Source organism: Veillonella sp. 3891 (assembly GCF_003992315.1).
Lineage (GTDB): Bacteria > Bacillota > Negativicutes > Veillonellales > Veillonellaceae > F0422.
This window is the reverse complement of record NZ_RQVE01000001.1, coordinates 115343-220194: the sequence shown is the minus strand read 5'-3', so window position 1 is coordinate 220194 and position 104852 is coordinate 115343. Positions and strand designations below refer to the sequence as shown.

Genomic DNA, 104852 nt, shown 5'->3' with positions numbered 1-104852 from the left:
CTTGAAGCTATTTGATAGCTCATTCATTTTCGTTGTTGCCAATTACTTGGCTAGAATTTATTTGGTTGGTTTCAACTTTGTGAAACCCGCACTCTGGCTTATGTTTACTTCTTTCGAAGTAATTACCTTACATTGTTCAGTTTTCAAAGATCAATTTTGTCATTCACAACACTGTGTTGTGGCGACTAGATTATAATAACAGATTCACAACATCGTGTCAACAGTTATTTTAATCTTTTTTTAATTTTCTTAGTTAATAACTTTTGAGAAAATTAAAAGTGCTTGTGACTCAAGCACTGAATGTATTATATGATATTTTTAAATAAATTACAACCCCTCTTTCACATAAAATTTTCATGTATTCACTATAGAATTTTTTTAATAATTGTCCAACCATTACGCAGTAACTCCAAGGTATTTTTACTAACCAACTTACACAAACATAAGAAGAGCATGGCGTACTCCGAACATACACTCACAAACTTTTACCGTAGGAACGTAGTTATATGTATAACGCTTTATGACGTTTCTTACTCTCTAAGTTATACAAATACAAGAGGGGCATGACGCACTTTGATCAAACGCTCACACTTTTTCTCTGAGGAACATAGTTATGCCTACTATCCTTGTAGCGTTTCTTACTACCTAAATTACACATATACAAGAAGACCACGATGTACTCCGAACATACACTCACAAACTTTTACCCGAGGAACGCAATTACGCGTAGAACGACTTGTCGCAGTGTTATTGACTTAATCATGCATATATAAGAAAAGCACGATGTTCTTTCAATCAAACACTCACAACCCTATCCCTGAGGAACGCAGTTATGTGTAGTAGCCTTGAGGCGTTTCTTACTATCTAAATTACACATATACAAGAAGAGCACGGTGTGCTCCGAACAAACACTCACAACCTTCCTCTGAGGAACGCAGTTACGCGTAGAACGACTTGTAGCAGTGTTATTGACTTAATCATGCAAATACAAGAAGAGCACGGCATGCCCTCGAACAAACATTATGAAATACCGTTTGAGAGAGGGTATGTCGTGCTCTTCCCTTCATCATATTCAGTTAATAACCGCCACAAGACAGAATAGCATCACAAGTGACGTTTTAGGCACGTACGTTTCGTGCATCCTTTTTATTTTTCGACTTCCAAATTGCCCACAAGGATGTAGCAACGCAAATGGAGGAATATGCACCACTTACGAAACCAACAATCATACATAGAGCAAAGTTCTTTGTTGTATCCCCACCAAAGAAGTATAAGGAGCAACATGCGAACAATACTGTAGATAATGTATAACAAGAACGATGAATACTCTGATGGATACTTGCATTCGCAAGATCTGCAAATGTATCTGTACGCTTATGGGTATGTGTATTTTCACGAATACGGTCAAAGATTACGACAGATTCGTTCATAGAGTAACCGATAACTGTCAAAATCGCCGCCAAGAAGGACGAATCAATTTCTAAATGAAAGAAAGAGAATATCCCCAATACCATGATAAGGTCATGGAAAATGGCTGACAAACAAGACAAGGCTACTCGGTACTCAAATCGATACGTAATATATAATGCTAATGCCACGAAAGCAATGAGCAAGTTAGTCAAGGCATGCTCTGTGACTTCGGAACCAATAACGGCACCCACCGATTCAATACGCTTCACCGTACCTTCCGCTAAATTTTTATTCAATGCTGCTACCACAGCTTGGCTTTCACTAGCTTCAAGGTTACGAGTACGAATCATTACGGTTTTACCTTCTGATTCAGTAGCATCCGCACCAGATAATTGGATTACTGCATTTTCTAATTCAAAGGCTTTCAAATTTTCCCGCACAGCAGATACCTGCACTGGTTTACTAAATTCCACTTCTACAATGGTACCACCTGTAAAGTCGATACCAAAGTTAAATCCATACATAAACATGGAAATGATACTTAGAATAACCGCAATGGAGGAGATACTAAACCACCAACGATGACGTTTTATTACATCAAATGTCATTTTTTCTTATCTCCTTTCTTAAATGCTTCAATGGTAACAGATGGAGATACATTAGAACCATACCAGAATGGACGGTTCGTAATTTGCGCTGCAATAAGCATATGCATTAAAGTACGGCTCATGGATACAGCTGTAAACATAGATACAATAACCCCTAATGCCAAGTTGATAGCGAACCCTTTTACAGGACCACTGCCTAGAACAATAAGGATAACCGCTGTAATCATAACAGATGTATTTGCATCAAAGATTGTATCGAAAGCACGACGGAAACCAGATTCCATGGACATGCGCAATGTTTTACCTTCCACCACTTCTTCTTTGAATCGTTCAAAGATCAGGATATTCGCATCTACGGCAACCCCCATACTAAGAATAATACCAGCTACACCTGGCAGGGTCATGGTCGCATTCAAGGCATGCGGTCCTAGGATCGCTACCAAAATTAACACAAACACTAACAAAGCAATAGTTGCTACAAATCCAGATAATCTGTATAACACAAGCATAAATGCAATGATTAAGGCAATCCCAACACCAAAAGCTACGACAGATTTATCTTTAGAATCTTGACCCAAGGTAGGACCAACTGTACGCACTTCCATAACTTCTACTTTAACAGGCAGCGCACCGGAACGCAGCAAAATAGCTAAGCTTTTGGCTTCTTCTAAGTCACGGCTACCAGTAATACGAGCACTACCACCAGTAATTGGTTCGTTTACCACTGGATTTGTCAACTGCTCACCATCCAAGTAAATACCAATATGACGACCGATATTAGCTGTTGTTAAAGCGCCGAATTTTTTCGCCCCTTCATCTGTTAATTGGATGTTAACAGATGCTTGTTTACCTTCTAATTGTTCTTTCGCATCTTTTAAATCATTACCATCTAAATGGACTTTGCCATTTTCATCACGGAACTCAAGAACCGCTGTTTTACCAACTGTTTCGATGGCTTTTTGTGGATCTTTTTCACCAGGTAATTCGATAATGATACGTTTTTTACCTTCTCGTTGAATGATAGGCTCTGTTAAGCCCATTTCATTAATACGACGGCCTAAAATTTGAATAACCCGTTCCACTGCATCATCTGTGACCACATTTGGACCAGAATCTTGCGCTTCTAATACAATATGGGTACCACCTTGCAAATCTAACCCTTGTTTAATAGAGTTAGCAAGTGGTCCAATGAGCCAAATAAACAGGCCTAAAATCACTGCCACTACGCCAAAAAAGCGTAAAGCTGCTTTTGTGTTCAATGGATTCCCTCCTATTCTTTATAACAATGGATACTCTCTGATGGTGTCACAATTGTGTGCATCCACTCATCATGAGGTGCCATAGGCAACATTTCTTCTGATATTTGGTTATCCCAGGCTATACCGATTCGTTTTTCTACAGCAATTTGTTGTAAATATCGGTCATAATATCCAGCTCCCATTCCCATCCGGCCACCTCTTCGATTAAAAGCAAGACCGGGAACGAGAATACAATCCAATTGTTGAGGTTCTACAACTACATGCGGTTCTTTGGGAATCCGTATTCCCAAAGTTCCACTGGTAAGGTCCTCTAAACTCTGTATGCGAACTCCTACCATATCTGTCTTCGTCACACACACAGGCACATATATATACTTACCCTGTTGCAATGCCTTTGTAATAAACATATCTACATTGGCTTCCTTAGGCATAGCCAAATAGGCCATAATATGCTCTGCATCAGCTACTGCTGGAATGGACCAAAGTCGATCCGATAATTGTTGAGACCAGATAGAAACCTCTTGGACTTGTACATTGCGACGACGTTCTAAAAACGTCCTACGCAATGCCGTTTTATCCATTACTTATGTTCCTTTCCAAGAACTTGAGCTATGGCTGTACGAGCAAACTTCATTTCCACTTTTTCAGATACTTGTAACACTAATGTATCTTCCGTTAAGGAAACAATTTCTCCGTAAATACCGCCAACAGTCAATACTTTTTGACCTTTTTTTAGGCTGTTCAATAACACTTGACGTTGTTTTTGTTGTTTCTTTTGCGGACGATATAGCAAGAAGTAAAAAATCACGACCATAATCAATAATGGTAAAACCGCTTGCCCTGTTTGTCCTTGGAAAAATTCTAAGAAATCCATAAGTCCTCCTATTTAGTAAAATATTGCCAGAACTCTTCGCGGAATGCTACAAAGCGATCTTCTAAGATGGCTTTACGCATTTGACGCATAAATTCTAGTAAGAAATATAAATTATGATACGACACCAATCGGAAAGCTAAAATTTCTTCTGCCTTGTATAGATGTCGAATATAAGCTCTTGAATAGTTTTGGCATGTATAACAGCCACAACCTTCTTCAATAGGACCCCAGTCACGCATGAAAGACGCATTACGTAAATTCAATCGCCCTTTCCATGTCATGGCCATACCATTTCGTGCCACACGTGTTGGATATACACAGTCAAACATATCGACACCACGAGCTACCCCTTCCACTAAACAGTCAGCAGTACCAACACCCATCAAATAACGAGCTTTATTAGTAGGCAACAATGGTGTTGTATATTCTAGCACTTCATACATCAGATCATGTGGTTCCCCTACAGAAAGGCCACCGATGCTATACCCTTCAAAGTCCATAGATACTAATTCTTTGGCGCTTCTTTCACGAAGGTCTTTATACATACCACCTTGCACGATACCGAACATACCTTGATTCTTAGAACGACGTGCCTCTTGGCAACGTTCCGCCCAACGTGTGGTCCGGGCTGTCGATGCATCTGCATATCGATGATCTGCAGGATATGGAATGCACTCATCAAATGCCATCATAATATCAGAACCTAATTGTTCTTGTACTTTCGTTGCCACTTCAGGAGACAGAAATTTTTTAGACCCATCTAAATGAGATCTAAAATTAACTCCTTCTTCAGTGATCTTGCGCAATTTTCCCAAGCTAAACACTTGGAATCCGCCGCTATCCGTTAAAATAGCCTGATCCCAATTCATAAATTTATGCAAGCCCCCAGCCTCTTCTACGAGTTCTGGACCTGGCCGCAAAAATAAATGATAGGTATTACTCAAGATAACTTGAGATCCCATCGCTTTCAACTCCTCTGGGGCTAATGTTTTCACCGTCGCCTGTGTCCCAACGGGCATAAACATCGGCGTTTCATAGGTCCCATGTGGAGTATGCAATAACCCTGCCCTCGCACCTGTATGGGGGCATTGTTTTTGCAATTCATATCTAATTGCCATATATACACTCCTTTATTACTTTTGTATTATAACACAATTTTCAATTTATCGAATGAACATTGCGTCACCGAAGCTGAAAAATCTGTACTTTTCACGGACTGCCTCTTCATAGGCTGCTAGACAATGCTCTCTACCAGCCAAAGCGCTAATAAGCATAAGTAACGTAGACTGTGGCAAATGAAAGTTAGTAATCAATGCATCTACCATCTTGTACTCATACCCGGGATAAATAAAGATTTGCGTCCAATCGGATCCACTCCTTACATGCCCTACCTCAGTAGAGGCTGATTCTAATGTGCGCACTGATGTAGTTCCTACGGCAATCACTCTTCGCCCTTCTGCTTTGGCACGATTCACCAGCTCTGCAGTTTCTTCCGACACGTGATAAAACTCCTTATGCATATCATAGTCTTCAATAGATTCTGCCGACACAGGGCGGAATGTACCTAGTCCTACATGTAATGTAACAAATCCAATTTGTACCCCTTTGCACTGAATCTCATCTAATAATTCTGGCGTAAAATGTAAGCCCGCAGTGGGTGCTGCAGCTGATCCTTTTTCTTTGGCATATACCGTTTGGTATCTATCTTTATCCTCTAGTTTTTCATGGATATACGGCGGCAATGGCATTTCCCCAATATCATTGATAATCTCATCAAAATTACCATTTGGCTTAAATTGAATCAGTCGACCGCCAAAATCTGTATGGTCTATGACCTCCGCTTCTAAGTTATGGCCAAAGGATAAGAATTGTCCCTTTAGACATTTTTTTCCAGGCTTTACCAAGCACTCCCAAAGATGTTCTCCTTTGGGAGTTAACAATAATACTTCTACCTTGCCGCCCGTTCCTTTTCGTTCTCCATACAAACGAGCAGGGATGACCTTAGTGTTATTGAAAATTAACACATCCCCTTCACATAATTCATCTAGTATGGAATGAAAGGATGCTTTATGGCTTATTGCTCCACTTACCTTGTCCAAAATCATCAATCGTGACGTATCCCGTGGTTCCACAGGATGTTGGGCAATGAGTTCCTCAGGCAAATCATAATTAAAATCAGATACTTTCATACTATTCCTCTTATTAATTGTACAGTTTCGTAAGTGCCGTACCTTGGTAATAATGTTGTAAAATCACTTTATAATAATCAGGCTGGCTCGCCTCTTTTCGACTCGCCATTTCCGCCGCTCCCCACTGTGAAAGTCCCAAACCATGTCCCCAACCATACCCATGAATTGTCACAGTCTGATTGCCTTTACTAAAGATATGGTTAACTTTTACGGAAGAACCCTGAATTCGACTCGGTGGGGTTTGTCCTACATAAAAATCAAATAAGGTGGACTTTAAGCCAAATATGCCTTGTACCTGTTCTCCTGTGAGCGATACAGAACCTTTTTCACCGATAAATTTCATCGTTTTTACACGCCCTGATACCCCACGATCTTGTACTTTCATAGGTCGATCTGCTAATGGAGATAGTTCAATCTTCTGTAAGTATCCTACAGATTTGCTGGCGCCAGCTAATTTCTGTTCTATACTTTGACGGCTAGTGATAACATTCCACACCGTGGTCCCTTCATGATTAGAATAATCTACTACACCTTTTAGATATGGTAAATCATTGCCCCACAGGTTTACACTATCCTCTGTATAACCACCACCATCAGAGTGAAAGAGGGCATTAATGGGTTGTCCTTGATAAGTAATAACCACACCATGCGTGCGCTTTACTGCTGCATTAGTACTGGAAAATTCGCTATTTTTACCTCCATATACTTGGTCAGCTGTAGTAGTTCCAATATCATATATACTATTTTGTTTGCTCTTCATGGAGTATAAAGCATAGGTTCTAGCTGCCACTGCTTGTGCTTCTAGGGCCGGCGTAGGCCAACTAGGTACTACTTCTTCTGGCACTACCCCTTGTACATATTGTTCTAACCCCAGTACATTGAGCACACTCATAGTTCCTGATGCATTACCATGCACAGTGATGGCTCCTCGGTAGGTTTTTCCCAATGTTTGCAATTCAGATCCATATCTGCCTTGTGTATTTTGAACAGTAATGGACGTATCAATACTATGGCCATTTATCTGCACTGATCCGCCTCCACTTGAAACTGTTATGCTCTGGTTTTCTTTGATAGTTTGTACTTGATGTCCACGACTATCGAGAACAACCATAGGCATAACGCTACTAATGGTAAAAGATTGTGATCGATGCCCTAGCAATACTCGTATCACTGGCTCTCCACTAGAACTCGATTCACGTACCGTATTAGCTACTGCGTTGGTAGTTCCTGTTTTATCTTTTTTATTGGACTCCGATACTGCCTGTTTTACAGCATTCGATGCTTTCACTGTAGGCTTCTGAATCACTCGTTTTGGTACTGTTGTAGCTTTTCTTTCGTTCGGTTTCACAAAGGTTGATTTCACCAATGTACGTTTCGGCACTTCCTTTTGCGGTGCAGCCATCCCTACAAATGGTACACCCCCTAATAGAGCCGTCATCACTGCTATCGCCACATAGCGATATCCTAGTTTTTTCATGCATCCACCTTTCTAGGGATTCCCAAGTGGTCATAGGCAGCAGGAGTCACGATACGCCCACGATTTGTTCTTGCCAACAAACCAAGTTGCATCAAATACGGTTCATACACATCTTCAACACTTTCACGTTCCTCACTCACAGAGGCTGCAATCGTGTCCACCCCTACAGGACCACCATCGAATTTTTCAATGATAGTGCTTAAAATACGTCGATCTATACGGTCTAGACCTAGTTTATCAATATCTAATCGCTGTAAGGCCTGATCTGCAATTTCTTTTGTAATCACACCATCACCCAATACTTGTGCTACATCACGAACACGTTTCAACAAGCGATTCGCAATACGAGGAGTTCCTCTAGAACGACGAGCGATTTCACTAGCCCCTTCTGGATCCATATGAATATCTAAAATATCAGCAGAACGGCTCACAATAAATTCTAACTCATTTTGTTTGTAATATTCTAAACGGCTGATTACACCAAAGCGATCACGCAAAGGCGCTGCCAAAGATCCTGCGCGTGTGGTCGCACCAATCAGGGTGAATTTAGGCAATTCAATGCGCACAGATCTAGCACTTGGACCTTTACCAATAATGATATCTAAAGCATAATCTTCCATAGCAGAATATAGCACTTCTTCTACAGACCGAGACAGACGATGGATTTCATCGATAAACAGTACATCTCCGGGCTGCAAATTGCTCAATAGTGCCGCTAAATCGCCAGCTCGTTCTATGGCTGGTCCAGATGTAACACGAAAGTTTACGCCTAATTCATTGGCAACAATACCCGCTAAGGTAGTTTTACCCAATCCAGGAGGCCCATATAACAACACATGGTCCAATGTATCCCCTCGTAGCTTAGCCGCTTCAATAAAAATATGAAGATTTTCTTTCGCCTGGGTCTGCCCAATATATTCTTTTAAATAGCGAGGACGAAGACTGAATTGCCAATTGTCTTCCTCCCGTTCTTGCATGGTTACAATTCGATTTTCTTGATCCATTCTTATCGCCCTTTACCCAATGCCGCTAATACTTGTTTTAATAAAACTGGCACTTCCTGTGTTCCATCGTAGACATCTTGGATCACTGTCTGTACCTCTTGTGCGCTGTACCCTAATGCCATGAGCGCTTCTAGCACTTCCTCTGTAATACCTACAGGCACCTGTTCTACTGGTGAAATTCTTCCTGTCGTCGTGAAAGTTCCTGCAATGCCGAGGCTTTCAATTTTATCTTTTAACTCTAGCACCAATCGCTCTGCTGACTTTTTACCAATACCAGGCAATTTTTGAAGACCTTTTGTATCACCACTAATGATGAGTCCTACAAAATGTTCTGGACTTATGGCCGATAAAATGCCAAGGCCCAATTTAGGTCCCACTCCGGATACGGAGATGAGCAGCAAAAACAACTCATAATCTTCCATGGTCAGAAAACCATATAGCTGAATAGCATCTTCACGAACATTAGTATACGTAAACAAACACGTTTCCTCGCCTACTTGTAATTGACTTTGCACTGAGCTAGGCACGTACACACGATATCCTACATCATGAACATTGACGTACACCGCTTCCAGTAATCGATGGGTAACAATCCCTTTTATATATGCAATCATAAATTCCTCACAACTGTAAAATTTGCTTTAATGTATCCGTATGGGAACTATGGGCTGTACAGATAGCAATCGCCAAAGCATCCGCTGCATCATCAGGCTTAATTTTTTCACGAATCCCCAATAAGTTCATTGTCATATACGTGACCTGCTCTTTTGTAGCTTTCCCATAGCCCACCACAGATTGTTTCACTTGCAATGGTGTATATTCATAAATCGGTAAGTCTTGTTGACTCGCCGCCAATAAGGTAACACCTCTTGCTTGTGCTACGCCGATACCCGTTGTTACATTGCGGGCAAAATACAATTTTTCTATACCAAACTTTTGAGGGCGAAATTCTTCTAAAATATCGCTTAGTTCATTAAATATAATTTCTAACCGGCTTGCTTCTGGCGTTTTTGCCTCTGTGGTTATCACTCCATAGGTAACAGGTTTTAAAGAGCTCCCTATGACATCGATGATACCATAGCCACAAATCGCATAGCCCGGATCTATTCCAATAATTCGCACGCTATAACCTCTGATTTCTTTTCATTGTTCCAATCATTTAATTATAGCAAATTTATAGAACATCTGCACCTATAGTATCCCTTTTTCTAATAAGCTTACATAGATGCCATCACCAATAATGATATGATCCAACACAGGGATACCCATCACTTCTCCAGCTCTAGCAAAAATTTTAGTCACCCGTACATCATCACTACTCTCGGTAGGATCTCCTGATGGGTGGTTATGCATCAAAATAATAGCCGCCGCATTGGCATCGATAGCTTGACGGAATACTGCTCGTTGCTCCGCCGTACTACTAGTCAATCCTCCTTTAGAAATCAGAACAGGCTTAATCAATTTATTTTTTACCGTCAATAATAAGACATAAAAGTGTTCTTCTGTTTTATGACGAAGACGTTCCATCATGTAATTAGCTGCCGCCTCCGGAGTGCTAAAATCTTCCCAATCTCGTTTCACTTTCATCTGTCCTAGACGTCTGCCCAGTTCGATAGCCGCGCAAATAGTCACCGCCTTGTCTTGCCCAATGCCATCAATTTCTCGCAAAGCATCTACGGTAACATTGTTCAAGCCTCCTACCAATCCTTCCATGCGCTTTACCACATCACGAGCTACTTCCAAGACAGTAGCTCCCTTTCGACCTGTTCGTAATAAAATGGCTAATAACTCTTCTAACTCTAGCGCTTCAGCACCTAAGGCAATAAATTTTTCTCGTGGCATTTGATACGATTGTAAGTCCAACATAATTCCTCCAACATTTGAAAGTACATCCTTTAGTCCTATAAACGACAACACGCCACACTCCGAAGAGTGTGACGTATCATTATGTACCATAGTAGGTACCCATATATCTTTCTTTATAATGTATTCGCTATATACTGAAAAAACCCTTTTATTTTCTTCAAACTTTGTCTTACATCTTCTAGCGATTGAGGTCTAACTGTCACAACACATCCTAGAATACACTTCCTATGTAACCTATACAAACTGCTCTTACTCTTTCGATTCTGCTGTTTCAGCTTGACCTTGCCCATATACATTGGCTGCATAAGTCTCAAAATCTTCACCATATTTAAAGGCATCTTCTCTTAGGTACGCATGAAAAACGACTTGGTCTTCTTTCACCTGTATCAAATTCGGTACATGCTGTGCTAAGATATCAAAGAACTCTTGTTCTGCTTTCAATAACACACGGCCATGTTTTAATTTTTTGCCTTCCACTACTGAATAGGCTAATGCCCATACAGGGCGATCATCGGTAGAAGACAACTTTCGATATTTATAACGGAATTTTAAAGGGGGCATCATGGACTGCTTAAATCGATACACTCCGTTAATCATAGCATAGGGTATGACCATTCGTTTCTTTCCTAGTAAACCTAACTCATCAACGATAAGATCAGATTCTGTTAAGGTAAATGTGTAAGTTCCCACTGCTTGCGACACAAGAACAAATAGTATAATTCCTTCTATTAATATTTCCGCTAATGCTACACTACCCAGCTCCATATAACGCCATACACTATATGCTAAAGCCAGTACTGCTAGTGCAATAAATACACTGACTAATGCAATTCCAGCTTTGGAATGCTTCGATTTTTCTTGATACTGTATAGACATACTTCCACCCTTTCCTAATTAGCATCACTCCTATTGCTAGGATAGCAATGGATGAAAGCATTTGTCAACAACAAAAAGAGCCCCCTCATAGAGGAGACTCTTTGACAGATAATCAGAGATTACCAGTTTTTCATCACTAATGGGCTAGTAATACGTTTTGTATCACGAGCGATCATGATTTCTTCGTTTGTAGGAATTGCAAAGATTTTAACTTTGGAACCTTCTGCACTGATTTCAGCTTCTTTACCACGAACATTATTGCGTTCAGGGTCAATACGAGTACCTAAGTATTCTAAACCGTTGCAGATTGCATCACGGTTACCAATACCATTTTCACCGATACCAGCTGTGAATACGATAGCATCAACGCCACCCATAACAGCTACATATGCACCGATTGTAGCGCGTACTTTGTAATGGAACATATCCAATGCTAATTGAGCACGTTTATTACCTTCTTCAGCAGCTTCTTCGATAACACGGAAGTCATTAGATACACCAGAAATACCGAATACACCAGATTTTTTATTCATGATAGCATCGATTTCATGGTATGTCATATCCCATTTTTCCATCAAGTAAGGTACGATAGCTGGGTCGATATCACCACAACGAGTACCCATAATCAAACCAGACAATGGAGTGAAACCCATGGAAGTATCGATAGAACGGCCACCTTTGATAGCTGTAACGGAAGAACCATTACCTAAGTGACAGGATACGATACGAAGATCGGACATGTGTTTACCCATCAACTCTGCTACACGTTGTGCCACATATTTGTGGGAAGTACCATGGAAACCATAACGGCGAACACCTAAATCAGTGTATGCTTCGTATGGAAGACCATATAAGAATGCCTCAGCTGGCATTGTTTGATGGAATGCTGTATCAAATACACCAACTTGTGGTACATTGGGCATAATTTTTTGGCATGCTTCGATACCTTGGATGTTTGGAGGATTGTGAAGTGGAGCGATTTTTGCGCATTCTTCCAATGCTTCCATCACTGCTGGAGTGATTAATACAGAATCAGCAAATTTTTCAGCACCATGTACTACACGGTGACCTACAGCGTCGATTTCATCCATAGAACCAATTACACCGTGCTCTGGATCTACTAAAATATCCAATAAGACTTGTAACGCCACTTTGTGGTCAGCCACTGGTTCGATGCGTTCTAATTTGTCAGCATCTGGACGGCGATGAGTGAAAATAGCATCATCGGAACCGATTTTTTCAAATTGACCTTTCGCCAATACAACTTCATGCTCCATATCAATTAATTGATACTTCAAGGAGGAGCTACCGCAGTTTACAACTAAAACGTTCATGTCTTATCCCTCTTTCTTAGTAACTTGAATGTGTCCATTCACACGTTGATTGATGTCTTCCCCTTGTGGAGAACTATCACTGTATGAATAGCGTATATTCCACAGTACACCTTTATTAATAAAAGTATACTGAGTAAACCTAATTTTTTGTCCATTAGCACCTGCCAGCATTGTAGATTTCACAGCCTGTACGCCGTCCACCTGTACTTGCTCTTGGTCCCATGGTATATTGGCACCCGTTTGGCCTAATTCTTTCACCAAAGCTTGTTGCCCTAATTTTGCGCCCTCTTCTAGCGTTGGCAATGGCGCTCCTGTAGAAGACTGTGTAGCACTTACATAGACACCATAATTTTTATCCAGTCCTGCATAGATGGTCAAAGGTTGTCCCTTTTCATTGGCTGTAATTCTATCCAACTGACCGAAGTCAAACGGAGAGTCTACAATCACTTCTGATTGACCTACATTGATGACTTTCTGACCAAAACTATAGGTATCGATGGCTTGTTGACTACCACAGCCACCTAAGAACAACACCATCCCTAAACCAAGGGCTATGATATATTGTTTCATATAGTCACCTCTAATAGACACAATTTCTACAGTCAATTATAACATTAATTTCACGTTTTTTTCTACCCCTTTTTGTGAGCTATTTCATGCATAGCAAGTCTATTGTATATAACTATTTCGTATAGTACACTCCCTCTTCTTGCTATTCGCAAAAAATATTCATCATTATTTTCTTAACAAATTATATGCTCTATGAGTATCATTTATGAAAGTATTATCTCATGATATACTAATATACATAATAGGAGGTACTAGATTATGAACACCATAGGAATTATTGCAGAATATAATCCCTTTCACAAAGGGCATGCCCATCAATTACAAGAACTTCGGCGTAAATATCCTGACTCAACCTTGCTCGTAGTGATGAGTGGCGACTTTGTGCAACGAGGAACACCTGCCATATTTTCTAAATTCCACCGTGCCCAATGGGCTGTCATGGGCGGTGCCGATATTGTATTCGAGTTACCTTCTATGTTTTCCGTTAGCTCTGCGGAATATTTTGCAGCTGGTGGGGTTCGGTTATTACATGCTTTAGGATGTGATGCTATCTCCTTTGGGGCTAGCCATACACAAGTAGAAGAACTTGTGTCCGTCGCCAAAACTCTAGATCATCCTAGTACACAAGAATCGTTGCGCTCCTTTTTGGAGCAAGGGTACTCCTATGGTACAGCCTTACGTAAAGCTGCACAACTTTTTCATTCAGTTAGTTTCTCCAGCACTGAAGATTTCCTAGGGAAAAACATATCCGATACCATGCTTGCATCAACAGAACAAGAGGCATCAAAAAATAATGTACTAGAAAACTCAAACCATATGCGCATATTGGACACTGACCCTAACACTATCTTAGGCATTGAATACATACGCGCTTTACATCGCTATCATATCGAGTTAAACATTATTCCCGTGGAGCGCACTAGTTCCCATCACAATCCAACCTTAGGAGATTCCTTACCATCTGGCACAGCGTTGCGAAATGCTATTTATGCCTCCACCGTTTTAGAAGAAAGCGCTTCCAAGTGGTATCAATACCTCCCCCCTATCGTATCTCCTCTTGCTAGAGACATCGTGCAAGCTAACTATTATGCCAATCTAAACCGCTATTACGATATGATACACCTTACCAGTCGTGTAATAACAAAAAAAAAATTACAAACCTTGCATGATATAAGTGATGGCCTAGAAGATGCATGGCTCACTGCGAGCGCCCTCTCCTCTTGGGAGCAAGCCCGTGAAAGTTTAAAATCAAGACGCTACACTTATGCTCGTCTCAATCGCATCGCTGCGTACAGTCTCTTTAGTCGCACTAAAGAGATATTCCAAGAGTGCCACCAGCAGGGGCCTACCTATGGTCGTCTCCTAGCTTTCAATGACCGAGGGCGTCAATACTTAAAAGAAAAGCGCTCCTCTATCCCTATCGTCCAAAAATGGGCACCTTTTTGTCAGCAAGCAATAGGAATTACAAAAATGTTGTGCGAACAAGATCAACTAGCAAGCCGGCTATGGCGACTCACCGTAGACAATCCACGTTATCGTGACAGTCATTATGATTACACTACTAGTCCTCTATACATTAACTAAGATACATCCAATAAAAAGCACGCCTACCTCCTACGCATTGGGAGATACGGCGTGCTTTTATTTACCTCTGCAACTCATGTATAGATTCCAATAAGGCATCTATAGCTATATCAATTTCCTCATAAGAAATGGTTAATGCAGGAAGTAAGCGAACCTTTTGTTTTGCACTTAACAACACAACCCCTTTTTCCAAGCAAGCTGCTAATACATCTTTTACAGGTACCACCGTTTCGATACCAATCATCAAACCTTTACCTGAAATAGAGAGAATTCCTTCTTGCCCCATTAATCTATCCTTTATATATTGTCCTTTTTCACAAACTGACTGCAACATAGTATCATCAATACGGCTCATAATCGAAATAGCACCTGCTGCACATATAGGGTTCCCACCAAAGGTAGATCCATGATCTCCTACTTGCAATACATGCTCCACTTTTTCCCCTAGCAAAGTAGCACCCATTGGTAATCCACCAGCTAATCCTTTAGCAGTACTCACAATATCAGGTTTTATACCGTAATGCTCATAGCCATATAGTTTACCTGTTCTGCCATTACCCGTTTGTACCTCATCCATAATGACCAATATATCATGATCATGTGCATAGTCGACTACTGCTTTTACAAATGCCTCATCTAAAGGCATAACTCCGCCTTCGCCTTGTATGGACTCCATCATGATAGCACAAACGCTTTCATCTCCTAGGTAATTTGGAATCGCGTCTATATCATTCGGTGGCATATAGGAAAACCCTTCTGGAAAGGGGCCATAGTATTGATGAAACACATCTTGCCCTGTAGCAATTAATGTTCCCAATGTTCGTCCGTGAAAGCTATTCTGCAGAGTCACTACACGATATCTATTGGGCCCATAGCTATCATAGCTATATTTACGTGCTACTTTAATCGCACATTCATTGGCTTCTGCACCTGAGTTACAAAAGAACACTTTTTTCATACCTGTTTTATGACATAGTATTTCAGCTAACTTTGCCTGCGGTGATGTATAGTATAAATTAGATACATGATTTAAAGCCTTCACCTGTGCTATCACAGAACTTTGCCACTGCTGATCACAAAACCCAAATGCAGTTACCCCAATTCCAGAACTCATATCAATATATGTTTTGCCAGCTGTATCAATTAAAGTGGATCCTTTACCTTGTATAAATTCTACTGGTTGTCTTCCATAGGTATGGGCAATATACATTGTATCTAATTGTTGTGTATCCTCTACCTCTGTTGCTTTCACAACATCTTGTATATGTGCTACTAGTTTCTCATTTACCTGTTTAATCCCCATAACTGCGTTACTCCTTTATGAACATAGTTCCTAACCCTTCATCTGTTAATAATTCAATTAATATAGCATGAGGGATTTCTCCATTAATGATAAACACTTTTTTGGCTCCTGCTTGTAATGCATCGATACAAGAGTCTACTTTAGGAATCATACCTCCCGATATGATTCCTTTTTCTTTCATACTGTTTACCTCTTGTACAGTTAAAGAACTAATTAATGAGTTAGGGTCTGTCACATCTGTTAAAACTCCATCTATATTTGTCATAGCTATCATAGTTTCCGCTTGTAATGCCCCTGCAATATAGGATGCCGCTGTATCTGCATTAATATTGTATACCTGCCCAGAATCATCTACACCCACAGTCGCAATGACTGGAATATACCCTGCTGATATCGTCGTTTCTATTAAGGATGTATCCACTCGATCGATGACTCCCACAAAGCCAAGAGCCGCTTCCTTTTGGTGTGCATGTATCATATGTCCATCAATGCCACATAACCCTACCGCCTTACCGCCTAATACTACGAGATCTGCCACTAAATCTTTATTGACTTTTCCCGCTAATACCATTTGTGCTACATCTAAGGTTTCTTCATCTGTCACTCGCAATCCATTATGAAAAGTGGAAGTTTTCCCAACAGCTTTTAAAGTTTCATTAATCGTTGGTCCTCCACCATGAACAAGCACGACTTTAACCCCTACTAGTTGTAAAAGCAACAAATCTTTCATAACACTTTTTCTTAAAGTAGGGTCTGTCATGGCATTTCCACCATATTTAACTATCACATATTGATTACTGTATTGTTTAATATACGGCACCGCCCCCGTCAATAAATGTGCCCTTGTCATATTATCTATCATCGCTATATCTCCTTATATATGTAACCCCGCTGTTTCGTTTAGCCCTAGTGCAATATTCATATTCTGTATAGCTGCTCCGGAGGCACCTTTTCCTAAATTATCATACATAGCGTGAACTACAACACGTCCGTCTTGCCCTGTCACCAATATCTTCATACCATCATGACCACTCATTGCATTAGCACTAATCATTCCATTATCTTGAGGTTCCACAGAAATAATCGAGCTGTCTTGATATGCCATTTGATATACTTCCAGGATCTGTTCCATTGTCATAGGTTCTACCAGATCATCCATAGCCAACGGTACAGAAACAAGCATACCACTATAATAATCATCCACTATAGGCATGATAATCGGCTCCGTGGTAAATCCACACTGATGGACTACTTCTGGTAAATGTTTGTGTTGCTGCCCCAAAGCATAATGGCGAGGAGCCCACAAGTCTATTCCTTTTTCACTTCCCTCATAGGATTGAATCATAGACTTGCCACCCCCACTATATCCTGTTAATGAAATGGCCGTACCATGATATGTGTTAGTTAACAAGCCTTGCTGCATCAATGGGTACCAAATAGCAATCATCCCACTAGCATGGCATCCTGGGTTAGCTATCCATTTGGCTCTTTGAATCTGTTGACGATGTGCCTTGCTTAATTCTGGAAATCCATATACCCAGCTTTGATTCACTCTGAATGCAGTGGATGCATCAATGACTACTGGTCCTTTAGTCTCCGTCCATGTTTCTTGGAACGCTGCAACCATATCTCTCGATGCTTGATCCGGCAAGCACAAAAACACAACATCCGCTTCTTTCGCTACTTTCATAATTGTAGGTACATCTTTACGCAGTTCTTCTGGAATCGGTAATATCTCTACATTAGGATGAGTTTGTAATCGCTCGTCAATTCTCAGCCCCGTCGTTCCCTCTCTGCCTACGATACAAGCTTTATACATAGGGTTCACTTCCTTTCATTGGATACTTTCCGAAGGTAGCTACCATCACCGCTTTTATAGTGTGCAATCTATTTTCTGCTTCTTCAAAGGCTAACGAATGTGGTCCTTCAAATACCTCTTCTGTTACTTCGATTCCATCTAATCCAAACCGTTCTAAGATATCTTTACCAACTTGTGTATCCCCATTGTGAAAAGCTGGTAAGCAATGACAAAATTTAATCGATGGGTTACCACTAAGTACTAGCATATCCTGTGTGATACGGTATGGTAAAAATTCTTTAATTCTTTCTTCCCACATGTCGTAAGTGTCACCCATGGTCACCCATACGCCTGTGTATATAACATCTAGTCCTTTCACACCTTCTTCTACAGTATCTGTGAAAGTAATAGTCGCCCCTGTTGTGTTAGCAATTGCAAGGCATACTTCATAAATCGCTCCCTTAGGCGCATATTTCTTTGGCCCAATCACACGAAAGTCCATACCTAATTTTACTGCCCCAATCATTAATGCATGACACATATTTGACTGTCCATGCCCTACATAGGCAAACGATATATCTTTTAATGGTTTTTCCACATGTTCCATTAATGTTAAAAAGTTCGCCAATGTTTGTGTAGGATGATCCGCATCTGTAAGACCATTCCACACAGGAACACCTGCATACTCTGCCAAGGTTTCCACATCTTCTTGAGCAAAACCTCTAAACTCTATAGCATCATACATAGACCCTAGCACACGGGCCGTATCTTTTAATGTTTCTTTTTTATTCATTTGTGTACCACTAGGCCCTAAGTACGTCGTATGTGCGCCTTGATCGGCCGCCCCTACTTCAAAAGCGCACCGAGTTCTAGTGGAATCTTTCTCAAAAATAAGAGCAAAATTTTTCCCTTCCAATAGCTTTTTCTCTTGACCAGCTTTTTTGTCTTGTTTTAATATAGCTGCCAACTCTAAAAGATAATATATTTCTTCTGGCGTATAATCCAATAACGTCAAAAATGATTTTCCTTGTATGTTCATCCTATTCATCCTCCCAATCCTTAATACTAGTTTTGCCTCTTTATGCTACATTATTTTTTAGTAGTAACACTACTTAAGCGTTCCCATACAATAGCAGCCATCATAGTAGCACCTGATGTCAAAATACTTTCATCAATAGTAAATCCTGAATTATGTAATGGTGGATTCCCCTCAAATCCAGTACCTAACCAAATGAAAGTCCCTGGAATATGCTGCAAATAGGCAGAAAAATCTTCCGCCGCCATAGAGGGATACTCCATCATTTGCACAGCATCTTCACCTAGATAGTCAGCCACCACAGAGGCTGCATACTCCACGGAAGAAGGTGTATTAATCGTAGCTCCATGTCCCCGTTTATACTCGATTGTACTGTTTGTTCCAAACATAGTATCAAGGGCCTTCAAACTTTCGGTCAATCTAGCTTCCATATAGTCCCGCTTATTCGGATCATAGGTTCTACAAGTTCCTTCCAAGTGAGCTAATCCAGCTCCTACATTGTATCGTTCCCCAGCTTGGAATATGCCAATTGTACAAACAACTTGATCCATTGGATTTGTCTCTCTAACTATAATAGATTCCACAGAGGTAATCCAGTTAGCTGCCGCTACTATGGCATCAATTCCGTTGTGTGGCTCCGCACCATGTGTCGCTTTCCCTACAATATCTACATTAAATCTATCGGATGCCGCCATAAAATGCCCTGTTTTTAGACCTATTTTACCTACTGGTATTTGAGGCCATACATGAAGACCAAAAATTTCATCTACTGTATCCAACACTCCTGACTCCATAATGCCTTTCGCGCCAGCAACCAAAGCTTCTTCTTCTGCTGGTTGAAAAACAAGAGTCACTGTACCATACAGCTCATCACGAACACTCTGCAAAATACTAGCTACACCTAACAAAATAGCTATATGACTATCATGTCCACACGCATGCATAACTCCCGTTTGTTCCGAGGCAAATGGCAAGCCAGTAGTTTCTACGATTGGCAATGCATCCATATCTGCCCGCAATGCAATATTAGGTCCATCATGTCCACCATATATGGTTCCAATCACTGCATAGCCGTATACATTTTCTTTGTATTCTATGCCTAATGTACGCAATACATTTATAATCAGTTTTTGTGTGTCTTTTTCTTTACCAGATAGTTCCGGATGTGCATGAATATGTCTCCGCCATCCTATCATATCCTTTGTAAATTCCATCGCCAATTTCTTAATATTTGCATTCATAAGAATCTCCTCTTTTCAATAATGTATTTTTATTCTTTATGAATGCATAATATCATATACAGATTATTTATGCAATAATTTATGAATATTTATTCTTTATAGTGTCTATGTATATAATTCATAGACACAAAAAGTCCCCTGTACTGAACGCATCATTGCACTCAGTACAAGGGACTTTTCTATTACAACCATTCTGGAGGATCTACGATCATCTTACCACCTTCAATATCAATGGTTAATACCACTGTTTTCAAAGCTGGTAATAATAAATCTGGCTTCCCCTCTTTAGCGACTACGTACACATCGTTTGCACCAGGTTGTAGTACTTCTTTTACAATGCCTAAATCATTACCTTCTGTATCTTCTACGGCAAGGCCTTCGATTTCAAAGATATAATATCTATCTTCTGGCAATTCCACCAAATCTTTTCTTGGCACTTTAATTTCTTGTTTACCTAAACGTTCCACAGCAGTGCGATCAGGTAATTCTTTGAAAGTAGCCAAAATAAACTGTTTATGAAATTTTGCAGATGTAATATGGTATACTTGACCATTGATGTAGCACACATCCATTTTCATAAACCGTTCTGGAAAGTCTGTTCTCGGCAATATACGAACATCGCCCCGCACACCGTGCGGAGCGACGATCACACCGATAGTAATCAGTTCTTGGGGATCCATTATTTACGGAATGCCACAACTTTGCCATCTTCTAGCAAAATTTCAGACCCTAGAAGAGCATCTAAGTTATCACCGATTTTCACAGTAATAGTTTGCTCCATTTGGCCTTGGGCGATTTCAGAACCAATTTCAAGCTTTTCCGCTTCTTTCAAATGCTCTGCTACTTGAGCTTTGAACGCTATACGTTGTTGCTTATCTTCCTCGATTTGTTGACGCAATTGGATTAAACCTTGTGCATCAATTTTTGCTTGTTCACTTAACAAACGTTTAGCTTGAAATTCGATTTGTTGTAAATCTTGGTCCGCCATATTCATTTGTTGTTGTAAATCAGCAATAATTTTGTTTTTTAAAGTGTCCGTAACCTTAGACTTAATTGCCACGGGTACGCGTAATGTCATTTCTTCCATGTTACCACCCTTTTAGACAATATCAACGGATATCTTCTTGTTCTCTTTAATAGCCGCTGCTTTAGCCACAGCGCGAATCGCTTTCGCAATCTTACCTTGTTTTCCAATTACTTTACCCATGTCATCAGGTGCGACACGAATTTCATAGACTTCCACTTGATCGCGAACTTCCATAGTAACAGAAACGGCTTCAGGTTGCTTAACTAATGATTGAACAATTAATGTAATTAATTCTTGCATCACAGTACGCCTCTCTATTAATTATTTTTTAGCGTCAGCAAATTTTTGCATAACACCATGTTTTTTGAACAAGGAGCGAACAGTATCAGTAGGTTGTGCACCTTTACCCAACCACTCTAATGCTTTCTCTTCGTCAATATTAACGATTGCTGGGTTTTTAGTAGCATCGTATTGACCTACTGTATCAACTGGACGGCCTTCGCGTGGAGCGCGGGAGTCAGCAACAACGATACGATAGAAAGGAGCTTTTTTAGCACCTAAACGAGTTAAACGGATTTTTAACATTCTTCTTTCACCTCCTTAAATAGAATATTATCCCATGAACGGTAATTTAGGGAACATGCCCTTCTTACCTTTGCTCATAGACTGCATTTGCTTCATAAACTTACGAGCCTCTTCAAATTGTTTAATCAATTGATTCACTCGCTGCACTGTAGTGCCGGAACCTGCCGCAATACGTTTACGACGAGAACCGTTCAATATATTAGGATCCGTACGTTCCGCCATCGTCATAGATTTGATAATAGCCTCTATTTGACGTACTTCTTTATTATCTAAGTCAAAGCCCGCTAACTGGTCTTTCAATTTACCCATACCAGGCAACATACCCAATAGGTTTTGTAAAGGCCCCAATTTGCGTATTTGGTTCATTTGCGCTAAGAAATCATCTAAAGTAAAGCTATTTTTGGCCATTTTCTCAGCCATTTTTTTCGCTTCTTCTTCATCGATAGAACTTTGCACATTTTCAATCAACGTTTTGAAATCGCCTAAATCAAGAATACGAGATGCCATACGATCTGGATGGAATACTTCTAAACCATCCATTTTTTCGCTAGTACCGGTAAACTTAATCGGCGTACCTGTGACAGCTTTAATGGAAAGTGCTGCACCACCACGGGCATCGCCATCCATTTTCGTTAGAATGACACCATCAAGGCCTAGGTAATTATTGAATGCTTCGGCTGTGCCTACTGCATCTTGACCAATCATGGCATCCACCACTAGCAAGATTTCATGAGGTTTTACTTCAGCCTTGATATTAGCTAGTTCATCCATCAAGGTTTCATCAATAGCCAAGCGGCCTGCTGTATCGATGATAACAATGTCTTTGAATAAACGTTTCGCTTCTTCAATACCAGCTTTAGCAATTTCTACCGGATTAGCACCTGGCGTTTCATTTGCGAATACAGGAATATCGATTTGAGCGCCCACTACTTGCAATTGCTTAATCGCTGCTGGACGATACACATCGGCTGCTACTAGCATAGGATTCTTGCCTTGTTTACGAAGATGTACAGATAGCTTACCAGCCGTAGTCGTTTTACCTGCCCCTTGCAAGCCTACCAACATAATGATGGTCGGCGCTTTCGGAGAAATCATAATACGGCTTTCAGTACCACCTAGTAACTCGGTCAATTCATCATTCACAATTTTAATAACCGTTTGCGCAGGGTTCAAGGAACCAAATACTTCCTCACCCAAGGCTTTATCCTTGATACGGGCAATGAAATCTTTCGCTACTCCAAAGTTTACGTCTGCTTCTAGCAAAGCAAAGCGAACTTGTCGTAACGCTAGGTTAACATCTTCTTCAGAAATTTTACCTTTTCCCTTTAAGGATGCAAAGGCTTCTTGTAATTTATGCGTTAAATTTTCAAAAGCCATACTAGCCCTCCAATTGTGTTAATAATGACTGAATCGATTCAGATGTAATGGCAACAGATGCTAATTCATCTTTAATCTGTTTCACAATCTTTCGCCGTAGTAAATATTGTTCAATGAGGTGTAGCTTTTGTTCATATCCTTCCATACTAGCTTTTGCACGTTCAATATTGTCGTGCACCGCTTGTCTTGAGATACTCAACTCTTCCGCAATTTCACCTAATGACATATCATCTTCATGATGCAATGCATAACACTCTCGTTGTCGATCCGTCAGTAAGGCTCCATAAAAATCTAACAACAAACTAATTGTCATTCGTTCTTCCATGGTTCCTCCTTCTAAACATTCTGAAAACATCATCTGTCAAGCAAAAAATATTTACACCCTATATTACCAATATTTACCTAACTTGTCAATAGTTGTAAAGTGAATTGCCTTTACACACAAAATAATCTATACCACAACATCTTATATTTTGTACTACATCGCGTCTTATGGTAACTCATTTTTATATTTTGTTTCCAATTCTTTCAGCATACATGTTTCATCTATTCCTCAACAGGTACTGTAATTTTAGATAAATAGTCTTCACGTTTTGTCTCTGTCCAATAATTCCGTACTGGTTCTATATATACGGAACCTGCAATTTGTAATCCCTCATAAGATAAATAACTACTTACTTTATCGTACATCCACTGAGCCTGTTCTTCATAAAGCCTCGTATAAAACATTTCTAGATACATCCCTCTAGGACGAGTAACAATCTCCATATCTCCTTCATAATCAAACCCTACATCTGTACAATAATGGCTGTACTTGATGATATCTCCCTGTTCATAGTCTTCTCCATCGATAGCCATACCAATTTGAATAGCTTTAAAAGGGACTTCCTCTATAAGCCTAGCTTGATGTTCTAATAAAGTAAATAACTTTTTCTTTCCTTTTTCTGTTGCATCATAAGGAGTTAGTGCATAGAAAGATTCTTCTTTCATACCAAAGAACAATCGATTTTTAGGTATTTTTAAATATCGTTCTAAGTTAAATAAGGTTCTCTCTAAATTCATTTTATTTGTATATAAATCATTAATCTCCCGATCAAAGCCATAGCGTGCATCTTCTAATAAGGTTTTCAACATATGCGGACCTCGATGTTCCACATAGTCTTGAATATCTTTCAAGGATAGATTTAGTTTTTTTAGGGTCAAAATAATCTCTAATCGATAGCACTCTTCTAATGTGTAATAGCGGTATCCATTATCTTCAATTTTTGCTGGCAGAAATAGTCCTAATTTTTCATAGTATAAGATCGTTTGTTTTGATATGCCATAAATTTTCGACACATCTCCAATCGTCATATAAATATTTCGCATAGATACTATCCTTTCTACTGTATTTCCAACAGGCATTTAGGTCTTCTAATAGATTTAATACATGTAACGCCTTTAATCCTCTTAATACTTGTATTGCTTATAATACATTTACAATATTTGCAATCTCTGTATTATCTGTAATCTTTATAATACTTCTTTTATTTCATTTCCTGTAATACATAAGTATTTTGCCAAAACTAAACTATAGGTATATAGTTTTAACTACACCTATACTATAGCATAACTATGGGCTTTTTAATATATTGAGTTTCATTCATATATTTTTATCTATTATTAAATTAATTCTCATAAAAAAGTCTAGTCCAGAACCTTTTAAGTTCTATAAACCTTATACTATCAATAGTTAATGACAGATATGAGAAATTTTAAAAATAATTCTTTTTATTTGTTGACTCCACCACAACCATATACTTTATTATAATAACAGAGGACAGGTACTAGATGTACAGGAGTTCTCAATGAGCAAGTTAATAAGTATAAACTATATTGTAAAAGGAGGCTATTCCTATGGCATGTGGACACAAAGGTCGCGAATTTTACGCGAACGATCCAGAAAAATTAGCACGCTACGATATGGCAATGCGTCATATTGAAGCAGCTCGTGAAGAAGGTCAATCTTCCGAGGAAATCCATGCTATGTTCAACCGCATTATGAGCGGCAACACAGCTGGTAAATGTAAGCACAAAAAAGGTTGATTCAAATACGTACGCCCATACTATTAGAATATACCCCAACCTTTGAGTGAAATAGATAGGACGATGTCCGAAACAAAACCCCAACTCTTCTTCCCTTGAGTTGGGGTTCTATTTTTATGTAAAATCTATGACTGACCACTCGTGTATACATAGTCTCAACATTTCGTATCATATTTCTAAAAAGGACTATAACAAATCGTACCTAAATCGTATTTGTTATAGTCCTTTTTTATTATAGATCATACGTTGAATATCCATGTACGTCCTATCCCATAGATATTACCATACAGTTATGACCTTCTCTGGATCATCATATACGTGAATGATTACACTTTTGCACGTTTTAATCGCAATGCATTGCTCACCACCGTAACAGAGCTAAATGCCATGGCGGTTCCGGCAATGATAGGGCTCAAATACCCTATGGCTGCCAATGGAATACCAATGCAGTTAAAGATCAATGCCCAGAATAAATTTTGTTTAATATTTGTCATCGTTTTACGACTAATCGTCACGGCTTGTACTAAGGTGCGCAAATCATTTCGCACTAATACGATATCCGCCGCCTCAATGGCTACGTCCGTACCATGACCGATACCAAATCCAATATCTGCTAGCGCTAAAGCTGGCGCATCATTGATACCATCTCCCACCATGCCAACGGATTTTCCTTGACTTTGTAATGTGGCGATGGTATTTGCTTTATCTTGTGGCAGTACTTCCGCTACTACGTGAGTAATTCCTGCTTGGGCAGCTATATAGTTCGCTGTGCGCGCATTGTCTCCTGTGACCATCCACACATCGATGCCTTGCTCTTGTAAAGCCTTTACAACCTCAGGAGTTTCTGGACGCAATGTATCTGCTACAGCCCAAATACCGTGTACTGTGCCGTCTACTAACAAGACGGATACAGAATTGCCTTGTTCTTCCAGACTGTGGATCTCCGCTTGCCATGGCGTGATATCAATACCTAGTTCTTGCATCCAGCGAGTATGACCAACCCGAATCAATTTATCCGCTATACGTCCTTCCAATCCTTTTCCTGGAATATCTTGGAAGTCTTTCACGATCATTTGTGGCACGCCTTTGCTAGCACCGTATTTAGCAATGGCTTGTGCAATAGGGTGAGTAGAACCTTTTTCAAGATTCACTGTGAAAGCTAAGTTATACATTTCATCACCTGCTGTATATATCACTTTCGTAACAGATAGCTTTCCTTCTGTTAAAGTCCCAGTTTTATCCATGATGATCGCATTGATATGACCTGCTTTTTCTAAAAATTCTGCGCTTTTAATAAGCACACCATGTTCTGCCCCAAGGCCTGAACCTACCATGATGGATGTGGGTGTCGCCAATCCCAAGGCGCACGGGCAGGCAATTACAAGCACAGCTGTGCCATATAATAAAGCTTCTCCTACCGTAGATCCTAATGCAAAATACCAAATAATCATGGTAAGAATGGCAATACCGATGACTACCGGCACAAAATAAGATGCTACCACATCCGCGATACGCTGAATGCTCGCTTTAGATGCTTGCGCTTGTTCCACTACTTTGATGATTTGGGATAACATAGTTTCCTCCCCAATAGCAGTGGCTTTCATAATAAATGTGCCCGACATGTTAACTGTAGCGCCTATGACTTGACTAGACTGACCTTTTTCTACAGGTACGCTTTCACCTGTCAACATAGCCTCATCCACTGTGGAATGACCTTCTAAAATAATTCCATCTACTGGCACTTTTTCGCCGGCCCGCACTTGGATCTTGTCACCTAGCACAATCTCCTTCGTAGGAATGTCCATCCACTCCCCATTGCGTTCCACATGGGCCACGCTAGGTTGTAATGCCACTAATTTTTGAATGGCCTCAGACGTACGACCCTTAGCAATATCTTCTAATAGTTTGCCCAATAATATAAAAGTAATTAACCATGCCGAAGTTTCAAAATATACATCGTGATTCCCCACTGCCATTTGGTAAATGCTAAATCCATAGGCTACGGAAGTTCCCAATGCGACTAGCACATCCATGGTAAGTGTACCACTACGAATGGCTGCAAAAGCGCTAGTGTAAAAAATCCAGCCCGCCCCAAACTGAGCAATCGTAGCTAACACCAATTCAACCTCATGCGATAACATAGGCCAATGCCATAAATAGTGCCCCATCATGGACACCATCATCGGAATAGCCATGAGAGCAGCCACGCCTAAGCGGATATATTGCCCTTTATGAGATGGTTTTTCTACCTTCATATCCGCATCAGTAGCAATATGTGCTTCAAATCCAATTTTTTCAATGGCAGCGATGACTTCTGTAGCACCAATCGTGCTATCATCTGTATACGCTACCGTTCCTTTATTGGTGAGCAAGTTGACTTTTACATCAGCCACACCTTCTAACTTACTGACCACTTTTTCTACACGCCCTACACAAGCTGCGCAGTGCATGCCGATAATAGAAAATTCTTCTTTACGCATGATTCCTCCTAATGATATATGGTTCTACACGAAAGATATTTAAATTTCTCAATATAAATATATTAACATATATCCAACCTATTTCATAGTACATGGACTATACAAATCTAACTGTATATACCTTATACAAATCTCTCAGTATATGGCTTACACCGATTTAATAGCTATCGATTGTCTAACCCACCGTGTTTACACAAACTATTGTATCCTGTCCGTATTATGCTGTCCGATTATACAGATCTAACACTCTATATTTCGTATAGCAACAGTGTTCCACTAACTTATGTTATACTATAGGTATTCAACGATTGTAATCTCATTTTTATTATTCTTATCCAGGAGTTCCTATGTCAGACATTCCACAATCTTATATCACCATAGCTAATGAATTTAGAACTGAATATATCATAGAAAAGTCACGTTTCATTTCTACTATCGCTCCTGTTACTACTGAAGCAGAAGCACAAACATTTATCCAACGTATATCCAAAGAATTTTGGGATGCTACTCACAACTGCACCGCCTATGCTATCGGCCCTCGCCAAGAACAACAGCGTTCCTCTGACAATGGAGAGCCCTCAGGGACGGCAGGAAAACCGATGCTAGAAGTATTAAAAAAAACAGGCATTACAAACGTAGCTGTCGTAGTTACTCGTTATTTCGGAGGTATTAAGTTAGGTGCAGGAGGACTCATTCGTGCGTACTCTCATAGTGCAGCCAAGGCTGTCCAAGAAGGACCTAAACTACTCATTACACCTCGTCAAATTGTGACTATCTCCATAGATTATTCTAACTTTGGAGCCATAGAGCGCCAACTACAAACTCTAGCGCTTCACTATACAGCATCGTTTACAGATCTAGTATCTATTGAAATCTATGTAGAACCAGAAGCTGTGGCCTCCTTAGAAGCTGATTTGACGAATCTAACTGGTGGTAACTTAACTTGGCAATTGCAAGATGTTCGTATGGTAGAATTGCCGTATACTACTGATATACCTGAAGACTGATGTCTAAATATACTATATACATAATTGGTAATAGAATAGTAAAGTTCCTGCAGTACGTCCTCCCACACCATATAAATCCGTTATATAATAGACTAATAAAGTTTCTAATCCGGCTCTGATAAACAACTGATATGGAATTTTCCAAAACAGCAACAAAAAACCACGGTGTCTTCCTTCACCGTGGTTTTTTGTGCTTCTTGTTGGAGTCCTCTATATAAAGGGAAAGTACGCTAAATTAATTATTGCAGCATTCTGCTACAAATACTTCTACAACTTCTTCATCTTGCAATTCAGAAGTCCAAGGATGTGGCCAGCCTTTAATGCTATTATCTTTGCATTGGCTTGCTTCACATGCTTCTAAACGATGTTCTTTTAAATTTTCTATCCATGCTGATACTAAACTCATATTAGTTACTTCCTTCCTTGTATACACACCTTAGAGTGTGTGTTCTTATTGCATGACTGTAGTATACAAGAGTCTGCTTATTTTGTGAAATGACAGATAGTTATTATCTCATAAACTATTTTTTATAACACTTTTTATAGTCTTTTTATTAAATCAAATTTAATTATAACTAGAACGCATATAAATTATAACTTTTTGACGTTTATTTGACGATTTTTGATAAAACAAAAAACAAAAAGCACACATGTATAACATATGTGCTCTTGTCCTGTGGCGGAGGATTAGGGATTCGAACCCTAGCGCCGGTAACCCGACCTAACGATTTAGCAAACCGTCCTCTTCAGCCTCTTGAGTAATCCTCCATGATACCCATTAAGGATATCACAAGTTGATTCAATTTGTCAATTCTTTTTTAAAGTTCATAGCCAACTTCTACAACTTCTACTTCTCCAGAGTTTGGATGCATCATTAGTCCATGAACTGCTACATCCTTTGGAATCAATGGATTCATGCGAAGCATGCTGACCGTTTCTTGTACATTGTCCACTGGATGTGAGAATCCATCAGCCCAATGCTCTAATTCATGACGAACCATTTGGATTGCATCTGGAGAAACACCTCTAGATAACATAGCTGTAGTTAAGCTTTCAGAAGTCGTTTTTGCCATGCCACATTCGTAGTGACCGATGACAAAAATTTCAGATACGCCTAACTCGTAAATACACACAAGCAAACTGCGTACCACACTGTCGAACATACCTGAAATGGAGTTGCCCGCCGATTTAATCACTTTTGCATGACCTCGTTCAATGCCGAGGGCTTGTTCCATAAAGTTTACTAATCGCGTATCCATACAAGTTAATATTGCAATTTCACGGGTTGGCACCTTGCTCACTGTTGGAGGTTCATCTCCATGTTCTTGGCTGGTACTATCCAAAAATTCTCGATTATGTCGTAATATTTCATTTAATAAATTCATCATTCACCTCACATGAAATTATCGAATCCGTTTTTTATAATGTTGTGAATTACCTTGTTGTTTCCAGCCTACACGATCACCAATAGACATAACTCGACGAGTTAAACATTCTTTACATTGGTCTGCATTATCATCAACACAAGGCTTATTATCGTACAACAAATATTTCGCACGGTGCTCTGGCACGGTAATAATCGGCATCAAGATATTGGCTCCCGCTGCTAAACCTTTTTCACGACCTAATTTATCTAAGGCTTGTAGCGCTGTAGTAGCAGCAATATTAACATCTTTCAAGAATAAACGTGTTAAAGCTATCATTTTTAAGCCTAACTGCACTCGTTCTAATTTGCCCTCTTGCGAATCAATACCTAATTCTAACGCGCGCTGTCCTAATGGTGTATCATGATGTACCACATACGGCCCCATACCAATCATATCGATGTCCATATCACGATAAAATAAAATATCATTTACAAGATCATCTAATGTTTGTCCTGGTAAACCAATCATAACACCTGTACCTACTTGGAATCCTACCTTACGCAAAGACTGTAAGCAATTCACACGAGTCTCAAAGGAGTGCAGCGCATCCTTAGGATGAATCATCTCAAATAAGTCTTTGTTCGTCGTTTCAATGCGAAGAAGATAGCGGTCCGCACCTGCTTCACGCATACGTTTGTACGCCTCCTCCGATTGCTCCCCTACACACATGGTGATACCTAGCTCATGATTACTTAACTTTTTTATATCTCGGATAAGTTCCACCACATACTCTACAAAGGCATCATCTGTACGTTCTCCAGATTGCAAGGTCAAAGAGCCATATTCATGATCATAGGCCCATTTTGCCATTTTCAATACATCATCACGAGACATATCGAATCGTTCTGTCTTACTATTTTCATGACGTATGCCACAATATAAGCAGTTTTTAATACAACGATTGGAAAATTCTATGAGTCCACGGTAATATGCAACTTTATCTACGTAAGCAGCTTTTACCTCATAGGCTTTTTTATATATCTTTTGTAACGTTTCCTCATCAGTAATGGTCATGAGGAATCGCAACTCCTCTTCCGTTAACCACTCATCTCCGACAAGGTCTTTTTGTAAAATACTATCTACTGTCATATTTCCTCAATGCTAATACCTCGGTCAGGTATACTTTTTTACACTATATATTCATTATATAAACAAACACATATACATTACTATATTGTATTATATGCCCAAATCTAGTTTGAACATCCTTATACCTGTTTACGATAGGCGAGCGTAAATGATCCGTCTATCTGTTCAGGTAATGGATCTAATACAAACCCTTTCAATTCCTTTGGCAATTCTGAAAGTTTCGTAATGTGATGCTCGCAGATATAATGTGCTAAAGAACCACGCATTTGTTTTGACGATGTACTGAGCTGTTTCCATACACCCTTACGATGTTCTAAAAACTCTATGGTCACCATTTTGGGATGGTTGATCCATTTAGAATATTCCTTAGATGCCAAATTTAGTATCCAATCTTCCCCTGCTACAGCTACATCTACTAAGGGTTGCCACCAAGTATAAAGATTAGACTTTTCCTCTTTTAGGACAGGATCAATTAAATCTAGTCGATATCCTTTGATTCCACTATTAGGTGCTACCAAGCCATACAAAGCGGATCCTATCCATATATGGGTGTTCGCAAACGCTTTCCCCTCTGATGATAAACCTTCGTAGTTAAAGTTTTTAAACGATAGCCCGTCATAACTAAGCGCTGCCATACCTTCTACTTCTTTGTCATAGTTTTGATAAAAAGCATATACTTCATCTAAGACTGTATCTTTTATTTTTAAAGCTTTTCCTAAGGCCTCCTTTGATATACCTTGCATATGCTTCACAATTCGTTCCGTCATATGTGGCGCAAACTGAGGTGCACTTGATATACCTTTTATATCTTTTGTTTTACTAGGGGATATAATTAATTTCATTCTGTCCTCTATTCTAACGTTTAATATATTGACTTATTTCATACCCTATAGTCATGATGTTAAACCTTTATAATCTTTATATTATTCATAGTATTTTTATAGACCTATCTAGTATACCATACATCGAATAGTTTTAATATAAAAAGACGGGTATAATACCCGTCTTTTTGCAAATAGATAGCTTCTAACTTCTTTCATTATTATTATTTTCTTCTAAGCTAACTTCAGACATTTCGCTATCAAGCATTTCATGGCAATGCTTACATTTTTTTGCTACTTTAAGTACAGTTTCACCACAGTATGGGCAAACCTTATATTTATCTGGTTCTACTTTTACTTTATCTTTCGATAACATAATCGCATGAATAATAGCAACAATCCATAACAATATTCCGTAAATAGCAAATAAACTAAAGGATTTACCCTTTCTATGCGCAATGTTAGCTGGAATAAGCATTATAACTGCAAATAAAGCATAGTCTGTTAAAATACTACTAAAGAATATATGTCTATTTACACCTTGAAAATGAGGATCCAAGATAACCGATGTAACAATAAATGCAATTATAAACCAAACTATATTCAATACTATAATCATAACCATTTCCTCCCTCTAATTTTCTACAACTTAGAATTACGTCTAACAATTGTATTATAACACAAAACCCCTCGAACACAAGTGTTCAAGGGGTTCTTGACTAGCGAATTAATTATTTCAATTCGATTGTTGCGCCAGCTTCTTCTAATTTAGCTTTTAAAGCTTCAGCGTCAGCAGCAGCTACGCCTTCTTTTACAGGAGCAGGAGCGCCGTCAACGATAGCTTTAGCTTCTTTCAAGCCTAAACCAGTAGCTTCACGTACAACTTTGATTACGTTGATTTTGGAAGCACCAGCGTCTTTAAGAATTACGTCGAATTCGGATTTAGCGTCAGCACCGCCAGCAGCAGCACCAGCAGCAGCTACAGCTACAGGAGCAGCAGCAGTTACGCCGAATTTGTCTTCGATTGCTTTTACAAGATCATTAAGTTCTAAAATAGTTGCAGTTTCTAATTCAGCAACGATGTTTTCGATGTTCAATGCCATGATTGATATCCTCCATTTTTGATATATGTTTTCTTAGTTAATTGTGTTGCTATTATGCAACAGTTTCGTCTTTTGCTTCCGCAACAGCTTTTACTGCGTAAGCTACATTGCGAACTGGAGCTTGAAGCACGGAAAGAAGCATGGAAAGCATACCTTCGCGGTTCGGCAAGTTTGCAATTTCTTGTACTTTTGCAGCGTCAAGAACTTCACCTTCCACAATACCAGCTTTAACAGTTAAAGCTTCAGTTTTTGTGTCTTTAATGAAATTTTCAAGAATACGAGCTGGAGCTACAGCGTCTGTGCTAGAAGTTGCTAATGCAGTAGGACCTTCTAAATGCTCAGAGAAAGCTTCGTAACCTAATTCGTTAGCAGCGATGCGAGTCAAAGTATTTTTGATTACTTTGTATTCTACACCTTCAGCCAAGAATTTACGACGAAGATCTGTTACTTGAGCAACAGTCAAACCGCTATAACCAACTAATACAGCACCTTTCGCTTCAGAAAGAGTTTCTTTCATTTGAGCTACAACTGCTTGTTTTTGTTGAGTGACAGCCATTAGAATACCTCCTTGTAGATTTTTGGTGATTTTCTATGTACTATCTTAGCGTAAAAACGACCTCAACGAAGACGTTGAGGTCGAGAACCATTCCATAATAGATTGGATTCAGCCTCAGCGGGCGAGTTTCCTCATTAAATCAAATGATGCCAGCCGTCTACAGCTAAGAGAACATATATAATTATTGTTCCTTGCTAGTGCTTGTTAATTTAAACACGTTCATAGGAACGCCAGGACCCATAGTGGAGCTAAGTGTCACAGTTTTAATGTATTGACCTTTAGCTGCTGCAGGTTTAGCTTTAACAATAGTATCAACGATTGTACGGAAATTGTCAAGTAATTTCGCATCATCAAAAGATGCTTTACCGATAGGACAAGCAATGATACCAGCTTTGTCTGTACGGTATTCGATTTTACCTGCTTTAATTTCGCTAACAGCACGAGCTACGTCAGGTGTTACAGTACCAACTTTAGGGTTTGGCATTAAGCCTTTAGGACCTAAAATTTTACCTAAACGACCAACTTGGCCCATCATGTCAGGAGTAGCTACAACAACGTCGAAGTCGCTGAAACCACCTTGTACTTTTGCTACTAATTCTTCGGAACCAACGATATCTGCGCCAGCATCCTCAGCTTCTTTAATTTTGTCGCCTTTCGCAAATACGAGTACGCGTTGAGTTTTACCTGTACCATGTGGTAATACAACGGCACCACGAACTTGTTGATCAGCGTATTTAGGATCGACGTTCAAATTGAAAGCGATTTCGATTGTTTCGTCGAATTTTGCAGTGGCAGTTTTCTTAACTAATTCAATACCTTCTACTGGTTCGTAGAATTTATCTGCTTCGATAAGTTTTACTGCTTCAGCATATTTCTTACCTACTTTTGCCATTTTTATTCCTCCTTATGTGGTGTAACGGGATGTCCCTCCCACCGATATGTGAGTCACATACCGTACGCTAATTAATCAACGATTTCAATGCCCATGCTGCGTGCAGTACCTTCTACCATACGCATAGCTTGCTCAACAGTGTTAGCATTTAGGTCAGGCATTTTAAGTTCAGCGATTTCACGAACTTTATCGCGACCAACTTTAGCTACTTTATCACGGTTAGGTACTCCAGATCCTTTTGGGATGCCTGCTGCTTTTTTCAATAAAACTGCAGCTGGTGGAGTTTTTGTGATGAAAGTGAAGCTTCTATCTTCGTATACAGTAATAACAACTGGGATGATAAGACCAGCTTGTTGAGTTGTTCTTTCGTTAAATTCTTTAACGAAGCCCATGATGTTAACACCTGCTTGACCCAAAGCTGGACCAATCGGTGGCGCTGGACTCGCTTTACCAGCCTCGCACTGTAATTTCACAACTTTACTAACTTTTTTAGCCATGGTGATTACACCTCCTTGCGTCAAAATGTGGTGGTAACGGAGCGAAATTGCCCCTCCCACTGGCAACCTCCCGGCCGCCTAAAAAGGTTAGAGTTATATAATATATTAAAGAATCTTCTCAACTTGAGAATATTCTACCTCTACTGGGGTTTCACGATTAAACATTTCTACATTCAAACGTAGTTTTGCATGTTCGTGATTGATTTCAGTAATAACGCCTGTTCTATCTTCAAAGGCACCGGATGTAATTCGGACAGTTTCTCCTACTTCAACATCAAGAGTTTGTACTGGTTCTTGATCTAAACCTTGAGACTTCAAGATATAAGCTACTTCAGAATCAGATAGTGGCACTGGCTTTGTTACAGAACCAACAAATCCTGTAACACCTGGTGTATTACGCACCACGTACCAAGACTCGTCATTCACTTCCATTTCTACCAGCACATAGCCTGGAAAGACTTTGCGTTTTACTACTTTTTTTACTCCATCTTTTTCGTCGATTTCATCTTCCATTGGAATTAAGATGCGAGAAATCACATCTTCCATCCCCATAGCTTGAACTTTCAACTCTAAAGTGGTTTTTACTTTGTTTTCGTAGCCTGAGTAAGTATGTAAGACATACCACTTTTTATCTGTTCCCATCAAAAAGGCCTCCTACCTTACAGCACTCTTTAACAATTTAAAAAGTTCTGCAAACACTGTGTCAACGATACCGATAATAGCAGAAATAATAATTACCGCCACAAATACTGCAATCGTATAGTTCACAAGTTCTTTTTTCGTAGGCCAGACTACTTTCTTGAGCTCAGAGCGCACTTCACGAACGAATTTACCGTTACCATTTTGTTGTGCTTGAGCTTTTGAATTAGTTCCTGCCATGATATCACATCCTCACGTCAACAAATAATTAAAAATTATTTTGTTTCACGGTGTAACGTGTGTTTACCACAGAATTTACAGAATTTATTCATTTCAATACGATCTGGGTTGTTTTTTTTGTTTTTGTTTGTCTGATAGTTACGTTGCTTGCATTCAGTACAAGCCATAGTTACTGCGTTACGCATCAGTTTACACCTCTCTTTAAAGTGCCTAGACGGCTATTACTTCATAAACATACTAATATAGACTACCACAAGTGGAAGTCTATGTCAAATGCAATCTAAAAAAGCCAGGCAATTCCTGACTCCTCTATTATTACATAGAACCTATTAAATAGCAAGTAATTTCCTATGTGATTTCTAAATTTTTCGTTTACAAAATTGAATGATAGGACTATAATAAAACCATAGTTTAACTTATCTTATGGAACACTAGCTCAGCTGGCAGAGCATCTGACTCTTAATCAGAGGGTCCAGGGTTCGAACCCCTGGTGTTCCACCACGCTTAGAACCGTACAATCGTGCGGTTCTTTTGTTATGTAGCACAGTCTTAGTGTTTAGGGGGGGCTATTTATGTTTAAACACATCCTTTTTATCATTACCAATCTTATACGTGCCCTATACTATCTCTTTTATGCTATTGGATTGGGTTCGCTATGTATCATCGGCTTACTAATTTTACTTTTTATTGTCAGCTCCATTTTATATGCCATGTTTTTTTAACTATTATCTTTTATGATATATTTAGATACATCATATACACAGGGGTAAGATATTTCGACATCTGAGTTTTGGCAGATTTCCGTCGATACATTATAATAAAATGCCTCTGCAGAGTAAAAGGACTGCGACTCTACTTGAGTCACAGTCCTTTTGTATTATAACACTAGCGCGCCTACAACACCACCGATTAACAAAGTAATGTCATAGAATATAAACGTTGGTACGCAAGTATCCCATATATGATTATGTTGTCCATCTGCATTGAGTCCTGATGTAGGTCCTAATGTAGAATCCGATGCAGGTGACCCTGCATCACCTAGTGCCGCAGCGATACCGATTAGCAAAATAATAGCTGGCACAGAAAACCCTAAATGCAATCCCATAGGGATATATATGGAGGCAATAACAGGGATTGTACCAAAGGATGTACCAATACCCATAGTAATCAGTAGTCCTACAACGAGCATCACGATAGCCCCAACTAATTTGGAGTCAATAATAGATACTGTGGCTGCTACTAAATGTTCTACAGAGTTTGTTTCTCGTAATACATTCGCATAACCTGCAGCTATCAACATAACAAAGGCTATAGTCCCCATCATGCGAATACCGCCATCCACATCTTCATCCATTTTAGACCATTTGATAAGGCCAGTCGCAAAGAATACTGCCAGTCCAGCTAAAGCGCCTATCGGCAGAGATTTAAAATAGAGCTGCGCCACAAAGGCTACTGCTGCCCCCGCTAAGCCTTTCCAACAATCCGCCGTCATGCGAGATGCTTCATCGGCACTTTCTTCTTGTGCCACCGCAATATCTTCATACTCACGGTTTCGACTATAGTACACAATGGCAAGCAATAATCCTACCACCATTGATATACCACCGATCCACATGACAGAAGCTATATCTGAAATAGATACATTCACACCGTTGGCTACCATTTGATCTTTGATAATGGTCATAAACAGCAATCCAAAGCCAACTGGCAATGATACATAAGGTGCTTTTAGACCAAATGTTAAGGCGCATGCCACTGCTCTACGATCTAATTTCATACGATTCATAACCACTAATAGAGGTGGAATCAAAATAGGAATAAAAGCGATGTGCACAGGAATTAAATTTTGTGAAAAACAGGATACAAAGGCGATGAGCAAGGTAAATGCTACTTTTTTTGTACCTACAATATTGGTAATCTTCTTAGTCACAACTGTAGCTAGCCCAGATCGCCCAATGACAATGGCTAAGGCGCCCAATAAAATATAACTGAATGCGGTTTCCGAATTGCCACCCATACCACCGATTAAAGACTCAATCGTAGTGGTTACCGTCATGCCCCCTGCCAGACCTGCTACCAATGAAGCTACGATAACTGATAACAACACGTTAAATCGCAGCAAACACAGAATCGACATGGCGATGACTGATAAGACTATGGGGTTTAACACTATATCCATGTAGGATCTCCTTCTTTTGTACTTACTCGGCTTGGAGCAACTGTGTTAGGTACGTTCGTTCCCATACATCTCCATAGCCATCTAATTGTTGCAATGCTATTGTACCATAGGTAGCCAAACTTTCAGAAAACGCTTGGTCCACCTCTGCACTAGGATACTCAGTTTTGAGGAAACAAATAGCCCAATGCACGCGCCCAACTTCTTGTCCATGTTGCTCTACTACGCCATGAGATTGGGCAGATTCCAAATAGGACACAGCTGTATGTATATCCCCTTGAATTCGTGCTAACAACCCAAGGTACGCCTCAATAGTCGGTCTCCGTCGACTTATGGTATATTGCAAGCATAATTCATAGGACTTTTGAAAATACGTGGTCGCTAATTCATATTTCTGCAATGCAAAGGCAGTCATACCTGCATTGGTGGCAAATACAATCCATGAACTATATAACTCTGTTTTGTCGCAGTAGTCCAGTGCTTTTTGATACATCTCTAATGCTGTCTCTAGGCGAGACCGACTTTTTTCAATATCTCCCAAGTAGTTATACGCAGCCCCGATATTGATAGCATATCTGCGCGCTACCGTTTGGGTTACTGAAAATAATCGTATGGATTCTGTTAAGAGCGGAGCCGCTTGCTCTACTGCACCTTCCATAATGAATGCCAATGCTTTCAATCGCAGTATAACACCTATTTCTTTTTTGAAATGATACTGTTCTGCTAGGTCCAACGCCTTGGACGTGTATTGATGTATTTCAAGAACATGGCGCATTTGTAAGTGATAATAAATCATCTCTTTATAAGCTTTCAACTTATAATTTGATGCTTCTTGCTCTGTACTTTCTTCTAATAATTCTTGAAAGTATCGTAAGCCTCGTTCTTTATCACCAATACTCATATAGTATTTGCCTGCTCCATATAGGTAAGGTAATTCTAAAGCACGCACATCTGGCACGTCTCCATACAATGTGTACACATAGTCTAACTCGTCTTCTATTTCCTGTAAGGCTTTTCCCGTTACTTCTCCCATAAAGTACCCTGCATAGACAGAGGATAATTCTCCTACGCCAAGTTCTGGAGAGGCATCTTTATTAAAGTTTAAATAATGCATAAAAGACTTCAATTTATACATTAACGCTTTTTGGTATTGTCCCGCTTCACGGAAGTGAAATTCCAGTTGCTTATAGCGAATCATATCTTCCTTGGAGTGAGTCAATCGTTTTTCCCAGGCTTCCCCTAAATAGGCATGCAAAATTTGACGCCGGTCCATTGCCATTTGGTCCCGTAAATACTCTTTACACTTATATTGGCGCAAACTGTATTGCACTTCACCATGTTGTGTACGGTAATCAATGAATCCTTTTCTTTCCAATTCCTCTAAGGTTTGTAAAAGACGCAATTTATCCAAGCCCATATAGTATTCAATCATGCCCAATGGTGCTTCATTGTAGAATAAACTGATAAAATCCACCAATTTTCGTTCTTCTTCCGATAAAGTATCGCATTTCTTGCTATAGAGCAGTTCCATATCTTTGGTCAATCCATAAATGGAGCCATATTCTTTCCATAATTGCATACTTTCTATGAGCACCAACAGATTACCTCGACTGACTTCCACCAATTGATCCACTATATCTGTATCCCGTAACGTAGGCTCTCGGTCGAGAATAAAGGCTCGCATCCGTTCGTCTGACAATGGCAACAAGGAAACACTTTGCAATACTTTCTGTTGTTCTAAGCTTTGTAAGGTTCGTTGATGCATGCCTTTTACTTCCTCTACGTCAGTGACAATGATCATAAGACGTTCAGACCTATGATGTAACAGCAATAAACTCAATAAAGAAAAACTTAAGGAGTCCATCCATTGCACATCCTCAAAAATCAATGTAAAAGGAATTTCTTCCGACACCTGTTCTAGCAGATTTGATACTGCTTGGTACACTACATCAAAAGGCAATGCTTCCGTTACTTCTAAAAAGCCCAAGTCTCGAGCCATACGTCGATCTAACTGTGGAAAGATTTCATAAATACGCCGTAATTCGATGTTTTCCAGACCTTGTAATTCGATCTCTTCCAGTATCTTTCCTACAATAGGAATCCACGCATGCAATAGCAAGCCTTGTTCCTCTTCATAACATTGGCTTTCTAACACACATCGATAGGGTTCTACTTTATCTCGTATATATTCTACGAGACTTGTTTTACCGCTTCCTGTATCTCCTGTGATACGCAAGGCTAATGGGGTATCCTCAAAATAGTGCAAATACTTTTGTACCTCCCCTGCTTCCGCATCACGGCCTTTCAACATTGTATGTTCTACAAAAGATACTGCCTCTTGCTTTTGCACATTCGGTAAATGCATAGCTTCCCGAAGCGAATTAGGTACACTTTCATCTAAATCATCTGCATAAATACATTGTAGTTGATGGTATAATTGTTTTCCCATGGTCGTGAAACCTTGGCTCATGATCAGTTCCAAAATTGCACTAAACCGCTCTTCGTTATAGGGATCATAGGACAATAGGACCGGAATATATCGCTCAATGCAGGCGATATTTTTTTCCTCAATTCCTGTGTCTACTAGGTCATAAACCGCCTCCATATACATGGATTTTAATCGACTTCGTTCCCCTAAATACCAGTCCTCATAGGCCTCTGCATCTTTTACATAAAACCCTTGTAAAAATTCCCCTTTGTAAATATCTATATATTGTTTAGGATTCCTTTGAAATTGATGCACATCCACATAGATATGCGACGTGGGATTCCATTGTAATACAGCATTTCTCGGTGATACAAATACATCTGCCCCCAATAGCTTTTTTGCCTCATAAATGGCATTTCTTAAGTTTTTTCTGGCGTTGACCTCTGATTTTTCCGGCCACAATAAACCACTGATTTCATCTCGGAGGGCTACTCCTTTCACCACCATATAATAAATGAGCGCTTGCACTTTGCCATACGTAAAAAAGACATCTTGCCCATCTACTTGTATCCGTGGTGTCCCTAATAAATGAATTTCTATCCCCATATGATTTCCTTCATTCCATTATGATGCGTCTTATAACTTAGCAAGACCTAACAATCGTTGTTCCTCTGTATCTAACACAGATTCTATCTCTTCCATGCTGTGTGCCAATTGTTTTACAAACTCCGCATCCTGTATAGAGCCTAGATTGATTTTCACATTTAAAAAAGCACTCTTTACAGCGGCGTTTGCATTAATGACAGCAATCATTCCATCCGTAATAGCATTAGCATTTCCTTTTACAATGACTGTTTCCGCCAATGGTAATAAGGTATACGCCAATTTACCAATTTCATAAGGCACCAAGGCAGCTTGTTTCGTGGTCCGTTGTATTTCTGTTTTACGGAATGTTTTTTCTTCTTCTGTTTCTTTCGGCAGCTTGAAAGCTCCCATTAACTCCATAAAAGCAGCACTATCTTTATTGATAAAGTACACAAACTCTTCTTTCACTTGGCACATAGCTTCTTGAATGCTTTTCATTTCCTCGTGAACCGCTTCATACTTTGCATTCCCAATCGTTAAATTCGCTACCATTTCAATTAAAGCCGCTGCGGTAGCTCCATTAATAGCTGCCACACTACCGCCACCTGGTGCGGGCGCACTAGAACCAAGGTCCCGAATAAAGTCTAATACAGATGCATTATGTAATTCCATCATTCCTCCTAAAATAATCCTTTAATAGTCCCTTCTGCTGTGACATCCATGCCAAGAGCAGCTGGTTGTTTTGGTAGCCCAGGCATAACCATAATATTACTTGTTTGACACACAATGAATCCAGCTCCATTGGCAATCCGCACATCTTGTACAGTAATGGTGAAATCTGTAGGAGCTCCTAATAGCTCTGGATTATCACTTAAGGAGTATTGTGTTTTTGCCACACATACTGGTAAATCCGCCAGTCCCCAGCCTTCTAATTGCGCAATTTGCTTTTTCGCTGCACTGGTAAATTCTACACCATTGCCACCATAAATTTCTTTTACAATCGCCGTTAACTTATTAGGGATACTATCTTTCACATCGTATAAAGCAGTTGGCTTGATGTCTGTTCCTTCCAACATACCCATCACTTGTTTCGCCATATCAATACCGCCAGCGCCACCTTTTTCCCAGCATTCATTAAGGCTCACATCCACACCATAGTGATCGCACAATTGTAATAACGCATCGATTTCCGCTGGTGTATCTGTAGCAAATTTATTAATGCTCACTAATACTGGCAAGCCAAAGGCTCTCATATTGGCAATTTGTTTTCCTAGGTTCACAAATCCCCGTTCTAAAGCTTTTACATTTTCTTTGGTCAACTCTGATTTTGGCACGCCTCCATGCATTTTTAAAGCTCGAATAGTCGCTACGATGACCACCGCATCAGGGAAGATATCTCCATAATGACATTTAATATGTAAGAATTTCTCTGCCCCTAAATCAGCACCAAATCCTGCTTCTGTAATGACTACATCGCCTAATTTTAGTCCTAGCTTAGTAGCAATGATCGAATTACATCCATGAGCAATATTCGCAAATGGACCTCCATGAATCAATACTGGTGTATGCTCTAACGTTTGTACTAAGTTCGGTTTGATAGCGTCTTTCATAAGGAGTGCCATTGCCCCTTCACAACCCAATTGGTGGACAAACACAGGCTCTCCAGATAGGTTTGTACCAATGACAATACGACCAAATCGTGCTTTTAAATCTTCTAAATCACGAGCCAAGCATAGAATAGCCATAATTTCAGAGGCTACGGTAATCATAAAATGATCTTCCCGTGGTACACCACTCATAGGTCCACCCATGCCAATGACCACATTGCGCAAAGCACGATCATTCATATCTAATACACGTTTCCAACTAATACGACGTACGTCAATTTGTAGTGCATTACCTTGGAAAATATGATTGTCAATCATTGCTGACAATAAGTTATTAGCCGCCGTAATAGCATGCATATCTCCTGTAAAATGAAGGTTAATATCCTCCATTGGCACTACCTGCGCATAACCACCACCAGCAGCACCACCTTTAACGCCAAACACAGGGCCCAAGGATGGTTCACGCAACACGGCAATACTATTTACACCAATTTGTTGTAAAGCTTGTGTCAATCCAATCGTGGTGGTAGACTTGCCTTCCCCTGCTGGCGTAGGTGTGATGGCTGTGACTAGTACCAACTTACCATTGGGTGCATCTTGCAAACGTTCCATCGCATCAAAAGATACTTTTGCTTTATATTTTCCATATAATTCCAACTCATCTTCTGTTAGATTGCATCCTTTAGCAATCTCTACAATTGGTTTCATCTCAGCTTGTTGAGCAATTTCAATATCACTTAACATATGTCTCCCTCCTTATGTATCGTCATACACTTGCATGACTGTTACAACCTTACTACAATTCTTTATCTTTACAAACTGCCATACTTTTCACTAGTACTATAGTAAAGAAATAGTTTATTATGAACATCATACAACGAATTTACATATTTCGTCTATTAATAAATGCAAAAAACATATCTATAACAAGTTATAAAAACACCATATATACCTGTGAAAGATACATATGGTGTCTAGATATTTTATATTCTATTATGCATGCGTGTTCGCCATAGCTTCTAAGTGTTTTTGCTCTAATGCAGCTACTTCTTCATCTGTTAATGGATGTTCGATATGTCGGGTCAATGTTTCAGCAGACACTTCATGTTCCCAACGGCCTACGATAGCCGCTGCAATGCAGTTACCTAATAAGTTACATACGGTACGGCCCATATCTAACACACGGTCAATGCCTAAAATTAAAGCTAAGCCTTCCACCGGAAGTCCAAAAGCTGCGCTAGTAGCGGCTACTACAATCAAGGAACCTCCTGGTACACCTGCAATCCCTTTAGTGGATAACATCAAGGTAATCATCATTAAAATTTGTTGATCAATAGGGAATGGTACCCCATACACTTGTGCAATAAATACAACTGCTAATGCAGAATACAATGTGGAGCCATCTAAGTTAAATGTATATCCTAAAGGAAGCACAAAACTTACAATGTGATTGGGAATCCCCATCTTTTTCAATTTTTCCATAGCAATTGGTAAAGCGGCTTCCGATGCAGCGGTTGTAAACGCTAGGATAGTAGGCTCTTTCAGTGCGAAGAATAATTTAAATAAGTTCACTTTTGTTAAAGCCGATGCAATGCCCAGTACGATAGTAAGGAACACAATTAGCCCTGCATATAAAGTAAATACTAATTTTAATAATGGAATCAGCATTTCAATCCCAAAGGCACCTACTGTATACGCAATGGCACCAAAAATACCGATAGGGGAAATATACATGACATAATGAGTTACCCTAAACATGATGTGGGCTATACTTTTTGATAAGTCTACAATTTGTTTTCCCTCTTTACCCAAACTTGCTGCTGCAATAGCAAACATACAGCTAAAGAAGATAATTTGTAACATATCTCCACGAGCCATGGCGTCAATAATATTTGTTGGAATAATATTCACTAACATTTGCACATGGTCCATTTGACCTTTGGAGGCTGCTTTGTTAACGATATCTGTAGCGCCACCACTCGCCGTCAAATTCACACCCACTCCTGGTTCTACTACATTCACGGCAAACAGCGCAATAAATAGTGCCAACGTAGTAGCTAATTCAAACCATAGGATCGCTTTTCCCCCAAGGCGGCCTAATTTTTTAAAATCCCCTGTGCCAGCGATACCCATGACTAGGGAGCTAAAAATTAAAGGTACTACGATCATTTTAATCATGCGAATAAATACATCACCTAAAGGTTTTAATTGTTTCGCAAAATCTGGTGCCACTGCACCTACCAACACACCAGCCAAGAGGCCGATGCCTATCCACCCGGACAGTCCAATTTTCTTTAACATAGTATAGAATCTCCTTTTTACATACCAATACTTGCTCAGGTTATATAAAAAGAGGCGATGGTGTACAAGTACAGAATGTCTCTTTCAAAACCTATCCTAAAATTCTATAGAAAGTATTATAACAAATCCTTTACAGAGATACAATAGTACAATTAGTGTACACAAAAAATATACAAATCTTTTTTCAAGAAATTTTTAATAAAAAGTTTTATATTTTGACATTCTTTTGACGTTTCTAGTTTATACTACACATAAAGAGTAGCAACACTATGATACTCTCTTTCTTGTGAAGTGATGTACGTATATTATAAACTCCTCAACTCCTTTTATAGGGCCTCATAATATATGTATACGACATAACCAACTACCTCTACCATGCTACCTCTATGGTATGTCGTGTATAGATAGACATCCTTCATTCACATCTTTAGGTCTTCTCCTCTACTCTTCCCTACAGATGACCTAAAGAACTCTATCAACAAATACCATGAACATCTCAAAGATGGTCATGGTATTTTTTCTTGTCTGGCTTACTTTTTTTATTCCACCGTTCCCAGAACCTTTCTACCGCCCTATTTCCTTATACGCAACTATATAGTCTACTATCACAATATATCAAAAGGGCCTGTAACAAAATGTACATATTTACATTTACCTATAAAATATAAAAAATAGAGGAAAGTTGATACTTTTTGATCAACTTTCCTCTGTTTTATTTGGCTCTATTTTGTTACAGCCCCTTATGTACTATTTCAATGCTATCAGTAAAACTAATTATGCCTGTTGTTTACCAACATGTTCAAAACTAGCTTGTTCTAATGCCTCGACTTCTTCGTCAGTCAACGGATGTTCCATTAACTCTGTTAAGCGTTCCGCAGATACTTCGTTTTCCCAACGACCTACAATGGCTGCTGCTAGACAGTTACCAGATAAGTTACATACCGTACGAGCCATATCTAGGATACGGTCTACACCAAGAATTAAGGCTAAGCCTTCTACTGGCAAGCCAAAGGCTGCTGCTGTTCCGGCAATAACGATCAAGGATGCCCCCGGTACTGCGGCAATCCCTTTGGTAGACAACATCAATGTTAATACCATCAACAATTGTTGTTCAATAGGGAATGGTATCCCGTACACTTGGGAGATAAACACCACTGCTAGAGAAGAATACAATGTGGATCCATCCAAGTTAAATGTGTATCCCAACGGTAACACAAAACTTACCACTTGGTTTGGAATGCCTACTTTTTTTAATTTTTCCATCGCAATTGGCAACGCAGCTTCAGAAGCCGCTGTAGAGAATGCTAACACGATTGGCTCTTTCAACACTTTACCAAGTTTGAATAAATTAACTTTCGTAAAGAAAGAACCGATTGCAATTACAATAATTAAGAAGAATGCCAAACCACCATATAATGTAAACACAAGTTTCAACAATGGTACTAGCATACCTAATCCGAAGTTACCTACTGTGTACGCAATGGCACCGAAGATACCGATAGGAGACACATACATTACATAGTGTGTCACTTTGAACATGATGTGTGCTAAATCTTTGGAAAGTTCAACAATTTGTTTTCCTTCTTTACCAATACTTGCTGCAGCAATGGCAAACATACAGCTAAAGAAGATAATTTGCAACATATCACCACGAGCCATGGCATCTACGATATTCGTTGGAATGATGTTTACCAACATTTGGATATGATCCATCTCGCCTTTTGCAGCCGCTTTATTGGCAATATCTACCGCATTACCAGTAGCTGTTAAGTTCACTCCTACGCCTGGTTCAAATACGTTAACTACAAATAAACCTACAAATAATGCAATCGTAGTGGCAATTTCAAACCATAAAATGGCTTTGCCCCCTAAGCGACCTAATTTCTTAAAGTCACCGGTACCAGCGATACCCATTACAAGGGAACTAAAAATCAACGGTACTACGATCATTTTAATCATACGAATAAATACATCACCTAATGGTTTCAATTGTTTTGCAAAATCTGGTGCTACTGAACCTACTAGTACGCCCGCTAATAGGCCAATGACAATCCAACCAGATAAGCCAAGTCTTTTTAGTACTGCCATAGAATCTCCTTTTTCTTAATACTACCCTTTAAAAGACCATACAAAAAGAGGCACAGGGTACGTGTACGATGTGTCTCTTTGCAGACCTTACTTATAAAATTCTATAGAATTATTATATCAAATTATTTCTATTTTCACAAGATTACTTCTTATAAAACAGAGTTTTTATTCATATTTTTGTTTCTTTATTCTGTTTATCGACTAAAAGGGAATACTTTCACTATAGAACCCCGCTCTAATCGTTCGCTATTACTAGGAATCTTGATCAATCCATTTGCCACTGATAAAGCTTGTAAACCACCTGAGGTCATTCCTAAATTAGGATACGCCCAGCAAGATCCTTCTTCATACTGAATATGCCCTTGATAATAGCGATCTAATGGATGCTTTCTATCTACAACTTCACCTAGGTGGCAATCTATCCAACGACGCATCACCGTCCGTCCAGATAAGCGTTCCAACACAGGCAACACCAATAAATAAAACTGATTCATTGCTGCTGTAGGATTTCCAGATAAGCCCATACACCATGTATGATGTCCTCTAGCTGTAATAATACCTCCAAAAGAAGCTGCTCCTGGACGCATCTGTAAACGTCGATACAATGTATTAGCGCCTAAACGTTCATACAATTCCGGCATCGTATCATAGTCACCTACAGATACACCGCCAGTGCTAACAATCATATCTACCGGTCCCAGTGTGTCTAGCATATGTTGTACAGTGGCAATATTACCCTTTACCGTACCTGGCGCATCTGACAAATGGGCTACTCCCATCACATCAACGCCTAATGCATATAAGGTACCTTCTAGTAAATACCGATTGGAATTATAAATATGCCCTACTCGCAGTGTCTCAGTTGGATCTTGTACTTCACGACCTGTGGTGAGCACAATCACTCTTGGTTTTCGGTACACAGAGACTTCACTATATCCCTGCCCTGCTAAGGTCCCTACTTGTTCTGCTTCCAACACAGTACCAGCAGGCAATAATTCCTGACCAACTTGTATATCTTCCCCTGCGAGGATAATATGTTGACCCACTTCGATTCGACTAGGTACTGTCACTTCTGTTTCATTACTCCAAGTTAGCGCTTCTTTTACTACCACTGTATCTGCCGTATCTGGTACCATGGCACCCGTCATAATGTGGATTCCTTCACCGGGCTCTAATTGACCTTGAAACACTTCCCCTGCACCAATCGTCTCTAACATACGATATGATCTTGTGTCTGCAGTATAACGAATAGCAATTCCATCCATGGCCGATCGCCTAAAAGGGGGATAATCCATCTTAGCTAGCGCCGTTGCCCCTAATACTCTGCCATAGGCTTGTCCAATAGGAACAGACTCTATGTCGAGGGTATACGCACTATCTGTAAAAGGAGCTTCTAATCGTTGCAAGCCTTCTTCTACTGTTACTACTTGCATTATAACAACTCCTTCAATATCCAATCTGCTAAACGTTCCATATCTTCCTCACTGAAATTGAACTGTTCGCAAATCGTATTTCCTTCTAATGTGTCTTCTATATCTGTCACTACTGCTACAATCTCTTCTAACTGCGGCAGTCTCGTTTCATTATGGTTTGCACGGACTACTTCAATGATCGGCGCCACTCCATGGCTGCGGCTTTCTAAGAGCACCAAATCCACAGGCATTTCATTGGCCAACCGAATCAATTGTTGTTGACGTTGCATACTTTCACCATGGACCATCATTGCATATCCATTGGGTCCCGCTATGGCCACTGCCTTCGCCCCTGATTGACTGGCTTTCCACGTATCAGTGCCTTCCTTATCCATGGAAAATCCATGACCATCACTTTTCACCATGCCCACCACAATACCTCGCTCTGAAAGCGCCTTAATCAAAGCTGTAGCCACTGTAGTTTTCCCCGATTTAGATTGGCTTGCACTAATGGTCACAATCGGCACAGACCGTTCACGATTGGCAGATTTAGCTTTTGCTAATTTATAAGATAATCGAGTATTTACATTACTATATAACTCTGCTTCTTCACTCATATCCATTTCCATATAGGGAATCTTGTCCAAAATTCCATGCATAGATACATCTTCACTGTCCAAGGCTTCTTGAATCGTGTCTAGTACGGACCGTTTATAAATGGCTGCTAACGGCTCGTACTCTTGCAAACCTACATAAGGAACCATGGCTAATAATTCTCCTTGGAAAAATGTATCGATGTGCACTTCCCAAGATGGCAACCAGTGAAAGGAAAACCACGGCATATCTGCAGATACCACAATATAGGCTTCTCTAGTTCCTACTGAAAGAGCCGACTGCAATCCACTTAAAGGGCCTTTCATAGCAATCGTATCTGGCACTAATTGAATATCTCGACCAAAGGAACGAGCTTCTTCAATAATATGTGCCTCTGACTCTTCTAATTCTCGATTGATGGAGACTAAAATTTCTCCACATTCTGTAAGGACCGCCTTGCGGAGCATTTCCCCTAATAAAGTTGTGCTACCCCAAGGCAATCTCGTCTTATCTGTTCCCATGCGAGTGCTAAGTCCACCCGCTAATATAATAATTCCTAATTCAGAAATCATACATATCTCCTGTCCTAGATGTTTTCTTATTTATGAGTGGGTGCCACACGACCTAATCCACGCATCACTGGCACATATAACAACGCCAATACCACTAAATTAATGACCATGTCTGGCAACATATATGTTGCATTATACGTTAGGGAGTAAATCCAAGGGCTTGTTCCCTCTGGCGCATAGGATCCAAACACCACCACACCACTAATAGCAGACATAGCAAAGCGAGTTAAGATTGCATAGACAGCCCCAAAGAAGGCTTTCCCAGTACCAGAACCGCCGAAGAAACCGGCAATACCGATGGCACCATAGGCTAAGATATAGTCTAATACAACACTCATATAATGAATAGAGAATTTAAATCCCAATAGGAAATGAACAATTCCATAGGCAATACCAGTTAGGATGCCCGCACGGCCACCCCAACGATAGGCATAAATTAACAATGGCACCAAGTTAGCTGCTTTCACAGCGCCACCTTGTGGCATTTGATAGATGACATACATACTTAAAATTTGAGCCATAGCAATGACTAGACCGCCTTCTACTAACATTTTTGTTTTGCTTGAACTTGTATAACTCATATCTATCTCCTTTTCACACTATGATACATTGAAATACATTATCAAATTACTTTTATTTATTTCTTACATTGTATCACTTTTAATCTATTTTTATCTATATATTTTTTCACAAAACACGGCATTCCCCTAGTACAAATTAGCATATCAAAGATGACTAAGTATATCCGCCCCCTTGTTGCCAAGATAGGAGGTCTTATGTATAATAGATAAGGATTATGTCGTAATCCTTATTCTGTCTATTTAGGGGGCAACAAATAATGATCAATACTACAAACATTTTCGATTATGAAGACGTGCAATTGATACCGAACAAGTGTATCGTATCTAGCCGTAGCGAATGTGACACAACTGTGAAACTGGGAAATCGTACATTCCGTTTACCAATTGTGCCAGCTAACATGCAAACTATCATCGATGAAAAGTTAGCCAAAGAATTAGCTGCTAAAAACTACTTCTATATCATGCACCGCTTCCAACCTGAAAAACGTTTGGATTTTGTAAAAGACATGCATGAGGCAGGTTTATTTGCATCTATTTCCATCGGTGTTAAACCAGAGGAATTTGCATTCGTAAACGAATTAAAAGAAGCAAATCTATGCCCAGAATATATTACTATCGATATTGCTCACGGTCATTCCAACAGCGTTATCGATATGATTCAACACATTAAACGTGAACTTCCTGAAAGTTTCGTTATCGCTGGTAACGTAGGTACACCAGAGGCAGTTCGTGAACTAGAAAATGCTGGAGCTGATGCTACCAAAGTAGGTATCGGACCTGGTAAAGTGTGTATTACAAAATTAAAAACTGGTTTTGGTACTGGCGGCTGGCAATTATCTGCTGTTCGTTGGTGTGCCAAAGCAGCTACAAAACCTATCATCGCTGACGGCGGTATCCGCGACCACGGTGACATTGCCAAATCCATCCGTTTCGGCGCTTCCTTTGTTATGATTGGCTCTTTATTCGCTGGTCATATCGAATCCCCAGGTAAAGAAGTAACTATCGATGGCGTTACATATAAAGAATACTTCGGTAGCGCTTCCGAGCACCAAAAAGGGGAACGCAAAAACGTAGAAGGTAAAAAAATTACGATCCAATCTAAAGGCAGTATCTTCGATACATTGACTGAAATGGAACAAGATTTACAATCTTCTATCTCCTACGCTGGTGGTACTACACTACAAGCTATCAAAAAAGTTGACTACGTTATCGTTAAAAACTCCATTTTTAACGGCGACCGTTAATCACATATATGCGAGGACTCTTCTCTAGAAGAGTCCTTTTTTTATCCCCAGCACCGGTTAATATCTTTTCGCCCTTACCCTTTAAATATTACCCTCTGACTACAGATACTACCCTATCTTCTGGTATCTTATCCCTACCGCAAGAAGAATGCAATCCTCATAAAAATAAAATGTTGAGAACACCCTCTACTGGTATCCTCAACATTTTTTCTTATTTAAATTTTGGTCGTCTTCCTTCTGCAAAGGCACGCACACCTTCGCGGAAGTCTTCTGTGGCCCCTAAGGAGTTTTGAATCTTCACTTCTAATTCTGCATATTCTTCAAAATTAGTGAAGAAGCTAGCCCACATCATTTGCTTCATAGCACGGAAGGAGTGAACAGGACCTTTTGCCAAGCGTTGCACCAAGCGATTTGTAGTACGCTCTAGAATCTCTGGTTCGCACACCTTATAGACGAAGCCATATTCCTTACCTTTTTCAGCGGTTACCGCTTCCCCTGTCATAGCCAGTTGCATAGCACGATTAATACCTACCGCGCGGCTTAACAAGTACATACCACCAGCATCTGGAGCTAAGCCTATATTCACAAAGGCTTGAATAAAACGACTATTCGTAGATGCCACGCACATATCCGCTGCCAACACCATGTTGAAAGCCGCCCCTGCTACGGCACCATCGGTGCACATCACGACAGGTTTTGGTAGCTGTTTCATAGCTAAAGAAATTTGCATCACCAAATGAGTAATTTCAAATAAAGATTCTGTATCATCTTCCTCTACAGCGCGTTTCATTTCTGTTAAGTCTCCACCTACAGAAAAGACTTTGCCTTCTGCTTTGAACACCAACACACGAGCCTCGTCCGTTTCTTTTACTATGCGAATCGCATCAAGAATTTCTTCACACATCGGCACATTAAAGCCATTCTGCACTTCTGGACGATTAAATGTGATGGTTGCCACATTACTTTCAATGGTAAATATAATATTATTATATGTCATACGTCACCTATTATAATGTTTTTGTAGGATCTGCCTCATTGTCTTCTGGCTCTTGTTGCAATGTAAATGGCTTACCTACCCCATCATTACGCAAACGATCTGCTTTGATTTTTGCCCAATCAATTGGCGCACCTTTTTCAAGTGCTTTCCCAGTGACAGCATCTACTTTCACACTATATTCTTTTTCATCTGTATCTTGGGTACGAACAATGTACACCACTTCATTATTTTCCGCTTTAATTTCCCATCCTCTAGTGAAAGAGCCTTCTCCCACCAAACCACGAGCTGCTACTTCTGCTTCTTTTGGAGAAATTACTTTCAATGGATTAAACACTTTGGATGCTACATCTTTTGCTTTGCTAGAACGGAATTCACGTACTACCTTACCGGTAATTACATCCACGTCGATAGTAATTTTTTGTTTTGGTGTGTAACCTACCACCACGTACTGATAATTACCTTTGGATGGGTCTAATGTAATAGAGCTAACAGCTGCTTTGACATAACGGCCCACAAAGATACCTGCTACTTCACGCATGGATAATACCATGGATTGACCGGGTTGGCGCACCACTACTGTTTTATCATTTAAATTAGAATATTCATTGATTTCAGCATGTGCTTGTGGGGCTACTGCAAAAGTTGTAGCAAATGCCATAGCACCTACTAATGCTAATGTACTTTTTTTCATTGGGCTCTCCTATATATACTTCTATGAACAAAACTTACATGACTATACTCCATGAAGCTTGCATTCTCAATCTTGAGATATCTCTTTCATTATACCGTATCTATCGTAATTCTTCAATACAATACAGCTCCTATATCAACCGATACTCACGAGGCGAAAAGTAAAAAACGCCCTTACCTAAGTAAGAACGTTTTTATATATATTATAAATATTTTGCCAATATAGATTGTAATCCCTCTGGATGCGCCGCATTCCAAGTATCATAATCTTGACCAGCCGTTTCAAGTGTTTTCACTAGATCAATAAAGAATTTAGGGATATCCTCCACAGTAATCACGCCTAACTCATCAGACATACGTTGTCCTTCTACTTCGCCATTACCATTTATGAACACTTTGAAAGCTGGTTGAGGCTTTTTATCCACCACTTTTGTAAATCCATGGAAACCTAGTTTACCTACTTGGTGAGTACCACAGGAAGATGGGCAACCAGATACATGTAATTGTGGCAAGCGATCTGTAGATAAACCAGCGCCTTCAACTGCTTCTTTGATTACTTTCACAAGTCCAGAAGAATCTTGGAAGCCGATTTGACAAATCGTAGCACCTACACAAGATACAGTATGCTCAAATTGATTTTTTGCATGAGTATCACTAATAATGGCTGCCACAGCATCTGCTTCTTCGCCGGTTAAGTTCACAATATATACAGATTCATCACCGCAGATACGGATTTCAGTTTCTTCTAAGCCACCTACATAATCAAATAATTTTACAAATACCTCAATAGGTGGCGTGCCTACTAGTGGTTTATATTGAATGTAATACAAACCTTTTTGTTTTTGAGGTTCTGCTAAAGATGTAGTTGGCGTAGTAGTACCTACTTTTTTCACTGTATATGGCTCTACGGACAATGTTAAGTCATGAGCCGCTTTCGATTTTGCTAAATATTCATGGTATGCTTTACGGAATTCTTCTTCCCCTAAGCGTTGCGCAATAAAGCGAGAACGTGCTTTACCACGATTCTTAAAGTCACCTAATTCATGATACAAATGTAACATACCTTCTACGTGGTGCAATACTTCATTAGGATTAATATCTTCATCTACTAAGAATCCAAATGCAGAACCACCGCCGATACCGCCACCAGCGTAGACATCGAACTTGCCATTTTCTTTTGCCAAAAATCCTAAGTCTTTATAGTTCGCATGACCTTCATTGTCGACTACAGAAAAACCGATTTTATATTTACGAGGTAATGCTAATGTACCAATCAAAGATACAGCATATTCACTGACCGCCTGTAAGTACGGCGTCACAGCAAATGGTTCAGCTGGATGTACACCATGCAATGGGCTAGCTGTTACATTACGTAAGTTATCTCCACCAGTACCACGGTTATAGATATCATGTTCAAAACATTCTTTGTACAATTCTAAAATTTGCTCACCTTGCAATTTATGGAATTGAATACATTGACCTGTTGTGAAATGTACATATTTTAAATCATATTTTTTCACCGCATTCACTAAGAATTTCATTTGGTATGGAAGAATGCGAGATCCCAAGAAACGCAAACGCAACATCGCGCTTTCATGTCCGCGTTCAGCATAACTGCCGAATCCTCCACCAATGCCTTTGAAATCTTTTGGGGCGATTTCCTTCTTAAAGAAACCTTCAATCCCTGCTTGAAACTTTTCGAACTCCCCTGCAAATCGTTGTCGTACTTCTTCTGAAATAGCCATTATACTTTCTCCTCTCCTGAGCACTCGCTCAATAGAAACCTCTCCTAGTAAGTATAACAGATATTAAAACTGATTTCTACACCTTGAAATCCGCCTTTTTTCATAGGTTATACGACTTTTTTATACCTTATAATAACTGATTTCTATTCTATGAAAGCTACCACACTATCAGTTAATTCATTTTGCAATTCATTAGTGCGGTCTTCAGAGTCAAATGTATCATCAAAACTAACTGCCATACGGCGCCCTTTTGCCTTCATTCCAAGTACAAGACGCATAAACATTTTCTTGGCCCCTTCCTCATCGCTATACACAATGTCCTGTACATCATCCACTAATAACAAATGTAATTTGCAGTATTCTTCCATATAATCTGCTACTTCACCATAGGTAACGCTGTCGTTATATTCTTTCATGAACTGTGCACCCGTCACATAACGTACACGGATAGCTGCATTCTGTTTCACCGCCTCTTGTTCCATGGCTTTCAATAGATGTGTTTTACCCACACCAGATTGACCAAATAGAAATAGCACTGGTTCAAAACATTTTGTGAAATCTGTCATCGCTAAAGCAGATGCCATGCCAAATTTATTCTGTTCTGTTACATTAAAAGTTTCAAATGTTTGCATACTAACTCCTTATTTCCTTGCCACAATGGAAAAAAGTGGCACTGGATTATATAATTCATCTTCTTCATCATAAATACGGCTGCTGACCGTCATATCTAAATACACTCTGGAAAAGCCTGCTTTACGAATCATGTGCACATCCCAATGGGGTCGATCCATACGACTGATGGATAGTTCTTCCGTAATGGCAATACATTCTTGCAGAGCCTCATTCGATACTGTCTCATGAATATGATGCTGTGCCACCACGGGCACTTTGAGTTCTACTCCATAATCACCATCAATATTAATGAGCACCCCTTTCGGCGCAAGCACACGGTACCATTCCTTATAGGCTGATTCCACATCTGGCAGGGTCCAGGTTAAATTTCTCGCTAAAATCACATCGAAAGACTCATCCGGAAAATCTAATTCCATCGCATCCATACAGTGAAAGTCTACCGTACCTGTTAAGGAATCCTGTAATTCCATAGCTTGCTCCTTCGCCACTGCAATCATCTCTTCCGTTAGATCCACACCTGTCACAGAATATCCTTGTTGTGCCAACAAAAAAGCAAAAAAGCCTGTGCCCGTACCTAAGTCTAAAATACGTTGATGATGATCTTTAATATGTGGCGTAATCTCTCGAAGCCAACGTGGCGCCAAATCAGATGTTAATTCTTTTTTACGAAGTGCTCCAAACTCAGCACTGCGCCCTTTCCAGTAGGCAATAATCCTATCTCGTATCGTCATAGATCCTCCTTGTATCACATCGTATTATACCATGAGGAACGGGGCTTTGTATGTAGCTGAGGTCACGAACAGGTAGCGAAACAAGAGACAACTATTTTTGTAACTGATTCTATGAAACTTTCACTAACATCACTAACTTACAAGTGGTTACCATCTTTATTTGAGATATTCCTACTAAGTATGTTATGATTAAACATATGGTAGAAATCATATTTATCATGTACGTAAATAATCATTTGTTACTAAAAAATCTAATTTGCTACTATGCCTAATCTATCTAGGCAGAACGTATTTATAAAAGTTTATATTCTCATAGAAAGGATACCTTTATGAAACGGTATTTAAAACAATTTGCTATTTCCAAGTGGTTTGATGTACTCGGTGTCGCACTTGTAGTGGGGATTGCAATTTCTGCTGGTTACCTGAACTCACGTCTTGAAAAATTTGTAGATTGGGGACCTTGGACCTCTCTCGTCCCCTTTGGTCTTATTTCTGTTATCAACGTTGGCATTTCTATGTTGTCTACACGATTTACAGGACAGCTCAACAAATGGGGAAATTATCTCGGTATTGTGAACACGATTCTATCCGGTGCCATCGATTTTATTTTAGGAAATAAAGCAGCTATTATTACCTATCCTGTTACTTTCATTATCTATACCTTTGCTATCAAAAAATGGAACGCATCCCACGAAGGTATTCCTAATACAATGAATTCTTCACAAAAACGATTAGTTGCTAGCATTATCACCATCATTGCTTTCACTATTTCCAGCGTTGCCAATTACATAGGCTTTGGTGGTCATATGAACTTTTTATCCATCTTAACCACCGTTGTATTTGCCTTCTCACTCATTGCGAACCTTTTTAACGCTATAAAATTAGACACACAATGGCCATTCTGGATGATCTATAATATCGTGCAGCTATTGAAAGCTTTCACCCAAGGCAATTTCGCCAACGTTGGCAAATACATATTCTACATAGTCAATGCCATGGGTGCCTTACTATTTTGGAAAGATAAAGAGAAAGTTTGACATTCTTATATCGTCATTTCTGCACATTTTATAGTAGCATGTATCCCTCATCCCTCTAATCCCCTCCACAGGCTACATAGCAAAACAAGTAGTATTTTTTCTAAAAATATGCTACAATGTAGACATAAACAAGAAGAGCCATCAACGTGTCTGTGGCGTTAGGCTCATCTCAAGTGTACAAAAGATGAATGCCTAACGTGCTGAGGTGGTTGAGACCTCTTCTACGTTAGGCATTTTCATTACTTATATAAAGCAATGATGTTAACTACCAATGTCAAAATAGAAATGATTAGACTAATCTTTTCATACTTCGTCATAGTATCACCTCCTCCCATATTAGGAAGAGATGAGCCCAACTCACGTCGGTGGCTCTCCTACGCTCTTATTATACCATAAAATTTTGCAAATCGTTTATATTTTAATGTAATACTAGCAAGGAACGTAGTTATGTGTAGAAACCTCGTGGCTACTTTACTAACTAAATAACACAAACACAAGAATCCCATGGTGTACTCCTGAACAAACATTATGTAATACCGTTTGAGAAGAAGTATGCCATGGGCTTTTCTTTATCATATTCAGTTAAAGCCGCCACAAGATTTCATAGCGGAGTAAGTAACGCCTCAGGGCGAAATAATAAACAGCATAAAATGTCCATAGACTATCTCTATTTTACTTTTTATACTCCGCTCTAAATCCATCTCGAAGTACGGCATATCGTAATAAGTTTCCGATAAAGGATTGCACTTTAGAATCTTTCCATTCTAGCAAACGGGAATTATCGATACTTCCAAGATATATTTCATCTCCCCAAACAAGTTCAGGCGCACGCTCCTTAATATACGCAACGACATCAGCTCTTTTAGCTGCGCCTCTTTTACCTAATGTTAAAGAACCGTTATGTACAATATCTACTATATTAGTAATTGGATTATATCGACAGAACCGATCTAAAGTTAACTGAAGAGAATGATGCCTTGATTCTTTATTGGTGATAGAGATATTTAATTGGGTCGTACCCGTACGATTCCCCCAATGTGGATCATTCTCCGTATGTATGGTAGCACATATACTAATACCTAGAACTTGGTCGTTATCTAGATAATCTTTTGCAATAAACATGCGAGATAAAGCTTGATAGTTACCACCACCGCTATTACCAAAGTATGGCATACTAACAAAACAATCCTCTGTTACATCTATTTGTGTTAATACCTCTTCTTTTTTAATATCCTTATAAAGAATCAGATTTAATACATTCAAAGCGAACCCTTTAATATATTGAGGCGTATGCTCACTAATATCGCCATTTTCAATGAATACATCTTGCAATTCCTCTGACATAAGTTCTTCGTAACTATATTCTTCAAATACCTCTTCCTCAGCTATCGACACATTGCCCTCTAAAAATTCTTCAAAGGAAGGGATATCCTCAACTTCCAAGTATTCATCCTCATCATACAGATATACAATAGCCTCAACTCCATTAACTAGCATAATATACTCTGCATTCAGTATCTCTCTATATCCTGCCGCCTGTTCAAATACCTCATCACCACGCACATTAATATGAGGTGCCTTGCATTCTATCACCATAAGTACATCGGTGCACTCATCATCACCATAGACAATAATGTCCGCTCTTCCTCGTGCACCTCTTCGAGTGTGTGCCATAGATTCTTCTACAAATATCTGATGAGCAGGTATTTCTAAAGTCTCTTGTAAGAATCGAATTGTTTTTTGTCGAACATACTCTTCCGGTGTTGCATATAGCAAAAAAGATCGTATCGGATCATATAGATACTCTCCATCCCGTCCATACGTTTTAAGTTCTATGCTATCAAACATATCTTCAATATACATCATGACTGGCCCCCTCTAAATACTATCTTCATTACCTCTATTGGTTTACTCATCCTACTTTATTTTTTCACTTTCTTTTTCTTACTTCTTTTCTTGGCACGTATTTCATCACGAAGTATGGCATAACGGAATAAATTTCTTACAAAGCTCCGTATGCTAGGTTGATTCCATTCTAATAACCGAGAGTTATCTATACAGCCAAGATACACTTCCTCATTACAGATAAGGTCTGGAGCATACTCTTTGATATACTCGATAACCTTAAATTTACTAATCGAACCACCTCGCCCTGTTGATAAAGTACCATTATGTGTTATTACAATCCTACCCGCACCTGTATCATAGTGACAGAATTTGTCCATATCTAATTGTAATGAATGATGCCGTCGTTCCCGATTCGTAATAGATACGTTTAGTTGTGTATTCCATCCGCCAAAAAGACTGAGTCCCAAAATCTGATCTTTCTTTTTTCTATCTTTAGCAATAAACAAGCGCGTCTTAATCTGATAATTATAGCCAGCACTATTTCCAAATCGAGTCCGCCCCGTTCCCCGATCCTCCAAAACACCTAATGACTCTAAAATAGATTCATCGCTGATAGGCTTCAGTAAAAGTAAATTCAAAAAATTAATAGCAAAAGATTTTATCGACTTTGGCGTTTCAGATCCCACATATTCTCCAGTAAACTGGTCTTCTAATTCTTTCGACATAACTTCTTCATAGGTATATGCCTTAAGTGAAAGTTCTTCAACAAAAGAAACGTTTGACTCTAAAAGGGCTTCATAGGATGAAATATCTATAAGTTCAAATCTTTCCCTATCTTGGTATTTATAAGCAATGAGTTCACAACCATTAACAAGCATAATATAGTCTGCTTTAAGAATTTCTCTATACCTTTCAGCCTGTTCACGCACTTCATCACAGGATATATCGACTTCAGGAGCTTTACATTCAATCACCATTAATGGTTGATTTTTTCCATCATCACGGTATACAACAATATCCGCTCTTCCTCTTGCCCGTTTTTTAACGTGCGACATAGATTCTTCTATACGAAGTCTATCCCAAGGCACACCTAATTCTGTTATCAAAAATATAATTGTTTTTTGTCGTACCGTTTCCTCAGGCGTTTTAGGCACAAAATATTTACGCACTGGATCAAAATAAGATGTTGAACTTGGTTTATATGTATCTAGTTTTATGCCTTTAAATAATTTACGTATATCTTTTATAAAAATCGTCCCTCTCTCTTCATTATATTTTTAGTTTTTACATTATAGCATACACAAAAGCAGGTTGTCTTATAAGGGGGACAAATACAAAAGGGGATAGCTCACTCTGAACTATCCGCTTATTTAATTAGTGATCCAGGAGGGATACGTAAGCGACTTAGTGCGCTAGGAGCATAGCGACGACGCACACTTAGTCGATACGATGTTCACCCCGTAGCGTAGCGAAGGGCCCTCCAAATGAAAAAGCACCTTGCCGAAACAAAGTGCTAATGCTGGTGATCCAGGAGGGATAGCGGCAAGCTTAGACCTTTAGGAGCCATAAGCGACGCGAAGGTTTTAGCGATAGCATCCCTGCCACAAAAAAAGGATCCTACATCAAGTAGAATCCTTAGTACTCTGGTGATCCAGGAGGGATACGTAAGCAACTTAGGTCTCTAGGAACGCAGTGACGCGGAGACCTTAGTGCGTCGATCCCTCCAACATAAAAAGGATTCTAGAAAATATAGAACCCTTTGTTAGTGGTGATCCAGGAGGGATTCGAACCCCCGACCCACGGCTTAGAAGGCCGTTGCTCTATCCAACTGAGCTACTGAACCATATGTAATTATGTCATGTTATTTTACTGTAAATAATAAAATAACCCATCACATAGACATCGTCTCTGTATGGGAACGTATTAAATACAACAACATGTATAAGTGGAGCGGGTGAAGGGAATCGAACCCTCGCAACCAGCTTGGAAGGCTGGGGCTCTACCATTGAGCTACACCCGCACATAAGAAAATGGTCGGAGCAGCAGGATTCGAACCTGCGACCCCCTGGTCCCAAGCCAGGTGCGCTACCAAACTGCGCTATGCCCCGATATCTTCCATCCATAGTAACGAACCAACTTAACTGTCCTTGGGAAACACTGTTTCGCTACCGTTTGTTACTTACCGTAACAACAAATATATAATATCATATCCCTCACATCTATGCAAGTATTTTTTTATAATTTATTTAACTTTTTTCTAACCTTACATAGCTCGTAGAAATTGAACAGATAAACCTTCTCCTAACAATGCACTTCATGCTGTTATACGAGCGGAAATATACTCCTGATGATACAACAAAAAGGGGCTGTTACCATGTTACATGCCCCTTTCATTATGTATTCCTTACTTTCACCAAGTGTTTATTTTTCTTCAGTGTCGTCAAATAAAATTTGTATACTTTGCAATCCATCTGCATGAACTGGCTCATTAATATGAACCGTCATTTGTTCTTCTTCAGTTCTACCAACGGAATCACCATCTTGCACCTTTGTATCTGATGTTAAGACATAATCTGCCACAGTTAGCGCATAATTCCAAGCTTTTTCCGGTTCCCATGGACAATGTAAAAGCTCAATATTGAGTTGCTTGAACAGTTCCATACCACTAGTGGACAAGGAAATGGTACCATCGTCTTCAAAATCCATATCTACCCAAACCATATTTGCCATAGGTAGCATATCATCTCGTAACTGTTCCGTTTCCTCATGATACTTGACCCCTTCGTACAGGACACCATTAGTATATACCGCATTAGCCCCTGTTTGTTCCGTTACTACTGAAAGTAATTTTGCAAGTAAAATTCCTTCCTCCAATGGGTTTCCAGGACCTTCTACAATGCTAATTGCTACATGACTGGTGTGATGAAGTACCGTATCCAATGCATCTTCCCAGAGATAATTACGGGTCGCACCTTGCATAACAGCTTCCATAGGCATGGCAAAGGAAAATGGTGCCACCACTACTTTATAATCATCAATCACTAGGAAGTGCGCCTCTTCCATATCCTCTTCTTCCACATTATCTACATCTTTTGTGGCAATGGCTGCACGGACCTTCATTCCTTCAGGGCTCGTAATAGACTCAATATCCCATTTGCTGAGCAAGTCCTTTTTAAAACGATTCACATCGAACTCTGCATTATCCAACAGCACCATGCCCATAAACCCACGTTTACCAACCATAGGTCCTATGCCACCAGTACTTTCTAGAATTCTTTCCGCTAGATTTCGCATCGCATCAAACAACAGTTGATTCTCTGCGCTTTGTACATCCGCCATATCTATATCTAAGCTCATCGTTTTCTGTATGATACTTTCAATTAAAAAATCACCTACACTATTAGATTGCTCTCGCATAAGTATCAGCAAGGCTTCACTGAAAGAAGACCCTAATAGCGTCAATGTATTCGTATCTCCATCAAAATAGATGACTTGACCTACAGCACCCGATTTCGTTGGATTATAATCGATGTACAAACGAGATGCCTGTTCCCCTTCACCAGTAGCTGCAAAAAGGCATAGATCCCTCTGTTTAGAAGCAGCTCGTACTTGTGATGGTTTTACATCGGGCCCCAATATATCTATATTCATGACTTCTCGGCCATGGAGATCAAATTCCAACATTTGGCGCGCCGATAATAAATAAAATTGTTTATCATCATACATAAACATAGGGAATGTAGCTTTTAACGACGTATATTCCTTTTGGTACGTCCCGTTCACTACATTAAGCAAGAAACTCAGCCCCTCTGGAGTATGCGGATACCGCCGCAATAAATTCATCCATTCTTGAGGCGATACCCCTTTCCACTCACTTTGAATCACATTCCATACATCAGGCACTAACCCTCGATACACGCGGGATATATCTGTCATATACCGTTCGTGAATCGTAAGACCAGAGTCCACCACATCAATAGAAGACCCTTGTCCCAATGAACTTCTACGAAGATACTTCTCAATAGTGCTAATCGCAAGGTCCTTATCTGCCACATAATAGGTAAAGGTAGCCACCCCTTCCTGGATATGCAATGTCGTAGCACTAACGACACTATTTTCCTCCAAAGCTCTCGAGATTTTTGCATCCAATCGTTTAAACTGTTTAGCATCTCCTAAAGACGCATCCAATACGACATGGATATGATGTAAATTACCCAATTCAGCAATGACATTTCCTTCTTGATATAACTTAGCACCATACGGTATACCCAGTTCCTCCAAAGAGATGAGTATTTCTTCTACTAATTCATCTCCTTCATCCATGGAAAACCGAAGTACGCAATGGTCAATTTCACCATTCTCTTTATACACAGATTCCCCTTCATGGATGGTACCTACCTCTGTAAGTTTATGCTCCAATAACACTTCCAAGGAGGCACGGCAAGAATCATCAAATTGAGCCGGAATATATAGTTCATACTGGATTTGTTGCTTCTTTTTTTCTGTTGCCATATCTCTTAGTTCTCCACTCTAGTCACCAATCAATACTATAGATCCAATACGTGGGGCTCTCTTTCAAAACTTACTCCATCCAAGAGAGTCACAGAAACGGGTAGGGATTGCAAAATTTGTTTTGCCAATTCACGGGTTGACTCAGTAGTGCGGACCATGCACAACCCATCTGCATTCACCGTTGTCATCACACCTACGTATTCATACCCTTCTAGAATTCGATTTACATAATTCGTATGCTGTCGCTCAATCTGAAAGTACACATACTGCGGATCATAGACAATGTCCTGTTCTTGCATCTTGGTCCTCCCCTTCTACAACAAGAATTATTTTTGCTTAGTCTCACGGCGCATCATAGAGTATTCTTCCAATGGTGTGTCAATGTACAAACGCAATTTCATTTGTGCGTGTTTTGCCACATCAATATCATTGCCATCTTCATCGGTGATGCGTGTGATAACGTGTTTTACTAATGGACCATTCGGTTGGCAGAATTCTACCTCTTCGCCTACCTTGAAATTATTACGTTGCTCCATATATGCATAGCCTTCTTCCGCATTGTATCCTTCTACAAGACCAATGAAATCATGAGTTTGCGTATTAGAAGATTTACCATAGTTTTGCGCTTCTTCCCCTGGTTTTTCCATAGCAAAGGCCTCTGTATATGGACGGTGTGAGATTTTTTCTAATTCTGCATACCATTCATCACGTACATACCAATCGTCACCTTCTTCTAAGAATGTATCGATGGCTTCACGATATACTTTAGAGACAGTCGCTGCATAGTGTACGGATTTCATACGTCCTTCGATTTTCAAGCTATCTACGCCTGCTTTATACAACTCAGGGATGTATTTCAACAAGCATAAATCCTTAGAGTTAAAGATGTATGTACCATGTTCATCTTCTTCGATTGGGTAGTATTCGCCAGGGCGGTTTTCTTCCACCAAATTGTATTTCCAACGGCACGCTTGTGTGCAAGCACCACGGTTCGCATCACGGTTGGTCATATAGTTACTCAACAAACAACGGCCAGAGTAAGAAATACACATAGCGCCGTGGACAAAAGCTTCAATTTCGATATCTGCTTTTTCACGCATGGTCTTGATATCTTCAATGCTTACCTCACGAGCCACTACCACACGAGCTGCTCCTTGTTCTTTCCAGAACTCTGTTGTTAAATAGTTTGTTGTATTTGCCTGTGTGCTCACATGCAATTCTAATCCTGGAGCCACACGTTTCGCCAACAAGAAAATACCTAAATCGGCAACGATGATAGCATCCACTTTGATACTTTCCAAGAATTGTAAGTACTCTTCTAAGCCTGTTAAGTCCTCATTGTGAGGAATAATATTACAAGTAACATAGATTTTTTTGCCATGGCTGTGTACAAATTCTACAGCCTCTTTCAATTGGTCATTGTCAAAGTTAGAGCTAGCGGCGCGCAATCCAAAAGCACGGCCTGCACAATATACGGCATCTGCTCCATAGCGGATGGCCATTTTTAATTTATCCATATTACCAGCTGGGGCTAGTAATTCCATATGTCGTTTTGTCATAGTTTATCCTTTCCATACACTGACACTCATGCCATCACCCATAGGGTAAATGGTGGTGTTGTAGCGTTCTTTTTGTTCTACATAGTTCAAGTACTCTTGCAAGCGTTTCACAATAGTTTTAAAGCGACGTGGCGGTTCTTTATCTCCCCGCACATAGCCACGGAATAACACATTATCTGCTAAAACTACAGCATTATCAGCTAATTTCGGCTCGATCAATTCTAACTGCTTCAAGTACTGACCTTTGGGACCATCTAAGAATACTAAGTCAAAGGGTCCCTCCACAGTCTCTAATAGTTCCGTAGCATCTCCTTTTAATAAGGTAATTTTCTCCCCGTACTCCGACTGCGAAATGAAATGGGTTGCCATCCCATGGCGCACATCGTCTAATTCCATGGTGATGAGCTGACCTTCTTTATCCATATGTTTTGCCAATAACAATGACGAATAACCAATGGCAGTGCCCACTTCCAAGACACGTTTCGGTTTGTACAAGCCGATTAAGTCTTCAAAGAGTTCTACTTCCGATTCTCGCAAAATTGGCACATCATGCAAGAGCGCATAAATGCGTTGTTCATTTAAAATCTCTTTAATTTTCATAAATTTGATCCACTATTTTTAAATGTTCTTCATAGGTTTTTGTGAAATGATGGTGCCCCTCTTTGTCAGCCACAAAGAATAAATACTCTGTCGGTGGCGCATAGAGAACAGCCTCCATGGATTTGATACCTGGGTTTGCAATTGGCCCCGGTGGCAATCCTTTATGAAGGTATGTATTGTATGGGCTTTCTAGTTTTGTATCCTCAATCGTAATGAGCGGTTTTGGATACCCTAGAATATATTGGATACTAGCGCAAGATTCAAGAGGCATGCCCGTTTTTAAACGTTGGCGGAATACAGCCGCAATGATGGGACGATCTTCATCGAACTTGGCTTCTTTTTCTACCAATGATGCTAATGTGATGAACTCAAAAATAGTCATCCCTTGCGCTTCAATATCTTGTCGCATTTTTGGCGTTAATTGACGATTCATTTCATCCGCCATGATGGCCATTACATCTTCTGCTTTGCTCCCTACAGGAATCTCATAAGTGCTAGGGAACAGGAAGCCTTCTACACGATACGTAACAGGCTTTGTACCCACCATGTACTCATAGGGCGTATATGTCTTGCCGTATTCCATGAAAGCATATTGCGTATCGATACCTTGTTCTTCAATGCGTTTTCCAATTTCACCAATGGTAAACCCCTCAGGAATTGTAAGCTTCACTGTTTGTAATCGCCCTTGTTGGAGCAATCCAACAATCTCACTCAAGCTAGAGTGATGAGGAATTTGGTAATACCCATGTTGTAATTTATCCATGGTCCCCGTCAAGCGCAAGGCTGCACGGAACACCGTAGGTGACGTGATGAGACCTCTTTCATAGAGCACATCGCCAATCTCCGCACCCGTTTGGTTCTCACTAATGACAACCGTTTCTACATCCTCCTTAGATCCGCCAGTCCAAGGAATATAATACACACCTGCTAGCACGCCAAGTACGATGACCAACAGAACCGCTACACATCCGTAGATGTATTTTACATATTGTTTCACAGCAATCTCCTTTTCAATGAATACTATATTATACCATTTTAGGAGTATATATAGCAATTTTTCTATATAGCATAGATCAATCTAGGGACTACACTCACCTATACTATATGGCACCACTGCGAAAGTTCTATTAACCTCAGGTCTCCACTGCTCCTTTACACAAACCTTACCATACAGAAAAAGGACTGTAACCACACTGCCTATCGACAATCTGTTACAGTCCTTACTAGCGATTAGTCCATTTCTTCGTATAATTTAATGACTGCATCGAATTCTTCATCAGTTGGAGCCACGTAAACTTGTTCTCCGTCTTCTTCATCAATGCGCGCAATAATCACTTCTGGTTCATCATGTTCAGTGTCTTCTTCTGGAGGAAGAGATACTAAAATAGCAAATGCTTTTCCATCATGTTGAATGAGCATTTCTTCTTCATAGTACATTTCTTCTCCATTTTCGTCTTCAATGACAATCACAGATACTTCACCTTCGTAACCTTGTTCGATCATGGTAACCTCCTTATGAACGACTATCTAAATAGCCTTGTAAAATGACAACTGCTGCCATCTTATCAATGACTTCTTTCCGTTTTTTACGACTTACATCAGCAGCAATTAAAGATTTTTCTGCCATCACTGTAGATAGACGTTCATCCCAAAATACAACTGGCGTAGAGATGACTTCTTTCATCTTTTCCACAAAGGCTTCCGTTTTCTCAGCCCGGTCCCCTTTTGTGCCATTCATATTTTTCGGCATTCCTACCACAATGGTGTCTACCTCGTATTCACGGATTAACTCCGCAATGCGCTGAAAGTCTTTTTCATGAGACGTGCGGCGAATGGTTTCGATGCCCTGCGCTGTAATATACAGCGCATCACTGCATGCGACACCAATCGTCCGACTTCCCACATCGAGTGCCATAATTCGCATTATAATTGTTTCGCTTTCACATATTCTTTTACAAGTTCTTCAATGAGTTCATCTCTTTCGATGCTACGAATGTCTTTCCGAGCATTGTTATAACTTGTAATATACGTTGGATCTCCCGAAATGAGATATCCTGTGATTTGACTAATCGGGTTATACCCTTTTTCCACTAGTGCTTGAAACACATGTTGGAATACTTCTTCTGGCGTTAACGGCGTAGTTTGTACCGGTTTAATCACCATTGTTTTATCTGAAAGATTCATACAATCCCTCCTTATTATGAGTTTTCTACTGAAAGTCTCATCTATCGTAAGCTTATCCAACCATGGATTGGATAGCTTCTTTACCTGCTGCTAAGGCTTGGTCCATCGCTGCTGGATCTTTGCCACCAGCTTGTGCCATATCTGGACGGCCACCACCGTTACCACCAGCCGCTTGAGCCGCTGCTTTTACGATGTTACCACAATGGATACCTTTACCTACTACGTCTTTCGTAGCCATGCAGACGAAGTTCACTTTATCGCCACCAGCTGCTCCCAAAAGAACAACGCCAGATCCGATTTTATCACGAACCATATCTGCCATATCGCGCAATTCACCCATGTCGGATACTGGAACAGATGCGACCACAGCTGTTACATCACCTACTGTAAATTGACCTGCTAAGACACCATCAAGATTACCGCTGTTCAATTCTTTTTTCACTTGTTCTAGCTCACGTTCCACAGCTTTTGCATGGTCAAGTACTTGTTGTACTTTGCCTACCACTTCTTGTGGTTTTGCTTTTACAAGAGATGCTACAGATTTTAATGTATGTTCCTCTTGTTGTGCTAAAGCTAGAGCTGCTTTGCCTGTTACCGCTTCGATACGGCGTACGCCAGAACCGATACCACCTTCAGAAGTGATGCGGAATTGACCGATAAATCCTGTATTTTCTAGGTGAGAACCGCCACACAATTCAATGGAGAATTCTGGCACAGATACGACACGTACTTCAGAACCATATTTTTCTCCGAACAATGCCATAGCACCTTTTGCTTTCGCTGCGTCGATGGACATAGTTTCTACTTCCAATGTGGAGGCACGAAGAATTTGTTCATTCACCATATTTGTAATCGTTTGTAATTCTTCTGCAGTCACAGGAGAGAAATGTGTAAAGTCAAAACGCAAGTAGTCTGGCGTTACCAAAGAGCCGGCTTGGTTGACATGCGTACCCAATACGGAGCGTAATGCAGCATGCAATAAGTGCGTTGCTGTATGGTTACGAGCCATATGTTGACGACGTTCTACATCCACTGCAAAAGTGACTTCGTCATTCACAGAGATGCTACCTTCTACCACTGTACCTACATGGTAGGTAGTGCCTTCTGGTAATTTTTTCGCTGTATGTACTTCTACTTTACCCAATGGACCAACAATGAATCCAGTGTCACCTAATTGTCCGCCTCCCTCTGCATGGAATGGAGTTGTTTTTACGATGATCGTTACATCCTGTCCATCTTCCGCACGGTCGATAGCTTTCGCCCCTTCACCGATTAACAATACAGTGGATGCTGTGGCACTTTCATCGTCAGAAATATGTTCGTTGGATAAATGCGTAATGTCTGGAGTTGCTACTTTTGCATCTACGTCTTCACGAGCTTCACGAGCACGAGTACGTTGTTCATTCATGGCAGCTTCGAAACCAGCTTGGTCGATAGTGAAACCAGCTTCATGCGCAATTTCTTCTGTCAATTCCCAAGGGAATCCGTAGGTGTCATATAACTTGAATACATCTTGACCAGGCACTGTGTTAGCATCGTCAGCTTTCAATGTATCCAACAATTGGCTTAACATATCAAGACCAGATGCCAATGTTTGGTTAAAGCGTTCTTCTTCGTTCGCCACCACACGTTTTACGAACTCTTGTTTTTCCACAATATTTGTGATAGCTCCGCCCAAGATATCTACTACGATATCTACTAATGGTACTAAGAATGGTCCTTGAATCCCTAATAGGCGACCATGGCGCACAGCACGGCGTAAAATACGACGAAGTACATATCCGCGGCCTTCATTAGATGGTAATACACCATCTGCAATCAATGCTACAATAGCACGAATATGGTCGGCAATAACTTTCAAAGAAATATCTGTATTCGCATCTGTATGATACGTAACACCTGCTTTTTTCGCTGTAGCTTCGATGATTGGGAAAATCAAATCTGTTTCAAAGTTGCTTTCTTTGTTTTGCAATACAGATGCCAAACGTTCTAAACCAGCGCCAGTATCGATATTTTTCTTAGCCAATGGTTCGTATGTACCTTCTGCAGTGCGATTGAATTGCGTGAACACAAGGTTCCAAATTTCAAGGAAACGATCGCAATCACAACCTGGTGCACAGTTTGGATCATCACAACCACGTTCTGGTCCTAAGTCGAAGAAAATTTCGCTATCGGGACCGCATGGACCTTCACCGATTTCCCAAAAGTTATCTTCTAAACGGCTGATGTGGCTGTCTGGCAACCCGATTTCATTATGCCAAGTGTCGTATGCTTCTTGGTCATCTGGATATACAGTAACGTATAATTTTTCTTTATCCAATTTGATGACTTCTGTCAAAAATTCCCATGCCCAATGGATGGCTTCTTTTTTGAAATAATCACCAAAAGAGAAGTTACCCAACATTTCAAAGAATGTATGGTGACGTGCTGTACGTCCTACGTTTTCAATATCCCCTGTACGAATTGACTTTTGGCTTGTCGTAATTCGTGTACAAGGTGGCACTAATTTACCTGTAAAAAATGGTTTCAAAGGCGCCATACCAGCACCGATTAATAACAAAGATGGGTCGTTATCTGGAACAAGAGAATAACTCTCTTGTTTTAAATGTCCTTTACTTTCAAAAAAATTCAAATACGCTTGGCGTAATTCATTTCCTGTCATGGTTTCCCTCCTAAAATTGTCTATTGACTTTATTATACCACAGATTTTGATGAAAGTATGCATTTAGGTACAGTCATTGACCTATATATGATGACGATACTTTCAATACTGATGGTATATTGTATTACTATCTACATTTCACCAAATTTACAAAAAATGTAATCACATAAAGTCCAATAGCTGTGAGCACAATTGTCCCCCCTGGTGCAAAGTCTAGCCAAAAGGCGCTACATAGTCCACCAACAACGGATAGAACTGAATATACAGTAGCGATGCCCCAAGTTTCTTTAAAGCCTCGTTTCCATAAATGAGCAGAGGCAACAGGAACTATCATAAGGGCACTGATTAACAAAATCCCTACTACGGTCATCCCCATCACAACTACAAGGGCTGTTAAGATGGCGAAGATCATGTTCACACGATTCACATTAATCCCTACGGTACGAGCGATTTCCTCGTCAAAGGATGTGAGCATCAAGGAGTGATACACGAATTTCATGATGATCCCCACTACTATTGCCACAACACCAATGCCATAGATATCGGTCATGGTAACCGTCAAAATACTGCCGAATAAGAAGTTCAATAGACCCGTACTAGGCATTTTTACCATTGTAGAAAAAACGATAGCTAAGGATAATCCTCCATAAAAGAATAATGCCATAATCATATCTGCATATTGTTTTTGATAGCGACGCACTAGTTCTATGCCCATCGCAGATAGTACGGTCAATACCACCGCACCTAATGGAGGGTAAACTTTCAGTAATGATGCTCCCGTCACACCTGCAAAGGCAATATGCCCTAATCCATCGCCAAGCATGGATTGTCGTTTGATAACGATGAACATACCGATTAAGGGACACATGAGCGCCACGATAAGGCCTGCTAAAAAGGCACGTTGCATAAATGTATAGGATAAAATGTCCATCTTAACCTCCTATATGCCATGCCAAACGAGATCCTTGATGACTTTCCATAAAGCCTTTGCAAGGTCCATAGTAACAAGCATGTCCATCCACACATAAAATTGTATCCGCTACTTCCATAGCTTCCGTCACATCATGAGTGACCATGATGACCGTAATATTTTCTTGCTTTAGAGAGCGCAACACTTCATAAATTTTCTTACTGGTTTCATAATCGATACCACTTGTAGGCTCATCCAGTAAGATATAGTTCGGTTTGCGCGCTAAGGCTTGAGCTAACATTACACGTTGTTGTTGACCACCGCTGAGCTCACCGATGCGGCGTTTCAAGAAATCTTGCATGCCTACTAATTCCAGGGCTTCCAAGATACGATCTTTACGATCTTGTTTCGGCACATGAAATAAGGCTAGTCCCACTACCTCTTCTACAGTTGCTGGAAATTGAGCTGCATTTTTGTTATAAATTTGTGGCACTAGGTGAATGAGTCCTTTCATTTGCGCCTCTTTCGGACTAATACCGTCTAAACAAAGATGTCCTGCTGTCGGTTCTAATAGTCCTGCTACCATACGTAGCCATGTAGTTTTCCCAGACCCATTTGGTCCCACCACTAGCACAAACTCGCCTTTGGGAATGGTAATTGTCATATTATGGATCACCGTCTGCGATCCATAGGAAAATTGTACATCTTGTATATGAATGCCTGCGTGCGTCATAGTTAACTCCTTTATGTTTCAACTTATCGCATATATGGCAAAAGCTGTAATGACATCATCATTACAGCTTGTGTGTTATAGTACGCGTTTTGCCCCTACATAGCGTGGTCCCCAGTAGCTATCATCAATATCTGCTACGGCTACTCCACTACTAGATGTGGCACTGATGAATTGTCCATCTCCGATGTAAATACCAGAATGGGAAATCCCTGGTTCATAGGTTTCAAAGAACACTAAATCACCGGGTTGTAAATTGCTTTTCTCCACTTTTTTACCCACTGTATACTGTTCATCAGCTTGACGTGGTAAATCGTAACCAATTTTTTGGAATACATAGCGAATGTATCCTGAGCAATCAAAGCCTGCTGGTGTTGTGCCACCAAATTTATAAGGCACTCCTGTAAACGTATTGGCATAGGTCAAAATCTCTTTCACATTGCCAGATACAGGTTGATGTCCAACCTCGAATCCTTTGTATGTTTTGCCTTTCTTTTTGAAAGTCAGCCCTTGGGGAGCAGAGGCTTTGCCTTTTTTATGCTTCACCTCAGATGTAATAGCTGTAGATTCTGAGTGTCTACCTGAGTCGATATGAGATAATAAAACTGCATCTTTTTCTGAAATTTCTTTCTTCTTAGACACTGTATTAGTCTTAGCTGGCAATGGTTTACCCATCAATTTTTTATAGGTCACTGCCCCTAATATCCCGTCTACCGTTAATCCATTATCTTTTTGGAATAATCTAACAGCCCACTTTGTGTTTGCATCATATTCGCTAGTTTCTCTAGCTTTATAACCAGCAGCGATGAGTTTCTTTTGAATACCAAGAATTTCATTGCCTGCATCACCATATTGATAAGCTCCTTGTACACTAGTACCTAAAAAGCCTACTAATAGAGCGACTGCCAGGTATTGTTTCTTTTTACTCGTCATAGGACTCCTCTCTTATATACGATTATTTGTCTTCTATGTGACAGTTTATGGTGTCTTTCACCCAATATAACGGTCGTTGTTTGACTTCTTCAAAAATTCGCCCCACATATTCTCCAATGATGCCAATGCCTACCAGTTGTACGCCTCCTAAGAAGAAGATAGCCACCCCTAAGGTAGACCAGCCACTGATTACATTGTCAGAAAAGAAGTGTACGAACAATATATGTCCAATCATAATCAGGCTGAGCAGTCCGCATAGCAAACCGATATATAAGGCTAAACGCAAAGGCACTCGAGAAAATGCTGTAATCCCATCTAAGGCAAAGCGCATCATTTTCTTTACGCTAAATTTGGAAGTACCTGCAAAACGTGGGGGTGCTACGAAGTGAAATTCATGTTGCACGAACCCTAAGTCGCCCACGATACCCCGTAAAAATCTGCCATGTTCTCGGAAGGATTTCAAAGTTTCTAGAGACTTACGATTCATCAATCGGAAATCGGAACCACCTTCCACAATAGGAACATTAGCTAATTTGTTAAGCACTTTGTAATAGTATTTCGATGTGAAAGCTTTTGCCCAACTAGCATCTTCTGTGGAATCGCGAATGGTGCGTACTACATCTGCACCTGCTTCCCAATGTTTGACTAGTTCTGGAATCAACTCTGGTGGATGTTGCATATCTCCATCCATCGTAATGACCGCATCACCTTGGGCGTAATCTAATCCACAGGTCAAGGCTAGTTGATGACCGAAGTTTCGCGCCAACAACAAGACCTTTACTTTTGGATCTTGATTACCAATATATCGTAGCATGCCTGCACTATCATCACTGGACCCATCATCGACGAAAATAATTTCATGGTCATAGTCAAGAGTTTGCAATACCTCTTTGACTGTAGTATAAAATTTTTGAATATTATCTTCCTCATTATACACGGGAACAACAATTGACAGTAACATAGCTCCTCCTTATGATCTTTACCTATCTATTTTACAGGATTGAGGACGCTTTTGCAAACTTCGCTGTCTATGGCGTTCTTTCCCCGCTTTCGTGCCTAGAACGTAGGGAGCGAACGCCATACACTTCTCCACAAATTTACGTTCCACTGAGATTTGCTCCGAAGTGTATGGCGTTCTTAAACTTATATATTGCTATGCACTTGCTTCATGAAATCAGACATAATAGCTACGCCAGTGAATGCATGATTCAAGCATTCAATATAGTTACTCCTATGTATACCTCCTAATGCAATGCCCTTAGCAAAGGGATATATAGTTTGAACAGCCTCAAGCAACTCCTCACCCCGCTTAACACCAATACCAGGATGTCCTTCCTTGCATGGTGTAGGAAAAATGGGGCTAATTAAGACGCACTCCAAATTCGGGATTCCTAGGGATTCTAACAACTTGATGTCATCTTCGTTGTGGACGGTACTCCATACTGTAACACTATTCCAATAGTTTTGAAAAACATCCCACAATTCTTTTTGTTCGGATTGCCAATGGCGTATTAGATTGGTAGGCATATGGATTCGTGGTTGTCTATTTAAGATAATCTCTAATTGCACTCGATTAGTAATGACTTTTCCATGGTATACTACGGTACTGCCTATAACATCGCAGAGTTGGAGATACTCTTCAAATGGTAGGTCTGTGTCACGACATAATGTGTACAGATTGTGGTGATTTCTCATCCATCTGTCCATTTCAACACTATCTACTCCTCGCTTAAACAATCTATTGCTATCTAGATTTGCTGCTACTGTAGATTCATATGCTTTATGCATATCACATGGCAAACTGTTTTTTCCAATATTATAAATAAAATGTTTACCATACTTTTGTAATCTTTCTACTCCCTTAGACAATGCTGCACCATATGTGGCTAGACTCACGTCATCTTTCAACAACTGTCGATTTGTAATCAATACTAAGGTATCTATGGATTGGTTATTTTTCTTCATAGAGCACATCGATATAATCACTCATCACCACTTGCATCCCTATGGCTTTTACGTCTTCCATCGCTTCCGCTACGGTTCTACTATCGGCAATTTCAAACTGTGCATCCCCTTCCTCCTGTTTCTTTTCTTCTGAGGAATGTTCACCAATGCCTGTACTGACACCTGCTGAAAGTTTCGTCGCTGCTAATGGTAAGACTCCGTTACGGAATCGTGCTGTTTCACGAGTAGAAATAGTAATATTGGCATAAGGTAAGAAAAGTCTATACGCCAAGATAACTTGTAATAATTGTGCTTCTCCTACGTCCCCTGCATTGATGGTCTCATCATTAACAATAGGGCGCAAACGTGGGCATGAAATACTAATTTCTCCATGGGGATAGGCACGTTGTAACAAATGTGCATGCAAGGCTGTGGCAAAGGCATCTTTTCGGAAGTCATCCAATCCCAATAAGGCAGCTAAGCCTACTCCCCGCATACCTCCACGTAAAGCCCGTTCCTGCGTTTCTAATCGGTATGGAAAGATACTCTTATTGCCTAACAAATGCAATGTTTTGTAGTTTTCCCAATTATACGTTTCTTGGAATACCGTCACATAATCGCAACCACATTCTCGTAAATACGCATAGTCATCTACATTGGCAGGGTAAATTTCTACGCCTACTACTTTGAAATATTTTTTTGCTAATTCACAGGCACGACCAATGTACGAAATCGGACTGTGACGTTCACTTTCCCCTGTAAGAATCAGGATATCTTGTAATCCTGTTTTGGCAATGTTTTTTAACTCTTCCTCAATGCCATCTTCATCTAATTTGGCACGATGAATCTGATTTTTACAGTTGAAGCCACAATACACGCAAAGATTATCACAATAATTTGAAATATATAATGGTGTAAACAAATATACAGAATTGCCAAAGTATCTTGTTCTTACGGCTTTCGCCTTCTCCGCCAAGTCCTCTAAAAAAGGCTCTGCTGCAGGAGATAACAAAATTTTCAGCCCTGCTAAGTCAATAGTATCTTCTTGCAACACACGGCGCACGTCATCTGCTGTATAGTGGTCGTACGTATATTGTTCACGTTCTTCTAACACTGTTTCTAAAATGGGACTTTCAATTTGATCCATATGAGGGCGATATTTCCAACATGGATCATCTATATGAAATCTAGTAGTACTAGACATAGGCGCTCCTTTCCTGACACTGCAATCGCTGAGCTACATTCATCAATTTAGCTCAGTATTTTCATAAGTATTCACTATTTCTTATATCTCATATATATGTGTTATATATCAATATATAAGAGATATTATTGCAATCATCGCAAAAATCCTGTTAATGGAGAGGAAGCGGTACCACCTGTTTCAAGGGTTGGTCCTAATTTTGATAAATATGCCAATCGTCCTGCTTGGATAGCTAAACCAAAGGCCTTTGCCATACCTCGAATATGGCCCGCAGAGGCTACGGCGGTATTCGCCATAATCGCAGCTACGCCCATTTCCATCGCTTCTGCTGCTTGGGAGGGAGCTCCGATACCAGCATCTACGATGATAGGCAAGTCTATTTCATTTACTAAAATTTTGATAAATTCCTTCGTCTGTAATCCACGATTAGAACCGATAGGGGCAGCTAAAGGCATCACTGCTGCGGCACCAGCATTGACTAAATCACGAGCTACTTCTAAATCTGGGTACATATACGGTAAAACAATAAATCCTTCGTTAGCTAAGATCTCCGTTGCTTTAATCGTCTCTCCATTGTGAGGCAACAAATATTTAGAATCTTTCATAATTTCTACTTTTACAAAATCTCCACAACCTGTAGCTCGGGATAAGCGTGCAATGCGCACCGCTTCTTCCGCATCTCTGGCGCCACTTGTGTTAGGGATTAAGATAGTATCTTTTGGAATGGCATCTAAGATATTTTCTACTTCGCCACCCACCGCACGACGCAATGCTAAGGTGATCATTTCTGCCCCTGCTTCTTCTAGGACAGCTTCAATTAAGTCGATAGAAAATTTGCCAGATCCCAAGATAAATCGAGAGTGTAATGTATGTCCCCCTAAAGTCCATGTGTCTTGTGTTTCCATATCTTGTACTGAAAGTGTCATAGATTCCTCCTTAATCAATATCTTCTCCATGTAATAGTTGAATGACCGCATTTGCCATATGGCCGGCACAAACCATAACACGAGCGGCAGTAATTTTTCCAATAGAATCGATATCACTCACACCGTCACCACATAAGTACCAGCGATGGTGTCTCCGTTCACGGCGTATCCCATTACTATCGCCCCAACCAGCCATGCCAGAACAACCTACTAGCAAAGGTTCTGTAGGATGAGTTAAAACAACTTCTGTCATCCACGCTTTTGTGACCGCTTTATCCACTGCTTCTACAACCATGTCATAGCCATCGATTAATTCAGATAATCGCTCTGGTGTGAGGCATTCATTATGAACGATGACTTCACAGTTTGGATTCATCCGATTCAGGTGACCTTTCATAGCCTCTACTTTCAACACTCCTACATCATTCACGTCATAGTATTGACGGCCTAGATTACTCTCATCCACAACGTCGAAGTCTACGATTTCTAGTTGTCCAATTCCGGCACGACACAATGCCACTGCCACATGAGAACCAACACCGCCCACACCGATGAGCAATACTTTTTTATCTTGTAAGGATACCATTTAGCCACCTCCTACAAAGGTTACTACTTCCATTGTGTCCGCAGCGCTCACCCGAGTGGATTCCCAATCTGCTTTAGAAAGAATCTTCCCATTATATTCCACTACGATGCGATCCATGCGAAACGCTAAGGCTGTCAGCACTTCTTGTACTGTTTGTCCTTCATAATGATAGGTTGTTCCATTTACTTTCATCATATCCTCCTAACTATAGCATTTGCTATATATACATTTCAAAACTAGTATACCGCCAACCACCTGTACGGGATCCTTCATCACATACTAGTATAAAAAAACAGCACGAAAAACCATACCCGCGGTGGTATGCCCCTTCATGCTGTAGCACTCTATCGTCTCACTATTCTGTTCCACTTGTACATCCACTAGATGCACCTTCAATCTGTATCCATATACGATATCATCTATAAAAGATACAAAAAAGGACATCCTGTTGGATGTCCTCGGTATGACGAATCAAACTTATCCTACGTTGGCATTATCCAAATCAGGTTATGGGTCAAAACATTCGTTTACTCTCAGCCATGAGGCTCCCCAAAGTTCTCTTTCAGTATACGCTGATACCGCTCAATTTGCAAGCACAAGTATCAACAATTTTTATCTTCTATGAACGACATGCAATATTGTCATGATTCCAATACGCTTTAGACTCTTCGCTTAGACACAGAAGCATAATTTTTAATCACCACAATCGGCGTCATTTGGCTATCATTGCCAAATGGATTATCGATTAAAATCTGCGCAATTTGTTGTGGTTTTAATCCACGGCTATGGCCTAAGATAGCAGCTCGTTTTAAATCATTCACGTCCGCTACACAAGCTCCATAGGCTCCTGTTGCTTTCATGATAGCATCGGCTACTGCATATGGTTGTTTTGGTCCATATACAATGCATTTATCAAACGGAGGCATAGTCCCTGTAACATCATCTGTTAAGGATGCGGTCCGTGCCATTTGATAGAACACGCCAGATTTTTTAAACACTTTAGCTGCGGCTCCACAGAGGAAGGCAAACATCATTTTCCATTCCCCTTCTTTATCCATAGCTGCTTGCATACCGTACACAGATGCCATAGAGCCATCAGGATGGATAAAGCGATTTAAAAATTTAGCTTGCCAAGATACTTTTAAATCTTCTGGTCGTGTAAACTCCCCTTGCGTGATAGCCACGACGGATTCTGCTACGCACACAATATCTTCTGGTCCAATATAAGGGCCTGCAAATTCTACGATAGCCTCAACGATATCATCTTTGTTCGTTAAAATGCGCGTAGGGATTGGTAAAAGTTCTAATTCTGCCATGATATACCTCCTATTTACGCATCGCTACTTCTAACTCTTCTGCAGTTAGAGTAATTCTAGTTTTTGAAATACGGTATGCCTCGCGGCCTACTACTTGATGGTAGATATCGATAGGCATGTCCGGGAATCCCACTAAGTCTTTACGAATGTTACCACTATTAGCAGTCATGACTAGACGCAAACGAATGGTACTTCCTTGTCGTTGCTTATACACTAACGCTTCCCAATAGCCATCATGACGTTCTGCTTTTGCATCGGTCAACCAAGATTGAATTCGCACATTGTCAAATTGTTCTTGTGGTAATAAATGACGAGGGAACATATCCATAATAGTTCCGTATTGTTTTCCTCTGTTCACAAATGGAATATCCGTAGATAATACCACTTGGTCAAAACTAATATCTTCCACTACAAATGGGGTACGGCGTTTCACCATAATTACTATATCTTCATTGCCTTGGCGCCATGCAAATATGCGGTAGGCAATATAAATGATAGCAATGATACAGGCTATCCACACTAGGGTATCTATTAATGTGTAAATATACATAATTCCTCCTAAAGAGTAATGAGCTTAGCTTCTAAGCTACTATCTTTGAAAATATCTTGTACGATAGACGTTACTCGATCCGCATGGCTAGTAACACAAACTTGTATAGAGCCTTTCCTACCTGATGTCTGCTCCAAATCTTCTCCGTACAAAATAGCTCCTACAGCATCAGATGTTTCCCACGCAGGATCCACAAAGCAAATTTGTTCTTTAGCCAACTCACGCAATATGGGTTCTACTAAAGGATAGTGGGTACATCCTAAAATGGCCACTTCCACATTTGCCTCTACCAAAGGCTGTACGTATTCTTTTGCACAATGTCGTAAAACTGCATCATCTAAATGACCTTCTTCAATACAGGCCGCCAAATCTTTACAGCCTTGTTCTACTACTTTTACATGAGGCTTCAAGGTATGGACTGCATCCATATGTTTATGACTATTAATAGTCGCGACGGTAGCCATAATGCCTAAAGGTCCTTTACGTTTCTGTTTGACTTTGATACGCAGAGCATCATGAATCCCCTGGGCCATCCCCACAATAGGTACATCAAATTGTTTGGATAGTTTGTCCAAGGCTACCACAGAAAATGTATTGCAAGCGATGACTATTAGTTTCACTGGTTGGGCCACTAAAAACTCTGCAATTTTCGTAGCAATGCCTTCAATTTCCTCAATCGGCCTATTTCCTACTGGATTATTTGCGCTATCTCCAACGTAAATAAAATCTTCTTCTGGAAATTCCTGTGTAAGCACAGATAATACAGACAATCCACCGATGCCAGAGTCGAAGACTCCAATAGGTAATTCCTTCTGTATGGGCGACATTCCCTACTCCTCCTCTGCTACGGCTTTCATAGGTTTAAAAAATACGTCTGGCAAGCGAATAATTTTACCCGTTTCCTTAGCGGTAAATACGTTTTGCGTCTCTCCTGTGCAAATGAGAGCTCCGTCACTTTCACGGATAATCCGATAGGTGAAAGTACATTGAGCCCTCGACAATGAGGCCACTGTTAATTCTACCCGCAATACATCGTCAAAACGTGCCACTTCCTTATACTCACAGCTCACTTTTGTAATAGGAAAGACGATGCCCTCTTGCATCATGTCCCATAGACTAATGCCACAGCGGCGGAAATATTCAATTCGGCCCATTTCAAACCACCGTAAATGGTTGGTATGATGAGCAATCTCCATCATATCCGTTTCATAAAATCGGACACGTAGTGACGTAGAAATCATCGTATACTACCTTTCCTATGCAATAAGAGGCTCCAAAGAGCCCCTTTTACTCATTACTCAATTGATCCAATAGGCACGAATTTTTGTGCTTGTTCTTTATGAGAAGCCTTAATATACCGATTAGCCACTTTCATAGCAATCGCCAAGATGGCTACATCATCTACCCATCCAAGACCTGGTACACTATCTGGAATAAAGTCGATAGGCAAAATTAAATAACCCAAAGCCCCGGCAATGACAGCTTTTACAAATTTTGGTGTGTCTTTATCACGTAAACAATAATATAACATAACTGCTTTTCGTGCAAACATAATATTACGGCCCATGCGATTCACAGTGGACATAAAGGCATCAGATGTAAAGTTTTTTCCATACTTAAGGAGTTTTAAAATATTCATAATGATGACCTCGCTGATTACCGTTTGAACTTATCTTTTGCTTGTTCTGCTAAATCAATAGCTTTCTCTTTTGTTTGTTCCGCCAATTCTACAGCTGTTTCTTTTACAACTTCTGCTTTTTCACGAATATCTTGCACCGTTTCTTGTGCTTGATCAATTGCTTTTGTTGTTAGTTCAGAAGCTTTTTCTTCTACTTGCTGTAATGTTGGCTCCACTGCTTCTTTGACTTGTTGTAATTTTGGCTCTACTACTTCTTTTACATCTTGCATCACAGCCGTCGCTTTTTCTACTACTGGTTCTACAGTAGTCTGTAAAGAGTCATTTAATGTTTGACGTACAGTATCTGCTTTTTCATAGGCTGCTTTTGTATATACACTTGCTTTGGAAGCCGATGTACTTGCTGCGGCTCCTGTTAAAGATAATGCTTCCACCGCTAAAATTTTAAGTAAGGATCCAACGCCTTTTGCAGCATGACGAGCATTATCTAGTAATTCTTCATTACCACTTTTTTCTAAGGCATCTTTCACAGTCGCTGCCAAGATAGAGACGGCTCCTACTGCAAGGTCTTTCACAGCACCCATATTAGCCAATAAATCAGCGCCTACAAAGGAACTTGCAAATCCTTTCGCACTTGCTAAATACTCGTTACCAGATACATGAACATCTTCTAAGAAGTCTACACTTTCATTGCCTAATGGTTTATCACGAAGTGGTGTATTAGCCAATGTAATCACTGTTTCTTTGTTATATTCATAAATATCTACTAACCGTTGTCGATAAGCCTCAAAATTAGGGCATGTTGGCATACCATCTTCAATCCATTTGGCAGCCATTTTACCTACGCCGTAAGTAATGGCCGCTGCCACAGGAACACGAAGAATGATACTTGGCACAATCGTACATACCAAGGCTGCCACAGCACTGCCACCAAGACCTACTAAAAATCCCGTAATACCCTCTTTAGCAGGGCATACGCCATAGACTTTAGCAATGCGGGATACCATATACACATCATTAGCTAATAAACCTGCATAATTAAACTTTGGTAATGCCGCAATGCCAGCTGCACGAGCCGCAGCCCAACGACAAATCATTTCTACTTCTTCTTGTACATTCGTTGCTTGAGCAAGTGTTTCATTATTGTATTCCAACTGTTCCATATTTGTCTCCTATACTTACCACAAAATATGTATGTGTCAATGTACTGATTACCCTTATTGTATCAAATTTCCGTATGAATTACCAACTTGTTAATCCACCATCTACAGTCCAAGCGGCTCCCGTCACGAAAGAGGCTTTCTCACTGATGAGAAAAGCAATGACTTCTCCCACTTCTTTGGGTTGTGCAATCCGTCCCAATGGATAGTGCAGTGCCATCTCTTCCTTAGCTTTTACAATATCTCCAGAAGGTTCATTAGCCAATTGTTTCGCCACTAATGATGTATCTACATCACCAGGACATACACAGTTTACGCGGACACGATGTGGCGCCATTTCTAAGGACAGTGACTTCGTAAAGCTCACCACAGCCCCTTTGGATGCTCCGTATACAGTGCACGCTACATTCCCTTGTAGACCTGCATCACTAGAGATGGTCACGATGCTACCATGAACTTGTTTCAAGTACGGCGCTGCGGCTTGGCATAAAAAGACCGTACCTTTCACATTAGTTCCAAACATTTCATCAAAGTTTTGTTCATCCACATCCTCTAACAATCGTTCTTCATAATAGCCAGCAGCCGTTACTAACGCATTCAAATTACCAAATAGACGTACTGTATCTTCTACAATACGACGACAATTCATAACCTTACTCACATCGCCTTGTACAAATCGAACTTTTGAGGAAATACGACGCAATTTAACGACCGCTTCTTGTCCATCCCATTCATTGCGGCCATTGATAACAACGCACCAACCTTGCTTTAACAGTAATTCTGCTGTAGCAAATCCAATGCCAGATGTACCACCACTGATTAACGCTACTTGATTATCACTAAACTTTTGCATAGTCACCCCTACTATATAATTCCTAGTGAAAGTAAATAGTCATAGGTCAATTTCATTAGCATCGTCAAAGACATGGTAATAAATAAAAATCGTACTAGTCCTGCGCCTTTCACCATGGCTAACTTCGATCCTGCAGTGGCACCAATAATTTGACCTACTGCCACGGCTAATCCATAGCCGTAATTGACCTGACCCATATAGATAAACACTAATAAAGACCCAAAATTACTTACCGTATTTAACACTTTAGCATTTCCCGAAGCCCCTAAAAAGTCATAGCCCATAAACAAGAAATAAAATATTAAAAACATCCCTGTACCAGGGCCAAGAAATCCATCGTATAAAGCAATGATAATGGCCATTGCTAGATAGGCAATTAATTTCCATCCTGTTTTACGCTCTACTTGTGCTATGGCACCCCAATCTTTTTTGGTAAGCACCACAATGAATACAGCTAGCAATAATACAATGATAAGTGGTTTTAAAAATGTACCTGGAACATAGACTGCTATATACGCACCGATCATGGACATAATAAGCGTAAACGGCATAATTCGTTTTACAAAGCCCCAGTCTACCAACTTATTTTTAGCAAAGTTAATCATCGCCGTCCCTGATCCAAATACGCTGGACAGTTTATTCGTCCCCAAACACATGGCCACTGGCATATTCGTCAGCATCAATGCAGGCAATGAAATCAATCCACCGCCTCCAACAATGGAGTCAATAAATCCTGCTAGGGTCCCTGCAAAAAATAATATAATACCTATGAGCAAATCGCCTTCCATGGTATGAGCCCTCCTTTCTTAACTACATCACTTTGATGTCTTCCTCTTATGCTTCAATACGCGGTAAAATTTTATTATATCCATCAGCACCATAATTCAAGCACCGTTTTACACGACTTATGGTAGCTGTGCTAGCACCTGTGAGTTCTACGATTTGATCGTACCCTGTGCCCGCTTTCAATAGTCTCGCTACCTCCAGCCGTTGAGAAATAGATTTTAATTCTCCGATGGTACAAATATCTTCAAAAAATTCATAACATTCTTCTAATGTCTCCAAAGACAAGACTGCTCGAAACAATTGGTCGTGTATTGGATTCTTAAGTTTTTGATTCAATCTTTTACTCCTTCATAATTCTATTCGGAATGTACTTTATTTCACTACCATTATACCATAGGAAATACCATACATATATCATAAATTCTTCATTCTTATACAAAAAACAGAGGCTGTTGATGATAGTTCATCAACTAGCCTCTGTTTTATGTTTCTTTTTTGCTTTCATTCACTTAGAATGCTGGGACAATGGATCCTTTGAATTCTTCTTGAATGAATTTACGTACTGGTTCAGATTGGTAAATAGACAACAATTTTTTGTATGTTTCATTGTTTACATCATCTGTACGAACCGCTATTACATTAGCATATGGAGAGTCAATGCTTTCCACTACAACTGCATCTTTTTGTGGATTCAAACCAGCTGGGATTGCATAGTTAGTGTTCACTGCTGCTACGTCTACGTCATTTAAAGAACGAGCGATTTGCGCTGCTTCCAACTCACGAATTTCTAAGTTTTTAGGGTTGCCAGTAATATCTGCTACAGAAGATTTAACACTGCCCCCATCTTTCAATGTAATTAAGCCTGCTTGTTGTAATAACAATAAAGCACGACCACCATTTGTTGGGTCATTTGGAATCGCTACAGTCGCACCATTAGGTACATCTTTCAAATCTTTGTATTTATTGGAGTAAATGCCCATTGGCAACAAGATTGTTTTACCGATAGATTGAATTTTTAACCCTTTATCTTTTACCATATTATCCAAGAATGGTTGGTGTTGGTAAGAGTTTACATTCAACTCTTTTTGATCTAGGGCAATGTTTGGTTGAATGTAATCGCTGAATTCAACGACTTCAATGTTCAACCCTTGTTTGGCTGCCTCTTGTTTTACAAACTCCATCACTTTTGCATGCGGACCTGCTGTAACACCTACTTTAATAGGCGCATCTGCTGCTGGTTTTACTTCTTCTTTTCCGCATCCTGCTAATAATAGCACTAAAGATGCAATGGCTAATAAGCCAACTAAAATTTTCTTCATGACTATCTCCTTTATTTTTTATTTACTTTGCGGGATAAGTAGTCCCCTAAACTTTGAATAACTTGTACTAATACAATTAAAATGATGATAGTTGCTAACATAACATCACCTTGGAATCGTTGATAACCATAGCGGATGGCAATGTCACCAAGACCACCACCACCGATAGCACCTGCCATCGCTGAATAACTGATTAAGTTAACGATGAGTACAGTAATATTATCAATTAATGTAGGCAATGCTTCAGGCAACAACACTTTCCAAATAATTTGTAATGGTGTAGCCCCCATGGACTGCGCTGCCTCGATAACACCGCCATTCACTTCTTTGATGGCTGTTTCTACTAAACGAGCCAAAAATGGGATGGCTGCTAAGGTCAAAGGCACACAGGCTGCAGTAGTCCCGATAGATGTACCTGCCACTAACCGTGTAAATGGAATGATGGCTACCATCAAAATGATGAAAGGAATAGATCGTGTAGCATTCACAATAGCCCCTAACACTTTGTTAAGGCCTTCATTTTGCATGATATGACCACGACTGGTGATGACCAAGATAACACCCAAAGGAACACCGATTAGAACGGCTACCACAGTGGAAATCACTGTCATTTGTACTGTTTCCAAGAAACCTTGTATCAATAAATTAATGATTTGCTGTGACATAACCGATCACCTCGCTTCCAATTGGTAAATTATGTAAGTAGTTGATGGCAGCTTCTGATTTAGCACGCTCGCCTTTTAATTCTACAATCAAATGACCAAAGCTCATATCTTGAATGTAATCTACACCACCAAATAAGATGCTCACATCTGTATCGAATTTACGAATGATGCTTGCCACTACAGGTTCATCTGTTACATTGCCTTTGAAAGTCAATCGTACAATCGGATTGGCTCCTTCAACCCAACTTTCATTTAATGTTAAGTGAGCCAATGCATCTTCTGGTAAATCATGGCTGATAATAGCAGACACGAACTCTTTTGTCGTTGCTTCTTTTGGTTCTGTGAACACATCTACAACAGGACCTTCTTCAATGATCGTACCACCTTCGATAACGGCTACACGATCACAAATCTCCTTGATGACATTCATTTCATGAGTGATTAACACAATCGTTAAATTCAATCGACGGTTGATATCTTTCAACAATGCCAAAATAGATTTAGTCGTTTGCGGGTCAAGTGCAGATGTAGCTTCATCACATAACAACACTTTCGGATTGCTAGCTAAGGCACGAGCAATACCAACACGTTGTTTCTGACCACCAGACAATTGGGATGGATAATTGTCTAATCGATCCGACAATTTTACAATATCTAGAATTGGTAAAATACGTTCTCTAATTTCATCTTTTGACAATCCTTGTAATTCCAATGGGAATGCCACGTTTTCATAAACTGTGCGGGATGAAAGTAAATTAAAGTGTTGGAAAATCATACCGATATGTTTACGTTCTTCACGTAATTCAGCCGTATTCAGCTTTGTTAAATCTACACCGTCCACAATAACGGATCCAGATGTAGGACGTTCCAACATATTAATACAGCGAATCAAGGTGGATTTACCGGCACCAGATTGACCGATGACACCAAAAATTTCGCCTTCTTGTATAGTGACATTAATTTCTTTCAAGGCTTCCACGCGGACAGCACCTTCATAGATTTTTTGAATCTGTTTAAGTTCTATCATGAAATCCTCTCCTTTTCAAACTAAATAAAATAAGAGCTCTCAGTAACCTAAGAGCTCTTGGGTATGCATAAATTGTACAATGTGAGTAGACAGACTGTCAATAATTCCCACTATATTGCTTACCTATCGTTTGTTATAGCTTTAAATTATAACTTTATATTTAGAAGTATTAACTCTTTATAACAATCCCACCACGTTTTGCAATGAAAGCAGCTAGGAACACACCACAAGTACCTGTGATTAACTGTGGCCACCCCATGCTGAATAAAATTCCTTTTTGCATGGCTTCAGGAATGCCTGGCATCAATTGGAACAGCGCCAAGAATAGTCCATAAAGAACTACACTTTTCACAATAGCACCTGTAATCGCAGTCATCCACACACGCTTTGTACCTAATACTTTCACAGTGATTGCATATGCCATACTACCAATAGCCACCACAGGTACAAATAAAGGTATGGTCAACATACCTTGCAAGAACGCCATAATCGGCGTCACACAAGCCACTACAAATCCGCTCCACAAGCCATATCGCCATGTAGCCAGTGCCGTACAAGCACCTACGATAGAGCCCACTAGAAATTGCACTAAACCGTGCATAGGAATAATCATACGAAGAAATCCTTGACTTAGCAAAGCAATGGCTAAGAGCAAGGCACTTCCTGTTATTGTTTTGACTGACATTATGCTAACCCTTCTTCCATTAAATGTTGTAATTGTTCAGCTAATACTTTTGCCGCTTTGCCCGGTTTTCCATCACCAACAGGCTCACGGTTTAAGGTTGTAATCGGAATAATACCACCAATGGTATCGGTAAAGAAGATTTCATCTGCATCTTTTAGGAACGTTTCATCAAATTCACGCTCAATAATCGTAATCCCTGCCGTCGGTGCAACACGAGTCACCACTAACTGACGAGTAATACCTTTTAGAATATGATGATCAGCTGGATGCGTATAACATACACCATCTTTCATAACGAATACATTAGAGGTAGCCCCTTCTGTAACGATTCCATCACGTACCAAAATAGCTGTATAGGCACCTTTTTTCTCAGCTTTCGTTTGTGCCAAAATATTTGGAATTAAGTTTAGTGTTTTGATGTCCACACGAGCCCAACGTTCATCAGGTAATGTAATCGCTTTTACACCATCTTGCAAGGCTCCTAAGTCCGTTGTAATCGGTTTAATAAACATATACATTTGCGGTTCTAATTTAGAGCGCTCAAACGCATGATGACGAGGTGTTACCCCACGAGTAATCTGTAAGTAAATATATCCATCAGTAATTTCACTTTGTTCAATCATGATTTCGTGCAACTCTTGCAACTCATCTGGCGGCATACGCACAGGAATGTCCATTTCACGCATAGAACGATACAAACGATCTTGGTGATAGGAAAAGGCAAACGCACGACCGTTGTACACACGCACTACCTCGTATACACCATCACCAAAACAATATCCTCTATCATCAAGACTAACCACCTTGGCACCTGGCTCTACCATCTCGCCATTAAAATATGTTAATTCTTTCATAGTAACACCTCATAGTATACATACGAATCAAGTATTATCTTCATTATAGTACAGACAAGTATAAAATTCTACATCTTTTACAGCAAATCTTCTGTAAACACACATACTCTATTCAAAAGCAAACTAAGCAGAGCGCAAGTTTGCCCCCCTCCTGAGGAGCGCAGTTACGAGTAGCAGCCTTGTTGCGTTCCTTACTGCCTAAATCACACAAACACTAGAAGAGCACGGCGTGCCCCGAACAAACATTATGAAATACCGTTTGTGAGGAGTATACCGTGCTCTTCCCATCCCCTGAGGAGCGCAGTTACGAGTAACAGCCTTGTGGCGTTCCTTACTGCCTAAATCACACAAACACTAGAAGAGCACGGCGTGCCCCGAACAAACATTATGAAATACCGTTTGTGAGGAGTATACCGTGCTCTTCCCATCCCCTGAGGAGCGCAGTTACGAGTAACAGCCTTGTGGCGTTCCTTACTGCCTAAATCACACAAACACTAGAAGAGCACGGCGTGCCCCGAACAAACATTATGAAATACCGTTTGAGAGGGGTATGCCGTGCTCTTCCCTTTATCTTATATAATTAAGAACGCTACAGGCTGCATAGCGAAACAAGAAACGATTTACTTTCCTAACACATAAGCCCGTACTTGTTTCGGCAACCCCTCTAATCCTTTTGTCAATCCAAATGATAAGATGACCGCACTCACATACATAAGCACCACTGTCGTTGTTGTATATCCTAATCCGCCGATTTGCAATACTTTATCCAATAGAATCAGCATAAATGGATGCACTAAATAGATGCCATAGGATGCATTACCCAGTTCTGTCCAAAAGGTTTCCACAATGTCACTCATGGATGACACGGTAAAGGCCCACACGAAAAAGAGGCAACCCATGCCTGTATATACCAAGCCTTGAGGGCTTAGCTGATGCACTGTGTAGATGGCTTCTAATCGAGTATATCCCCACTCTGCCATCACGTAGTAATAGGATCCTAGCATCGCCACTAAGGACAGGATAAATCCCACTGTGATACCGAAACCATGGGCATCAATCCATTCTAGCATCGCATCAAATCGTTCTGCGAGAAGTCCACCTAATAGGAAAATCCATATATAAAATCCTACAAAATAATTGAGACGCATGCTAAAGATATACTGTAACCATTCTTGCGAAAACTGCACAGAACCTGCCATATACGATGACCAATAGTTCACTGCCATTTGCACAAAAAATAATACCGTCATACTAAGAATAGGCGCTTTTAGTATAAACCCTAGAGCCCATCGCCAAAGTGGCATCAATGCATAAAACCAGAGAAGTATCACCAAGAAATACAGATGATACATGCCATTCCCAAAGAGTAGAGTCAGTCCTAGTACATGTGGCATCAATCCCCAGGCGCTATGAGCTAACACCGCATTATAGGCTGTATATAAAATTGTCCATAGAATATATGGATAGAGTACCACTTGTATACGACGGCGCAAAAAGTTGGAGTAAGAGAATTCATCCTCCACCGATGTATGATAAAACAATCCAAAGGCGGATAAAAAGAAAAATGCAGGCACGGTAAATCGTGATACAATTTCTAATAACCCTAATAGATGTATGTTAATCGCAGGGTTTGCCAAGGCATAGGACCCTACATGGATACCGATAACACCTAACATACAAAGTCCCCGCATATAGGTAATAGCCGGTATGGCTGGTTTTCTCATAATTCCTCCAAAAAAGAGGGGCTACGCCCCCCTCTTCTTGTATTACGTAACATTATTAAGCTTGTTTCACCTTTTTAGCTTCTGCCTCTGCTTTTTCTTTGGCCGCTTTTGCCTCGGCTTCCGCCTTTGCTTTAGCTTCTGCTTCTAGCCGTGCTCGTTCTGCCGCTTCACGTTGCAAGCGTAATTCTTTTTGTAACGGAGCCACAGGTTCACGATATACGGTGATATCAGTTTCAAACAAGCGTCCCCATGGGAATCGAGCTGATACAGTACGAGGGTCTAATTTTAAATACGTAGCTGCAAAGTCCTGTACTCGTTCACCTAAATAGCTTTCTAATGCTTCATTCAACGTACCTGTATATTTCACATTATCTGTGCGGATAGAGTCTTGCATTCGATACACATCTTTACGGATATTCGCTTGGTATGCCCAGTTATCCAAGTATTGTTGTGTCAACATATTGCGATGACTTTGATCATCCATGTGCACCCCTAAAATACCTTGTGCTATGGCATAGCCAATAGTATTACTTGCCGTATTCCAGCCATTATAAGCACTCACTTTATATAGCAAATCCCGTTGATACAATCCATAGACCAATGTATTATCAGACCCATTGGAATACGCAATATCTGCAATACTAACAGGCACGCCTTGATTCATAGATGCTTGAATATGGTCTAAAAATTCATTGGTACTCCTAGAGATCATTGGGAAATTTTCAAAGGCTTCTGATTCACCTGTCACCATACCTAATGGGGTATTTACTGCTAATAGCACAGATGGTTTGCCTTTGACTTTCATCGTACCACCTACAGCTACCACATGTTCAGCAATCGTTTTTTCTACCTTTTGATCCTCATAGTGTGGTACTGTTTCACCACCACCACCCAATGGATAGATGACCTCGAACGTAGGTGTTAAATGATTGCGGTCCACATGATCACGAGCAATCAATAATAGGCCTAATTGGTCTGCCCCTGGGAAACTACCATATTGCGTAGGAGAAAGTCCTTTACTATATTTTTGCAAATAACGACCTTCCATAGCCGATTGAGATAAACTACTAGTATCATCATGTCCTAATGCAAAATATTTGAAAACACCTTTTTTCGTAATATCGATAAGTTGACGGTTAATTTCCATATTTTTTTGACGACGATGGAACCAGTCCTGTAAGAACTCCACTGGCACTGTAGCCTGCAACATGAACAACTCTTTTTGTTCATCTGCGGTCAATTTTTGGCTGTCTAATTTATCTTGTAATGCGGCAATGCGGAAAATCGTTGGTCCATATTGATCATAATAAGCTGGCTCTACACCGCCTCCACTAGCACGCGGAGAGCGCATCACTGTACCAAAAGCATAGATTGGCACATTAGGATACTTTTTGTGCAAGTCTTCAATATGGCGCACACGATATTCCAAGGTATGCAAATCTAAATTATGCTTTCTAGAATCTACGAGTCCACCATAAATCAAGGAGTCTGTACTTAATACGAGCACATCTGCTTTGTTAACATTCTCGTCCACCCATCTCCACATGGCTTCTGCATTTCCTTGAAAGTTTCGCCCAGAAATATAGTATTGTGGTGGTGTTAACACCGTATATCCTGCCTCTTGAGCCGTCGCCACCGTATAGGCTAAGCTCACAGGACGGTCATCCTGTGGTACATACAGCACCGTCGTAGCCTCTGCAGTGCTTGCATGACTTAGTATCGCTGTGGCAACGGCTGTAGCCATCACAGCAAACTTACGTCGCCATAATTGTTTACTCATTTCTTATATCTCTCCTATTACACCGTATAATTGCTAATTATCTTCTTAATGAATCCTACCCACTACGTATAATACTTCCACAAAATATGTTCGTATATTCTTAATATATTAGTATTTCACAGATAATTGGGAGTCACACATAATCATTCACTCCTAATCCCTATGCTGCTTCAAAGTATCTTTTATATAATCTATTAACAGAATCTTTTATTATCATTTTACATATAACAAGCCTGTATCTTATAGACTTTCACCACTACTGGAAGTCTAGACTGTATGCATACGATCAAACATCACACTCATCGATGAATCCGATCGATACGTGGCAAATTCCAATGATATTCAAGCGCCACCATACGAATGATAAAAACAATAAGGAATGTTGCATAAGACGCCATAATTTGGTGTCCCATAGCACATACCACATAGTATATAATACTGCCTAATAGAGCAGGCAAGGCATACACTTCTTCTTTCAGAACACTAGGCGTACGATGCGCCAAAACATCCCGGATAATACCACCACCTACAGCGGTAATCACGCCGAGCACAACTGTGAGCACCAAATTACCTGGATCTACAGTAATTCCAATTGTTGCACCAGTCACCGTGAAAGAAGCCAATCCTAAGGCGTCTGCTGTCAGATATACTTTTGTTGCACCTTTTCCTTCAATATAACGATTCCAACCATAACGATACATGATGAATATGATACCTACCGTAATTAACGTGATTGAAATATATAATCCCGTTTGCAAAGATGTAGGCGGTATACGCCCTACCATCACATCCCGTACAATCCCGCCTCCAATAGCAGTGACCAACGCTAAAATCAAGATGCCAAAAATATCCATACGCCGTTGAATCCCCAAAAGAGCTCCCGATATGGCAAAAGCAATCGTTCCGATGACGTCAAATAATAACCATAAAAAATCCATATAACGCCTCCTCATACGGAATTATTGTACCATTCTTTTCAGTAAGATACTAGGTGTATAACAAAGCAAAAAGGATGAATATCCACATATATTCAAGTATAAAATGTGGTATACTTTATATACCCCTTTTATTTAAAGAAAGGGGGTGACACCTAAATGGGTGAATATAACATTCTATGTGTTGGCGACTTTCTCGCCCCTATTCTTCAAGGTATCTTGATCCATATTATTTCATATATGGTGATTGAGTTCTTCAAGAACAGAAAATAAGAAAGACAAAAAGGACGGTTGCCCCCGTCCTTTTTTGTTTGACCCTATAATGGGTAATATAACATTCGTTGAGTTAATTATATACCATCTTGCCACAAAATACAATGGGATATAACAATAAAAGCGCCTATGCTATGCATAAACGCTTTTAAACCTTGGCGGAGGATTAGGGATACACCCTATAAACCCGCTTATCTCCTAGCCTTTCCACTTTCTACCCTCTACAGGGGGCAAGATAGGGGGCAAAACTACTATGTATAATCACCTCATAAACAAGGCTATCAGCTGTACGGCTTTTAGTCTTGTTTTTCTATTTTCCGACTATTTATAAGGGTATGACCTCAAAAAATAGTCCTCTTATTTCGCCTGTACGGGGCTTTTCCCTAGTCGCCCTATAGTTTATACCTAGACTATTATAAACACACAATAACGGCGAATATTCGCATACATTCATGAGTAAAATGTGGTATACTCTATGTATCCTCATTTCATTATGAAAGGGGGTGACTCTGTAATGGGGGATTTAAATCTTATGAGTATTGGCAACTTTCTCGCCGTTGTTCTTCAAGGTATCTTGATCCATGTTATTTCACACATGTTGATTGAGTTCTTAAAGAACAAAAAGTAGAAAGGCAAAAAGGACGGTTGCCCCCGTCCTTTTTTGTTTGACCCTATAATAAAGGGATTTAAATCTTTATGCCACAATTATATACCATCTTGCCACAAAATACAAGAATTGCTTTTATGCATGCATATAAAGGTTATATATAATTAGCTTCCATTTGCTTAATTATACCACCATGTAACCATGTTTGTATATGATTTGTCCCTTATATTCAGCTACATCACTTCATAGGGGTTAGGAATCACAATATTTTTACAGTTGACCCAATGCGTAAAGATGGGAATATACTTCTTGTTTTTTCTGCTGTTTATCTTCCCTAGAAATATGGATATATCAAGTATATAAGCCCTAGTTTCGATAATGCATAAATCAGCTTTAACACTTAGTTTTCCTATTAATTGGTCACCAAATTGATCAAGAATAGAGTACATCTGATCGTGCTTTTCGTATAACAGGTTTAATTCTTCTTTTACTCGTTCTACATCCACTAAATGGTTTGATATATCTTTATGCTTTCCACCTGTTACATGAATAGGTAGAGCATGATTTTGTGGTGCATATCCTCGATTATATACTTCTAACTCGCCTTGTAAATCATGGATTTTTTGGCCAATACGCCTATAACCTTTTAATATCAATAGCATTGAATCATACGTATACATCATTACCCCTATCATATACAAGAAAAAGGGGGAATTACTCCCCCTGATCCTTATACAGTCTTTTGTAAATAGATTGCTTTCTTTTTGTTCTCTAGTACAAAAGCATCATACACAATACGCCCCTCGATTAAATGACCATTGATAAACGGAGGGTTCTCATGAATCATAAAATCTGCTAGCTTAGTAACGCCTACTGTTGCACTAGGATGTACCATAGCAAAACCGAATTTTTCAGGTAAACGGCTAGTTGGTACTTTTATCACCGTTGCACCGTCTAGATTACTTAATACCCCTTTTAAACGCATATCTTGGCCTACTTCGGTATTTAATACAATATCCTTAGATTGTTTCAAGATAGAGTATGTATCAGGTGTTACCACCAATACACGGCCGTTATCAGGCACTAACGCATTATCTAGTGCATTTGTGGCCTTGATAATTTCAGAAAAGATATTTTCAGGGGTTAAAGTAACAGGCTCAGGCGTTGTACCGGCTCCTTTTAAAATTTGGTCTAGCATGTACGTTTCAATTTCAGGAATGATTACCTGTCGTTGCTGTCTTGCTAATGCAGAACTAGCCTCTAATTGCTGTACGGTTTCGTCTTGGTCTAACTTATCAATAACGAATGTAAAGGATCTATCCTTACGCAATGTAAAGGTTTCTGTTGTTGCTTCTAAGTCAACGATATTGCCATACAAGCTATTAATCTGTAATCGTCCATTATTGACTTGTTTTTCTACTCGTTCGCCTGTTTCTGATTTTGTTCTTGCGTAATCAGTCATTTCTACAGTACCTACTTTGTAGATATTGACTGTTTTTGCTCCGTCAAAATCAAAATCACGGTTAGTTAATAAGTCAATACGTGACTCTTTTGTAAATAATTCGTCTACATATGGTGCGAATTTTGTTGCTAATTGAATAGCCATTGTTGTTACCTCATTTCATAACAAGGTACTACTACAAACCCATACCCTTTCGTATTGGGTCTTCTGCTAGTGATTGCTTATGTTCGGAATCACTAAGATAAATTGATCTAGGCTCGCCCGGTGTAACACCTGTTGGCCCTAGTCTTGTATGTGTACCTTGTAATGCTTTCTTTAATGATAAAATACTAGTTTCTAATTCTTCGATATTACTGAACTTTAAAATATCGTACATTTCCTCACTTAAATGATGTGATTTTAAAAGTTCCGTACCTTTTATACGCAGTTCCTGTTGTCGCAGTTCCTCCGCTTTTGCTTGATAGTCCTTTTCATACCGTTCTTTTTCACGGCCTAAGCGGTCTGATACGATTTTGTTTACTTCATCTTGCGTAAAAGTTTTTTCTTGTTGATCCATGTTTTCCATGTAAAGTACCTCTTTTCTAAAAATAAGAGTAAATAAACACATAACAAAAAGGCGTGAGATAGTGTAAACGGAGGTATACACTTTCCCACGCCATATGCTTACATATATTGAGATACGCCACAAGGTCTTTAACACCAATTTTACAATATATGCGGTACTTGTTATGTTATTTATATTATACCACAAATAGCATAAAATAGCTACTTTTTAGGCTGTAAATACACATCATATGACCCATTTTGATTAGGTCGTACTTTCAATGAATGCATATAGAATTTTTCTCGAATCTGCTTTAGGATTACATCAATTTCTTTCAGCTGTTCCTTGTTATCTATCTTCCAATGTAGCTTCATTCATTACCCCCTTTTCAGAATCATTCACGCTTCAACCACGCTTTAAATTATTTTTTAGCTTTCCTTTCGGATAAATCAAAATAATAGCTATCCTCTCTAAATTTTTGCATAGAATGAAAACAACCTAACTCATAACATCTTGACATTAAGTAATTAAATTCATCAATATCACAATCTTTAATACCTTTTTCAAGCAATCTTGCTCTTACAAACGTTAACAAAGCTTCTTTTTCCTTAAATTGTAATACGAATTCATGTTTCTTCATATAATAACTCCCTGTTTAATACGGATAATTTCAACGCTAAGGGGCTTGTAGTGACTTCCTAGTAGATTACACCTAAAAAGCCACTAAGTCGCCCTATAGCCCTATTTTTCAAATAACTTCATAACACATTACTTTAAACTAGTTAGTACATATTCAGTTACGGTTTCTAAAATATCCTTAGTGCTAAATCTATCATCATTATCAGCACATTCAATAGCAACTTGTAAAAGCCCTCCAATCTTTCCGTTTTTATCTGCTAGTAAATTAGCTTCAATAACACATCCCTCTAAATCTGCTAGCAAGCACTCTTTTGTAGGTTCTACAATAGCGTGAGTTCCTGTAATCTCATTATTTTCATTATATTCAAAGCCAACATATACTAGCATTTTAACCTTTTCCATTTTTTCTGCTAGTAAATCATCTTCCAAAGCCGTTTTTACTTCTTCCGTATTCATAATTAGTAGTTCCTTTCATTTCATCGTAAATTAAAGATCATAGTACAGCCTATTTTCTAAAAAAAGCTATTGCAATACATTCTTCTAAATCTGTTAGCAAGTATTCTGTTACAGTTCCTAAAATAACCTCAGTTCCTGTAATATCTTGATTTTTGTTGCACTCAATACCAACGTATAATAACTCTCTGATATTTTCAATTTTTGTTGCTATTTGATTTTCTCTAGTTAAGGGCTTTACATCTTCTGCATTCATCTTACCACTCCTTTATCGTAACTCGTCAGGCTCATCAGCCCAATTTATATAACTTTTTTTATTCGCCCGTGTAGTCGGAGTATCCCAATCATCAGTTTCTTTATCCCAATCAACCGTACGGCTTTTACTTGAATCTTGCGTATGCCACTTATAAGCTAACGCTTGCCAATCTGTTACACCTTGCCACCCTTTCGCTTGATAGTGATAGTAGAATTTAAGAGGATCAATACATAAATCATTTACCTTTACAAATTCTTTCACTTCTTCTAACACGGGGGCGTGTTTTGTTTGTGGTGAGTTATCTCCTAAAATCTCAAGCAGTAATTGGCGTACCTGTTCCCTTGCCTGTTTGTTGCTCCTGATAACGTGGATAACTTCTTGAATTGCGTTTTCCGTCATTTGGTCTCCTTTTTTTGTCTTGCTCTCAACGTTCTAAATTCTCACTCTCACGTCTTGTTCTAAATTTTAAAGTCTTTTTTTTATTCTTTTTCTTAGGTCTGACTCTAAACTCTTACTCTATTTCTTATTCTATTTCTTATTAGTTACATTGCGTTACATATCTGTTACATATTTGTTACATTTGTAACATTTTTGTTACATCTCCGTTACATGGTCGTTACATCTCCGTTACATGGTCGTTACATCTTCATTGTATTGTTTCTTCCTTTTTCCTTTGTCTATGACGTCTTACCCTTTCTGCAACAGCATCCTCGCCCACAAAGTCGTTAAACTCTAACATTTCAATACATTGTACGTATTCCTCATCAACTTCACCAACATTGATTAATCTAGCTTTTCGTAAAACTTCAATCGCTTTTTTACATACTTCATTATCTTCGCATATCATTTCAGCTATAGCCTCATGGAGTTCTTGCCCTTCGTACAGTTCGACAATAACAAGGCTTTTCCCTTCTAAGGCCTCAGCTAGTAATTTCATGTAAACAAAAAAGTAATGATACCCGTTTTCTTGACTTACAACATAATTAATTGGTCTTTCGTATAATTGTTTCTTTTTTACTTTAAGAAAATACCAATTATCACCTTTTTTCTTTTTCTTCGGTGTAGCCGTTTCCTCTACAGGGTTATCATTTGTTGTTACTTCTACAGGTTTACCCCCTTGTTCTTCCTCGGCTAATAACATTTGTGCTTGCTTGTTTAACTCATTTTTTTGTTGTTCTAGTTCCTTATAATAACCTTCACCCAATACAGGGAATGATGTTTTTTGTTCCATTAAATGCTTATTTCCTCCTATAAATATTATGTATTGGCAATATCTAATAAACCATGTAAAATAATAGTATAGTCCCCTGAATCATTGTGTTTAGATTGGCCTGTATAGGCGTTATAGGGTGACATACTCTCGACCGTTGCAGTAATTGGCGTTGCTGTAACGGTTTTTTCTGTATCTAGCATTATTTCCCCCTTTCATTTAAAAACTTTTCAAAGTCAGCAATTTTGACAAGTGGTTTTCTTTCACCGCCATCAATAAAGCTATCTTTATACTTGCTAATCTGTTTCATTTCACGCATACGGCGTGTAACAGTGGTAGCACTCATTGAGTAATGTTGAATGATATAAGAGGGCTGTACATAAATAGGCTTATCATGTTTACGATCATATACCGCTAATACAAGCCCCCTATTACTCAATAACTTTTGAATCTCTTCGACTGACTGCATAAAGTACCTCTTTTCTTTCCAATTTGAGCCGTTAAGGCTCTTTTTATATATCCCTAATGGTTTTATATCTAATCTACTGTAATACCTCGCCAAAGGTCTTTACAGTCTTTTTTATTCATGTACACGACTTGACCATTAAAAATACATTTCACTAACTGACCGCTTGTATATACACGATCAACATTGATAACCCTGTTACAAGGTAGTGAGTTCTTTTCTTTCATAGTGTTTACCTCTTATTTGTTGAATATTTGTTGAATATATATATAAATGTTGAGAATTTACCTTAATACAGTAGCATTCTATACGCATTCCCCCTTTCCATTCCCTCTTAATGCTGTAGGTGATTATATGAGGTTAGTTAAGCATTAAGAAAAGAATAATTCATCAATAGTTAGTTGCATGCCTAAACGACTGTTTAGTACGTTTTGGATTGCTTGCATTTCATCAGCTGTAAAGGGTACTTTACCTACTTCTTTTGAACCGTAGCCTTGAGCCGTAGAAACACCAATTACATTGGCCATATCTTTTTGAGTCATTCCACACATTTTACGATAGCCAATTAATTTGTTGTACTTCTTCACTTTATCACCTCTTCTCTTTTTTTGTTATTTCAAATATCATTTTGTAATTCTATAATACACTTTGCAAATTGTCTTGTCAATAGTCAAACTGTAAAAATAAATTGCACTTTAAAACAAGTTATAGTATTATTAGAATGAGGTGATTATATGATAATTTGTAATTTAGAACTTGTATTGCAAGAAAAGGGGCTTAAACCGTTTCCTCTTTCAAAAGAGTTAAATTTACCACGATCTTTTATAAATGCATTAATAGAAAATACATTTCAAACTATTAATGTTGAAAGTGTAGACAGGCTATGCAAATACTTAGATATAGCCTATACAGAACTTTTTACATTCTATCCTTTTTACATCGATTTTAAAGATAAAACGGACACTTCATTTACATTAGATATATGTATAAAAAACTCAAATTGTTACGAAGAGTACATGGATGAAATATATTCAAATGCAGAAAGTTTCTCTTTTTCATATGAACTTAATCCAGTAAATGGCAATATTCTTGTTGATATTAATAATGCAGATTATGAAAAATGGTGCAACTTCATGTTTGATACAGATTTTTTCTTTGAAAGAATGCATTTTTGGACAAACAATTACTTATCAGAAAGTAATTTTTTAGAAGATATTTCTACAAAAGTAAAAAACTATTTAAAATCAACAATAAATCCATCTTATGATATTAAACTAACAGAACGTTTTTTTACTGATTGTAGAGTCGATCCTAACAAGAAAAAAAACTTTTACATACAATTAAGAGATAGGTTAAACGAAAAAATAGACTCGTTATAAAGCCCCTTTCACAAAGAAAGGCGGTACTATATATGTGGATTGAGGAACACCACACCAAAAAAGGTATCAAGTATAAATACTTTGAAAGATATAAAGACCCTGTAACGGGCAATAATAAGCGTGTATCCGTGACTATGGAGAATAACAGCACGCAAGCTACAAAACTAGCTACACGGCTTTTACATGAAAAGATTACAAAGGCTATAGATCAGGCACAAGAAAAGGCCACCCGTGAAAATACAATATACTTTCAACAGGTGGCCAATGAGTGGCGACAATTTAAGGCGTTATCATGCAAGCTATCCACTGATAGCAATAACCGCCTAACCGTCAATAAATTATGTGAGTACATACAGGATACACCCTTACACGATGTAAAGGCAATCACTATAGAGGAATTGGCACATACGATGTACCATGTACAGGGGCTTTCTTATGATTACACATGTAAAGTAATTACCACTGTAAAAGCTATCTATAGATATGCTAAGAAAAAGGGCTATATAGATGATATTAGGCACATTGAGGATATCGAACTTATAAAAAAGCCTATGACTATGCAAGAATTGGATAAAAAACAGTCTAAGTTTTTAGACCGTGAGGAATTAAAAACGGTACTCCTTGCCTTGCATAGTATCAGCCCCCGTATATCCTTACTCATGGAGTTTATGAGCCTAACAGGGCTACGAATTGGCGAACTGCTCGCCTTGCGTGTATGTGACTACGATAAAGCCAATAAGAGGGTACACATTAACGGTACTATATCACAATATCGGCAAGGGCAAGCCCCTAGCCGTGGCACTCCTAAGAATATCTATAGTGTACGGTATGTATCCTTGAATGACCGCTGTATTAGTATCATTGAAAAGCTGTTACTAGAGAATAAACGGCTCTCATGGGATACTAGTTACACCGATCAGGGCTACATATTCACAAACAAAAAGGGGAATCCTTACGAACCCCAATACATCAATAAGACGTTACGCAAGGTACATATTGAGGGTAAACACCTAACCACGCATATTTTCAGGCACACGCATATTAGTATGCTAACAGAATTAGGCGTACCATTAAAAGCTATCATGCAACGGGTAGGCCATAACGACCCTAAGACCACACTAAGCGTATATAGTCATGTGACCGAATCCATGCAAGATGAAATAGTAAAAAAGCTAAACGCTATCTAGTTTTTCACTTTTCGTGTATTTGTCATATTCTATAGAATTTTTAGGCAACAAAAATAGCCCCCTAAAAAATAGGGGGCAAATAGGGGGCAAAATGGGTAAAAAAAGGGGGCTATACACTTATAAGCAAGAATCAGAAAAGCCCTGTAGAATCGCATTTTATAGCACTTTTCTATTTCTGTTTATAAGCATATACACCCTTTAAACCTTGGCGGAGAGAGAGGGATTTGAACCCTCGGTACGGTATCACCGCACACATGATTTCCAATCATGCTCCTTAAGCCGCTCGGACACCTCTCCAAGTGAATACTTAATTATTATAAACCACTAAATATATTCCGTCAAGCATTTTTTTCATTACTAAGGAGCACAGCAGTACATAAAACATCCTGTGGTGTCTCCTTCCAAAATCATGCAAACTCAAGACGAGCACCGTGTGCCCCATCCCGTGAGGAATGCAGTTATGCGTAGAACGTCCTGTGGTGGAGTATTATCTACATAACATAAATACTAAAAAAGCACCGCATATTCCAGAGCAAACCTAACCACTGTATCAGTTCGGGTCAGAATGTGCAACCATTTCTCAAAGCAATCTCCCAGAGGAACGCAGTTATGCGTAGTAGCCTTGTGGCGCTTTTACTACCTAAATTGCAAAAATGCAAGAAACGATTTAGCGAGGTAAATACCCCAAATGCTGCAACAGTATTTTCACCCCAATGAGTATCAATATAACGCCTCCAGCCATTTCTGCTCTTTCACGAAAGGCTTTCATCATATGATATCCACTGAATATGCCCACAAGGCATACCAAGAAGGTAATAACCCCTATGGTGAGTGATGTGAAATACACGTCTACATGTAATAGGGCAATTGTAACCCCTACTGCTAGGGCATCGATACTAGTGGCAATGGACAATGCTAACATTTCTTTCCAATCCACCTTTGTTTTATCTTCTTCCTCATCGCTAAGCGAAGCACGAATCATATTAATGCCCAAATAGCCTAAGGTAATGAAAATCACCCAGTGATCCCAGTCATCAAAGTTCTGTGAAAACTGAGCGCCTACAGCAGCCCCTATGATTGGCATCAGACATTGAAAGGCACCAAATAAAAATGCCAATGTGACCTTTTTCATCATTGGGTCGGATTTCATCTGTGATGATTTACAAATAGAAACTGCAAAGGCATCCATAGCAAGACCTACCGATAGAATTAATATTTCAAGGTATGACACAAGTCCCTCCTGTAAATAACAACAAAAGTGCTTGGCAGTCCCAAGCACTTTTTCTTAAAAATATTACATTTCATATAGAGAGTTGTAATTATTTTTAGTACTAATCCTATTATTATACATCACCTAAGGCTAATAGGGAATAGGCTTCTAATCCCATTGTGGCATCATTTTCAATCTGTATAGTTCGTTGCAACTCTGTACGTAACGATTCCAACACTTGTTTTGTAAAGAATTGCCCCACATCTGGATGTACCACAATGGACACATCCGTTTTTAATCGCCCAAAGCGATAGAGTTCCCGCAGACGGCGCAAGATTTGCAAATATACAGTTTCTCCTTTTAACACATGTCCAGTACCACCACAGCTGGAACAAGTATCAAAGAGGATAGATGGAATACTTTGGCGCTCTCGTTTTCGTGTCAATTCCAATAAACCTAAGGATGTAATACCACATACCACCGTTTTAATGGGATCCTTTTTCACTAGATGATTCATCAACTGCACCAATTCTTCCATATCTTGTTTCGGCATATCGATAAAATCGCAGATGATGATTCCTCCAAGATTTCGCAACCGTAATTGTCGAGCAATCATATGGGCTGCTTCCTGATTCACTCGTCTCGCTACCTGTCCCGCTTGTTCATTTTTTCCGCTGTAATGAGCAGAATTCACATCGATAACAGTAAGTGCTTCTGTTTGGTCAATCTGTAAGGAGCCACCAGATGGTAAATCAATACGATGATTTAAAAGCGCATCAATTTGTTCTTCAATGCCATGAGTTTTAAAAATATCTTCCTTCTGATTCCATAAACTCACTTCTACAGGCTTACCAAATCGTCCTGCCCCTAAGAGTTGCTGCAACTCTTCATAGGCAGCTACATCATCCACCATAATGGAACCCACTGTAGGTCCTACATAGTCACGGATCACACGATACCATAGGTTAGCATCTCCATAGATTTCACTACCGTTCTGGGCTACCTTATAACGCTTTTGTAAATGTTCCCAAGTCTGATGTAAATAAGCCATATCCCGAGCTATCTCTTCTTGGCTCGCCCCCATAGCAGCGGTGCGCAGAATAAATCCTACACCTCGTTCTAAATATGGTTGTGCCATATCTTTCAAAGATTGACGCAACTCTGGGTCTGTAATCTTTTTAGAAATATGAATCTGTTGGTCTTGTGGCAATAAGACCATGTAGTGACCAGCCAAACTGACATCTGTAGTGACACGAGCGCTTTTCCCCAACATGGCATCTTTCACAATTTGCACGAGCAGTACTTCACCTACGTGAACTTTTTTCTGTTTCCCTTGTTCTTGTAGATTTAAGTACACATTTTGACCAATGCCAATGTCGAGGAAGGCTGCACTCATGCCGGGTAGGACATTTTTCACAACCCCTTTATACATATGATGTACGCGGTTCGACAGCTGTGGTCGTTCATAGATAATCTGTTGTAACGCTCCTGCCTCATCCACAATAGCGAGACGGGTTTCCTCTTTCATCACATTGGCATATAATCGATTCATAGTCTCTCCTTATTCCACTTCTAGTGGCGTAATACAAGCCCCATCCGTTTC

At 39.6% G+C, this 104852-nt stretch carries 112 protein-coding genes, 6 tRNA genes and 1 riboswitch (1 of these 119 cut by a window edge); of the genes, 8 read left to right on the top strand and 110 right to left on the bottom strand.

What is annotated here, in order from left to right; translation table 11 throughout:
• Window positions 1-1118: 1118 nt before the first annotated feature.
• The 14 genes from secF to EO118_RS01045 form a co-directional block, all read right to left on the bottom strand.
• Window positions 1119-2018: a protein translocase subunit SecF gene (gene secF / locus EO118_RS01110; protein WP_127068221.1), complete on the bottom strand. Its 900-nt coding sequence runs from the start codon at window positions 2016-2018 to the stop codon at window positions 1119-1121.
• A complete protein-coding gene (gene secD, locus EO118_RS01105) occupies window positions 2015-3277 on the bottom strand; it encodes a protein translocase subunit SecD (protein ID WP_127068220.1) in 1263 nt (420 codons plus the stop codon). Before secD ends, secF begins: the two co-directional genes overlap by 4 nt.
• Window positions 3278-3288: 11 nt before the next feature.
• Window positions 3289-3858 carry a 5-formyltetrahydrofolate cyclo-ligase gene (locus tag EO118_RS01100; protein ID WP_127068219.1) on the bottom strand — a complete coding sequence of 190 codons (570 nt, stop codon included), beginning with the start codon at window positions 3856-3858 and terminating at the stop codon, window positions 3289-3291.
• On the bottom strand, window positions 3858-4151 hold the full coding sequence (gene yajC / locus EO118_RS01095) for a preprotein translocase subunit YajC (protein WP_127068218.1): 294 nt from the start codon (window positions 4149-4151) through the stop codon (window positions 3858-3860). The genes EO118_RS01100 and yajC overlap by 1 nt, the downstream gene beginning before the upstream one ends.
• Before the next feature lie 8 nt (window positions 4152-4159).
• A complete protein-coding gene (tgt, locus tag EO118_RS01090; protein WP_127068217.1) occupies window positions 4160-5269 on the bottom strand; it encodes a tRNA guanosine(34) transglycosylase Tgt in 1110 nt (369 codons plus the stop codon).
• A 45-nt stretch (window positions 5270-5314) separates the two neighbouring features.
• On the bottom strand, window positions 5315-6340 hold the full coding sequence (gene queA / locus EO118_RS01085; protein WP_127068216.1) for a tRNA preQ1(34) S-adenosylmethionine ribosyltransferase-isomerase QueA: 1026 nt from the start codon (window positions 6338-6340) through the stop codon (window positions 5315-5317).
• 13 nt (window positions 6341-6353) lie between these two features.
• Window positions 6354-7817 carry a SpoIID/LytB domain-containing protein gene (locus EO118_RS01080; protein ID WP_240626890.1) on the bottom strand — a complete coding sequence of 488 codons (1464 nt, stop codon included), beginning with the start codon at window positions 7815-7817 and terminating at the stop codon, window positions 6354-6356.
• A complete protein-coding gene (gene ruvB, locus EO118_RS01075; RefSeq protein ID WP_009353399.1) occupies window positions 7814-8821 on the bottom strand; it encodes a Holliday junction branch migration DNA helicase RuvB in 1008 nt (335 codons plus the stop codon). Before ruvB ends, EO118_RS01080 begins: the two co-directional genes overlap by 4 nt.
• Before the next feature lie 2 nt (window positions 8822-8823).
• Window positions 8824-9435, bottom strand: a complete 612-nt coding sequence (gene ruvA, locus EO118_RS01070) for a Holliday junction branch migration protein RuvA (protein ID WP_127068215.1) — start codon at window positions 9433-9435, stop codon at window positions 8824-8826.
• A gap of 7 nt (window positions 9436-9442) precedes the next feature.
• On the bottom strand, window positions 9443-9943 hold the full coding sequence (gene ruvC / locus EO118_RS01065) for a crossover junction endodeoxyribonuclease RuvC (protein WP_009353415.1): 501 nt from the start codon (window positions 9941-9943) through the stop codon (window positions 9443-9445).
• A 69-nt stretch (window positions 9944-10012) separates the two neighbouring features.
• Complete coding sequence (gene radC / locus EO118_RS01060) at window positions 10013-10687, bottom strand: DNA repair protein RadC (RefSeq protein ID WP_127068214.1); 675 nt, start codon at window positions 10685-10687, stop codon at window positions 10013-10015.
• Between the two features lie 249 nt (window positions 10688-10936).
• Window positions 10937-11563, bottom strand: coding sequence for a hypothetical protein (locus EO118_RS01055; RefSeq protein ID WP_127068213.1), 627 nt, complete (start codon window positions 11561-11563; stop codon window positions 10937-10939).
• Between the two features lie 119 nt (window positions 11564-11682).
• Window positions 11683-12897: an acetate/propionate family kinase gene (locus tag EO118_RS01050; RefSeq protein ID WP_127068212.1), complete on the bottom strand. Its 1215-nt coding sequence runs from the start codon at window positions 12895-12897 to the stop codon at window positions 11683-11685.
• A gap of 3 nt (window positions 12898-12900) precedes the next feature.
• Window positions 12901-13467, bottom strand: a complete 567-nt coding sequence (locus EO118_RS01045) for a hypothetical protein (protein WP_127068211.1) — start codon at window positions 13465-13467, stop codon at window positions 12901-12903.
• A gap of 258 nt (window positions 13468-13725) precedes the next feature.
• On the opposite strand from EO118_RS01045, the gene EO118_RS01040 reads away from it, so the two are divergent.
• Window positions 13726-15051 (top strand): nucleotidyltransferase family protein, encoded by a 1326-nt coding sequence (locus EO118_RS01040; protein ID WP_127068210.1) that lies wholly within the window; start codon window positions 13726-13728, stop codon window positions 15049-15051.
• Window positions 15052-15112: 61 nt separating this feature from the next.
• Here the strand turns inward: EO118_RS01040 and EO118_RS01035 are convergent, their stop codons facing one another.
• The 12 genes from EO118_RS01035 to EO118_RS00980 all read right to left on the bottom strand — a co-directional run bounded on the left by EO118_RS01035 (window position 15113) and on the right by EO118_RS00980 (window position 24786).
• A complete protein-coding gene (locus EO118_RS01035; RefSeq protein ID WP_240626893.1) occupies window positions 15113-16261 on the bottom strand; it encodes an acetylornithine/succinylornithine family transaminase in 1149 nt (382 codons plus the stop codon).
• Between the two features lie 100 nt (window positions 16262-16361).
• Window positions 16362-17216 carry an acetylglutamate kinase gene (argB, locus tag EO118_RS01030; protein ID WP_127068208.1) on the bottom strand — a complete coding sequence of 285 codons (855 nt, stop codon included), beginning with the start codon at window positions 17214-17216 and terminating at the stop codon, window positions 16362-16364.
• A gap of 12 nt (window positions 17217-17228) precedes the next feature.
• The gene (gene argC, locus EO118_RS01025; protein ID WP_164723835.1) at window positions 17229-18173 is read right to left on the bottom strand and encodes an N-acetyl-gamma-glutamyl-phosphate reductase; all 945 of its coding nucleotides are present in this window, start codon (window positions 18171-18173) and stop codon (window positions 17229-17231) included.
• Window positions 18166-19191: an ornithine carbamoyltransferase gene (gene argF, locus EO118_RS01020; RefSeq protein WP_127068206.1), complete on the bottom strand. Its 1026-nt coding sequence runs from the start codon at window positions 19189-19191 to the stop codon at window positions 18166-18168. Before argF ends, argC begins: the two co-directional genes overlap by 8 nt.
• A gap of 50 nt (window positions 19192-19241) precedes the next feature.
• The gene (locus EO118_RS01015; RefSeq protein ID WP_127068205.1) at window positions 19242-20429 is read right to left on the bottom strand and encodes a M20 family metallopeptidase; all 1188 of its coding nucleotides are present in this window, start codon (window positions 20427-20429) and stop codon (window positions 19242-19244) included.
• A 182-nt stretch (window positions 20430-20611) separates the two neighbouring features.
• Window positions 20612-21109, bottom strand: coding sequence for a ribosome maturation factor RimM (rimM, locus tag EO118_RS01010; protein ID WP_127068204.1), 498 nt, complete (start codon window positions 21107-21109; stop codon window positions 20612-20614).
• Complete coding sequence (locus tag EO118_RS01005; RefSeq protein ID WP_127068203.1) at window positions 21109-21516, bottom strand: YlqD family protein; 408 nt, start codon at window positions 21514-21516, stop codon at window positions 21109-21111. Before EO118_RS01005 ends, rimM begins: the two co-directional genes overlap by 1 nt.
• A 12-nt stretch (window positions 21517-21528) precedes the next feature.
• On the bottom strand, window positions 21529-21756 hold the full coding sequence (locus EO118_RS01000; protein WP_009353402.1) for a KH domain-containing protein: 228 nt from the start codon (window positions 21754-21756) through the stop codon (window positions 21529-21531).
• Between the two features lie 21 nt (window positions 21757-21777).
• Entirely contained in the window at window positions 21778-22041 is a 264-nt protein-coding gene (gene rpsP / locus EO118_RS00995; protein WP_009353289.1) for a 30S ribosomal protein S16, read from the bottom strand.
• 27 nt (window positions 22042-22068) lie between these two features.
• Entirely contained in the window at window positions 22069-23418 is a 1350-nt protein-coding gene (ffh, locus tag EO118_RS00990) for a signal recognition particle protein (RefSeq protein ID WP_127068201.1), read from the bottom strand.
• A 1-nt stretch (window position 23419) separates the two neighbouring features.
• Window positions 23420-23743, bottom strand: coding sequence for a YlxM family DNA-binding protein (gene ylxM, locus EO118_RS00985; RefSeq protein ID WP_127068199.1), 324 nt, complete (start codon window positions 23741-23743; stop codon window positions 23420-23422).
• Window positions 23744-23964: 221 nt separating this feature from the next.
• On the bottom strand, window positions 23965-24786 hold the full coding sequence (locus tag EO118_RS00980; protein ID WP_164723834.1) for a MerR family transcriptional regulator: 822 nt from the start codon (window positions 24784-24786) through the stop codon (window positions 23965-23967).
• A gap of 528 nt (window positions 24787-25314) precedes the next feature.
• Between EO118_RS00980 and EO118_RS00975 the strand changes: the two genes are divergently transcribed.
• Entirely contained in the window at window positions 25315-25503 is a 189-nt protein-coding gene (locus EO118_RS00975; protein WP_009353434.1) for a hypothetical protein, read from the top strand.
• Between the two features lie 326 nt (window positions 25504-25829).
• On the opposite strand, the gene EO118_RS00970 is transcribed toward EO118_RS00975, so the two are convergent.
• A complete protein-coding gene (locus EO118_RS00970; RefSeq protein WP_127068195.1) occupies window positions 25830-27983 on the bottom strand; it encodes a cation-translocating P-type ATPase in 2154 nt (717 codons plus the stop codon).
• 347 nt (window positions 27984-28330) lie between these two features.
• Between EO118_RS00970 and EO118_RS00965 the strand changes: the two genes are divergently transcribed.
• Window positions 28331-28990, top strand: a complete 660-nt coding sequence (locus EO118_RS00965) for a YigZ family protein (protein WP_127068193.1) — start codon at window positions 28331-28333, stop codon at window positions 28988-28990.
• 235 nt (window positions 28991-29225) lie between these two features.
• Here EO118_RS00965 and EO118_RS08590 read toward each other — a convergent pair whose 3' ends face one another.
• From EO118_RS08590 to rpmG, 13 genes are all read right to left on the bottom strand, one after another.
• Entirely contained in the window at window positions 29226-29396 is a 171-nt protein-coding gene (locus EO118_RS08590; protein ID WP_164723833.1) for a hypothetical protein, read from the bottom strand.
• 271 nt (window positions 29397-29667) lie between these two features.
• A tRNA-Ser gene (locus tag EO118_RS00960) sits at window positions 29668-29758 on the bottom strand.
• Between the two features lie 50 nt (window positions 29759-29808).
• Window positions 29809-30375: a carbonic anhydrase gene (locus EO118_RS00955; protein ID WP_127068230.1), complete on the bottom strand. Its 567-nt coding sequence runs from the start codon at window positions 30373-30375 to the stop codon at window positions 29809-29811.
• An 18-nt stretch (window positions 30376-30393) separates the two neighbouring features.
• Window positions 30394-31506, bottom strand: coding sequence for a [FeFe] hydrogenase H-cluster radical SAM maturase HydE (gene hydE / locus EO118_RS00950; RefSeq protein ID WP_127068191.1), 1113 nt, complete (start codon window positions 31504-31506; stop codon window positions 30394-30396).
• 119 nt (window positions 31507-31625) lie between these two features.
• On the bottom strand, window positions 31626-32348 hold the full coding sequence (locus EO118_RS00945; RefSeq protein WP_127068189.1) for a YaaA family protein: 723 nt from the start codon (window positions 32346-32348) through the stop codon (window positions 31626-31628).
• Between the two features lie 184 nt (window positions 32349-32532).
• Window positions 32533-32946 carry a hypothetical protein gene (locus EO118_RS08670; protein WP_127068187.1) on the bottom strand — a complete coding sequence of 138 codons (414 nt, stop codon included), beginning with the start codon at window positions 32944-32946 and terminating at the stop codon, window positions 32533-32535.
• A gap of 112 nt (window positions 32947-33058) precedes the next feature.
• Entirely contained in the window at window positions 33059-33430 is a 372-nt protein-coding gene (gene rplL / locus EO118_RS00935) for a 50S ribosomal protein L7/L12 (protein WP_127068185.1), read from the bottom strand.
• 52 nt (window positions 33431-33482) lie between these two features.
• A complete protein-coding gene (gene rplJ, locus EO118_RS00930; protein ID WP_009353339.1) occupies window positions 33483-33986 on the bottom strand; it encodes a 50S ribosomal protein L10 in 504 nt (167 codons plus the stop codon).
• Window positions 33987-34167: 181 nt separating this feature from the next.
• Window positions 34168-34878 carry a 50S ribosomal protein L1 gene (gene rplA / locus EO118_RS00925; RefSeq protein ID WP_009353433.1) on the bottom strand — a complete coding sequence of 237 codons (711 nt, stop codon included), beginning with the start codon at window positions 34876-34878 and terminating at the stop codon, window positions 34168-34170.
• A gap of 71 nt (window positions 34879-34949) precedes the next feature.
• Window positions 34950-35375, bottom strand: a complete 426-nt coding sequence (rplK, locus tag EO118_RS00920; RefSeq protein ID WP_127068183.1) for a 50S ribosomal protein L11 — start codon at window positions 35373-35375, stop codon at window positions 34950-34952.
• Between the two features lie 105 nt (window positions 35376-35480).
• Window positions 35481-36017 (bottom strand): transcription termination/antitermination protein NusG, encoded by a 537-nt coding sequence (nusG, locus tag EO118_RS00915; protein WP_127068181.1) that lies wholly within the window; start codon window positions 36015-36017, stop codon window positions 35481-35483.
• Between the two features lie 12 nt (window positions 36018-36029).
• A complete protein-coding gene (secE, locus tag EO118_RS00910) occupies window positions 36030-36254 on the bottom strand; it encodes a preprotein translocase subunit SecE (RefSeq protein ID WP_127068179.1) in 225 nt (74 codons plus the stop codon).
• Between the two features lie 35 nt (window positions 36255-36289).
• The gene (rpmG, locus tag EO118_RS00905) at window positions 36290-36439 is read right to left on the bottom strand and encodes a 50S ribosomal protein L33 (protein ID WP_062401675.1); all 150 of its coding nucleotides are present in this window, start codon (window positions 36437-36439) and stop codon (window positions 36290-36292) included.
• Between the two features lie 240 nt (window positions 36440-36679).
• On the opposite strand from rpmG, the gene EO118_RS00900 reads away from it, so the two are divergent.
• A tRNA-Lys gene (locus EO118_RS00900) sits at window positions 36680-36755 on the top strand.
• Between the two features lie 376 nt (window positions 36756-37131).
• Here EO118_RS00900 and EO118_RS00895 read toward each other — a convergent pair.
• From EO118_RS00895 to thiT, 9 genes are all read right to left on the bottom strand, one after another.
• A complete protein-coding gene (locus EO118_RS00895) occupies window positions 37132-38433 on the bottom strand; it encodes a Na+/H+ antiporter family protein (protein WP_127068177.1) in 1302 nt (433 codons plus the stop codon).
• 22 nt (window positions 38434-38455) lie between these two features.
• Window positions 38456-41464 (bottom strand): AAA family ATPase, encoded by a 3009-nt coding sequence (locus EO118_RS00890; RefSeq protein WP_127068175.1) that lies wholly within the window; start codon window positions 41462-41464, stop codon window positions 38456-38458.
• 30 nt (window positions 41465-41494) lie between these two features.
• Complete coding sequence (locus tag EO118_RS00885; protein WP_240626889.1) at window positions 41495-42118, bottom strand: cyclodeaminase/cyclohydrolase family protein; 624 nt, start codon at window positions 42116-42118, stop codon at window positions 41495-41497.
• A 5-nt stretch (window positions 42119-42123) separates the two neighbouring features.
• Entirely contained in the window at window positions 42124-43794 is a 1671-nt protein-coding gene (locus EO118_RS00880) for a formate--tetrahydrofolate ligase (protein ID WP_127068173.1), read from the bottom strand.
• 249 nt (window positions 43795-44043) lie between these two features.
• A complete protein-coding gene (locus EO118_RS00875) occupies window positions 44044-45351 on the bottom strand; it encodes a dicarboxylate/amino acid:cation symporter (protein ID WP_127068171.1) in 1308 nt (435 codons plus the stop codon).
• A gap of 774 nt (window positions 45352-46125) precedes the next feature.
• A complete protein-coding gene (locus EO118_RS00870) occupies window positions 46126-47439 on the bottom strand; it encodes a dicarboxylate/amino acid:cation symporter (protein WP_127068169.1) in 1314 nt (437 codons plus the stop codon).
• Between the two features lie 194 nt (window positions 47440-47633).
• The gene (locus EO118_RS00865) at window positions 47634-48872 is read right to left on the bottom strand and encodes a molybdopterin molybdotransferase MoeA (protein WP_127068167.1); all 1239 of its coding nucleotides are present in this window, start codon (window positions 48870-48872) and stop codon (window positions 47634-47636) included.
• Window positions 48872-50017, bottom strand: a complete 1146-nt coding sequence (gene mobB, locus EO118_RS00860; protein ID WP_127068165.1) for a molybdopterin-guanine dinucleotide biosynthesis protein B — start codon at window positions 50015-50017, stop codon at window positions 48872-48874. The genes EO118_RS00865 and mobB overlap by 1 nt, the downstream gene beginning before the upstream one ends.
• 26 nt (window positions 50018-50043) lie before the next feature.
• Window positions 50044-50598, bottom strand: a complete 555-nt coding sequence (thiT, locus tag EO118_RS00855) for an energy-coupled thiamine transporter ThiT (RefSeq protein ID WP_127068163.1) — start codon at window positions 50596-50598, stop codon at window positions 50044-50046.
• 257 nt (window positions 50599-50855) lie between these two features.
• On the opposite strand from thiT, the gene guaC reads away from it, so the two are divergent.
• On the top strand, window positions 50856-51842 hold the full coding sequence (guaC, locus tag EO118_RS00850; protein ID WP_127068161.1) for a GMP reductase: 987 nt from the start codon (window positions 50856-50858) through the stop codon (window positions 51840-51842).
• Between the two features lie 211 nt (window positions 51843-52053).
• Here the strand turns inward: guaC and EO118_RS00845 are convergent, their stop codons facing one another.
• The 5 genes from EO118_RS00845 to EO118_RS00825 form a co-directional block, all read right to left on the bottom strand.
• Window positions 52054-52839 (bottom strand): enoyl-CoA hydratase, encoded by a 786-nt coding sequence (locus EO118_RS00845; RefSeq protein WP_127068159.1) that lies wholly within the window; start codon window positions 52837-52839, stop codon window positions 52054-52056.
• Window positions 52840-52849: 10 nt separating this feature from the next.
• Complete coding sequence (locus EO118_RS00840; RefSeq protein WP_127068157.1) at window positions 52850-53530, bottom strand: PepSY domain-containing protein; 681 nt, start codon at window positions 53528-53530, stop codon at window positions 52850-52852.
• 202 nt (window positions 53531-53732) lie between these two features.
• Window positions 53733-55274 carry a nitrite/sulfite reductase gene (locus EO118_RS00835; protein ID WP_127068155.1) on the bottom strand — a complete coding sequence of 514 codons (1542 nt, stop codon included), beginning with the start codon at window positions 55272-55274 and terminating at the stop codon, window positions 53733-53735.
• Between the two features lie 143 nt (window positions 55275-55417).
• Window positions 55418-55906, bottom strand: a complete 489-nt coding sequence (locus EO118_RS00830) for a DnaA ATPase domain-containing protein (RefSeq protein ID WP_127068153.1) — start codon at window positions 55904-55906, stop codon at window positions 55418-55420.
• Between the two features lie 9 nt (window positions 55907-55915).
• Window positions 55916-56638, bottom strand: a complete 723-nt coding sequence (locus tag EO118_RS00825; RefSeq protein ID WP_127068151.1) for a class I SAM-dependent methyltransferase — start codon at window positions 56636-56638, stop codon at window positions 55916-55918.
• 329 nt (window positions 56639-56967) lie between these two features.
• Between EO118_RS00825 and EO118_RS00820 the strand changes: the two genes are divergently transcribed.
• On the top strand, window positions 56968-57675 hold the full coding sequence (locus EO118_RS00820; RefSeq protein WP_127068149.1) for a nicotinamide mononucleotide transporter: 708 nt from the start codon (window positions 56968-56970) through the stop codon (window positions 57673-57675).
• A 672-nt stretch (window positions 57676-58347) separates the two neighbouring features.
• Here the strand turns inward: EO118_RS00820 and EO118_RS00815 are convergent.
• The 52 genes from EO118_RS00815 to EO118_RS00570 all read right to left on the bottom strand — a co-directional run bounded on the left by EO118_RS00815 (window position 58348) and on the right by EO118_RS00570 (window position 100060).
• Entirely contained in the window at window positions 58348-59541 is a 1194-nt protein-coding gene (locus EO118_RS00815; protein ID WP_127068147.1) for a type I restriction enzyme HsdR N-terminal domain-containing protein, read from the bottom strand.
• 56 nt (window positions 59542-59597) lie between these two features.
• Window positions 59598-60740, bottom strand: coding sequence for a type I restriction enzyme HsdR N-terminal domain-containing protein (locus tag EO118_RS00810; protein WP_240626892.1), 1143 nt, complete (start codon window positions 60738-60740; stop codon window positions 59598-59600).
• 549 nt (window positions 60741-61289) lie between these two features.
• Window positions 61290-61366: transfer RNA gene (locus EO118_RS00805), tRNA-Arg, on the bottom strand.
• Window positions 61367-61469: 103 nt separating this feature from the next.
• Window positions 61470-61543 (bottom strand) — tRNA-Gly (locus EO118_RS00800).
• A gap of 11 nt (window positions 61544-61554) precedes the next feature.
• Window positions 61555-61631 (bottom strand) — tRNA-Pro (locus EO118_RS00795).
• Between the two features lie 313 nt (window positions 61632-61944).
• Window positions 61945-64035 (bottom strand): DUF4261 domain-containing protein, encoded by a 2091-nt coding sequence (locus EO118_RS00790; protein WP_127068144.1) that lies wholly within the window; start codon window positions 64033-64035, stop codon window positions 61945-61947.
• A 35-nt stretch (window positions 64036-64070) separates the two neighbouring features.
• On the bottom strand, window positions 64071-64334 hold the full coding sequence (locus EO118_RS00785) for a DUF4911 domain-containing protein (RefSeq protein ID WP_127068143.1): 264 nt from the start codon (window positions 64332-64334) through the stop codon (window positions 64071-64073).
• Between the two features lie 27 nt (window positions 64335-64361).
• Window positions 64362-65594 (bottom strand): U32 family peptidase, encoded by a 1233-nt coding sequence (locus EO118_RS00780; RefSeq protein WP_127068142.1) that lies wholly within the window; start codon window positions 65592-65594, stop codon window positions 64362-64364.
• A 3-nt stretch (window positions 65595-65597) separates the two neighbouring features.
• Entirely contained in the window at window positions 65598-66194 is a 597-nt protein-coding gene (locus EO118_RS00775; RefSeq protein WP_127068141.1) for an O-methyltransferase, read from the bottom strand.
• Window positions 66184-67191, bottom strand: a complete 1008-nt coding sequence (gene mltG, locus EO118_RS00770; protein WP_127068140.1) for an endolytic transglycosylase MltG — start codon at window positions 67189-67191, stop codon at window positions 66184-66186. Before mltG ends, EO118_RS00775 begins: the two co-directional genes overlap by 11 nt.
• Before the next feature lie 233 nt (window positions 67192-67424).
• Window positions 67425-67697, bottom strand: coding sequence for a DUF1292 domain-containing protein (locus EO118_RS00765; protein ID WP_127068139.1), 273 nt, complete (start codon window positions 67695-67697; stop codon window positions 67425-67427).
• Window positions 67698-67707: 10 nt separating this feature from the next.
• Window positions 67708-68118, bottom strand: coding sequence for a Holliday junction resolvase RuvX (gene ruvX, locus EO118_RS00760; protein WP_127068138.1), 411 nt, complete (start codon window positions 68116-68118; stop codon window positions 67708-67710).
• Complete coding sequence (locus EO118_RS00755; RefSeq protein ID WP_126939627.1) at window positions 68118-68378, bottom strand: IreB family regulatory phosphoprotein; 261 nt, start codon at window positions 68376-68378, stop codon at window positions 68118-68120. Before EO118_RS00755 ends, ruvX begins: the two co-directional genes overlap by 1 nt.
• A 52-nt stretch (window positions 68379-68430) precedes the next feature.
• Window positions 68431-71040 (bottom strand): alanine--tRNA ligase, encoded by a 2610-nt coding sequence (gene alaS, locus EO118_RS00750; protein WP_127068137.1) that lies wholly within the window; start codon window positions 71038-71040, stop codon window positions 68431-68433.
• Window positions 71041-71167: 127 nt separating this feature from the next.
• Window positions 71168-71971, bottom strand: a complete 804-nt coding sequence (locus EO118_RS00745) for a metal ABC transporter permease (protein ID WP_127068135.1) — start codon at window positions 71969-71971, stop codon at window positions 71168-71170.
• 1 nt (window position 71972) lies between these two features.
• The gene (locus EO118_RS00740) at window positions 71973-72683 is read right to left on the bottom strand and encodes a metal ABC transporter ATP-binding protein (RefSeq protein ID WP_127068133.1); all 711 of its coding nucleotides are present in this window, start codon (window positions 72681-72683) and stop codon (window positions 71973-71975) included.
• Window positions 72684-72758: 75 nt separating this feature from the next.
• Window positions 72759-73613 (bottom strand): NlpC/P60 family protein, encoded by an 855-nt coding sequence (locus EO118_RS00735; RefSeq protein WP_127068131.1) that lies wholly within the window; start codon window positions 73611-73613, stop codon window positions 72759-72761.
• Between the two features lie 22 nt (window positions 73614-73635).
• Window positions 73636-74574, bottom strand: coding sequence for a glycosyltransferase family 2 protein (locus tag EO118_RS00730; protein WP_127068129.1), 939 nt, complete (start codon window positions 74572-74574; stop codon window positions 73636-73638).
• A gap of 182 nt (window positions 74575-74756) precedes the next feature.
• On the bottom strand, window positions 74757-75578 hold the full coding sequence (locus tag EO118_RS00725; protein WP_164723831.1) for a thiamine phosphate synthase: 822 nt from the start codon (window positions 75576-75578) through the stop codon (window positions 74757-74759).
• Window positions 75565-76761 (bottom strand): 2-iminoacetate synthase ThiH, encoded by a 1197-nt coding sequence (gene thiH, locus EO118_RS00720; protein WP_127068125.1) that lies wholly within the window; start codon window positions 76759-76761, stop codon window positions 75565-75567. The genes EO118_RS00725 and thiH overlap by 14 nt, the downstream gene beginning before the upstream one ends.
• A gap of 134 nt (window positions 76762-76895) precedes the next feature.
• A complete protein-coding gene (locus EO118_RS00715) occupies window positions 76896-77666 on the bottom strand; it encodes a thiazole synthase (RefSeq protein WP_127068228.1) in 771 nt (256 codons plus the stop codon).
• Between the two features lie 31 nt (window positions 77667-77697).
• The gene (gene thiF, locus EO118_RS00710; RefSeq protein WP_127068123.1) at window positions 77698-78273 is read right to left on the bottom strand and encodes a sulfur carrier protein ThiS adenylyltransferase ThiF; all 576 of its coding nucleotides are present in this window, start codon (window positions 78271-78273) and stop codon (window positions 77698-77700) included.
• A complete protein-coding gene (thiS, locus tag EO118_RS00705; protein ID WP_127068121.1) occupies window positions 78274-78468 on the bottom strand; it encodes a sulfur carrier protein ThiS in 195 nt (64 codons plus the stop codon). It abuts the gene before it with no gap.
• A gap of 267 nt (window positions 78469-78735) precedes the next feature.
• Window positions 78736-78835: riboswitch (TPP riboswitch) on the bottom strand.
• 97 nt (window positions 78836-78932) lie between these two features.
• Entirely contained in the window at window positions 78933-79589 is a 657-nt protein-coding gene (locus EO118_RS00700; RefSeq protein WP_127068119.1) for a coenzyme F420-0:L-glutamate ligase, read from the bottom strand.
• Window positions 79590-79599: 10 nt separating this feature from the next.
• On the bottom strand, window positions 79600-80139 hold the full coding sequence (locus tag EO118_RS00695; protein ID WP_009352952.1) for a hypothetical protein: 540 nt from the start codon (window positions 80137-80139) through the stop codon (window positions 79600-79602).
• An 8-nt stretch (window positions 80140-80147) separates the two neighbouring features.
• Window positions 80148-80966, bottom strand: coding sequence for a glutamate racemase (murI, locus tag EO118_RS00690; protein WP_127068117.1), 819 nt, complete (start codon window positions 80964-80966; stop codon window positions 80148-80150).
• A 3-nt stretch (window positions 80967-80969) separates the two neighbouring features.
• Window positions 80970-81380: a thioesterase family protein gene (locus EO118_RS00685; protein ID WP_127068115.1), complete on the bottom strand. Its 411-nt coding sequence runs from the start codon at window positions 81378-81380 to the stop codon at window positions 80970-80972.
• A gap of 53 nt (window positions 81381-81433) precedes the next feature.
• Complete coding sequence (locus EO118_RS00680) at window positions 81434-81778, bottom strand: YkvA family protein (RefSeq protein WP_127068113.1); 345 nt, start codon at window positions 81776-81778, stop codon at window positions 81434-81436.
• Between the two features lie 17 nt (window positions 81779-81795).
• Window positions 81796-82938, bottom strand: a complete 1143-nt coding sequence (locus tag EO118_RS00675) for a hypothetical protein (protein ID WP_127068111.1) — start codon at window positions 82936-82938, stop codon at window positions 81796-81798.
• A 79-nt stretch (window positions 82939-83017) separates the two neighbouring features.
• A complete protein-coding gene (locus EO118_RS00670; RefSeq protein WP_127068109.1) occupies window positions 83018-83788 on the bottom strand; it encodes an SDR family NAD(P)-dependent oxidoreductase in 771 nt (256 codons plus the stop codon).
• 11 nt (window positions 83789-83799) lie between these two features.
• A complete protein-coding gene (locus EO118_RS00665; RefSeq protein ID WP_127068107.1) occupies window positions 83800-84576 on the bottom strand; it encodes a TSUP family transporter in 777 nt (258 codons plus the stop codon).
• Window positions 84577-84622: 46 nt separating this feature from the next.
• Window positions 84623-84910 carry a YerC/YecD family TrpR-related protein gene (locus tag EO118_RS00660; protein ID WP_127068105.1) on the bottom strand — a complete coding sequence of 96 codons (288 nt, stop codon included), beginning with the start codon at window positions 84908-84910 and terminating at the stop codon, window positions 84623-84625.
• A gap of 173 nt (window positions 84911-85083) precedes the next feature.
• Window positions 85084-85893: a MetQ/NlpA family ABC transporter substrate-binding protein gene (locus tag EO118_RS00655; protein WP_127068103.1), complete on the bottom strand. Its 810-nt coding sequence runs from the start codon at window positions 85891-85893 to the stop codon at window positions 85084-85086.
• Between the two features lie 11 nt (window positions 85894-85904).
• Window positions 85905-86558 carry a methionine ABC transporter permease gene (locus EO118_RS00650; RefSeq protein ID WP_127068101.1) on the bottom strand — a complete coding sequence of 218 codons (654 nt, stop codon included), beginning with the start codon at window positions 86556-86558 and terminating at the stop codon, window positions 85905-85907.
• On the bottom strand, window positions 86539-87585 hold the full coding sequence (locus tag EO118_RS00645; RefSeq protein WP_127068099.1) for a methionine ABC transporter ATP-binding protein: 1047 nt from the start codon (window positions 87583-87585) through the stop codon (window positions 86539-86541). Before EO118_RS00645 ends, EO118_RS00650 begins: the two co-directional genes overlap by 20 nt.
• A 169-nt stretch (window positions 87586-87754) precedes the next feature.
• Window positions 87755-88270, bottom strand: coding sequence for an ECF transporter S component (locus EO118_RS00640; RefSeq protein WP_127068097.1), 516 nt, complete (start codon window positions 88268-88270; stop codon window positions 87755-87757).
• Window positions 88270-89124, bottom strand: coding sequence for a D-amino-acid transaminase (gene dat / locus EO118_RS00635; RefSeq protein ID WP_127068095.1), 855 nt, complete (start codon window positions 89122-89124; stop codon window positions 88270-88272). Before dat ends, EO118_RS00640 begins: the two co-directional genes overlap by 1 nt.
• Before the next feature lie 620 nt (window positions 89125-89744).
• Window positions 89745-90848, bottom strand: a complete 1104-nt coding sequence (locus tag EO118_RS00630; RefSeq protein ID WP_127068093.1) for an acyltransferase — start codon at window positions 90846-90848, stop codon at window positions 89745-89747.
• Window positions 90849-90903: 55 nt separating this feature from the next.
• Window positions 90904-92628, bottom strand: a complete 1725-nt coding sequence (locus EO118_RS00625) for a DUF4127 family protein (protein ID WP_127068091.1) — start codon at window positions 92626-92628, stop codon at window positions 90904-90906.
• A gap of 299 nt (window positions 92629-92927) precedes the next feature.
• A complete protein-coding gene (locus EO118_RS00620) occupies window positions 92928-93566 on the bottom strand; it encodes a trimeric intracellular cation channel family protein (RefSeq protein WP_127068089.1) in 639 nt (212 codons plus the stop codon).
• A 1110-nt stretch (window positions 93567-94676) separates the two neighbouring features.
• Complete coding sequence (locus tag EO118_RS00615; protein ID WP_164723830.1) at window positions 94677-95126, bottom strand: hypothetical protein; 450 nt, start codon at window positions 95124-95126, stop codon at window positions 94677-94679.
• 47 nt (window positions 95127-95173) lie between these two features.
• Window positions 95174-96049, bottom strand: a complete 876-nt coding sequence (locus tag EO118_RS00610; RefSeq protein WP_127068085.1) for a hypothetical protein — start codon at window positions 96047-96049, stop codon at window positions 95174-95176.
• A 31-nt stretch (window positions 96050-96080) separates the two neighbouring features.
• Complete coding sequence (locus EO118_RS00605; protein WP_127068083.1) at window positions 96081-96470, bottom strand: hypothetical protein; 390 nt, start codon at window positions 96468-96470, stop codon at window positions 96081-96083.
• A gap of 200 nt (window positions 96471-96670) precedes the next feature.
• On the bottom strand, window positions 96671-96823 hold the full coding sequence (locus EO118_RS08580) for a hypothetical protein (protein WP_164723829.1): 153 nt from the start codon (window positions 96821-96823) through the stop codon (window positions 96671-96673).
• A gap of 47 nt (window positions 96824-96870) precedes the next feature.
• Window positions 96871-97089, bottom strand: coding sequence for a hypothetical protein (locus EO118_RS00600; RefSeq protein ID WP_127068081.1), 219 nt, complete (start codon window positions 97087-97089; stop codon window positions 96871-96873).
• A gap of 128 nt (window positions 97090-97217) precedes the next feature.
• Complete coding sequence (locus EO118_RS00595) at window positions 97218-97544, bottom strand: hypothetical protein (protein WP_127068079.1); 327 nt, start codon at window positions 97542-97544, stop codon at window positions 97218-97220.
• A 49-nt stretch (window positions 97545-97593) separates the two neighbouring features.
• On the bottom strand, window positions 97594-97797 hold the full coding sequence (locus EO118_RS00590; protein WP_127068077.1) for a hypothetical protein: 204 nt from the start codon (window positions 97795-97797) through the stop codon (window positions 97594-97596).
• A 12-nt stretch (window positions 97798-97809) separates the two neighbouring features.
• Entirely contained in the window at window positions 97810-98196 is a 387-nt protein-coding gene (locus EO118_RS00585; RefSeq protein ID WP_127068075.1) for a hypothetical protein, read from the bottom strand.
• A gap of 247 nt (window positions 98197-98443) precedes the next feature.
• Complete coding sequence (locus EO118_RS00580; RefSeq protein ID WP_127068073.1) at window positions 98444-99028, bottom strand: phage replisome organizer N-terminal domain-containing protein; 585 nt, start codon at window positions 99026-99028, stop codon at window positions 98444-98446.
• Window positions 99029-99054: 26 nt separating this feature from the next.
• The gene (locus EO118_RS08575; RefSeq protein WP_164723828.1) at window positions 99055-99210 is read right to left on the bottom strand and encodes a hypothetical protein; all 156 of its coding nucleotides are present in this window, start codon (window positions 99208-99210) and stop codon (window positions 99055-99057) included.
• Window positions 99210-99476, bottom strand: a complete 267-nt coding sequence (locus tag EO118_RS00575) for a hypothetical protein (protein ID WP_127068071.1) — start codon at window positions 99474-99476, stop codon at window positions 99210-99212. Before EO118_RS00575 ends, EO118_RS08575 begins: the two co-directional genes overlap by 1 nt.
• 368 nt (window positions 99477-99844) lie before the next feature.
• Entirely contained in the window at window positions 99845-100060 is a 216-nt protein-coding gene (locus EO118_RS00570) for a helix-turn-helix transcriptional regulator (protein ID WP_127068069.1), read from the bottom strand.
• Between the two features lie 147 nt (window positions 100061-100207).
• On the opposite strand from EO118_RS00570, the gene EO118_RS00565 reads away from it, so the two are divergent.
• Both EO118_RS00565 and EO118_RS00560 read left to right on the top strand, forming a co-directional pair.
• Window positions 100208-100852, top strand: a complete 645-nt coding sequence (locus EO118_RS00565; RefSeq protein ID WP_127068067.1) for a helix-turn-helix transcriptional regulator — start codon at window positions 100208-100210, stop codon at window positions 100850-100852.
• A 32-nt stretch (window positions 100853-100884) separates the two neighbouring features.
• Window positions 100885-102039: a site-specific integrase gene (locus EO118_RS00560; protein ID WP_127068066.1), complete on the top strand. Its 1155-nt coding sequence runs from the start codon at window positions 100885-100887 to the stop codon at window positions 102037-102039.
• Window positions 102040-102245: 206 nt separating this feature from the next.
• Here the strand turns inward: EO118_RS00560 and EO118_RS00555 are convergent.
• The 4 genes from EO118_RS00555 to EO118_RS00540 all read right to left on the bottom strand — a co-directional run.
• A tRNA-Ser gene (locus tag EO118_RS00555) sits at window positions 102246-102336 on the bottom strand.
• Window positions 102337-102706: 370 nt separating this feature from the next.
• Window positions 102707-103270: a manganese efflux pump MntP family protein gene (locus EO118_RS00550; RefSeq protein ID WP_127068065.1), complete on the bottom strand. Its 564-nt coding sequence runs from the start codon at window positions 103268-103270 to the stop codon at window positions 102707-102709.
• A gap of 112 nt (window positions 103271-103382) precedes the next feature.
• Window positions 103383-104801 (bottom strand): Rne/Rng family ribonuclease, encoded by a 1419-nt coding sequence (locus EO118_RS00545; protein ID WP_127068063.1) that lies wholly within the window; start codon window positions 104799-104801, stop codon window positions 103383-103385.
• Between the two features lie 9 nt (window positions 104802-104810).
• Window positions 104811-104852 carry the end of a TIGR03936 family radical SAM-associated protein gene (locus EO118_RS00540; RefSeq protein WP_127068227.1) on the bottom strand. It continues 648 nt past the right edge of the window, so only the last 42 of its 690 coding nucleotides appear in the window; its start codon lies off the right edge, out of view; the stop codon is at window positions 104811-104813.

Excerpts from the sequence above, each read along its gene's own strand:
- secF (WP_127068221.1), bottom strand. The coding sequence starts at position 2,018 with ATGACATTTGATGTAATAAAACGTCATCGTTGGTGGTTTAGTATCTCC.
- EO118_RS01100 (WP_127068219.1), bottom strand. The coding sequence starts at position 3,858 with ATGGATAAAACGGCATTGCGTAGGACGTTTTTAGAACGTCGTCGCAAT.
- yajC (WP_127068218.1), bottom strand. The coding sequence starts at position 4,151 with ATGGATTTCTTAGAATTTTTCCAAGGACAAACAGGGCAAGCGGTTTTA.
- tgt (WP_127068217.1), bottom strand. The coding sequence starts at position 5,269 with ATGGCAATTAGATATGAATTGCAAAAACAATGCCCCCATACAGGTGCG.
- queA (WP_127068216.1), bottom strand. The coding sequence starts at position 6,340 with ATGAAAGTATCTGATTTTAATTATGATTTGCCTGAGGAACTCATTGCC.
- EO118_RS01080 (WP_240626890.1), bottom strand. The coding sequence starts at position 7,817 with ATGAAAAAACTAGGATATCGCTATGTGGCGATAGCAGTGATGACGGCT.
- ruvB (WP_009353399.1), bottom strand. The coding sequence starts at position 8,821 with ATGGATCAAGAAAATCGAATTGTAACCATGCAAGAACGGGAGGAAGAC.
- ruvA (WP_127068215.1), bottom strand. The coding sequence starts at position 9,435 with ATGATTGCATATATAAAAGGGATTGTTACCCATCGATTACTGGAAGCG.
- radC (WP_127068214.1), bottom strand. The coding sequence starts at position 10,687 with ATGTTGGACTTACAATCGTATCAAATGCCACGAGAAAAATTTATTGCC.
- EO118_RS01055 (WP_127068213.1), bottom strand. The coding sequence starts at position 11,563 with ATGTCTATACAGTATCAAGAAAAATCGAAGCATTCCAAAGCTGGAATT.
- EO118_RS01050 (WP_127068212.1), bottom strand. The coding sequence starts at position 12,897 with ATGAACGTTTTAGTTGTAAACTGCGGTAGCTCCTCCTTGAAGTATCAA.
- EO118_RS01045 (WP_127068211.1), bottom strand. The coding sequence starts at position 13,467 with ATGAAACAATATATCATAGCCCTTGGTTTAGGGATGGTGTTGTTCTTA.
- EO118_RS01040 (WP_127068210.1), top strand. The coding sequence starts at position 13,726 with ATGAACACCATAGGAATTATTGCAGAATATAATCCCTTTCACAAAGGG.
- EO118_RS01035 (WP_240626893.1), bottom strand. The coding sequence starts at position 16,261 with ATGTATATTGCCCATACCTATGGAAGACAACCAGTAGAATTTATACAA.
- argB (WP_127068208.1), bottom strand. The coding sequence starts at position 17,216 with ATGATAGATAATATGACAAGGGCACATTTATTGACGGGGGCGGTGCCG.
- argC (WP_164723835.1), bottom strand. The coding sequence starts at position 18,173 with ATGTATAAAGCTTGTATCGTAGGCAGAGAGGGAACGACGGGGCTGAGA.
- argF (WP_127068206.1), bottom strand. The coding sequence starts at position 19,191 with ATGAACATACAAGGAAAATCATTTTTGACGTTATTGGATTATACGCCA.
- EO118_RS01015 (WP_127068205.1), bottom strand. The coding sequence starts at position 20,429 with ATGAATGCAAATATTAAGAAATTGGCGATGGAATTTACAAAGGATATG.
- rimM (WP_127068204.1), bottom strand. The coding sequence starts at position 21,109 with ATGGATCCCCAAGAACTGATTACTATCGGTGTGATCGTCGCTCCGCAC.
- EO118_RS01005 (WP_127068203.1), bottom strand. The coding sequence starts at position 21,516 with ATGGAAGAAATGACATTACGCGTACCCGTGGCAATTAAGTCTAAGGTT.
- EO118_RS01000 (WP_009353402.1), bottom strand. The coding sequence starts at position 21,756 with ATGCAAGAATTAATTACATTAATTGTTCAATCATTAGTTAAGCAACCT.
- rpsP (WP_009353289.1), bottom strand. The coding sequence starts at position 22,041 with ATGTTAAAAATCCGTTTAACTCGTTTAGGTGCTAAAAAAGCTCCTTTC.
- ffh (WP_127068201.1), bottom strand. The coding sequence starts at position 23,418 with ATGGCTTTTGAAAATTTAACGCATAAATTACAAGAAGCCTTTGCATCC.
- ylxM (WP_127068199.1), bottom strand. The coding sequence starts at position 23,743 with ATGGAAGAACGAATGACAATTAGTTTGTTGTTAGATTTTTATGGAGCC.
- EO118_RS00980 (WP_164723834.1), bottom strand. The coding sequence starts at position 24,786 with ATGCGAAATATTTATATGACGATTGGAGATGTGTCGAAAATTTATGGC.
- EO118_RS00975 (WP_009353434.1), top strand. The coding sequence starts at position 25,315 with ATGGCATGTGGACACAAAGGTCGCGAATTTTACGCGAACGATCCAGAA.
- EO118_RS00970 (WP_127068195.1), bottom strand. The coding sequence starts at position 27,983 with ATGCGTAAAGAAGAATTTTCTATTATCGGCATGCACTGCGCAGCTTGT.
- EO118_RS00965 (WP_127068193.1), top strand. The coding sequence starts at position 28,331 with ATGTCAGACATTCCACAATCTTATATCACCATAGCTAATGAATTTAGA.
- EO118_RS08590 (WP_164723833.1), bottom strand. The coding sequence starts at position 29,396 with ATGAGTTTAGTATCAGCATGGATAGAAAATTTAAAAGAACATCGTTTA.
- EO118_RS00955 (WP_127068230.1), bottom strand. The coding sequence starts at position 30,375 with ATGAATTTATTAAATGAAATATTACGACATAATCGAGAATTTTTGGAT.
- hydE (WP_127068191.1), bottom strand. The coding sequence starts at position 31,506 with ATGACAGTAGATAGTATTTTACAAAAAGACCTTGTCGGAGATGAGTGG.
- EO118_RS00945 (WP_127068189.1), bottom strand. The coding sequence starts at position 32,348 with ATGAAATTAATTATATCCCCTAGTAAAACAAAAGATATAAAAGGTATA.
- EO118_RS08670 (WP_127068187.1), bottom strand. The coding sequence starts at position 32,946 with ATGATTATAGTATTGAATATAGTTTGGTTTATAATTGCATTTATTGTT.
- rplL (WP_127068185.1), bottom strand. The coding sequence starts at position 33,430 with ATGGCATTGAACATCGAAAACATCGTTGCTGAATTAGAAACTGCAACT.
- rplJ (WP_009353339.1), bottom strand. The coding sequence starts at position 33,986 with ATGGCTGTCACTCAACAAAAACAAGCAGTTGTAGCTCAAATGAAAGAA.
- rplA (WP_009353433.1), bottom strand. The coding sequence starts at position 34,878 with ATGGCAAAAGTAGGTAAGAAATATGCTGAAGCAGTAAAACTTATCGAA.
- rplK (WP_127068183.1), bottom strand. The coding sequence starts at position 35,375 with ATGGCTAAAAAAGTTAGTAAAGTTGTGAAATTACAGTGCGAGGCTGGT.
- nusG (WP_127068181.1), bottom strand. The coding sequence starts at position 36,017 with ATGGGAACAGATAAAAAGTGGTATGTCTTACATACTTACTCAGGCTAC.
- secE (WP_127068179.1), bottom strand. The coding sequence starts at position 36,254 with ATGGCAGGAACTAATTCAAAAGCTCAAGCACAACAAAATGGTAACGGT.
- rpmG (WP_062401675.1), bottom strand. The coding sequence starts at position 36,439 with ATGCGTAACGCAGTAACTATGGCTTGTACTGAATGCAAGCAACGTAAC.
- EO118_RS00895 (WP_127068177.1), bottom strand. The coding sequence starts at position 38,433 with ATGGATATAGTGTTAAACCCCATAGTCTTATCAGTCATCGCCATGTCG.
- EO118_RS00890 (WP_127068175.1), bottom strand. The coding sequence starts at position 41,464 with ATGGGGATAGAAATTCATTTATTAGGGACACCACGGATACAAGTAGAT.
- EO118_RS00885 (WP_240626889.1), bottom strand. The coding sequence starts at position 42,118 with ATGATGGAATTACATAATGCATCTGTATTAGACTTTATTCGGGACCTT.
- EO118_RS00880 (WP_127068173.1), bottom strand. The coding sequence starts at position 43,794 with ATGTTAAGTGATATTGAAATTGCTCAACAAGCTGAGATGAAACCAATT.
- EO118_RS00875 (WP_127068171.1), bottom strand. The coding sequence starts at position 45,351 with ATGTTAAAGAAAATTGGACTGTCCGGGTGGATAGGCATCGGCCTCTTG.
- EO118_RS00870 (WP_127068169.1), bottom strand. The coding sequence starts at position 47,439 with ATGGCAGTACTAAAAAGACTTGGCTTATCTGGTTGGATTGTCATTGGC.
- EO118_RS00865 (WP_127068167.1), bottom strand. The coding sequence starts at position 48,872 with ATGCAAGTAGTAACAGTAGAAGAAGGCTTGCAACGATTAGAAGCTCCT.
- mobB (WP_127068165.1), bottom strand. The coding sequence starts at position 50,017 with ATGATTTCTGAATTAGGAATTATTATATTAGCGGGTGGACTTAGCACT.
- thiT (WP_127068163.1), bottom strand. The coding sequence starts at position 50,598 with ATGAGTTATACAAGTTCAAGCAAAACAAAAATGTTAGTAGAAGGCGGT.
- guaC (WP_127068161.1), top strand. The coding sequence starts at position 50,856 with ATGATCAATACTACAAACATTTTCGATTATGAAGACGTGCAATTGATA.
- EO118_RS00845 (WP_127068159.1), bottom strand. The coding sequence starts at position 52,839 with ATGACATATAATAATATTATATTTACCATTGAAAGTAATGTGGCAACC.
- EO118_RS00840 (WP_127068157.1), bottom strand. The coding sequence starts at position 53,530 with ATGAAAAAAAGTACATTAGCATTAGTAGGTGCTATGGCATTTGCTACA.
- EO118_RS00835 (WP_127068155.1), bottom strand. The coding sequence starts at position 55,274 with ATGGCTATTTCAGAAGAAGTACGACAACGATTTGCAGGGGAGTTCGAA.
- EO118_RS00830 (WP_127068153.1), bottom strand. The coding sequence starts at position 55,906 with ATGCAAACATTTGAAACTTTTAATGTAACAGAACAGAATAAATTTGGC.
- EO118_RS00825 (WP_127068151.1), bottom strand. The coding sequence starts at position 56,638 with ATGACGATACGAGATAGGATTATTGCCTACTGGAAAGGGCGCAGTGCT.
- EO118_RS00820 (WP_127068149.1), top strand. The coding sequence starts at position 56,968 with ATGAAACGGTATTTAAAACAATTTGCTATTTCCAAGTGGTTTGATGTA.
- EO118_RS00815 (WP_127068147.1), bottom strand. The coding sequence starts at position 59,541 with ATGATGTATATTGAAGATATGTTTGATAGCATAGAACTTAAAACGTAT.
- EO118_RS00790 (WP_127068144.1), bottom strand. The coding sequence starts at position 64,035 with ATGGCAACAGAAAAAAAGAAGCAACAAATCCAGTATGAACTATATATT.
- EO118_RS00785 (WP_127068143.1), bottom strand. The coding sequence starts at position 64,334 with ATGCAAGAACAGGACATTGTCTATGATCCGCAGTATGTGTACTTTCAG.
- EO118_RS00780 (WP_127068142.1), bottom strand. The coding sequence starts at position 65,594 with ATGACAAAACGACATATGGAATTACTAGCCCCAGCTGGTAATATGGAT.
- EO118_RS00775 (WP_127068141.1), bottom strand. The coding sequence starts at position 66,194 with ATGAAAATTAAAGAGATTTTAAATGAACAACGCATTTATGCGCTCTTG.
- EO118_RS00765 (WP_127068139.1), bottom strand. The coding sequence starts at position 67,697 with ATGATCGAACAAGGTTACGAAGGTGAAGTATCTGTGATTGTCATTGAA.
- ruvX (WP_127068138.1), bottom strand. The coding sequence starts at position 68,118 with ATGCGAATTATGGCACTCGATGTGGGAAGTCGGACGATTGGTGTCGCA.
- EO118_RS00755 (WP_126939627.1), bottom strand. The coding sequence starts at position 68,378 with ATGAATCTTTCAGATAAAACAATGGTGATTAAACCGGTACAAACTACG.
- alaS (WP_127068137.1), bottom strand. The coding sequence starts at position 71,040 with ATGACAGGAAATGAATTACGCCAAGCGTATTTGAATTTTTTTGAAAGT.
- EO118_RS00745 (WP_127068135.1), bottom strand. The coding sequence starts at position 71,971 with ATGGACATTTTATCCTATACATTTATGCAACGTGCCTTTTTAGCAGGC.
- EO118_RS00740 (WP_127068133.1), bottom strand. The coding sequence starts at position 72,683 with ATGACGCACGCAGGCATTCATATACAAGATGTACAATTTTCCTATGGA.
- EO118_RS00735 (WP_127068131.1), bottom strand. The coding sequence starts at position 73,613 with ATGACGAGTAAAAAGAAACAATACCTGGCAGTCGCTCTATTAGTAGGC.
- EO118_RS00730 (WP_127068129.1), bottom strand. The coding sequence starts at position 74,574 with ATGTTACTGTCAATTGTTGTTCCCGTGTATAATGAGGAAGATAATATT.
- EO118_RS00725 (WP_164723831.1), bottom strand. The coding sequence starts at position 75,578 with ATGAAGAAAAATAACCAATCCATAGATACCTTAGTATTGATTACAAAT.
- thiH (WP_127068125.1), bottom strand. The coding sequence starts at position 76,761 with ATGTCTAGTACTACTAGATTTCATATAGATGATCCATGTTGGAAATAT.
- EO118_RS00715 (WP_127068228.1), bottom strand. The coding sequence starts at position 77,666 with ATGGAAACACAAGACACATGGACTTTAGGGGGACATACATTACACTCT.
- thiF (WP_127068123.1), bottom strand. The coding sequence starts at position 78,273 with ATGGTATCCTTACAAGATAAAAAAGTATTGCTCATCGGTGTGGGCGGT.
- thiS (WP_127068121.1), bottom strand. The coding sequence starts at position 78,468 with ATGATGAAAGTAAATGGAACAACCTATCATTATGAAGGACAAACAGTA.
- EO118_RS00700 (WP_127068119.1), bottom strand. The coding sequence starts at position 79,589 with ATGGCAGAATTAGAACTTTTACCAATCCCTACGCGCATTTTAACGAAC.
- EO118_RS00695 (WP_009352952.1), bottom strand. The coding sequence starts at position 80,139 with ATGTATATTTACACATTAATAGATACCCTAGTGTGGATAGCCTGTATC.
- murI (WP_127068117.1), bottom strand. The coding sequence starts at position 80,966 with ATGTCGCCCATACAGAAGGAATTACCTATTGGAGTCTTCGACTCTGGC.
- EO118_RS00685 (WP_127068115.1), bottom strand. The coding sequence starts at position 81,380 with ATGATTTCTACGTCACTACGTGTCCGATTTTATGAAACGGATATGATG.
- EO118_RS00680 (WP_127068113.1), bottom strand. The coding sequence starts at position 81,778 with ATGAATATTTTAAAACTCCTTAAGTATGGAAAAAACTTTACATCTGAT.
- EO118_RS00675 (WP_127068111.1), bottom strand. The coding sequence starts at position 82,938 with ATGGAACAGTTGGAATACAATAATGAAACACTTGCTCAAGCAACGAAT.
- EO118_RS00670 (WP_127068109.1), bottom strand. The coding sequence starts at position 83,788 with ATGCAAAAGTTTAGTGATAATCAAGTAGCGTTAATCAGTGGTGGTACA.
- EO118_RS00665 (WP_127068107.1), bottom strand. The coding sequence starts at position 84,576 with ATGGAAGGCGATTTGCTCATAGGTATTATATTATTTTTTGCAGGGACC.
- EO118_RS00655 (WP_127068103.1), bottom strand. The coding sequence starts at position 85,893 with ATGAAGAAAATTTTAGTTGGCTTATTAGCCATTGCATCTTTAGTGCTA.
- EO118_RS00650 (WP_127068101.1), bottom strand. The coding sequence starts at position 86,558 with ATGTCACAGCAAATCATTAATTTATTGATACAAGGTTTCTTGGAAACA.
- EO118_RS00645 (WP_127068099.1), bottom strand. The coding sequence starts at position 87,585 with ATGATAGAACTTAAACAGATTCAAAAAATCTATGAAGGTGCTGTCCGC.
- EO118_RS00640 (WP_127068097.1), bottom strand. The coding sequence starts at position 88,270 with ATGTCAGTCAAAACAATAACAGGAAGTGCCTTGCTCTTAGCCATTGCT.
- dat (WP_127068095.1), bottom strand. The coding sequence starts at position 89,124 with ATGAAAGAATTAACATATTTTAATGGCGAGATGGTAGAGCCAGGTGCC.
- EO118_RS00630 (WP_127068093.1), bottom strand. The coding sequence starts at position 90,848 with ATGAGAAAACCAGCCATACCGGCTATTACCTATATGCGGGGACTTTGT.
- EO118_RS00625 (WP_127068091.1), bottom strand. The coding sequence starts at position 92,628 with ATGAGTAAACAATTATGGCGACGTAAGTTTGCTGTGATGGCTACAGCC.
- EO118_RS00620 (WP_127068089.1), bottom strand. The coding sequence starts at position 93,566 with ATGGATTTTTTATGGTTATTATTTGACGTCATCGGAACGATTGCTTTT.
- EO118_RS00615 (WP_164723830.1), bottom strand. The coding sequence starts at position 95,126 with ATGATGTATACGTATGATTCAATGCTATTGATATTAAAAGGTTATAGG.
- EO118_RS00610 (WP_127068085.1), bottom strand. The coding sequence starts at position 96,049 with ATGGCTATTCAATTAGCAACAAAATTCGCACCATATGTAGACGAATTA.
- EO118_RS00605 (WP_127068083.1), bottom strand. The coding sequence starts at position 96,470 with ATGGAAAACATGGATCAACAAGAAAAAACTTTTACGCAAGATGAAGTA.
- EO118_RS08580 (WP_164723829.1), bottom strand. The coding sequence starts at position 96,823 with ATGAAGCTACATTGGAAGATAGATAACAAGGAACAGCTGAAAGAAATT.
- EO118_RS00600 (WP_127068081.1), bottom strand. The coding sequence starts at position 97,089 with ATGAAGAAACATGAATTCGTATTACAATTTAAGGAAAAAGAAGCTTTG.
- EO118_RS00595 (WP_127068079.1), bottom strand. The coding sequence starts at position 97,544 with ATGAATACGGAAGAAGTAAAAACGGCTTTGGAAGATGATTTACTAGCA.
- EO118_RS00590 (WP_127068077.1), bottom strand. The coding sequence starts at position 97,797 with ATGAATGCAGAAGATGTAAAGCCCTTAACTAGAGAAAATCAAATAGCA.
- EO118_RS00585 (WP_127068075.1), bottom strand. The coding sequence starts at position 98,196 with ATGACGGAAAACGCAATTCAAGAAGTTATCCACGTTATCAGGAGCAAC.
- EO118_RS00580 (WP_127068073.1), bottom strand. The coding sequence starts at position 99,028 with ATGGAACAAAAAACATCATTCCCTGTATTGGGTGAAGGTTATTATAAG.
- EO118_RS08575 (WP_164723828.1), bottom strand. The coding sequence starts at position 99,210 with ATGCTAGATACAGAAAAAACCGTTACAGCAACGCCAATTACTGCAACG.
- EO118_RS00575 (WP_127068071.1), bottom strand. The coding sequence starts at position 99,476 with ATGCAGTCAGTCGAAGAGATTCAAAAGTTATTGAGTAATAGGGGGCTT.
- EO118_RS00565 (WP_127068067.1), top strand. The coding sequence starts at position 100,208 with ATGATAATTTGTAATTTAGAACTTGTATTGCAAGAAAAGGGGCTTAAA.
- EO118_RS00560 (WP_127068066.1), top strand. The coding sequence starts at position 100,885 with ATGTGGATTGAGGAACACCACACCAAAAAAGGTATCAAGTATAAATAC.
- EO118_RS00545 (WP_127068063.1), bottom strand. The coding sequence starts at position 104,801 with ATGAATCGATTATATGCCAATGTGATGAAAGAGGAAACCCGTCTCGCT.